General features: G+C 68.5%; 106 protein-coding genes, 1 tRNA gene and 1 riboswitch (2 of these 108 only partly in view). Of the genes, 46 read left to right on the top strand and 61 right to left on the bottom strand.

What is annotated here, in order from left to right:
• Positions 1-208 carry the 5' end (the start) of a 3,4-dehydroadipyl-CoA semialdehyde dehydrogenase gene (locus tag L1081_RS19730; protein WP_489413695.1) on the bottom strand. It extends 1,343 nt beyond the left edge of the window, so only the first 208 of its 1,551 coding nucleotides appear in the window; it begins with the start codon at positions 206-208; its stop codon lies off the left edge, out of view.
• On the bottom strand, positions 205-678 hold the full coding sequence (locus L1081_RS19725; RefSeq protein ID WP_489413694.1) for a 4-hydroxylaminobenzoate lyase: 474 nt from the start codon (positions 676-678) through the stop codon (positions 205-207). The genes L1081_RS19730 and L1081_RS19725 overlap by 4 nt, the downstream gene beginning before the upstream one ends.
• Positions 679-878: 200 nt before the next feature.
• Here L1081_RS19725 and L1081_RS19720 point away from each other — a divergent pair, with 200 nt between their 5' ends.
• The 5 genes from L1081_RS19720 to L1081_RS19700 all read left to right on the top strand — a co-directional run bounded on the left by L1081_RS19720 (position 879) and on the right by L1081_RS19700 (position 7,048).
• Positions 879-1,829: a shikimate kinase gene (locus L1081_RS19720; protein WP_489413693.1), complete on the top strand. Its 951-nt coding sequence runs from the start codon at positions 879-881 to the stop codon at positions 1,827-1,829.
• A gap of 205 nt (positions 1,830-2,034) precedes the next feature.
• Entirely contained in the window at positions 2,035-3,711 is a 1,677-nt protein-coding gene (gene boxC, locus L1081_RS19715) for a 2,3-epoxybenzoyl-CoA dihydrolase (RefSeq protein WP_489413692.1), read from the top strand.
• A gap of 37 nt (positions 3,712-3,748) precedes the next feature.
• A complete protein-coding gene (boxB, locus tag L1081_RS19710; RefSeq protein WP_489413691.1) occupies positions 3,749-5,176 on the top strand; it encodes a benzoyl-CoA 2,3-epoxidase subunit BoxB in 1,428 nt (475 codons plus the stop codon).
• A 128-nt stretch (positions 5,177-5,304) separates the two neighbouring features.
• Positions 5,305-6,597 (top strand): benzoyl-CoA 2,3-epoxidase subunit BoxA, encoded by a 1,293-nt coding sequence (gene boxA / locus L1081_RS19705; RefSeq protein ID WP_489413690.1) that lies wholly within the window; start codon positions 5,305-5,307, stop codon positions 6,595-6,597.
• A 10-nt stretch (positions 6,598-6,607) separates the two neighbouring features.
• A complete protein-coding gene (locus L1081_RS19700; protein WP_489413689.1) occupies positions 6,608-7,048 on the top strand; it encodes a MaoC/PaaZ C-terminal domain-containing protein in 441 nt (146 codons plus the stop codon).
• Positions 7,049-7,099: 51 nt separating this feature from the next.
• Here the strand turns inward: L1081_RS19700 and L1081_RS19695 are convergent, their stop codons facing one another.
• Positions 7,100-7,636 carry an adhesin gene (locus L1081_RS19695; protein ID WP_489413688.1) on the bottom strand — a complete coding sequence of 179 codons (537 nt, stop codon included), beginning with the start codon at positions 7,634-7,636 and terminating at the stop codon, positions 7,100-7,102.
• A gap of 285 nt (positions 7,637-7,921) precedes the next feature.
• Between L1081_RS19695 and L1081_RS19690 the strand changes: the two genes are divergently transcribed.
• The 3 genes from L1081_RS19690 to L1081_RS19680 all read left to right on the top strand — a co-directional run bounded on the left by L1081_RS19690 (position 7,922) and on the right by L1081_RS19680 (position 9,388).
• Positions 7,922-8,383, top strand: coding sequence for an Rrf2 family transcriptional regulator (locus L1081_RS19690; protein ID WP_489413687.1), 462 nt, complete (start codon positions 7,922-7,924; stop codon positions 8,381-8,383).
• Positions 8,373-9,281 carry an FAD-dependent oxidoreductase gene (locus tag L1081_RS19685; protein WP_489413686.1) on the top strand — a complete coding sequence of 303 codons (909 nt, stop codon included), beginning with the start codon at positions 8,373-8,375 and terminating at the stop codon, positions 9,279-9,281. Before L1081_RS19690 ends, L1081_RS19685 begins: the two co-directional genes overlap by 11 nt.
• 31 nt (positions 9,282-9,312) lie before the next feature.
• Positions 9,313-9,388 (top strand) — tRNA-Gly (locus L1081_RS19680).
• A gap of 58 nt (positions 9,389-9,446) precedes the next feature.
• Here L1081_RS19680 and fahA read toward each other — a convergent pair.
• From fahA to L1081_RS19645, 7 genes are read right to left on the bottom strand one after another with little or no spacing between them, the layout of a single operon-like run.
• Positions 9,447-10,769, bottom strand: coding sequence for a fumarylacetoacetase (gene fahA, locus L1081_RS19675; RefSeq protein WP_489413685.1), 1,323 nt, complete (start codon positions 10,767-10,769; stop codon positions 9,447-9,449).
• Positions 10,770-10,788: 19 nt separating this feature from the next.
• Positions 10,789-11,595, bottom strand: coding sequence for a cyclase family protein (locus tag L1081_RS19670; RefSeq protein WP_489413684.1), 807 nt, complete (start codon positions 11,593-11,595; stop codon positions 10,789-10,791).
• A gap of 39 nt (positions 11,596-11,634) precedes the next feature.
• Positions 11,635-12,432 (bottom strand): ABC transporter permease subunit, encoded by a 798-nt coding sequence (locus L1081_RS19665; RefSeq protein ID WP_489413683.1) that lies wholly within the window; start codon positions 12,430-12,432, stop codon positions 11,635-11,637.
• Complete coding sequence (locus L1081_RS19660; RefSeq protein WP_489413682.1) at positions 12,429-13,283, bottom strand: ABC transporter permease subunit; 855 nt, start codon at positions 13,281-13,283, stop codon at positions 12,429-12,431. Before L1081_RS19660 ends, L1081_RS19665 begins: the two co-directional genes overlap by 4 nt.
• The gene (locus L1081_RS19655; protein ID WP_489413681.1) at positions 13,276-14,058 is read right to left on the bottom strand and encodes an ATP-binding cassette domain-containing protein; all 783 of its coding nucleotides are present in this window, start codon (positions 14,056-14,058) and stop codon (positions 13,276-13,278) included. The genes L1081_RS19660 and L1081_RS19655 overlap by 8 nt, the downstream gene beginning before the upstream one ends.
• A complete protein-coding gene (locus tag L1081_RS19650) occupies positions 14,055-14,999 on the bottom strand; it encodes an ABC transporter substrate-binding protein (protein WP_489413680.1) in 945 nt (314 codons plus the stop codon). Before L1081_RS19650 ends, L1081_RS19655 begins: the two co-directional genes overlap by 4 nt.
• Entirely contained in the window at positions 14,996-15,724 is a 729-nt protein-coding gene (locus tag L1081_RS19645) for a TetR family transcriptional regulator (RefSeq protein ID WP_489413679.1), read from the bottom strand. Before L1081_RS19645 ends, L1081_RS19650 begins: the two co-directional genes overlap by 4 nt.
• A gap of 99 nt (positions 15,725-15,823) precedes the next feature.
• On the opposite strand from L1081_RS19645, the gene L1081_RS19640 reads away from it, so the two are divergent.
• Positions 15,824-17,839 carry an acetoacetate--CoA ligase gene (locus L1081_RS19640; RefSeq protein WP_489413678.1) on the top strand — a complete coding sequence of 672 codons (2,016 nt, stop codon included), beginning with the start codon at positions 15,824-15,826 and terminating at the stop codon, positions 17,837-17,839.
• On the opposite strand, the gene L1081_RS19635 is transcribed toward L1081_RS19640, so the two are convergent.
• The 10 genes from L1081_RS19635 to hydA form a co-directional block, all read right to left on the bottom strand.
• Positions 17,818-19,764: an adenylate/guanylate cyclase domain-containing protein gene (locus L1081_RS19635; RefSeq protein ID WP_489413677.1), complete on the bottom strand. Its 1,947-nt coding sequence runs from the start codon at positions 19,762-19,764 to the stop codon at positions 17,818-17,820. The genes L1081_RS19640 and L1081_RS19635 overlap by 22 nt on opposite strands.
• A gap of 194 nt (positions 19,765-19,958) precedes the next feature.
• Complete coding sequence (locus L1081_RS19630) at positions 19,959-20,672, bottom strand: 2OG-Fe(II) oxygenase (protein WP_489413676.1); 714 nt, start codon at positions 20,670-20,672, stop codon at positions 19,959-19,961.
• 86 nt (positions 20,673-20,758) lie between these two features.
• Positions 20,759-21,544 (bottom strand): fumarylacetoacetate hydrolase family protein, encoded by a 786-nt coding sequence (locus tag L1081_RS19625; RefSeq protein WP_489413675.1) that lies wholly within the window; start codon positions 21,542-21,544, stop codon positions 20,759-20,761.
• Positions 21,520-22,899 carry an amidase family protein gene (locus L1081_RS19620; RefSeq protein WP_489413674.1) on the bottom strand — a complete coding sequence of 460 codons (1,380 nt, stop codon included), beginning with the start codon at positions 22,897-22,899 and terminating at the stop codon, positions 21,520-21,522. Before L1081_RS19620 ends, L1081_RS19625 begins: the two co-directional genes overlap by 25 nt.
• Before the next feature lie 6 nt (positions 22,900-22,905).
• Entirely contained in the window at positions 22,906-23,949 is a 1,044-nt protein-coding gene (locus L1081_RS19615) for a TRAP transporter substrate-binding protein DctP (RefSeq protein WP_489413673.1), read from the bottom strand.
• A complete protein-coding gene (locus L1081_RS19610) occupies positions 23,949-25,241 on the bottom strand; it encodes a TRAP transporter large permease subunit (protein WP_489413672.1) in 1,293 nt (430 codons plus the stop codon). Before L1081_RS19610 ends, L1081_RS19615 begins: the two co-directional genes overlap by 1 nt.
• Positions 25,238-25,897 carry a TRAP transporter small permease subunit gene (locus L1081_RS19605; protein WP_489413671.1) on the bottom strand — a complete coding sequence of 220 codons (660 nt, stop codon included), beginning with the start codon at positions 25,895-25,897 and terminating at the stop codon, positions 25,238-25,240. The genes L1081_RS19610 and L1081_RS19605 overlap by 4 nt, the downstream gene beginning before the upstream one ends.
• An 11-nt stretch (positions 25,898-25,908) precedes the next feature.
• A complete protein-coding gene (locus L1081_RS19600) occupies positions 25,909-26,988 on the bottom strand; it encodes a TRAP transporter substrate-binding protein DctP (RefSeq protein ID WP_489413670.1) in 1,080 nt (359 codons plus the stop codon).
• Positions 26,989-27,163: 175 nt separating this feature from the next.
• Positions 27,164-28,000, bottom strand: a complete 837-nt coding sequence (locus L1081_RS19595; protein ID WP_489413669.1) for an IclR family transcriptional regulator domain-containing protein — start codon at positions 27,998-28,000, stop codon at positions 27,164-27,166.
• Positions 28,001-28,060: 60 nt separating this feature from the next.
• Entirely contained in the window at positions 28,061-29,488 is a 1,428-nt protein-coding gene (gene hydA, locus L1081_RS19590; RefSeq protein WP_489413668.1) for a dihydropyrimidinase, read from the bottom strand.
• Between the two features lie 124 nt (positions 29,489-29,612).
• Between hydA and L1081_RS19585 the strand changes: the two genes are divergently transcribed.
• Positions 29,613-30,338, top strand: coding sequence for an aspartate racemase/maleate isomerase family protein (locus L1081_RS19585; RefSeq protein WP_489413667.1), 726 nt, complete (start codon positions 29,613-29,615; stop codon positions 30,336-30,338).
• 30 nt (positions 30,339-30,368) lie between these two features.
• Here the strand turns inward: L1081_RS19585 and L1081_RS19580 are convergent, their stop codons facing one another.
• A complete protein-coding gene (locus L1081_RS19580) occupies positions 30,369-30,773 on the bottom strand; it encodes a phage holin family protein (protein ID WP_489413666.1) in 405 nt (134 codons plus the stop codon).
• 40 nt (positions 30,774-30,813) lie between these two features.
• Positions 30,814-31,755, bottom strand: coding sequence for a LysR substrate-binding domain-containing protein (locus L1081_RS19575; RefSeq protein ID WP_489413665.1), 942 nt, complete (start codon positions 31,753-31,755; stop codon positions 30,814-30,816).
• Between the two features lie 176 nt (positions 31,756-31,931).
• On the opposite strand from L1081_RS19575, the gene L1081_RS19570 reads away from it, so the two are divergent.
• The 4 genes from L1081_RS19570 (at position 31,932) to L1081_RS19555 (ending at position 35,413) form a co-directional block, all read left to right on the top strand.
• Positions 31,932-33,131, top strand: a complete 1,200-nt coding sequence (locus L1081_RS19570) for an acyl-CoA dehydrogenase (protein ID WP_319428416.1) — start codon at positions 31,932-31,934, stop codon at positions 33,129-33,131.
• Between the two features lie 11 nt (positions 33,132-33,142).
• Positions 33,143-34,381, top strand: coding sequence for a CoA transferase (locus L1081_RS19565; RefSeq protein ID WP_489413664.1), 1,239 nt, complete (start codon positions 33,143-33,145; stop codon positions 34,379-34,381).
• A gap of 25 nt (positions 34,382-34,406) precedes the next feature.
• Complete coding sequence (locus tag L1081_RS19560; protein WP_489413663.1) at positions 34,407-34,838, top strand: VOC family protein; 432 nt, start codon at positions 34,407-34,409, stop codon at positions 34,836-34,838.
• 194 nt (positions 34,839-35,032) lie between these two features.
• Complete coding sequence (locus L1081_RS19555) at positions 35,033-35,413, top strand: helicase SNF2 (protein WP_489413662.1); 381 nt, start codon at positions 35,033-35,035, stop codon at positions 35,411-35,413.
• Between the two features lie 9 nt (positions 35,414-35,422).
• On the opposite strand, the gene L1081_RS19550 is transcribed toward L1081_RS19555, so the two are convergent.
• A complete protein-coding gene (locus tag L1081_RS19550) occupies positions 35,423-35,881 on the bottom strand; it encodes a CopD family protein (RefSeq protein WP_489413661.1) in 459 nt (152 codons plus the stop codon).
• A 99-nt stretch (positions 35,882-35,980) separates the two neighbouring features.
• On the opposite strand from L1081_RS19550, the gene L1081_RS19545 reads away from it, so the two are divergent.
• Both L1081_RS19545 and L1081_RS19540 read left to right on the top strand, forming a co-directional pair.
• Positions 35,981-36,811 carry an isocitrate lyase/phosphoenolpyruvate mutase family protein gene (locus tag L1081_RS19545; RefSeq protein WP_489413660.1) on the top strand — a complete coding sequence of 277 codons (831 nt, stop codon included), beginning with the start codon at positions 35,981-35,983 and terminating at the stop codon, positions 36,809-36,811.
• A gap of 16 nt (positions 36,812-36,827) precedes the next feature.
• On the top strand, positions 36,828-37,409 hold the full coding sequence (locus tag L1081_RS19540) for a uracil-DNA glycosylase family protein (protein WP_489413659.1): 582 nt from the start codon (positions 36,828-36,830) through the stop codon (positions 37,407-37,409).
• Here the strand turns inward: L1081_RS19540 and L1081_RS19535 are convergent.
• The 7 genes from L1081_RS19535 to L1081_RS19505 all read right to left on the bottom strand — a co-directional run bounded on the left by L1081_RS19535 (position 37,406) and on the right by L1081_RS19505 (position 44,401).
• A complete protein-coding gene (locus L1081_RS19535) occupies positions 37,406-39,082 on the bottom strand; it encodes an amidohydrolase family protein (RefSeq protein WP_489413658.1) in 1,677 nt (558 codons plus the stop codon). The two genes, L1081_RS19540 and L1081_RS19535, sit on opposite strands and share 4 nt — an antisense overlap.
• 2 nt (positions 39,083-39,084) lie before the next feature.
• Complete coding sequence (locus tag L1081_RS19530; RefSeq protein ID WP_489413657.1) at positions 39,085-40,080, bottom strand: tripartite tricarboxylate transporter substrate-binding protein; 996 nt, start codon at positions 40,078-40,080, stop codon at positions 39,085-39,087.
• A 58-nt stretch (positions 40,081-40,138) separates the two neighbouring features.
• Positions 40,139-40,498: a cupin domain-containing protein gene (locus L1081_RS19525; protein ID WP_489413656.1), complete on the bottom strand. Its 360-nt coding sequence runs from the start codon at positions 40,496-40,498 to the stop codon at positions 40,139-40,141.
• A gap of 25 nt (positions 40,499-40,523) precedes the next feature.
• Positions 40,524-41,531, bottom strand: a complete 1,008-nt coding sequence (locus L1081_RS19520) for a zinc-binding dehydrogenase (RefSeq protein ID WP_489413655.1) — start codon at positions 41,529-41,531, stop codon at positions 40,524-40,526.
• 335 nt (positions 41,532-41,866) lie between these two features.
• Complete coding sequence (locus tag L1081_RS19515) at positions 41,867-42,757, bottom strand: 3-keto-5-aminohexanoate cleavage protein (protein WP_489413654.1); 891 nt, start codon at positions 42,755-42,757, stop codon at positions 41,867-41,869.
• Positions 42,754-43,518 carry an SDR family oxidoreductase gene (locus tag L1081_RS19510; protein ID WP_489413653.1) on the bottom strand — a complete coding sequence of 255 codons (765 nt, stop codon included), beginning with the start codon at positions 43,516-43,518 and terminating at the stop codon, positions 42,754-42,756. Before L1081_RS19510 ends, L1081_RS19515 begins: the two co-directional genes overlap by 4 nt.
• A gap of 16 nt (positions 43,519-43,534) precedes the next feature.
• Entirely contained in the window at positions 43,535-44,401 is an 867-nt protein-coding gene (locus tag L1081_RS19505; RefSeq protein ID WP_489413652.1) for a dioxygenase family protein, read from the bottom strand.
• Between the two features lie 148 nt (positions 44,402-44,549).
• On the opposite strand from L1081_RS19505, the gene L1081_RS19500 reads away from it, so the two are divergent.
• Positions 44,550-45,581: a substrate-binding domain-containing protein gene (locus L1081_RS19500; protein WP_489413651.1), complete on the top strand. Its 1,032-nt coding sequence runs from the start codon at positions 44,550-44,552 to the stop codon at positions 45,579-45,581.
• On the opposite strand, the gene L1081_RS19495 is transcribed toward L1081_RS19500, so the two are convergent.
• Together L1081_RS19495 and L1081_RS19490 are read right to left on the bottom strand one after the other, a co-directional pair.
• Positions 45,582-47,255 carry a hypothetical protein gene (locus tag L1081_RS19495; protein WP_489413650.1) on the bottom strand — a complete coding sequence of 558 codons (1,674 nt, stop codon included), beginning with the start codon at positions 47,253-47,255 and terminating at the stop codon, positions 45,582-45,584.
• Positions 47,256-47,283: 28 nt separating this feature from the next.
• On the bottom strand, positions 47,284-47,475 hold the full coding sequence (locus tag L1081_RS19490) for a YjiS-like domain-containing protein (RefSeq protein ID WP_489413649.1): 192 nt from the start codon (positions 47,473-47,475) through the stop codon (positions 47,284-47,286).
• Between the two features lie 90 nt (positions 47,476-47,565).
• Between L1081_RS19490 and L1081_RS19485 the strand changes: the two genes are divergently transcribed.
• Entirely contained in the window at positions 47,566-48,462 is an 897-nt protein-coding gene (locus L1081_RS19485) for a LysR substrate-binding domain-containing protein (protein ID WP_489413648.1), read from the top strand.
• Between the two features lie 68 nt (positions 48,463-48,530).
• On the opposite strand, the gene L1081_RS19480 is transcribed toward L1081_RS19485, so the two are convergent.
• The 18 genes from L1081_RS19480 to L1081_RS19395 all read right to left on the bottom strand — a co-directional run bounded on the left by L1081_RS19480 (position 48,531) and on the right by L1081_RS19395 (position 65,793).
• Positions 48,531-49,178, bottom strand: a complete 648-nt coding sequence (locus L1081_RS19480) for an ANTAR domain-containing protein (RefSeq protein ID WP_489413647.1) — start codon at positions 49,176-49,178, stop codon at positions 48,531-48,533.
• A 1-nt stretch (position 49,179) separates the two neighbouring features.
• The gene (locus L1081_RS19475; protein WP_489413646.1) at positions 49,180-50,334 is read right to left on the bottom strand and encodes a transporter substrate-binding protein; all 1,155 of its coding nucleotides are present in this window, start codon (positions 50,332-50,334) and stop codon (positions 49,180-49,182) included.
• A 36-nt stretch (positions 50,335-50,370) separates the two neighbouring features.
• Entirely contained in the window at positions 50,371-52,038 is a 1,668-nt protein-coding gene (locus tag L1081_RS19470; protein WP_489413645.1) for a VWA domain-containing protein, read from the bottom strand.
• Positions 52,035-52,862, bottom strand: coding sequence for an AAA family ATPase (locus L1081_RS19465; protein ID WP_489413644.1), 828 nt, complete (start codon positions 52,860-52,862; stop codon positions 52,035-52,037). Before L1081_RS19465 ends, L1081_RS19470 begins: the two co-directional genes overlap by 4 nt.
• Complete coding sequence (locus L1081_RS19460; protein WP_489413643.1) at positions 52,859-53,869, bottom strand: alpha/beta fold hydrolase; 1,011 nt, start codon at positions 53,867-53,869, stop codon at positions 52,859-52,861. Before L1081_RS19460 ends, L1081_RS19465 begins: the two co-directional genes overlap by 4 nt.
• Before the next feature lie 27 nt (positions 53,870-53,896).
• Positions 53,897-55,210, bottom strand: coding sequence for a cytosine permease (locus tag L1081_RS19455; protein WP_489413642.1), 1,314 nt, complete (start codon positions 55,208-55,210; stop codon positions 53,897-53,899).
• 26 nt (positions 55,211-55,236) lie between these two features.
• Positions 55,237-56,274: an aliphatic amidase gene (locus L1081_RS19450; protein ID WP_489413641.1), complete on the bottom strand. Its 1,038-nt coding sequence runs from the start codon at positions 56,272-56,274 to the stop codon at positions 55,237-55,239.
• 42 nt (positions 56,275-56,316) lie between these two features.
• Positions 56,317-57,006 carry an urea ABC transporter ATP-binding subunit UrtE gene (urtE, locus tag L1081_RS19445; RefSeq protein ID WP_489413640.1) on the bottom strand — a complete coding sequence of 230 codons (690 nt, stop codon included), beginning with the start codon at positions 57,004-57,006 and terminating at the stop codon, positions 56,317-56,319.
• 15 nt (positions 57,007-57,021) lie between these two features.
• Positions 57,022-57,789: an urea ABC transporter ATP-binding protein UrtD gene (gene urtD, locus L1081_RS19440; protein ID WP_489416817.1), complete on the bottom strand. Its 768-nt coding sequence runs from the start codon at positions 57,787-57,789 to the stop codon at positions 57,022-57,024.
• A 29-nt stretch (positions 57,790-57,818) separates the two neighbouring features.
• On the bottom strand, positions 57,819-58,871 hold the full coding sequence (gene urtC / locus L1081_RS19435) for an urea ABC transporter permease subunit UrtC (RefSeq protein ID WP_489413639.1): 1,053 nt from the start codon (positions 58,869-58,871) through the stop codon (positions 57,819-57,821).
• Between the two features lie 4 nt (positions 58,872-58,875).
• The gene (gene urtB / locus L1081_RS19430) at positions 58,876-59,778 is read right to left on the bottom strand and encodes an urea ABC transporter permease subunit UrtB (protein WP_489413638.1); all 903 of its coding nucleotides are present in this window, start codon (positions 59,776-59,778) and stop codon (positions 58,876-58,878) included.
• Between the two features lie 5 nt (positions 59,779-59,783).
• Positions 59,784-60,980 (bottom strand): urea ABC transporter substrate-binding protein, encoded by a 1,197-nt coding sequence (gene urtA, locus L1081_RS19425; protein WP_489413637.1) that lies wholly within the window; start codon positions 60,978-60,980, stop codon positions 59,784-59,786.
• A 414-nt stretch (positions 60,981-61,394) separates the two neighbouring features.
• Positions 61,395-61,895, bottom strand: a complete 501-nt coding sequence (locus L1081_RS19420) for a hypothetical protein (RefSeq protein WP_489413636.1) — start codon at positions 61,893-61,895, stop codon at positions 61,395-61,397.
• A 66-nt stretch (positions 61,896-61,961) separates the two neighbouring features.
• Positions 61,962-62,900, bottom strand: coding sequence for a glutaminase (locus L1081_RS19415; protein WP_489413635.1), 939 nt, complete (start codon positions 62,898-62,900; stop codon positions 61,962-61,964).
• The gene (locus L1081_RS19410) at positions 62,897-63,796 is read right to left on the bottom strand and encodes an EamA family transporter (RefSeq protein WP_489413634.1); all 900 of its coding nucleotides are present in this window, start codon (positions 63,794-63,796) and stop codon (positions 62,897-62,899) included. Before L1081_RS19410 ends, L1081_RS19415 begins: the two co-directional genes overlap by 4 nt.
• A gap of 34 nt (positions 63,797-63,830) precedes the next feature.
• Positions 63,831-64,334 (bottom strand): BON domain-containing protein, encoded by a 504-nt coding sequence (locus L1081_RS19405; RefSeq protein ID WP_489413633.1) that lies wholly within the window; start codon positions 64,332-64,334, stop codon positions 63,831-63,833.
• Positions 64,331-64,840 (bottom strand): flavin reductase, encoded by a 510-nt coding sequence (locus L1081_RS19400; protein ID WP_489413632.1) that lies wholly within the window; start codon positions 64,838-64,840, stop codon positions 64,331-64,333. The genes L1081_RS19405 and L1081_RS19400 overlap by 4 nt, the downstream gene beginning before the upstream one ends.
• Positions 64,841-64,881: 41 nt before the next feature.
• Positions 64,882-65,793 (bottom strand): LysR substrate-binding domain-containing protein, encoded by a 912-nt coding sequence (locus L1081_RS19395; RefSeq protein WP_489413631.1) that lies wholly within the window; start codon positions 65,791-65,793, stop codon positions 64,882-64,884.
• A gap of 108 nt (positions 65,794-65,901) precedes the next feature.
• Between L1081_RS19395 and L1081_RS19390 the strand changes: the two genes are divergently transcribed.
• Positions 65,902-67,923 (top strand): alkyl sulfatase dimerization domain-containing protein, encoded by a 2,022-nt coding sequence (locus tag L1081_RS19390; protein ID WP_489413630.1) that lies wholly within the window; start codon positions 65,902-65,904, stop codon positions 67,921-67,923.
• Here L1081_RS19390 and L1081_RS19385 read toward each other — a convergent pair.
• Positions 67,905-69,134, bottom strand: a complete 1,230-nt coding sequence (locus tag L1081_RS19385) for a nucleoside recognition domain-containing protein (RefSeq protein WP_489413629.1) — start codon at positions 69,132-69,134, stop codon at positions 67,905-67,907. The genes L1081_RS19390 and L1081_RS19385 overlap by 19 nt on opposite strands.
• 73 nt (positions 69,135-69,207) lie before the next feature.
• On the opposite strand from L1081_RS19385, the gene L1081_RS19380 reads away from it, so the two are divergent.
• Positions 69,208-70,794, top strand: coding sequence for a phospholipase D-like domain-containing protein (locus tag L1081_RS19380; RefSeq protein ID WP_489413628.1), 1,587 nt, complete (start codon positions 69,208-69,210; stop codon positions 70,792-70,794).
• A 6-nt stretch (positions 70,795-70,800) separates the two neighbouring features.
• Here the strand turns inward: L1081_RS19380 and L1081_RS19375 are convergent, their stop codons facing one another.
• Positions 70,801-71,607, bottom strand: coding sequence for a metallophosphoesterase (locus L1081_RS19375; protein WP_489413627.1), 807 nt, complete (start codon positions 71,605-71,607; stop codon positions 70,801-70,803).
• A 125-nt stretch (positions 71,608-71,732) separates the two neighbouring features.
• On the opposite strand from L1081_RS19375, the gene L1081_RS19370 reads away from it, so the two are divergent.
• Positions 71,733-71,906 carry a hypothetical protein gene (locus L1081_RS19370; RefSeq protein ID WP_164547927.1) on the top strand — a complete coding sequence of 58 codons (174 nt, stop codon included), beginning with the start codon at positions 71,733-71,735 and terminating at the stop codon, positions 71,904-71,906.
• Positions 71,907-71,916: 10 nt separating this feature from the next.
• On the opposite strand, the gene L1081_RS19365 is transcribed toward L1081_RS19370, so the two are convergent.
• The gene (locus L1081_RS19365) at positions 71,917-72,897 is read right to left on the bottom strand and encodes a LysR substrate-binding domain-containing protein (RefSeq protein ID WP_489413626.1); all 981 of its coding nucleotides are present in this window, start codon (positions 72,895-72,897) and stop codon (positions 71,917-71,919) included.
• Positions 72,898-73,004: 107 nt separating this feature from the next.
• On the opposite strand from L1081_RS19365, the gene L1081_RS19360 reads away from it, so the two are divergent.
• Positions 73,005-73,553, top strand: a complete 549-nt coding sequence (locus L1081_RS19360; RefSeq protein WP_489413625.1) for a hypothetical protein — start codon at positions 73,005-73,007, stop codon at positions 73,551-73,553.
• An 86-nt stretch (positions 73,554-73,639) separates the two neighbouring features.
• On the opposite strand, the gene L1081_RS19355 is transcribed toward L1081_RS19360, so the two are convergent.
• The 3 genes from L1081_RS19355 to L1081_RS19345 form a co-directional block, all read right to left on the bottom strand.
• Positions 73,640-75,508 carry a phosphoenolpyruvate carboxykinase (GTP) gene (locus tag L1081_RS19355; protein ID WP_489413624.1) on the bottom strand — a complete coding sequence of 623 codons (1,869 nt, stop codon included), beginning with the start codon at positions 75,506-75,508 and terminating at the stop codon, positions 73,640-73,642.
• Between the two features lie 148 nt (positions 75,509-75,656).
• The gene (locus L1081_RS19350) at positions 75,657-75,809 is read right to left on the bottom strand and encodes a hypothetical protein (RefSeq protein ID WP_164547926.1); all 153 of its coding nucleotides are present in this window, start codon (positions 75,807-75,809) and stop codon (positions 75,657-75,659) included.
• 88 nt (positions 75,810-75,897) lie between these two features.
• The gene (locus L1081_RS19345) at positions 75,898-77,103 is read right to left on the bottom strand and encodes a threonine ammonia-lyase (RefSeq protein ID WP_489413623.1); all 1,206 of its coding nucleotides are present in this window, start codon (positions 77,101-77,103) and stop codon (positions 75,898-75,900) included.
• Between the two features lie 116 nt (positions 77,104-77,219).
• Here L1081_RS19345 and L1081_RS19340 point away from each other — a divergent pair, with 116 nt between their 5' ends.
• The 3 genes from L1081_RS19340 (at position 77,220) to L1081_RS19330 (ending at position 82,580) form a co-directional block, all read left to right on the top strand.
• The gene (locus L1081_RS19340; RefSeq protein ID WP_489413622.1) at positions 77,220-79,547 is read left to right on the top strand and encodes an AAA family ATPase; all 2,328 of its coding nucleotides are present in this window, start codon (positions 77,220-77,222) and stop codon (positions 79,545-79,547) included.
• A gap of 79 nt (positions 79,548-79,626) precedes the next feature.
• Positions 79,627-81,252: a S41 family peptidase gene (locus L1081_RS19335; RefSeq protein ID WP_489413621.1), complete on the top strand. Its 1,626-nt coding sequence runs from the start codon at positions 79,627-79,629 to the stop codon at positions 81,250-81,252.
• A gap of 143 nt (positions 81,253-81,395) precedes the next feature.
• Positions 81,396-82,580 carry a nucleoside hydrolase gene (locus tag L1081_RS19330; protein ID WP_489413620.1) on the top strand — a complete coding sequence of 395 codons (1,185 nt, stop codon included), beginning with the start codon at positions 81,396-81,398 and terminating at the stop codon, positions 82,578-82,580.
• Between the two features lie 18 nt (positions 82,581-82,598).
• Here L1081_RS19330 and recQ read toward each other — a convergent pair whose 3' ends face one another.
• Positions 82,599-84,500: a DNA helicase RecQ gene (recQ, locus tag L1081_RS19325; RefSeq protein WP_489413619.1), complete on the bottom strand. Its 1,902-nt coding sequence runs from the start codon at positions 84,498-84,500 to the stop codon at positions 82,599-82,601.
• A gap of 292 nt (positions 84,501-84,792) precedes the next feature.
• Between recQ and L1081_RS19320 the strand changes: the two genes are divergently transcribed.
• The 15 genes from L1081_RS19320 to L1081_RS19250 all read left to right on the top strand — a co-directional run bounded on the left by L1081_RS19320 (position 84,793) and on the right by L1081_RS19250 (position 100,260).
• On the top strand, positions 84,793-85,761 hold the full coding sequence (locus L1081_RS19320) for an ABC transporter substrate-binding protein (RefSeq protein ID WP_489413618.1): 969 nt from the start codon (positions 84,793-84,795) through the stop codon (positions 85,759-85,761).
• Positions 85,742-86,620 carry an ABC transporter permease subunit gene (locus L1081_RS19315; protein WP_489413617.1) on the top strand — a complete coding sequence of 293 codons (879 nt, stop codon included), beginning with the start codon at positions 85,742-85,744 and terminating at the stop codon, positions 86,618-86,620. The genes L1081_RS19320 and L1081_RS19315 overlap by 20 nt, the downstream gene beginning before the upstream one ends.
• Positions 86,620-87,408: an ATP-binding cassette domain-containing protein gene (locus L1081_RS19310; RefSeq protein WP_489413616.1), complete on the top strand. Its 789-nt coding sequence runs from the start codon at positions 86,620-86,622 to the stop codon at positions 87,406-87,408. The genes L1081_RS19315 and L1081_RS19310 overlap by 1 nt, the downstream gene beginning before the upstream one ends.
• Position 87,409: 1 nt before the next feature.
• Positions 87,410-88,147, top strand: a complete 738-nt coding sequence (gene hutC, locus L1081_RS19305; protein WP_489413615.1) for a histidine utilization transcriptional repressor HutC — start codon at positions 87,410-87,412, stop codon at positions 88,145-88,147.
• Between the two features lie 181 nt (positions 88,148-88,328).
• Entirely contained in the window at positions 88,329-89,882 is a 1,554-nt protein-coding gene (gene hutH, locus L1081_RS19300; protein ID WP_489413614.1) for a histidine ammonia-lyase, read from the top strand.
• Positions 89,883-89,906: 24 nt separating this feature from the next.
• Entirely contained in the window at positions 89,907-91,625 is a 1,719-nt protein-coding gene (gene hutU, locus L1081_RS19295) for a urocanate hydratase (RefSeq protein WP_489413613.1), read from the top strand.
• 145 nt (positions 91,626-91,770) lie between these two features.
• On the top strand, positions 91,771-92,505 hold the full coding sequence (locus L1081_RS19290; RefSeq protein WP_489413612.1) for an IclR family transcriptional regulator domain-containing protein: 735 nt from the start codon (positions 91,771-91,773) through the stop codon (positions 92,503-92,505).
• Between the two features lie 50 nt (positions 92,506-92,555).
• Positions 92,556-93,296 (top strand): transporter substrate-binding domain-containing protein, encoded by a 741-nt coding sequence (locus L1081_RS19285; protein ID WP_489413611.1) that lies wholly within the window; start codon positions 92,556-92,558, stop codon positions 93,294-93,296.
• A 110-nt stretch (positions 93,297-93,406) separates the two neighbouring features.
• Positions 93,407-94,075 carry an amino acid ABC transporter permease gene (locus L1081_RS19280; RefSeq protein WP_489413610.1) on the top strand — a complete coding sequence of 223 codons (669 nt, stop codon included), beginning with the start codon at positions 93,407-93,409 and terminating at the stop codon, positions 94,073-94,075.
• Positions 94,076-94,223: 148 nt separating this feature from the next.
• Entirely contained in the window at positions 94,224-94,799 is a 576-nt protein-coding gene (locus L1081_RS19275; protein ID WP_489413609.1) for a HutD family protein, read from the top strand.
• A gap of 23 nt (positions 94,800-94,822) precedes the next feature.
• Positions 94,823-96,073 carry an imidazolonepropionase gene (hutI, locus tag L1081_RS19270; RefSeq protein WP_489413608.1) on the top strand — a complete coding sequence of 417 codons (1,251 nt, stop codon included), beginning with the start codon at positions 94,823-94,825 and terminating at the stop codon, positions 96,071-96,073.
• The gene (locus L1081_RS19265) at positions 96,070-97,479 is read left to right on the top strand and encodes a formimidoylglutamate deiminase (RefSeq protein ID WP_489413607.1); all 1,410 of its coding nucleotides are present in this window, start codon (positions 96,070-96,072) and stop codon (positions 97,477-97,479) included. Before hutI ends, L1081_RS19265 begins: the two co-directional genes overlap by 4 nt.
• 4 nt (positions 97,480-97,483) lie before the next feature.
• Entirely contained in the window at positions 97,484-98,299 is an 816-nt protein-coding gene (gene hutG, locus L1081_RS19260) for an N-formylglutamate deformylase (protein WP_489413606.1), read from the top strand.
• A 48-nt stretch (positions 98,300-98,347) separates the two neighbouring features.
• Complete coding sequence (locus L1081_RS19255) at positions 98,348-99,394, top strand: homocysteine S-methyltransferase family protein (protein WP_489413605.1); 1,047 nt, start codon at positions 98,348-98,350, stop codon at positions 99,392-99,394.
• Between the two features lie 83 nt (positions 99,395-99,477).
• Complete coding sequence (locus tag L1081_RS19250; protein ID WP_489413604.1) at positions 99,478-100,260, top strand: SH3 domain-containing protein; 783 nt, start codon at positions 99,478-99,480, stop codon at positions 100,258-100,260.
• Here L1081_RS19250 and L1081_RS19245 read toward each other — a convergent pair whose 3' ends face one another.
• Positions 100,261-101,187, bottom strand: a complete 927-nt coding sequence (locus L1081_RS19245) for a LysR substrate-binding domain-containing protein (RefSeq protein ID WP_489413603.1) — start codon at positions 101,185-101,187, stop codon at positions 100,261-100,263.
• Positions 101,188-101,290: 103 nt separating this feature from the next.
• Between L1081_RS19245 and L1081_RS19240 the strand changes: the two genes are divergently transcribed.
• The 5 genes from L1081_RS19240 (at position 101,291) to L1081_RS19220 (ending at position 107,931) form a co-directional block, all read left to right on the top strand.
• Positions 101,291-101,752, top strand: coding sequence for a PACE efflux transporter (locus L1081_RS19240; protein ID WP_489413602.1), 462 nt, complete (start codon positions 101,291-101,293; stop codon positions 101,750-101,752).
• A gap of 48 nt (positions 101,753-101,800) precedes the next feature.
• Positions 101,801-101,909: riboswitch (S-adenosyl-L-homocysteine riboswitch) on the top strand.
• 59 nt (positions 101,910-101,968) lie between these two features.
• Positions 101,969-104,710, top strand: a complete 2,742-nt coding sequence (gene metH, locus L1081_RS19235; protein WP_489416816.1) for a methionine synthase — start codon at positions 101,969-101,971, stop codon at positions 104,708-104,710.
• A gap of 52 nt (positions 104,711-104,762) precedes the next feature.
• A complete protein-coding gene (locus L1081_RS19230) occupies positions 104,763-106,562 on the top strand; it encodes a phospholipid carrier-dependent glycosyltransferase (RefSeq protein ID WP_489413601.1) in 1,800 nt (599 codons plus the stop codon).
• Positions 106,559-107,536 carry a glycosyltransferase family 2 protein gene (locus L1081_RS19225; RefSeq protein ID WP_012745338.1) on the top strand — a complete coding sequence of 326 codons (978 nt, stop codon included), beginning with the start codon at positions 106,559-106,561 and terminating at the stop codon, positions 107,534-107,536. The genes L1081_RS19230 and L1081_RS19225 overlap by 4 nt, the downstream gene beginning before the upstream one ends.
• Positions 107,533-107,931 carry a GtrA family protein gene (locus L1081_RS19220; protein ID WP_489413600.1) on the top strand — a complete coding sequence of 133 codons (399 nt, stop codon included), beginning with the start codon at positions 107,533-107,535 and terminating at the stop codon, positions 107,929-107,931. The genes L1081_RS19225 and L1081_RS19220 overlap by 4 nt, the downstream gene beginning before the upstream one ends.
• Positions 107,932-108,057: 126 nt before the next feature.
• Here the strand turns inward: L1081_RS19220 and L1081_RS19215 are convergent, their stop codons facing one another.
• From L1081_RS19215 to L1081_RS19205, 3 genes are read right to left on the bottom strand one after another with little or no spacing between them, the layout of a single operon-like run.
• Positions 108,058-109,257 (bottom strand): amidohydrolase family protein, encoded by a 1,200-nt coding sequence (locus L1081_RS19215; protein ID WP_489413599.1) that lies wholly within the window; start codon positions 109,255-109,257, stop codon positions 108,058-108,060.
• Positions 109,203-109,967: a TetR family transcriptional regulator gene (locus L1081_RS19210; RefSeq protein WP_489413598.1), complete on the bottom strand. Its 765-nt coding sequence runs from the start codon at positions 109,965-109,967 to the stop codon at positions 109,203-109,205. The genes L1081_RS19215 and L1081_RS19210 overlap by 55 nt, the downstream gene beginning before the upstream one ends.
• 17 nt (positions 109,968-109,984) lie before the next feature.
• Positions 109,985-110,758, bottom strand: coding sequence for a ferredoxin--NADP reductase (locus L1081_RS19205; RefSeq protein ID WP_028256313.1), 774 nt, complete (start codon positions 110,756-110,758; stop codon positions 109,985-109,987).
• Positions 110,759-111,083: 325 nt separating this feature from the next.
• Here L1081_RS19205 and L1081_RS19200 point away from each other — a divergent pair, with 325 nt between their 5' ends.
• Positions 111,084-112,255, top strand: the 5' portion of a protein-coding gene (locus L1081_RS19200; protein ID WP_489413597.1) for a 6-hydroxynicotinate reductase. Its footprint extends 436 nt past the window's final position; the window shows 1,172 of its 1,608 coding nt (coding positions 1-1,172); its start codon is at positions 111,084-111,086; its stop codon lies beyond the right edge, outside the window.

Below are 112,255 nucleotides of genomic sequence, written 5' to 3'. Positions count from 1 at the left end.
CGAGCAGCCCGGCGCGCTGGCGATAGGCGAGGGTGCGCAGCGCGGCGCCGCCCTGTTCGCGCGCAAAGGCAAAGGCGGCGGGCAGGTCCAGGCCGGTGGCGTCGACGCGCACGAGCTCGGTGCCTAGCACCGGATCGAAAAGCGGCGTGCCGGCGCCCGATCCGCCTTGCCAGCGGCCGGCGACGTAATTGGGGAGGAGTTCGGTCATGCGGTGAACTTGATCTGCCCTTCGGGCAGGAGATAGAGAACGAGCGCGCGGCCGTTCGCCACGGTCGGGCGGTGTGCGGTGCCGGGGCCGTAGACGCACCAGCCCGCGGGCCGGCCGTCGAAGGTGGCGCCGGGGCTGCCTTCGAGCGGCATGATCAGGTCGATCTCGCCGTTCGGATGGGTGTGGTGCGGACCCGCGATGTCCTGCATGTCGACCACGTCGACCGAGAAGCGCTGCAGCGCGTCTTCCGCCTTGAACGCGCGGCCGTAGCGGATGCCGCCGCCCTCGCGCTCGCACAGCCAGCCTTCGGCCACGCCGCCGATGCAGGCCTGGCGCAGCGCCTCGAAGTGCGCGCTGCCTGCGCCGTGGGTGGCGTTGAGCCACTGGTCGAGCTGTTCGTCGAGCGGCCGGCCGGCGATTTCGGCGGCCAGGGCGGCGATCAGCTGGTGAAATGCTTCCTTGCTGGACATTGGCGGGCTTCCTTTTTGGAGGCTGGCTGGCAGGGTGAATGGCGCAGCGAACTTTCGAACTACCTTGCAGGATTGGTGCGCGTGCAGTATCTTGCTTGTGGCCGAACAATAAGCATCGACTCCGTGGGTGTCAAGCAATATAGTGCATATATGGTGTTTACCCTGAGCGCGCACAATCCCGGCCAAGAACGAGGACATGCATGAACGAGCACGTAGACGCGGTGCTGGCCCCCGCGCCCGAAGAAGGCCACCGCGCCGGCAACGCAGCGGCGGCGGCCGCGGAGACCAAGAATCCATTGCTGGCGGCGCTGGGCGAGCGCGTGCGCAACCTGCGCGCGCAGCGCGGCCTCACCCGCAAGGCGGTGGCCATTGCGGCCGATGTGTCGGAGCGGCACCTGGCCAATCTCGAATACGGCATCGGCAATGCGTCGATCCTGGTGCTGCAGCAGGTGGCCGGCGCGCTGCACTGCTCGCTGGCCGAGCTGGTCGGCGACGTGACCACCAGCTCGCCCGAATGGCTGCTGATCCGCGAGCTGCTCGAAAACCGCAGCGAGGCCGACCTGCGCCGCGTGCGCGTGGCGGTGGGTGAGCTGCTGGGCACGGCCTCGGTCGATCCGGCGCGCCACCGGCGCATCGCGCTCGTGGGCCTGCGCGGCGCGGGCAAGTCGACGCTCGGGCAGATGCTGGCTGATGACCTCGACGTGCCTTTCGTGGAGCTGAGCCGCGACATCGAGAAGCTCGCGGGCTGCAGCGTGCGCGAGATCCACGACCTCTACGGCACCAACGCCTACCGCCGCTACGAGCGCCGCGCGCTCGAGGAAGCCATCCAGATCTACGGCGAGGTGGTCATCGCCACGCCGGGCGGCATCGTCTCGGACCCCGCCACCTTCAACGAACTGCTCGCGCACTGCACCACCGTGTGGCTGCAGGCCGCGCCCGAGGAGCACATGGGCCGTGTGGCCGCGCAGGGCGACACCCGTCCGATGGCGGCCAGCAAGGAAGCCATGGAAGACCTGCGCCGCATCCTGAACGGCCGCGCCGCCTTCTATTCGAAGGCCGATCTTTCGGTGGACACCAGCGGCAAGACGCTGGCGCAGAGCTTCCAGGCGTTGCGCGCCGTGGCCCGCCAATCGATGGGGCTGGGCGCTTGAGCTGAGTGTTCAGGGCGCGATCCCGCCGACGGGGTACGCGGAGGGGAGTACCCGGTGCCCTGTGCACGCCCCCGAATCTGAAAAAAAGCACAACAGGCATTGACTTGCCTGTTTGCATGCAGCATGATGCATGTCATCGGAGCAAGAAAGTGCATTATCTTTCCTGTTCACGGTTTCCGAACACAGCCCCACAGGAGACTTCCGCATGACCGACACCACCACGCTCCAGGCGCCGCCCCGCGTCGACTACCGCACCGAGCCCGCCCAGTACCGCCACTGGTCGCTGAGCTTCGACGGCGCCATCGCGCGCCTCGTGCTCGACATCGCGGAAGACGGCGGCATCCGCCCCGGCTACAAGCTCAAGCTCAACAGCTACGACCTGGGCGTGGACATCGAGCTGAGCGACGCGCTCAACCGCGTGCGCTTCGAGCACCCCGAAGTGCGCAGCGTGATCGTCACCAGCGGCAAGGACCGCATCTTCTGCTCGGGCGCCAACATCTTCATGCTCGGTGTATCGAGCCATGCCTGGAAGGTGAACTTCTGCAAGTTCACCAACGAGACGCGCAACGGCATCGAGGATTCGTCGAAGCACTCGGGCCTGAAGTTCCTCGCGGCCGTGAACGGCGCCTGCGCCGGCGGCGGCTACGAGCTGGCGCTGGCCTGCGACGAGATCCTCCTGGTGGACGACCGCTCTTCCTCCGTCTCGCTGCCCGAGGTGCCGCTGCTCGGCGTGCTGCCCGGCACCGGCGGCCTGACCCGCGTGACCGACAAGCGCCATGTGCGCCATGACCTCGCCGACATCTTCTGTACCAGCGTCGAAGGCGTGCGCGGCCAGCGCGCGGTCGAATGGCGCCTGGTCGATGCGGTGGCCAAGCCCGCGCAGTTCGCTGCCGCCGTGCAGGAGCGTGCTGCGCAGCTCGCCGCCGCGAGCGACCGCCCGGCCAGCGGCAAGGGCGTGGCGCTGACCCGCCTGGAGCGCACCGACAGCGCCGACGGCATCGCCTATTCGCACGTCGACGTGAAGATCGACCGCAGCAAGCGCACCGCCACGATCACCGTCAAGGCACCCACGGGAACGCAGCCCGCGGACGTCGCCGCCATCGAGGCCGCGGGCGCCGCCTGGTGGCCGCTCGCCGTGTGCCGCCAGCTCGACGACGCGATCCTCAACCTGCGCACCAACGAGCTCGACATCGGCACCTGGCTGCTCAAGACCGAAGGCGACGCGCAGGCCGTGCTCGCCTCGGACGCCGTGATGCTCGCCCACAAGGACCACTGGCTGGTGCGCGAAACGATCGGCGCGCTGCGCCGCACGTTGGCGCGGCTGGACGTGTCGTCGCGCAGCCTGTTCGCGCTGGTCGAGGCGGGCTCCTGCTTTGCCGGCACCTTGGCCGAGCTGGCCTTTGCGGCCGACCGCAGCTACATGCTGGCGCTGCCCGACGACGCAGCGCGCGCACCGAAGCTCGTGCTCAACGAATTCAACTTCGGCTTCTTCCCGATGGTGAACGACCAGAGCCGCCTGCAGCGCCGCTTCTACGAAGAAGCCGCGCCGCTGGACGCCGCCCGCGCCGCGGCCGGCAAGCCGCTGGACGCCGACGAGGCGCTGAAGCTCGGCCTCGTCACCGCCGCGCCCGACGACATCGACTGGGAAGACGAGATCCGCATCGCCATCGAAGAGCGCGCCGCCATGTCGCCCGACGCGCTCACCGGCCTCGAAGCCAACCTGCGCTTTGCGAGCAAGGAGAACATGGCCACCCGCATCTTCGGCCGGCTCACCGCCTGGCAGAACTGGATCTTCAACCGCCCCAACGCCGTCGGCGAAAAGGGCGCGCTCAAGGTCTACGGCACCGGCGAAAAGGCCGGCTTCGACTTGAACCGCGTCTGAAGAAGAACCCCCAGTCCGCACAACCCAAGGAACAGCGATGAGCACGATCAACTACAGCGAGAAGATCCCCAACAACGTCAACCTCGGCGAAGACCGCACGCTGCAGCGCGCGCTCGAAGGCTGGCAGCCCAACTTCATCAACTGGTGGGACGACGTGGGCCCCGAAGGCTCGACCAACCACGAGGTCTACCTGCGCACGGCCGTGAGCGTCGACCCGCAGGGCTGGGCCCAGTTCGGCCACGTGAAGATGCGCGACTACCGCTGGGGCATCTTCCTGAACCCGGGCGATGCCAACCGCGAGATCCACTTCGGCGACCACAAGGGTGAGAAAGCCTGGCAGGACGTGCCCGGCGAACACCGCGCCAACCTGCGCCGCATCATCGTGACGCAGGGCGACACCGAGCCCGCCTCGGTCGAGCAGCAGCGCCACCTGGGCCTCACGGCGCCTTCGATGTACGACCTGCGCAACCTGTTCCAGATCAACGTGGAAGAGGGCCGCCACCTGTGGGCCATGGTCTACCTGCTGCACAAGCACTTCGGCCGCGACGGCCGCGAGGAAGCCGAGGCGCTCTTGCAGCGCACCTCGGGCGACCAGGACAACCCGCGCATCCTGGGTGCCTTCAACGAGAAGACGCCCGACTGGCTCGCGTTCTTCATGTTCACCTACTTCACCGACCGCGACGGCAAGTTCCAGCTGGCCGCGCTGGCCGAGAGCGCCTTCGATCCGCTGGCGCGCACCACCAAGTTCATGCTGACCGAGGAAGCGCACCACATGTTCGTGGGCGAGAGCGGCGTCTCGCGCGTGCTCGCGCGCACCGCGCAGGTCATGAACGAACTCAAGACCGACGACGCGCAGAAGGTGCGCGCGGCCGGCGCCATCGACCTGGGCACGATCCAGCGCTACCTGAACTTCCACTACAGCGTGACCATCGACCTGTTCGGCGCCGACCAGTCGAGCAACGCGGCCATCTTCTACAGCTCGGGCCTGAAGGGCCGCTACGAGGAAGGCAAGCGGGGCGACGACCACGTGCTCAAGGGCCAGACCTACAAGGTGCTCGAGGTGAAGGACGGCCAGCTCGTCGAAAAGGACGTGCCGATGCTCAACGCGCTCAACGAAGTGCTGCGCGACGACTTCATCAAGGACTCGGTGGCCGGCGTCGGCCGCTGGAACAAAGTGCTCGAGAAGGCCGGCATCCCCACGCGCCTGACCGTGCCGCACAAGGCCTTCAACCGCCAGATCGGCGCGCTCGCCGGCATCAAGATGTCGCCTGAGGGCCGCGTGGTGAACGAGGTCGAATGGGCCGCCAAGCGCGATGAATGGCTGCCGAGCGCCGAAGACTTCGCTTTCGTGGCATCGTTGATGGGCCGCGTGGTCGAGCCGGGCAAGTTCGCAGGCTGGATCTCGCCGCCGGTGATGGGCATCAACCGCCAGCCGGTGGACTTCGAGTACGTGCGTTTCGGTTGAACGGTATTGGTATTGCTCCTTCCCCCGCTGGGGGAAGGCTGGGATGGGGGCAAGCGGCGCGACCACGACAAGCGCCGCTTGCCCTCACCCAACCCTCCCCGGAAGGGGGAGGGCTCTAGGAGAACAACATGGACATGGCCGTTGAAGCCGGGGTCATCAAGCAGCACCTGATCGACCCCGAGATCTGCATCCGCTGCAACACCTGCGAGGCCACCTGCCCCGTCAACGCGATCACGCACGACGACAACAACTACGTCGTGCGCGCCGATGTCTGCAATGGCTGCATGGCCTGCATCTCGCCGTGCCCCACGGGTTCGATCGACAACTGGCGCACCATGCCGCTGGTGCGCGCCTACACGATCGAGGAACAGCTCGGCTGGGAGTCGCTGCCCGCCGAGCTCACGCCCGAGGAGCTCGAGGCCGCAGGCATTTCCGCCGATGCCGGCGATGAAGCCGCGGTGGCTGTCGCGCCGGCGCAAAACCCGGCGCAGCAGGCCGCGGTCGACCCCATCGAGCCGGTCTTCAACTCGGCCCAGTACGGCGCCACCGTGCCGCCCTGGTCGGCCGCGCACGCCTACACCAACCTCTTTGCGCCGAAGTCGCCGACCACCGCCACCGTGGTGGGCAATTTCAACTGCACCGAGGCGGGCTTCGACAGCGAGACCCACCACATCGTGCTCGACTTCGGCGTGGTGCCGTTCCCGGTGCTCGAAGGCCAGTCGATCGGCATCATCCCGCCGGGCGTCGACGCCATCGGCAAGCGCCACCATGCGCGCCAGTACTCGGTGGCCAGCCCGCGCAACGGCGAGCGGCCCGGCTACAACAACGTGTCGCTCACCGTGAAGCGCGTGACCGAAGACCACCAGGGCGATCCGGTGCGCGGCGTGTGCTCGAACTACGTCTGCGACCTGAAGGTGGGCGACACGGTGCAGGTGGTGGGGCCCTTCGGTTCCTCGTTCCTGATGCCGAACCATCCCAGGTCGCACATCGTGATGATCTGCACCGGCACCGGCAGCGCGCCGATGCGTGCCATGACCGAATGGCGCCGGCGCCTGCGCAAGAGCGGCAAGTTCGAAGGCGGCAAGCTCATGCTGTTCTTCGGCGCGCGTACGCAGCAGGAGTTGCCGTACTTCGGTCCGCTGCAGTCGCTGCCCAAGGACTTCATCGACATCAACCTCGCGTTCTCGCGCACGCCGGGCCAACCCAAGCGCTACGTGCAGGACCTGATGCGCGAACGCGCCGCCGACCTGGCCGCGCTGCTGAAGGATGGCGCGAGCCACTTCTACGTGTGCGGGCTCAAGAGCATGGAAGAGGGCGTGGTGCTGGCCTTGCGCGACGTGGCGAAGGAAGCGGGGCTCGACTGGGACACCGTGGGTGCCGCACTGAAGCGCGAAGGCCGCCTGCACCTCGAAACCTATTAAGCTGCGGCGAATGAAGTTCGCCGACTTCCACCCCGGCCAGGTCATCGAGGCCGGGCCTTATGTCGTCTCCGAAGCGGAGCTCGTCGGCTTCGCACAGGCCTACGACCCGCAGTGGTTCCACACCGACGCCGTCGCCGCGGCGGACAGCGCCTTCGGCGGGCTGATCGCGAGCGGCTGGCACACCTGCTCGATCGCGATGCGGCTCGTGGTCGATGCCGCGCTCGAGGGCTCGGAGTCCTTTGCCTCGCCGGGGCTCGAGCATGTGCGCTGGCCCCATCCGGTGCGGCCCGGCGATGCCTTGCGGCTGGTGGCCGACGTCATCGAGGTGCGGCGCTCCGGGAAGCGGCCCACGCTCGGCATCCTGCACTGGCGCTGGCGGCTCTTCAACCAGCGCGAGCTGATGGTGCTCGATGTCGAAGTGACGAGCCTGTTCAGGCTGGAAGCAAGTTAAAAAAGCCCGCGGCGCAACGCACCGCGGGCTTCTTTCCCTGAGCGAAGTGCTTTATTTCTTGACGTCGACCGCGCCGGAACCCTGCGCCTTGCCGCGCGCCTTGGCATCCACGGCCGGCGCCTTCAGCGCGCCGCCGGCCGAGCCTGCGGCACCGGTCGCACCGCCCAACGTGTCACCCACGACATTGGTCGCGCCGGTCACGTTGCCGGCCGCGCCGGTCGCGGCATTGGTGGCACCGCCCACCGCGCTGGTCGCGCCGCCGACTGCACCCGTGGCACCGCCGACCGCACCCGTCGCGCCGCCGACCACGCCGCCCAGGGTGTTGCCCAGCCCGCCTGCGGCCTTGGGGACTTCGACCGGCTGCACGCCGGCATTCGTGGCGGCACTGCCGCCGGCACTTCCCTCGGTGCGTGCACCGGCACCCGCGGCGCCCTGGCGTTGAGTCGCGTTCGCGCTGCCCGACGTGTTGACGTCGGCATTCACGCCCACGCCGACCCCCACGCCTTGTGCCTGTGCGAAGCCGCTCATGGCAAGAAGGCCTGCGAGCAAGGCGCCGACGAAAAGGGATTTGTGTTGTTGCTGCTTCATAGGTGACTTTTCCTTTCGTTGAATGGTCATTGACCAGAACCGGCTTTGGGCCAATTCGGTCGCTACCGTGACCACCTCTGCACATGTCGCCGTGTGCGAGGCGGCCGCCGGCGCGTGTGGGACGCCTCCGTCGTCCGGAATGGGGGGTGATGCGTTGGGCGGCGCCTCCTTCTTGCCTGAGAGCGGATCGGAATCGGATCGGCGGGAGGCCAGCAACCTTTTCAGCAGCAGGGTCAACGGCGATCTTCCCAGGTGCCTGGCTTTTCACGCAACTAATAATGTTGCATGAAACGAGACAGCAAGCTTTCAGGCGTTCTCCACGCACTGCTGCACATGGCCGAGATGAAGGGGCCCGTCACCTCCGAATCGCTGGCCATGGCCATGCAGACCAATCCCGTCGTCGTGCGCCGGGTCATGTCGGGCCTGCGTCAGGCCGGCTTCGTGAGTTCGGCCAAGGGCCATGGCGGCGGGTGGGTGCTGTCGTGCCCGCTCGATGCCGTGACGCTCGGCGACATCCACCAGGCGGTGGGGTCTCCGGCGCTGCTGGCCATGGGCAACCGCACCGAGAGCCCGGGCTGCATCGTCGAGCAGGCCGTGAATGCGGCGCTCGACGGCGCCTGCCGGGAGGCCGAGGCCCTGCTGCTCGAGCGTTTCAACAGCATCACGCTGGCCGATCTTTCCAGGGACTTTCATCGCCGCATGACGGGCGGCGGCTTCACTCACAAGGACATCGAACATGCACTATGACGCTCTGGTCGTGGGCGGCAGCTTTGCCGGCCTTTCCGCTGCCCTGCAGCTTGCGCGCGCGCGAAAAAAGGTCTGCATCGTCGATGCGGGCGCGCCGCGCAACCGCTTCGCCGCCGCTTCGCACGGCTTCTTCGGCCAGGACGGCACGCCGCCGCTGAAGATGATTGCCGATGCGCGCGCCAAGGTGCTCGCGTATCCGAACGCCAGCTTCGTCGAGGGCCGGGTCGTGCAGGCGCAGGCCGATGGCGCGGGCGGGTTCGCTGTTTCGCTCGAAGGCAGCGGCGCGCCGCTGTCGGCCAGCCGGATCGTGCTCGCCTTCGGCGTCGAGGACGGCTTTCCGGAGATCGAAGGCGTGCGCGAACGCTGGGGCCAAAGCGTGCTGCACTGCCCGTACTGCCACGGCTATGAAGTCAGCGGCCGGCGCCTGGGCATCCTGATCGAGCGGCCGCATGCGCCCGAGCATGCGATCCTGTTCGCCGAATGGGGATCGGCCACGCTGTTCCTCAACGGCAACAACACGGTGGACGAGGAGACGCGCGCCAGGCTGCAGGCGCGCGGCGTGGCGATCGAGCCGGGCCGCATCGCGGCGCTCGAGGGGCCGTCGCCTGCCGAGCTCTCGGACGTGCGCCTCGCGGACGGGCGGCGGGTGCCGCTCGATGCGATGTTCCTCGTGCCGCGCACGCGCCTGGCAAGCCCGCTGGCCGAGCAGCTCGGATGCGCGATCGACGAGGGCGGCTTCGGCCCGCTGATCCGCACCGACGCGATGAAGATGACCACGGTGCCCGGCGTGTTCGCAGCCGGCGATGCGGCCATGATGTTCCATAACGCCACGATGGCTTCGGCCGATGGCGTGATGGCCGGCATTTCGCTGCACCGCGCGTCGGTGTTCGGCCACTGAAAAAACCAGGCTATAATCTGCGGCTCGAAATGCGGGAATAGCTCAGTTGGTAGAGCGCAACCTTGCCAAGGTTGAGGTCGAGAGTTCGAGACTCTTTTCCCGCTCCACATTTCATGCAAAAGGCCACCTCACCGGTGGCCTTTTGCTTTGGGGCGGCGGCTGTCCTCAGCCCTTCGCGGGCAGCACCATCCCGCGGCTTTCGCCGAAGCCGATGCGCGCATGGCCCGGCTTCTCGCACCATCCGCGCAGCAGCACCGCATCGCCGTCCTCGAGAAAGCCGCGCTGCTCGCCGCTGGCCAGCGTGACCGGGTCCTGCGCGGCGCGCGTCAACTCGATGATCGCGCCGGCCTCGCCCGGCCCCGGTCCTGAAATGGTGCCGCTGCCGAACAGGTCGCCCGGGTTCAGGCTGCAGCCGCCCACCGTGTGGTGCGCCACCATCTGCGCCACGCTCCAGTACTGGTGCCTGAAGCTCGTGCGCGACAGGCGCGAAGGACCGCTCCCCTCGTTGCGCGCCTTCTCGCTTTCGAGCCAGACCTCCAGGCGGATGTCGATCGCGCCGCGTTCGCGGTTGGCCGGGCCTTCGAGATAGCCGAGCGGCTGGGGCTCGTTTGCCGGCCGCGTCCAGGCCAGGCGGTAGGGCGCGAGCGCTTCCGTCGTCACGATCCACGGCGAAATGGTGGTCGCAAAGTTCTTCGCAAGGAAGGGACCGAGCGGCGCCATCTCCCAGAACTGGATGTCGCGCGCCGACCAGTCGTTGAGCAGGCAGATGCCGAAGATGTGCTCTTCCGCGCGTTCGAGCGGAATCGGTTCGCCGGCCGCATTGCCTTCGCCGATCCAGATGCCGAGCTCGAGCTCGTAGTCGAGCCGCGCGCAGGCGTGATACGCGGGCGCCTTCGCACCCGGCGCCATCGTCTGCCCCATCGGTCGATGGAAGCGCTGGCCGCTGATGCCGATGGTCGACACGCGCCCGTGGTAGGCCGTCGGAATCCAGCGGAAGTTGGGCGTCACGTCGCCTTCGGGATTCATCAGGCGGCTGATGTTCAGCGCGTGGTCGATGGAGGTGTAGAAGTCCGTGTAGTCGCCGATGCGTGCGGGCACCGTGTATTCGACCTCGGCCTGCGGCACCAGGCATTCGCGCACGGCCTGCACCGTGGCGGCCGGCGCGTCGTCGCGCAGCAATGCGAAGACCGCATGGCGCAGCGCGCGCCAGGCGGCGGCGCCGAGCGCGAAGAAATCGTTCAGCGCCGGCAGCGCGGCGGCACGGGCCGCGTCGAGCGCGAGTCCGTCGAGCAGCTGGCGCGCGCAGAGCGCGGCCATGTCGAGCACCTGGTCGCCAATGGCCACGCCGCCGCGGAACGGCTCCGGGCTGCCGGTGCGGCGGAACACCGCATACGGGAGGTTCTGGATCGGAAAGTCGGTGCCCGCCGTGTTGGCGGTGGCGACCCAGCTCCTGGCGTTGGCGTCGTGCGTGTGGTTGAGCGTAATCATCGGCTTGGCCTCTCGCGCTTCAGACCGACGCCATCAACGCATCGTCGAAGATCGCCACCGCGCGTGTCCAGCCGGCCGATGCGCCGCGGATCTTGTGCGGGAAGCAGCTGATGAAGAAGCCCGTGGGCGGCAGCGCCTCCAGGTTGTGCAGCTTCTCCAGGTGGCAGTAGCCGATGTCGCGGCCGGCCTTGTGGCCTTCCCAGATGAGGGACGCATCATGCGTCTCGCCATACTTCTTCGCGGTGTGCACGAAGGGCGCATCCCAGCTCCAGGCGTCGGTGCCCGTGAGGCGCACGCCGCGCTCCAGCAGGTACATCGTCGCCTCGTAGCCCATGCCCGCGCCGGCCGAGACGTAGTCGGGGTTGCCGTAGCGCGAGCCCGCGCGCGTGTTGACCACCACGATCTCCAGCGGTCTCAGCGTGTGGCCGATGCGCTTGAGTTCGGCCTCGACGTCGGCTGCCGTCACCACGTAGCCGTCCGCGAAGTGGCGGAAGTCGAGTTTCACGCCGGGCTGGAAGCACCATTCGAGCGGCACCTCGTGGATCGCGATGGCGGGCTTCTTCTCGCCCAGCGCCTTGTCCATGGTGGAGTGGAAGTGGTAGGGCGCGTCGAGGTGCGTGCCGTTGTGCGTCGACAGCTGCACCAGCTCCACGGCCCAGCCTTCGCCGTCGGGCAGGTCTTCCTTCTTGAGGCCCGGAAAGAAGGGCTCGATCTGCTCATAGGTCTGCTCGTGCGTGAAGTACTGGATCTTCGGCGCGAAGGCCGGCGGATCGGACAGCACATCGTTTTCAAGAAAGATCGAGAGATCGACGAACTTGCGTGGCATGGCGGGGCTCCTTGTGGAATGGGGATCTGAGGGAAGACATCAGGGCTGCTGCCAGCGCAGCAGCCGCTTCTCTGCAAAGGCCAGCAGCGCGTTGCTCGCGAAGCCGATCAGCCCGAGCAGCACGATGCCGGCGAAAAGATCGCTGGCGCGAAATGCGCGCGCCGCGAGAAGAATGGCCTGGCCCAGGCCGCTCTGCGAGGCGATCATTTCGCCCACCACCGCGACGATCAGCGCAATGGTCAGCGCGAGCCGCATGCCGGCCAGGATGTCGGGCATGGCGTTGGGCAGGCCCATCTTCCAGACGAAGGCCGCGCGCGACATCTGCAGGCAGCGCGCCACTTCCGAAAGCCGCGGCTCCACGGCCGCGAAGCCATGCACCGTCGCCAGCAGTACCGGCCACATCGCGCCGAAGGCCACCACGAACAGCACCATGCCGGGGTTCAGCCCGAAGATCGAAATCGCGAGCGGCAGCAGCGCGGAGGCGGGCAGGGGGCGAATGAATTCCAGCGTCGGCTGCACCCACGCGCGCACCGCGGGCGACACGCCGATGGCCGCGCCCAGCAGCACGCCGAACAGCGAGGCCAGCAGCCAGCCCTGCACCATGCGGCCGACCGTGGCCTGCGTGAAGGCGAGCAGCTCGCCGTTGCTGTTCGGTCCGCTGAGGTTGAGGCCTTCGAGCAGGCTTGCGAAGGTGGCCTGCGGTGTCGGCAGGAACACGCGGCTCACCCAGCCCGCGTTGCTCGCCGTCCACCACATCGCAATCAATGCGCAGAGCATGGCGAGCGAGCCGAGCCGGTTCATGACGATGCCAACGCGGCCGCGGTCATTGCCGCTCATGGCAGCACCCCCATGCGCCGGGCCACCACGCGCTGCAGCCGCACCATGCCCGCGTTGACCGCAAAACCCACCACGCCGATCCAGCCCAGCCAGGCGAGCATCAGCGCGGGGTCGAAGCTCTGCTGCGCGATCATCATTGCGTAGCCCATGCCGTTGGGATTGGCCGCAATCTCCACCGTGACGGCCACCACCAGCGCCACCGCCACGCCGAGGCGCAGCGCCACGAACAGGCGCGGCACGATGGCCGGCAGCACGATCTTGAAGGCGCGCTCGCGTGCCGAGAGGCCCAGCACGCGGCTCACCTCGAGCAGCCGTGGTTCGATCTGCTGCACCGCCGACTGCACCAGCACCAGCAGCGGCCAGAAGGTGGCAAAGGCGACGATGGCCAGCTCCATGCGCACGCCGAATCCGAAGGTCAGCATCGCGAGCGGAATCAGCGCCACCGAGGGCACGGGCCGCAGCACCTCGATGGAGAGCGAACCGAGCTGCGACGCGCGGCGCGAGAGCCCGAGCACCAGGCCCAGCGCAATGCCGAGGACCGCCCCCAGCAGCAGGCCGAGCGCGGCCGTGCCCAGCGTGAAGCCCGTGGCCTGCCACAGCGAGCCGTCGAGCGCGGCGCCCACGAAGGCCCGGGCCGCCGCGCTCGGCGGGGCGAGCGCATCGCTGCCCAGCGCCGCCGCGCGCCGCGCGTACCACTCGAACAGAGCCAGCAGCAGCAGCGGCAGTACAAAGGGGCGGACCGTACCAGGAACACCGCGGAACCGGCTTTTCCGGGCCGCTGGTGTTGCCCCCGGCGAGGGGGTGGGCGAAGCGACACGAAGTGCGCGAAGACTGGGGGTGTGCCTATCCATGGCCCTGCTCGATGAAGGCGAACAGCTCGCGCCGCAGCCGTAAATACTCCGGATGCTCCTTGGTCGTGAGCTGGTCGCGCGGCCGCGGAATCTTCACGTCGATCATCCGTGCCAGGCTGGGCCGTCCCGGCCCGGGATTGGCCTGCAGCGCGATCACGCGGTCGCCGAGGTAGATGGCCTCTTCGAGATCGTGCGTGACGAACAGCACCGTGAGCCCGTCGTCGCGCACCAGCCGCGCGAGCTCGTCCTGCAGGCTCTGGCGCGTGAGCGCGTCGAGCGCGCCGAAGGGCTCGTCCATCATCATCAGCTCGGGCTTCTGCGCGAGGCAGCGGGCAATCTGCGCGCGCTGCTGCATGCCGCCCGAAAGCTGCACCGGAAACTTCTGCGCATGCTTCGCGAGGCCGACCTTGCCGAGCACCTCGGCAATGCGCGGCGCGCGTTCGGCTGCAGGCACGCCGGCCGCTTCCAGCGCGAGGCTCACGTTGCCCTCGACCGTGCGCCAGGGCAGCAGCGCGCGCCCGTAGTCCTGGAACACGAAGGCCACTTCGCGCGAGGGCTCGCTCATCTTCGCGCCCTTGCGCCGCACCTCGCCGGCGCTCGCGGCCACCAGCCCGCTGGCAGCGCGCAGCAGCGTGGTCTTGCCGCAGCCGCTCGGACCCACGATGCAGACGAACTCGCCGCGCGCCACGTCGAACGAGGTGGGCGACAGGATCTCGCGCCCGCCGAGCCGGATCGCGACGCCGTCGAAGCGAAGGAAGTCGGCGGCCGTGCTCACTTGGCGATCAGCTTTGCGACGTCGATGGAGGTCTTGAGCATGTCCTGGTCCTTCATCAGGCCGACCCAGTAGCCCAGCTGCTTCTCGTTCACCAGGGCGCCGGGCGGCGAGATCTGGATCTTCGCGAGCACCTCGGGCGGCAGCTTGATGTACTTGCCGATGGCCGCACGTACCTTGGCGTCGTTCTTCGGCTGCTGCATGAAGGAAGCGGCTTCGACCAGCGACTCGCGGAACGCGCGCGCGGCGCCCGGGTTCTTCGCCACCCATTCGCGCTTGGCCGCGTGCACGATGGTCTGGTTGTTCTCCGGCAGGAAGGTGGAGTAGTACGAGGCCACGTAGCCCGCACCGCTCTCGGTGATGCGGCTCATGAACGGGTCGGCCGACACCACCGCGTCGACCGAGCCGCCGCGCAGCAGGTCGGCATGCTGCGGGAACGAGGCCTCGACGAAGTTGACCTTGCGGTAGTCCACGCCGCTGTCCTTGAGCCAGGCGCGAAACGTGACGTGCAGGAACGCGCCGAGGCCCGGCACGCCGATCTTCTTGCCCACGCAGTCCTGCGGCCCCTTGATGCCCGAGCCGGCGCGCGCCACCAGCCCGAAGCCGGTGATCGTCTTCGACGTGAGCCCGCCGCCCGCCACCAGCACCAGATCCAGCCCGCCGTCCACCGCCTGCAGGAACACCGAAGGCGTGGGCCCGCCGATCTGCAGCGAGTCGGACTGCAGCGCCGCGGGAATGGTGGAGTTGAGCGGAATGAACTTGAGCTCCACGTCGAGGGTGCGCTTCTTGAAGTAGCCCTCTTCCGCGGCCACGAAGACCGAGGCGAAGTCGGACACGGCCGTGTAGCCGAACACGATCTTCGGGTTCGATTGCGCGCGCGAGGGCAGCGCCGCGGCGGCCGATGCGGCGGCCAGCGCCGACAGCAGGGTGCGTCGTTTCATCATGTCTTCTGTCTCCTGGGAGTGGTTTTCTTCTGCGGGGCCTTGGGTCGCGGCAGCGCGGCGCGCAGCCCGCCGACGATGAAGTTCACGAGCATCGGCGCCGCGGCCGGATCGCTGCGTCGGTTCTCGCCGCGCGAGAGCCGCTCGATGCGGCTGTCGTTCAGGTGGTGCAAGAGCGCCCCGAGCGAGAACTGGTAGCCCCAGGCGGCCTGCCCGCGCGTGGCATGCGGCAGCGCGACGTGCAGCGCGTCGATGTAGGCCTCGGCCAGCGGGTCGAAGTAGCCGCGCAGCACGCGGTCGGCTTCCTCGGTGGCGTGGTAGAGCTCGCGCGCCACCAGCAGCGCGTAATACTCGCCCTCGGCGCTCGCGCGCAGCGCCAGTACGGGCCCGGTGAAGGCCTCGATGATGCGCGGCAGCGTGCGCGCGTCGTCGGGGTCGTTGTTCACGGCCCGAAGGCCTGCGAGCCGCTCCTCGATGCTGTGGCTCCAGTGCTCGAAGATCGCATGGAAGAGCTCGTGCTTCGGCCCGAAGTAATAGCCCACCAGCGCCAGCGGCACGCCCGCTTCCTCGGCGATCTGGCGGATGGTGACCGCGTGGTAGCCGTGCTGCGCAAAAAGCTTTTCCGCCGCCAGCAGGATGGCGTGGCGCCGATCGGGCCGGGCCGCTTCGGAGGCTGTGGCTGCGGCCCGGTGGGCGCTTCGCTTGGCAGGCTGGGTGCGGGCATTCATCGGGCGTATTGAACGTCTGTACAAAACTATTGAACACACGTACAAACCCTGAGGTCAAACCCGGTTGAACGGCGCGGGATGCGGCATTAGGCTCGACCCATGCCCGCTCTCAATATCCCCCAGATCCGCCTCTACCAGGACTGGCTGCGCGACCAGCGCGGCCTGTCCTTCGACACCTACGACGCACTGTGGCACTGGTCCGTGACCGACCTCGATGCCTTCTGGCAGAGCATCTGGGACTACATGGGCATCGTGTCGCCCACGCCGCACACGGCGGTGCTGGCCGAGGACCGCATGCCCGGCGCGACGTGGTTTCCGGGCGCGCAGGTCAACTACGCGCGCGAGGTGCTGCGCCATGCCGACGCGGCGCATGCGGCCGGCATGCCCGCCATCGTGAGCGACAACGAACGGGGCGAAGTGCGCGAGATGTCCTGGCCCGAGCTGCGCCGGCAGGTGGCCTCGGTGGCGCTCACGCTCAAGTCGCTGGGCGTCAAGCGCGGCGACCGCGTGGCTGCCTACATGCCCAACGTGCCCGAGACCATGGTCGCGTTTCTCGCGTGTTCGAGCATCGGCGCAGTGTGGAGCGTGTGCGCGCCCGACATGGGCACGGCCGCCGTGGTCGACCGCTTCCGCCAGATCGAGCCCAGGCTGCTGATCGCCGCCGACGGCGTGCACTACGGCGCCAAGCCCATCGACCGCAGCGCGGTGGTGCAGGAACTGCGCGATGCGCTGCCCAGCGTGCAGAAGCTGCTGTTGCTGCGCACGCCCCATGCCGCCGAGCAGCTCGCCGCCGACGCCGACTGGCAGGGCGCCATCGCGCGCAGCGATGCCGAGGTGGCGGCCTTCGAGCCCGAGTGGCTGCCCTTCGACCATCCGATCTGGATCGTCTATTCGAGCGGCACCACCGGCCTGCCCAAGCCCATCGTGCACGGGCAGGGCGGCATCATCATGACGATGTACGCCTGCGGCCTGCACAACGACATCGGCGCAAGCTACGGCGCCAACAACTTCGATGAGCGCTTCCACTGGTACAGCTCGACCGGTTGGGTCATGTGGAACTGCCAGCTCGCGGGCCTGGCCTTCGGCGCGACCATCGTCATCTACGACGGCCATCCGGCAGGCAGCAAGGAGAAGCCCGACTGGAGCGTGCTGTGGCGCTTTGCCGCGAAGCACCGCATCAGCTTCTTCGGCGCCGGCGCGGCCTATTTCACCAACTGCATGAAGGCCGGGGTGGTCGCGGCCGAGTGCGGCGACCTGTCGCGCGTGCGCGCGCTCGGCAGCACCGGCTCGCCGCTGTCGGAAGAGGTGCAGCGCTGGGGCACGCAGCAGATCCTCGCCGCGGGTTCGAAGGAGGTCTGGTGGTGCAACATCTCCGGCGGCACCGACTTCTGCGGCGCCTTCGTCGGCGGCAACCGCGAGCTGCCCGAGGTGCCCGGCCAGATGCAGTGCCGCCAGATCGGCCATGCGGTGGAGGCCTGGAACGAGAACGGCCAACCCGTCATCGGCGAAGTGGGCGAGCTGGTCTGCACGCGGCCCATTCCGTCGATGCCGCTGTACTTCTGGGGCGACGAAGGCAACGCGCGCTACCTGTCGAGCTACTTCGACACCTATCCCGGTGTCTGGCGCCACGGCGACTGGATCAAGATCGGCGAGGACGGCGGCTGCATCATCTACGGCCGCAGCGACGCCACCATCAACCGCCAGGGCCTGCGCATGGGCACCAGCGAGATCTACAGCGCCGTGGAGGCGCTGCCCGAAGTGCTCGACTCGATGGTGGTCGACCTCGAATACCTGGGCCGCGAAAGCTACATGCCGCTGTTCGTGGTGCTGCGCCCCGGCGTGGTGCTCGATGACGCGATGCGCGGCAAGATCAACAACGCGATCAAGACCTCGCTCTCGCCGCGCTTCCTGCCCAACGACATCTTCCAGGTGGCCGAGATCCCGCGCACGCTCTCGGGCAAGAAGCAGGAGCTGCCGATCAAGAAGCTGCTGCTGGGCCAGCCGCTCGAGAAAGTGGTCAACCCCGAGGCCATGGCCAACCCCGGCTCGCTCGGCTGGTATGTGGAGTTTGCGGCGCGGCGTGCCAGAGCCCCTCAGGGCATCAGCAGTTCGTAGAGCACCATGCGCGTCTGGCGGCCGCGCAGCGCCACCCGCTCGTCGATGCGGCGCGTCTGCAGCCGGCCCTTCAGGCCCGCGAAGGTGACCTCCGAGATCAGCGTGTGCGTGCCCAGCTGCTTGTTGATGCCCTCGATGCGGCTCGCCACGTTGACCACGTCGCCCAGGGCCGTGTAGGACAGCCGGTCGTTCGAGCCCAGCACCCCCGCGATCACCACGCCGGTGTGGATGCCGATGCGGGTGCGGAACTCGGGCAGCCCGTCGGCGCGCCACTTGCGGTTGAGCGCGGCCATCTCGATGTGCAGCTGCAGCGCGGCCAGGCAGGCGCGGTACTCCGCATCCTTCAGGTCCGCGGGTGCTCCCCACAGCACCATGATGCCGTCGCCCATGAACTTGTCGACCACGCCGCCATAGCGTGCCAGCACGCCCGTCGCCAGGTTGAAGTATTCGGTCAGCATGCGCACCAGCACATTGGCTTCCATCGATTCGGAGATCCGGGTGAAGCCCTCGATGTCGGTGAACATCACGGTCATGCGCCGCGGCGAGCCGCTGGGTGCCAGCGCCTGGCCTTCGGCCACGAGCTGGCTGATCACGTCCACCGGCACGAACTTGCTGAACGCCCGGAGGCTGCGCGCCGACTCGTCCAGCGCCTGGTCCAGGTGCTGGATCTCGAGCACGCGGCTCGGCTCGCGTGGCAGGTTGTCGAGCTCCAGCAGGCCAATGCGGCGCGCGGTCTGCGCGAGCTTCTCGACCGGCGAGGTGACCAGCCTGGACAGCTGCAGCGACACGAACAGCGCCGCCGCGAGCAGCGCCAGGCCCAGCAGCAGCCACCACAGCACGGCGCGCCGCAGCTCGCCCAGCACGAAGTCCTCGGCCACCCAGCTCACCAGCTGCCAGCCAGTGGAGGGGATCGGCGAGGCCTGCGCGAGGTAGGGCCGCCCGTCGTGGTCGAACGAAAAAGCCGCGCCGCTTGCGCTGCCGGCCGTGCCGTCGCCCAGCATCTGCTCGTGCAGCGCGCCCAGCACGCCGGTGGGTGGCTCCGGCTGGCGCAACACGCCGGGCTGGTCGCTGCGCGCCAGCACCTGGAAGTCGGCGCCCAGCACGGCGCTGTCGCCGCGGCCGTCGCTCGCGAACAGCCGCACGAATTGCGAGAGCCGGCCCAGCGAGATGTCTCCGCCCACCACCAGCATCTTCGAGCCGCCTTCGGCATGGCGGCGCTTGCTGGTCAGGGCGTAGCTCACGCCCAGCTCCTGCGTCGCGGCGAAGGTGTAGGGCGCTGTCCATACGGGCCTTTGCATCTGGCGGGCCTGCTGGTACCAGCGCTGCAGCCGCGGGTCGTAGCTGCTGCGGAAGGACTCGATGCGCTGCGTGGCAAAGCGCTGCTGTGCGTCGATCTCGGGCGCGGGCGGCAGCTTGTACTGCCAGGTCTCGATGGCGAGTTCGCCGGCGCCCGCGCCGCGCGCGATGCGCCGGATGGCCGGCACCGGGTAGCGCAGCGCGATCAGCATCTGGCCCGTGTCGTCGGCCACGTAGAGGCTGTCGAGTTCGGGCGACTGCTGCAGCAGGGTCCAGAGGAGTTCGGCCGTGCGCTGCGCATGCTCGCCCGCGGGACCAAGGCTGGGCGCAGCGGCCAGCGCACCGACCGCCGATTCGGTCTTGGCGAGCACGGCGCGCATGTTCTCCTCGGTGCGGTGGTGGTTGGCCGCATGCGCGGAGGCGCCGATCCTCGCCACCAGCCGCTGCGAGCCCCAGTAGCCGAGCGTGGCCAGCAGCAGCGACTGCGTCAGCGCCACGGCGCTCACGATGGTGCTCACATCGACCCTGAAGCGGCGCGAGAGACGCGCCACCGCCGCGGAAAATTCAAAGAATGCGAGAGGCGGCTTTCCCGCCCCCTCCGCAGACCCGGACGAGTTCTTCTTGTTCACATACAGCTCCCTGTCGACCACTCGAACGCACCCGCGGCCGTCACGTCGGGCCGCGGATCGCACCCGGCCGCTCGCTGCTCCGATCGTTTTTGTTGTCGGAAATCATGGCGAGCACCCGGGGTGCAGGGCGGATTTTGCGCGACTTCGGACCGCGCGCGCCATGGCACGGTCGTGCGCAAACCTCGGGGGGTTCGCTAGCGCGCGTCGTGGAAGATGATTCCCAGCGTGTGCCGCCGCCCCGCGCGCACGCGGCTCACGCCGTGCCGCATCGTCACGCGATAGGTGCCGCGCGTGCCCGCCACCGGCCGCTGGTTGACCGCGAAGATCACCGCCTCGCCCTGCGCGAGCGGCACCACCTCGGCGCGCGACTGCATGCGCGGGCGCTGCTCGGTGAGCACGAATTCGCCGCCCATGAAGTCTTCGCCCGGCCGGCTCAGCAGCACCGTGAGCTGCATCGGAAACTGCAGGTCGCCGTACAGGTCCTGGTGCAGGCAGTTGTAGTCGCCTTCGACATAGCGCAGCAGCAGCGGCGTAGGGCGCAGCTGGCCCGCCGCATGGCAGCGCGCGAGGTAGGACGCATGGTCCGCCGGGTAGTCGGCCGGCTGGCCCATGGCGGCGGCCCACGCGTTCGCGAGCGGCGCGAGGCGCTCGTACAGCGCGCTGCGCCAGGCCGCGATCGAAGCGGGCAGCGGGTTGTCGAAGTACTGGTATTCGCCTTGCCCGAAGCCGTGGCGCTGCATCACCACGCGGCTGCGGAAATGGGTGGGCTCGTCATAGAGCGCGGCCAGCGCGGCGCATTCCTTCGGGCTGAACATCACGCCCGTGGTTGCGCAGCCGCGCGTGGCAAGCTCGGTTTCGATGCGGGGCCAGTCGAGGGCGCGGACGATGTTGGCAGGGGAAGTCGGCATGCCGAAAGTTTGCGGCCGGCGCGGCCGCGGCGCTCGCTGTTTCCGGACATGGGTTCCTGCCGCCCAGCGATGCCCGCGAACGAATGTCAGAACGAAAGGGCCACTGGCGCCAGCTCGCCGATTTCCACGCGCACGGCCGTGCCCGCCGACGCGAACAGCATGCCGGTGCACGAGCCGCTCGTGACGATCTGCCCGGCCTTGAGCCCGCTGCCGCGCGCGGCGCAATGGTTGGCCAGCCACACCAGCAGCGCGCCCGCGTCGGGGCTCGGATGCTCGCCCACGGTGTGCGCGACGGTCTGCCCGTCGAAGTGCAGCGCGGCCTCCGCGCGCTGCAGGTCGAACCAGGCCGGCGCGAAAGGCTGGCGCTGTCCCAGCACCAGCGCGCCATGGCTCAGCAGGTCGGACAGCAGGGCGTTGGCATCGGCCCCGAACCAGTCGGCCAGCCGGGTCTCGACGATCTCGATCACCGGCAGCACCGATTTGACGGCGCCTGCCACATCGGCCAGCGTGTAGGGCGCGGCGCGCGGCGGCAGGTCGGCGCCGAGCTGGAAGCCGACCTCGGCCTCGATGCCGCGCAGCCGCCATGCCGGGCCCTGCAGGCGCACGCCGCCGGGCAGCAGCCCCTCGGCCGGCAGCGGCGCGCAGGTGGGCTCCTGGCCGGGCGCGCGCGCGCCGACCTTCCAGCCGCCGACCGGGCCGATCGCCGCCAGCGTGGCGTCCTGGATGGCATAGGCCTCGGCGCGGCTGGCCGTCTGCAGCAGCGCCGAGGGCACGCGCCGGCCCTCGCGCCGCGCGAGGTGCAGCGCGTGCGCGGCGCTGGCTGGCGCAAGGCCGCCGGCCGCCGCACTCACAGGGCGGGAAAGCGCTGCCACGGATGGGCGCGTTCGAATTCGCGGGCCAGCGCCAGCAGCGCGTCATCGCCGCCTTCGCGCGCGACCAGCTGCAGCCCCACCGGCAGGCCCTCGGCAAAGCCGCATGGCAGCGCGATCGCGGGCAGGCCCACGGCATTGACGAAGCCCGCGAACACCGCATGGCCGCGCGGGCCGACCTCGCGGCCGTCGATGCGCGGCGGATGCGTGTCGGCCGCGGGCCAGGGCAGCGCCGCGGTCGCGGGGGTCAGCAAGAAGTCGTGCTGCTCGAACAGGCCCGCGAGTTCACCGCGCAGGCGTTCGGCCTCGAACAGCAGTTCGAACAGCTCGCGCGCGGAGGCGGCGCGGCCGGTCTCGGTGTTGGCCTGCATCGCGGGGCCGAACAGCGCGGGGTCGAAGGGGCGGGGAGAGAGCTCTCGCGGATGGTCCACCAGCCAGGCCAGCCCCACCTGCGCGAGCAGGGGCCAGCGCTGGTTCACCGCCTCGGCCAGCTCGAAGCGCGGCAGCGTCGTGACCTGGTGGCCGAGCGCGGCCAGGTTCTCGGCGGCGGCATCTACCAGCCGCGCGATGCGCGGGTCTACCGGGTGGTCCGCGAAGCGCGGCAGGTAGAGGATGCGCGCGGGCTTGGCTTCATGCGGTGCATCGGCCGCCGCGCGCGGCGCGATCGCCCGCATGACCGCGGCCACGTCGTCCACGCAGCGCGCCATCGGCCCCACCACCTCGAAGTCCAGAAAGATCGGCGGCAGCCCGTTGCCGCGCCGTACGCGGCCGCGCGAGGGCTTGAGTCCGACGAGGTTGGTGTGCGAGGCGGGCCGGCGGATGGAGCCGCCGCCATCGGTGCCCAGCGCGATCGGGCAGCCGCCCGCGGCCACCAGCGCCACCGCGCCGCCCGAGGAGCCGCCGGGCGTGAGCGCCGGGTTCCACGGATTGCCGGTGGGACCGAACACCGGGTTGGCGGTATAGCCCTGCATCGTGAACTCGGGCACGTTGGTCTTGCCGAAGATCACCGCGCCGGCTTCGCGCAGCCGCGCCACCGGCAGCTCGTCGCGCTCGGCGACCAAGTCGGCCAGCGCGCGGCTGCCCCAGTGCGTGGGCAGGCCGCGCACCTGCAGGTTGTCCTTGATGGTGGCCGGCACGCCGTCGAGCGCGCCGAGCGCCCGGCCCGAGCGCCAGCGCGCGGTGCTTTGCGCGGCGGCCTCGGCCGCGCCTTCGGCATCGAGCACCACCAGCGCATTGAGCCGCGGGTTCACGTCGGCCGTGCGCGCCAGGCAGGCCGCGAGCGCCTGCTCCGGCGTGAAGGTGCCGGCGCGAAAACCATCGGCGAGCTGGGCCGCCGTGAGTTGCCAGAGTGCTTTCATCGTGGCTTACCGCAGGCCCACCACCGGCGCGACGACCTGTTTCCAGGTGGCCGAGCACTTGTCGTAGGACTTGTCGCAAACCTCGGCCCACAGCGGCAGAGAGACCGCGCCGACCGCGTCGCGCACCAGCTTCTGGTCGGCCGGCTTCACCGGCACTTCCTTCATGGCGTAGCGCTTGCCGAGCCTGCACGGCTCGCGCCCCACGTTGCAGCGCGAGGCGTCGTCCCACAGTTCGCGCGAATAGGCCCAAGTGTCGGTCTCCAGCTGCTGGAAGGCGGCAGTCATCCTGGCTTGCTGCTCGGGCGGCAGCGCGTTCCACTTCTTCAGGTTGATGGCGTAGGCGACGAAGTGGATCTGGAACCCGATCGGCATGACGTGCGTGGTCACGTCGGGCCAGCCGGCCGAGTTGGCGGAGCTCGGCCCGGTGATCGCGCAGTCGACCACGCCGCGCTCCAGCGCCTGCTGCGTCTCGGTGAATGCAAGGGCCACCGGAATGCCGTCGAGCCGCTCGATGAAACGCGCGAGCGACTGGTCGCTGACGCGTACCTTCTTGCCCTTGAGATCGGCAAGGCCTGCAATCGGGGTCTTGCAGAACATGATCTGCGGGCCGAACGGATAGGTGCCCAGCAGCTTGGCGCCGTGGCGTTCCTGCAGCCGTGTGTCGAGCGGCGCGCGGTAGGCATCGACCACCTTGCGCGCGGTGTCGTAGTCGGTCGAGAGGCCGACGATGTCGGGGCCGAGCAGGAACGGGTCGTCGCGCGAGACCTGCGCGAGGCGCAGCGCCACGATGTCGAACAGCCCCGACTTGACCACGCGCAGGCCGTCGGCGTCCTTCATGCCGAGCACGTCGAGCGGCTTGTACTCGGCATCGATCGGCAGCCCGGTGTTCTTCGCGAAGTTCTCGAAGAAGGGCTGTTCCCTGTTCTGCTGGATGAGGCCGCCGGACACCAGGCTGCCCGCCACGCGCAGCCGCGTGTTCTGGGCCAGCGCGGGCAGCGCCAGGGCGAGGGCGGCCGCGGCAACGAGGGCGAGCTTGAGTTTCTTCTTCATCACATGCGCCCCGGCAGCCAGGTCACCAGCTGCGGCACGGCCAGCAGCAGCAGGGTGAACAGGATCATGATCAGCGCATAGGGCAGCGCCCCGTAGATCGCGTCCTCGATGCCGCCCTTGTCAGGCCGGATGCCGTGCACCACGAACAGGTTCATGCCCACTGGCGGCGTGATGAGCCCAAGCTCGCACATCAGCACGATGAAGATGCCGAACCAGATCGGGTCGACGCCCAGTGCGGTCGCGATCGGATAGGTGATGGGAATGGTGGCCACCTGCATCGACAGCACGTCCATGAACATGCCCAGCACCAGGTAGAACACCATCAGCGCGAGGATCAGCCCCGTGGCCGACAGGCCCAGGCCCGAGACCCACTTGGTCATGGCCTCGGCCACGCCGGTGAGGCTCACCGTCAGGTTCAGCACGAAGGCCGCCACCACGATCAGCAGGATCATGCCGCTCACCCGCGCGGTCGAGACGAAGCAGTTGCGCATCAGCTCCCAGCTCAGCTTGCCCGAGTGCAGCACGAAGCCCAGCGCCGCAATCACGCCCAGCGCGGCGCTTTCGGCCGCGGTGGCAATGCCGAAGTAGAGGCTGCCCATGACGATGCCGAACACCACCGCCGGCGGCACCAGGTGCACCAGCGCGCGGATGCGCTGGTCCAGCGGCACCTTGGGCTCGCGCATCGCGTTGCCGCTCGCCAGGCTGGAGCCCGCGATCCAGAGCATGAAGAAGCCGGTCAAAAGCAGGCCCGGGATGATGCCCGCGATGAACAGCTTGCCGATCGAGTTGTTGGTGAGGGAGCCGTACACGATCATGTTCACGCTGGGCGGAATCAGGATCCCCAGCGTGCCGCCGGCGGCCAGGCTGCCGAGCGATGCGCGCATGGAGTAGCCGCGCCGGTGCAGCGAAGGCAGCGCCACGGTGCCCACCGTGGCGGCGGTGGCCACCGACGAACCCGAGGTGGCCGCGAACAGCGCGCAGCTGCCGATGTTGGTGTGCAGCAGCCCGCCCGGAAGCCGGCCGAGCCAGGCCGACAGCGCGATGTACATGCGGTCGGCAATGCCCGAGCGCAGCAGCAGTTCGCCGAGCAGCACGAACAGCGGCACCGAGGTCAGCAGGTTCTCGTTCTGCACGCCCCAGACCACGGGTGCGATCGAGTCCATGAAGGGCGTGCCGTAGGCCGCGATGCCGCCGACGATGCCCACCAGCGCCATCGACACGGCAATCGGCATGCCGACCAGCATCATGCCGAGCATCGCGAAGAACGCGAGTCCTATGACGAACAGGTTCATGGCTTGTCTCCTTCGCCGGGCAGCGCGGCCTGGCGCACCGCGAGGTCGTCGAGCTCTTCCTTCAATTCTTCCTTGGCGCTCTTGGGATGGAAGTCGGCATTCAGCGCCGCGATGTTGCCGCCGAGAAGCAGCCTGGTGGCGCGCAGCGCGAGCCCGCAGGCCACCAGCGCGAAGATCACCAGCCCCGCATACCAGACGCCCTGCGGAATGATCAGCGGCGTGGCCCAAGGCGTCTGCGCGGTGCTGCGGTAGGCCATGGTGTCGCCGATCACCTTGAACGCCACCCAGCCGATGAACACCGCGAGCGCCGCCAGCGACACCGTCGAGATCCAGTTCAGCAGCGCCTGCACGCGGGCCGGAAACTTGTCGTGGAACACGTCGACGCGGATGTGGTTGCGGCCCATGAGCGCCAGGCTGAAGGCAATGGTCGAGCCCACCGCGAGCGCATAGCCGCCAAGCTCGTCCGCGCCCTGCAGCGAGATGTTGAACAGCTTGCGCGCGGCGGTCTCGACGGTCACGATGACCGACAGGCCGAGAAAGATCACGCCGAAGATGGTGGCCAGCACCGTCTCCACGCGCGTCTTGAAGTCGACGCGCCGCGGCGCGCGCTGCGCTTCCTCAGGCGACGCGGCGGTGGGCTGCGGCCGCTCGCTCATGGCCGCGCTGCTCACTTGCTGAGCCCCAGCACCGGCGCCACGGTCGCCTGCCAGCCCTTGGAACAGCCTGGGTTCGACTTGTCGCAGACCTCGGCCCACACCGGCAGCGACACCTTGCCGACCGCGCTGCGCACCAGCTCGAGGTCGGCCGGCGTGACCGGCACGTCGACCAGCTTGAACTTCTTGCCGGTGGTGCATGGGTCCCTGCCGGCGTTGCAATTGAGCGCGTCGCGGAACAGCTCTTCGGAGTACTTCCACACCTCTTCGGTCAGGCCGTCGAAGGCCGCCTTGAGCTTGGCCTGCTGGTCGGGCTTGAGCGCGTTCCACGATTTCATCGTCATGCCGTAGCCGTTGAGCGCCATCTGGAAGCCGATGGCCAGCTGGTGCGTGGTGACTTCGGGCCAGCCGGCCGAGTTGGCCGAGCTCGGCCCGGTGATGGCGCAGTCGACCACGCCGAGCGACAGCGACTGGTGTGTGTCGGCGAACGACACCGGCACCGGCGTGCCGCCCACCATCTCGATGAACTTGGCCAGGTTCTGGTCGTACACGCGCACCTTCATGCCCTTGATGTCGGCCAGCGAGGCGATCGGCTTCTTGCAGAAGAGGATCTGCGGGCCGAAGGGCCACACGCCGAGCAGCTTCACGTTGAACTGCTGTTGCAGCCGCGCATCGACCGTGTCGAAATAGGCCTTGGCCACCTTGCGGCCGGTGGCGTAGTCAGGCGCGGCGCCCACCAGGTCGAGGCCCAGGATCGTCGGCTCGTCGCGCGAGTTCTGCGACACCCGCAGGGAGACGATGTCGAACAGGCCCGCCTTCATCACGCGCAGCTGCTCGGTGTCCTTGATGCCGAGCGTGTCGATGGGCTTGTAGTCCACATCGATCGGCAGGCCGGTGCGGGCGGCAAAGTTCTCGAAGAAGGGCTGTTCCTTGTTCTTCTGGATCAGCCCGGTGGCCAATGGCTGGCCGATGGCCTTCAGCTTGATCCGGTCCTGCGCCTGGGCGGCGGGAAGGGCGAGCACGGTGGCCAGCGCGAGCACGAAGGTTGCGGCGAACAGTTTTGAAAAGGGCTTGGCAAGAGGGCGCATCGGCATGATTTCTCCTGGGAGGGCAGAGGTGGGCGGATCGGCAGGGCGGTACTGGAGGAGGCCATTGAACCGCGCCGCAAGGCACGCGCGCGGAGTTTTCCGCGCACCGGGAACGGTGAAAAAAATCGTTGCGGATCAAGCACTTGGCGCTGCGCGCCGGTGGAAGAAGCGGGGCGGGCGGCTACTTCGGGCGCCCGCCGTAGGCCGCGGTGATCTCGTCGGCGGCGGCGCGCACCGTGGCGCCGAGTTGCGCGAAGTCGGCCGCCTTGATGCGCTGCGTCGGCCCCACCAGCGAGATCGCGCCGAAGGGCTGGCCGTGCTCGTCGCGGATGGCGGCGGCAATGCAGCGCAGGCCCACGGCGTTCTGCTCGTCGTCCACCGCATAGCCCGCACGGCGCACCTCGCCCAGCGTTTCGTGCAGCCGCGACGCGCGCGCGATGGTGTTGGGCGTGAGCTTGGGCAGCCCGTAGGTGCGCAGGTACTGCAGCACGTCGTCCTCGGCCATGGCGGCCAGGATGGCCTGCCCCATGGCGGTGCCGTGCAGCGGTGCACGGAAACCCGGCTTGCCGATGGCGCGCATCAGCTCGCGGCTTTCCACTTGCGTGACGAACACGATGTCGCCCAGGTCGGCAATGCCCAGGTTGATGCTTTCGCCCGAGCTGTCGCGCAGCCGCCGCATCACCGGCAGCGCCAGGTGCGCGATGCGGCGCCGGCGCCCGAAGGCCGCGCCCACCGAGAAGCAGCGCACGCCCACATACCAGAGGCTGGTTTCGCGGTCGAACTGGACGAACTGGCGCTGCTCCAGCGTGGTGAGCAGGCGGTGCGCGGTGGACGACGACAGGCCGCTGCGCGCCGCGATGTCGACCAGGCGGTAGCCCTCGTCGTCGTCGGCCAGCAGTTCGAGCAGCTGCATGGCCCGCGTGAGCGATTGCACGGTGCCGTCGCCGTCGCGGTCGATGCGCATGACCTTGCCGGCGGCCTTGGAGGAGGAGGAGCGGGGGGAGCTGCTGTCCGTCATGACGAAATCCTTGCAAGTTGCACGCCACCCAGCGGCCTCCGGCACGCCCATCGCACCCGCTCAGCCGCGCCGCCGGGGCTGCAGCGTGGGCGCGCCGCATGGCAGGAAGCGCCCGTGCCCGGTGCGCCCGGTGAAGGCCGCGCCGTCCCACACCACCTCGCCGCGCGCCAGCGTCATGGCCGGCCAGGCCGACAGGCGCATGCCTTCGTAGGGCGTGTAGTCCACATCGTGGTGCAGCCGTGCATTGCCGAGCACGAACTCGCGCTCCTCCCAGATCACCAGGTCGGCGTCGCCGCCGACCGCGATGCTCCCCTTGCGCGGATGCAGTCCGTAGGCCTTGGCCGGGTTGGTGGCGGTGAGCTCGACGAACTTCTGCGGCGTGATGCGCCCGGCCATCACCCCTTCGGACCACAGCAGCGCCATGCGAGTTTCCAGGCCCGGAATGCCGTTGGGAATATGGCGAAACCCGACCTCCTGGCCGCCCGGCTTCTTGCCCTCGGGATCGTCGAAGCAAAACGGCGCGTGATCGGACGAGAACACCGTGAAGAGGCCGTCGTTGAGCCCGTCCCAGATCACCTGCTGGTTGGCCTTGTCGCGCGGCGGCGGGCTGCACACGCACTTGGCGCCCTGGTAGCTGTCGTCCAGCCCCAAGTCCTCGGCCGTGAGGAAGAGGTATTGCGGGCAGGTCTCGGCAAACACGTGGAGCCCGTGCGCGCGCGCCCAGCGGATCTGCTCGACCGCCTCGCGGCCCGACACGTGCACGATCAGGATCGGCACGTCGACCAGCTCGGCCAGCGCAATCGCGCGGTGCGTGGCCTCGCGCTCCACCAGCATCGGCCGCGCATGCGCGTGGTAGCGCGGCGCGGTGCGCCCGGCGGCCTCGAGGCGGCGCGTGAGCCACTCGATGCAGTCGGCGTTCTCTGCATGGATCATGGCCATGGCGCCGTGCTCGCGCGCGACGTCGAGCACGTCCAGCACCTGGCCGTCGTCGAGCTTGAGGTCGTCGTAGGTCATGTAGATCTTGAACGAGCTGTAGCCCTCGCGGATCAGCGCCGGCAGCTCCTCGCGCAGCACCGTGGGCGTCGGGTCGCTCACGATCAGGTGGAAGGCATAGTCGACGTGCGCCTGGCCTTCGGCGCGGCGGTGGTAGTCGTCCACCGCCGCGCGCAGCGACTGCCCCTTGGCCTGCGCGGCGAACGGAATCACGGTGGTGGTGCCGCCGCAGGCCGCGCTGCGCGTGCCGCTGGCAAAGCCGTCGGCCATGCGCATGGGCGCGGGCATCGGCTGGTCGAGATGGCAGTGGGCGTCGACGCCGCCGGGCGTCACCGGGCGGCCGGCCGCGTCGATCTCGCGCGCGCCGCCGGCCAGCGCGAGGCCGAGCTGCACGATGCGCCCCTCGCGCACCCCGATATCGCACTGGAAGGTGTCGCTGGCCGTGACGGCCTGCGCATTGCGGATCACCAGGTCGAAGGCCGAGTGGGAGCTCATGGAAAGGCGCGCCTCATTTTTGTCAACAAAAGATATTCAATATTGTCGACATAATCATCAACAATCAAGCGGCCGGAAGCAGTGATTACGCTGATGCCGGCCATCCGCACTCCAAAGGAAACCCATGACGCGCCCCATTCGCCTTGGCGTGCTCACGCCCTCGTCCAACACCGCGCTGGAGCCGCTGAGCAGTACCCTGGCCGCTTGCGTGCCGGGCTGCAGCGCCCATTTCTCGCGCTTCAGGGTGACGGAGATCTCGCTCTCGGCCGCGGGCCTGGGCCAGTTCGACGACAGCAAGATCCTTGCCGCCGCCGAGCTGCTGGCCGATGCGCAGGTCGACGTGATCGGCTGGAGCGGCACCTCGTCGGGCTGGCTGGGCTTCGATGCCGACCGGCGCCTGGTCGAGCGCATCCGCGAGCGCACCGGCATCGCCGCCACCACCGCCGTGCTGGCGCTCAACGAACTGCTGGCGCTGCGCGGCGTGAAGCGGCTCGGGCTGGTGACGCCCTACACCGCCGACGTGCAGCAGCGCATCGTGGACAACTACCGCGCGCTCGGCATCGAGGTGGTGGCCGAGCGCCACCTGGGCATCCGCGTGAACCACGACTTCGCGCTGGTCGAGCCGGCGCAGCTGATGGCCTCGATGCGCGAGGTGGCGGCCGCGCGGCCCGAGGCCATCACCACCTTCTGCACCAACCTGCACGCCGCGCCCCTGGCCGGGGCGTTCGAGGCCGAAACCGGCATTGCGCTGCTCGACACCGTGAGCACCACGGTCTGGGGCCAGCTGCGCGCCGTGGGGGCCGACCCGGCGCAGGTGCGCGGCTGGGGCGCGCTGTTCGGCTGGCGGTGACGGGCCCGGCTCAGGCCCGGGCTGCGCGGCCTACAGCCACTTGCCGCTGCCCGTCGGCATCTGGATGGTGGTGGCGGGGTCGCCGCTGCCCACCAGCGAATCGATCGCAATGCTCAGCAGCGAGATGAAGATGCTCGCGAAGAACGCGGTCCAGAAGCCCGAGAGCTTGAATCCGCGCACCAGCGCGGCCACCAGCATGATCATCAGCGCGTTGATCACCAGCAGGAAGAGGCCGAGCGTCAACAGCGTCAACGGCAGCGTGAGCACGATCAGGAGCGGCTTGACGACGGCGTTGGCCAGGCCCAGCAGCAGGGCCGAGATCACGAGCGCGGAAGTGTTCTCGAACTTGATGCCGCGAAAGATCAGGCTGGCCACCCACAGCGACAGCGCAGTGATGGCCCAGTGCACGAGAAAGGGAGCGAGGTTGTTCAGCATGGTGTGAGGAGCGCAAGACGGTGCGCGATGGTGCGGACCATCATATCGGCACTGTCTCAGGCGGCGCTGCGCTGCGCTGCGCCTCGGCCAGCAGCCAGTCGCTGAAGAACTTCAAGAGCGGCCGCTGGTCGGCGCGCTCGGGCGTCACGAGGTAGTAGTTGCGCTCGCCCGACAGCGGCCGTGCGCAGGCCACCACCAGTTCGCCGCGCGCGAGCTCGTCGGCCACCAGCATGGTCGGCATCAGCGCCACGCCCAGGCCGTGCGAGGCGGCCGCGGCCAGTATGGAAAACAGCTCGTAGCGCGGCCCGCCGCGCGCATTGGGTGCATCGACCTGCTGCGCGTCGAACCACTGGCGCCAGCCGTCGGGCCGCGTGCTCTGCTGCAGGAGCGGCATCTGCGCGATGGCCGCGGGTGCCACGGGCTTGCCCCTGCGTCCGGGTGACTGCAACAGCGAGGGGCTGCACACCGGCACCACGTCCTCGTGCATCAGCATGAGCGCGCGCGTGCCGGCCCAGTTCTCGACCTGCGCGGGCGTGCCGGCATACAGCGCGGCGTCGAACTCCGCATCGGCAAAGAGAAAGGGCCGGGTGCGCGTCTCGATGTGCACCACCACGTCGGGCTGCAATGCCGCGAAGCCCTTCAGCCGCGGCATCAGCCAGCGCGTGGCAAAGGTGGGCACGGCCGCCAGCGCGAGCGAGCCGCCTTCGCCCTGGTGCGCCATGGCGTCGAGTGTGTCGCGCTCCATCGCCTCGAGCCGCTTGGTGATCTGGCGCGCATAGGCCGCACCGCTGGCCGTGAGCGCCACGCCGTGGCGGGTGCGGCGGAACAGCGCCACGCCCAGGAAGGCCTCGAGCGTGCCGATCTGGCGCGACACCGCGCTCTGCGTGAGCGCGAGTTCCTGCGCGGCGCGCGTGTAGCTCTCGTGGCGCGCGGCGGCGTCGAAGCACACGAGGGTCTGCAGGGGCGGGATCTTGCGGCGCATGTATGCCGGTAGTGTATGACTGGGCGGATGCCGTCACCAATGGAAACGTCTTGTCGAATGGGTTCCAGATGTGCGCATGATGCATATCTGGGTGAGGATTCATCGTTTGCGCCCAACCCCCTGCATGGCTAGGATCGGCCCATTCCCCCTCTTTTTCCTCTTCCGGAGACAAGCACATGGCCGCCAAAGCGCAATTCCACTGGGACGACCCCCTTCTTCTCGACCAACAGCTGACCGACGAAGAACGCATGATCCGCGACGCGGCCAATGCCTACTGCCAGGAGCGCCTCGCGCCCCGCGTCATCGAGGGCTTCCGCAGCGGCGAGACCGACCCCGCCATCTTCCGCGAAATGGGCGCGCTCGGCCTGCTCGGCCCGACGATCCCCGAGCAGTACGGCGGCCCCGGCCTCAACTATGTGGCCTATGGCCTGATCGCGCGCGAAGTCGAGCGCGTCGACTCGGGCTACCGCTCGATGGCCAGCGTGCAGAGCTCGCTCGTGATGGTGCCGATCAACGAATTCGGAACCGAGGCGCAGAAGCAGAAATTCCTGCCCAAGCTCGCCACCGGCGAATGGATCGGCTGCTTCGGCCTGACCGAACCCGACCACGGCTCCGACCCCGGCAGCATGGTCACGCGCGCCAAGAAGGTGCCGGGCGGCTATTCGCTTTCCGGCGCCAAGATGTGGATCAGCAACTCGCCGATCGCCGACGTGTTCGTGGTCTGGGCCAAGGAAGTCAGCGAAAGCGGCGCCGTGGGCCCGATCCGCGGCTTCGTGCTCGAGAAGGGCATGAAGGGCCTCTCGGCCCCCGCGATCCACGGCAAGGTCGGCCTGCGCGCCAGCATCACCGGCGAGATCGTGATGGACGGCGTGTTCTGCCCCGAGGAAAACGCGTTCCCCGAAGTGCAGGGCCTGAAGGGCCCCTTCACCTGCCTCAACAGCGCGCGCTACGGCATCTCGTGGGGCGCGCTCGGTGCCGCCGAAGACTGCTGGCACCGTGCCCGCCAGTACACGCTGGACCGCAAACAATTCGGCCGCCCGCTCGCCGCCAACCAGCTGATCCAGAAGAAGCTGGCCGACATGCAGACCGAGATCACGCTGGGCCTGCAAGGCAGCCTGCGCCTGGGCCGCATGAAGGACGAAGGCACGGCCTCGGTCGAGATCACCTCGATCATGAAGCGCAACAACTGCGGCAAGGCCCTCGACATTGCCCGCCTGGCGCGCGACATGATGGGCGGCAACGGCATCAGCGACGAATTCGGCGTGGCGCGCCACCTGGTGAACCTCGAGGTGGTCAACACCTACGAAGGCACGCACGACATCCATGCGCTGATCCTCGGCCGTGCCATCACCGGCATCGCCGCCTTCGCCAACTGAACGAAGAGCGCATGACGGCCAAGCCCGCAGCCCTGGACGGCATCAAGGTCCTCGATCTGTCCCGTGTGCTCGCGGGCCCGTGGTGCACGCAGATCCTCGCGGACCTGGGTGCCGACGTCATCAAGATCGAACGCCCCGGCGTCGGCGACGACACGCGCACCTGGGGTCCGCCCTTCATCAAGGACGCGGACGGCAACGACACCGACCAGGCCAGCTACTTCACGGCCTGCAACCGCAACAAGCGGTCGGTCACGGTCGACATGGCCACGCCCGACGGGCAGGCGCTCCTGAAGCAGATGGCGGCGCAGGCCGACATCGTGGTGGAGAACTTCAAGACGGGGGGCCTCAGGCAATACGGTCTCGACCACGAGAGCCTGCGCGCGGCCAACCCGCGCCTTATCTATTGCAGCGTAACGGGCTTCGGCCACGACGGCCCGTACGCCGAGCGCGCGGGCTACGACCTGATGATCCAGGCCATGACCGGCATGATGAGCATCACCGGCCGCCCCGACGGCGAACCCGGCGGCGGCCCGCTGCGCGTGGGCGTGGCACTCACCGACCTGTTCACCGGCGTCTATGCGAGCACCGCCATTCTTGCGGCGCTGCAGGTGCGCGACCGCACGGGCGAAGGCCAGCACATCGACATGGCGCTGCTCGACGTGGGCATGGCCATCCTCGCCAACCAGGCCAGCGCCTTCCTCAACACCGGCAAGCCGCCGCAGCGCCAGGGCAACACGCACCCGAGTCTGGCGCCCTACCAGGATTTTCCGACGCTCGACGGCTCGATGCTCTTGGCCATCGGCAACAACGGCCAGTTCGCGCGCTTCTGCGAAGCGGCCGGCCATGCCGAATGGGCCGCCGATGCGCGCTTTGCGAGCAACACGCTGCGCGTGAAGCACCGCGGCGTGCTGATTCCGATGATGGAAGAGCTCACGCGCACCCGCAGCACCGCCGACTGGGTCGCGCTGCTCGAAGACAAGGCCGTGCCCTGCGGCCCGATCAACGACATCGCGCAGGCTTTCGACGACGCGCAAGTCAAGTCGCGCGGCCTGGCGGTCACGCTGCCGCGCGATGCGGGCGACGGCATCGCAAGCATCACCGGCGTCGCGAGCCCGCTGCGCCTCACGGCCACCCCGCCCGTGCTGCGCCATGCGCCGCCGGCGCTCGGGCAGCACACGCGCGAGGTGTTGGCCGAGTTCGGCATCGACGCCGCGCGCTTCGACGCGCTGCGCGCGGCCGGCGTGGTCTGAACCCCATGTAGAAAGGACGCACGCCATGGCCAACCCGACGCACAGCCCGCCGTTCTCGGTCCTGCGCATCGACCATGTCGTGCTGCGCGTGAAGGACATCGAGCGGTCGATTGCCTTCTACCGCGACGTGCTGGGCTGCCAGGTCGAGAGGCGCCGCGACAACCTGGGGCTCGTGCACCTGCGCGCCGGCTCGAGCCTGATCGACCTCGTCACGCCCGAAGGCCCGCTCGGCCGGCAGGGCGGCGCGCTCGCCGGCAAGGAAGGCCGCAACGTTGACCACCTCTGCCTGCGCATCGAGCCCTTCGACGAGGCGGCCATCCGCGCGCTGATGGCCCGGCACGGCGTGCCGGTGCATGGCGAGGTGCAGAACAACTTCGGCGCCGAGGGCAACGGGCCTTCGATCTACATCGCCGACCCTGACGGCAACGGCGTCGAACTCAAGGGCCCGGCCGGCTGACCGCAGCGCGGCCGCGACGGCCGGCTTTTTTTGTACGCCACTGTGTCCAGCCGGCGAAGCGCACACACGCGCATGCAAAACGGCCCGGATGTGGACACATCGCAGATACGGCCGGCCGATGTAATTCATCCATCGCCACGCGATATCCCGACGCAGCGATGAATGTTCATCCCATCCTTTTGAAAGACACTGCCATGAAGACCACCAAGCTCCTCCTTGCCGCCGCCGTTTTCTCTGCGCTTGCCGCCAGCGCCAGCGCCGAGGAATACCAGGGCGTGCTGCAATTCCAGCCGACCGCCAGCCGCGTCGCCGTGCGCGCCGATGCCGTCGCCGCCGCCCACGGCGCCGACCAGTACGCCGAAGGCGCCACGGCCGGCGTGCCCGTCGCCATCGCCAGCGCAACCGATCGTGCCGCGGTGCGCACGCAAGCCGTGGCCGCCGCCCGCGCCGGCGACCTGTACGCCGAAGCTGCCTCGGCCGGCCCCGCGCCGCGCCTGTCCAGCACGCTCGACCGCGCCACCGTCCGCGCCCAGGCCGTGGCGGTTGCGCACGGCATCGGCTCCCTCGGGCTGTAAGCTTGCCACCTAGCCGGCGCGTCCGATGATCGCCACGCCGAACACCGCCACGCCGAGCGCGAGATTCAGGCTCACCAGCTTGCGGACCATGTCGAGCCGCCCGGCCGCCACCGGCCACGCGCTTTCCTCCACCGCACGCCGTAGCGTCCTGAACACCGAGGCGCGGATGTACACGTAGATGCCGGCCATCACGATGGCGATGCCCATCATCGCCTCCACGCGCCAGTGCACCGAGCGGAAGCCGCCCGCGAGCAGGATCATCGCCACGCCGGTCGCGAACAGCAGCGTGACGGCCGCGTCCACGCCCACGAAGAAGCGCCGCAGCGCCGCGGCCATGGTGCGCAGCCGCAGCGGCGGCTCCAGCGTGGCGACCGCGGCGGGGCGCACCGCGAAGTGCAGGGTGGCCATGCCGCCGACCCAGAAGGCGGCGGCAAGAAGATGGATGAAGAGCAGGATGACGTAGGACATGGGGGTCGATCAGAACACCGAAAGGTGCGCTCGCGCAATCTCCACGCCGTTGCGTTAAAACCCCATCCTTCGCACGCAAGAAAGAAAGATGAGGCTTCCATGACCCGCACCGTCGCCCAGAAACGCGCCGACTTCCGCGCGCTGCACGAACAGGGCTGCTTCGCCATTCCCAACCCCTGGGACACCGGCAGCGCCCGCTGGCTGCAGGGCCTGGGCTTCAAGGCGCTGGCCACCACGAGCTCGGGCCACGCCTGGTCGCAGGGCCTGGCCGACGGAGGGCAATCGCGCGACACCGTGCTGGCCCACCTGCGCGACATCGTCAATGCCACCGACCTGCCGGTGAATGCGGACTTCGAGAACGGCTTCGCGGCCGATGCCCAGGGCGTGGCCGAAAGCGTACGCCTCGCGGTCGAGACCGGCGTGGCGGGCCTGTCGATCGAGGACTCGACCGGCGATGCGGCGAATCCGCTGTTCGAGATCGGCGTGGCGGTCGAGCGGCTGCGCGCGGCTCGCCGTGCCATCGACGCGGCCGGCGGCGACACGCTGCTGGTGGGCCGTGCGGAGAACTTCTTCGTTGGCCGCCCTGACCTCGACGACGCCATCGCCCGCCTCAAGGCCTACGCCGAGGCCGGCGCCGATTGCCTCTACGCGCCGGGCATCCGCACGCGCGAGCAGATCGCGGCGGTGGTGGCCGCGGTGGCGCCCAAGCCGGTCAACCTGCTGATCGGCTGGCCCAGCGAACTCAGCATGCAGGACATCGCCGCGCTCGGCGTGCGGCGCGTCAGCGTGGGCGGCGCGCTCGCGCGCGCGGCCTGGGGCGGCTTCGACCGCGCCGCGCGGGTGCTTGCCGAGAAGGGTTGCTTCGATGGCTTCGAAGGCGCGGCCTCGGGGGCCGATCTCAATGGGTTCTTCGGCCGGTTCTCCGAATAGCGCGCCGGCTGGCGCCATGGACGCGCTGCTGGCGGAAATCCGCGGCTGCACCGCATGTGCCGCGCAGCTGCCGCTGGGCCCGCGGCCCGTGGTGCAGGCCAGCGCCAGCGCGCGCCTGCTGATCGTCGGCCAGGCGCCGAGCCTGACGGTGCATGCCACCGGCCTGCCATGGGACGACAAGAGCGGTGAGCAGCTGCGCCGCTGGCTCGGCATCGACCGCGAACTGTTCTACGACGCCGCGCGCATCGCGATCATGCCGATGGGTTACTGCTACCCGGGCCGAGGCAGCAGCGGCGACCTGCCGCCGCGCCGCGAGTGCGCCGAGCTCTGGCATGCGCGCCTGCTCGCGCAGATGAGCCGGGTCGAGCTCACGCTGCTGATCGGCCAGTACGCGCAGCGCCACTTTTTGGGCGCGGCGCGCAAGGCCGGCGTCACCGAAACCGTCGCGGCCTTTGCGGACTACGCACCGCGCTTCATTCCGCTGCCGCATCCGTCGCCGCGCAACACCGGCTGGTTCAAGCACCACCCGTGGTTCGAGAGCGAGGTGCTGCCGGTGCTGCGCGAACGCGTGCGGCAGGCGCTCGCGCAGACCTCCTAGGGTGCCGCGGCCACCGAGGTGCCTGCCGCATCGAAGGGCCGCGCGGCATACACCACGCGCCCGCCCACCACCGTCATCAGCGACACCGTCTTGCCCATGCGCTCCAGCGGCACCGAGAAGAAGTCCTGGTCGAGGATCGCGAAGTCCGCGAGCTTGCCCACTTCGAGCGTGCCGCGCTTGCCCTCGTCGAAGCTGAACCACGCGCTGCCCGCCGTGTAGAGCCGCAGCGCCTGTTCGCGCGTGGGCGTCTCGTCGGCGCCGCGCATGGGCTTGCCGCTCACCGTCCTGCCGTCGAGCATCCATTGCAGCGCGACGAAGGGGTTGTACGAAGCCACGCGGTGCGCATCGGTGCCGGCGCCCACGTTCACGCCGGTGCGCAGCGCGCTGCCGATGGGCGGCATGCGGCGCGCCGCGTCGCCGCGCGTGGCGAGCGCGCGGTCGCCCTGGAAGTACATCGCGTCCTGCATCGTCCAGCCGATGCCCAGCGCCTTCATGCGCGCGAGCGTTTCGGGCGAGGCATCGTCCAGGTGCGCGATCGACCAGCGCAGGTCCTTGATCGGCACTTCGGCGTTGAGCTTCTCGTAGAGCCCGAGCAGGTGGTCGACCGAGCCGTTCTCCTGCCAGTGGATGGTGACCGCGAGCTTGCGCATCGCCGCCCACTTGATGAGTTCGTAGAACTTCTCCTTCGCGGCAGCGTCGGGAAAATTGTTGTTGTACATCGCGAGCGTCACGCGTTCGCCGAGGCCATTGAACTTGAGCATCTCGTCGCCGAAGCCCATCGGCAGCATCTGCGTGAGATCGCGGAACTCCTGCAGCTCGGCGCCGGGCTTCTGCGCGAACACGCTGTAGGCCACGCGCAGCGTCAGCGCCTTCTCGCGCCACAGCTCGAACAGCGCCGCGTACTGCGACGGCGCAATGCTGAAGCCGCCCGGGTCCACCAGGCCCGTGACGCCCAGGCGGTTCAGCTCGCGGAAGAAGGCGCGCGTGCCGGCCAGGTTGTCCTCGTAGGTCGGCTTGGGCAGCTTGTCGAACAGCGCCGAGATGCCGACGATGTCGCCCGTCATCCAGCCCGGCGCGCCGTCCGCTGCGGGCTTCATGCCGGCCGGCAGCGCGCCCGCCGGAACGCCGAGCGCTTCGAGCGCCTTGGGCGTCATCACCACCGCTTCGTAGAACAGCTGCACGTACACCGGATGGCTCGGCGCAGCCTCCTGCAGCTCGGCCGCGGTGGGGCGTCGGCGCTCGGCGAACTGCTGCTCGGTCCAGCCGCCCGCCACGATCAGCCAGCCGCCGGGCCGCGCACGCGCGGCCGCGGCGCGGATGCGGTCCATGGCTTCGCCGATGCTGCCGGCGCCGATCCAGTTGACCTCGATCGAGTAGCTCAGCGCTGCGCGCACCGCATGCATGTGCGAGTCGATGAGGCCGGGGATCACGGTGCGGCCGCCCGCATCCACCGTGCGCGTGATCGGGCCCGAGAGCGCGCGCACCTGCGCGGCATTGCCGACCGCCACGATGCGGCCGTCGCGCACGGCCAGGGCCTGCGCGGTGGTGGCGGCCGCGTCGAGCGTGGCGATCTTCGCGTTGGTGACGATCAGGTCGGCCGGCTGGGCCTGCGTTGCAGGCGGCAGCAGCAGCAATGCAGCCGTCGCGGCCGCCGTGAGCAGTGTGCGCAGCATGGTCAGTCGACCTTGATGCTGGCTGCCTTGACCACCTGCTGCGCCTTGGCCGTTTCATCGCCAATGAACTTGTTGAACTGCGCCGACGGCATCGTGAAGGGCTCGGCGCCGAGCTTGTCGAGCCGTTCCTTGAGTTCGGGCGAGGCCATGATCTTCGCGACCTCCGCCTGCAGCCGGTCCACCACTGGCTGCGGCGTCTTCGCGGGTGCGAAGAGCCCGACCCAGAACAGGTACTCGGAACCCGGCACGCCGGCTTCCACCGTGGTGGGCGCCTCGGGCAGCGCGGGCGAACGCTTCGCGGTGCCCACGGCCAGCGCCTGCAGCTTGCCGCTCCTGATGAGCGGCAGGGCCGACACCATCGGCGCGAAGAACCAGTCCACGCGTCCGGCCATCACCTCGGTCATGGCCTCGGGCGTGCCGCGGAAGGGCACGTGCTGCGCATCGAGCCCGGCCGCGAGGCGGAACACCTCGGCGTTCATGTGCGTGGCCGAGCCGTTGCCCGCGGAGCCGTAGTTGAGTCCGCCCGGCTTGGCCTTGGCCTTTGCGACCAGGTCCTGCACGTTCGCGAAGTGCGAAGGCGCGGTGACCAGCACGTTGGGCAGGCTCGCCATCGGCGTGATGCCGCTGAAGTCCTTGATCGTGTCGTACGACAGGCCCTTGTAGATCCACGGGTTCACGAGATGCCCGGCCGAATGCACCAGCAGTGTGTAGCCGTCGGCCGGCGCCTTGGCCGTGATGGCCGCGCCCAGCGTGCCGCCCGCGCCGGGCTTGTTGTCCACCACCACGCTGGTGCCCAGCGCGGGCCCGAGCTTCTCGGCCACGAGCCGCGCGACGATGTCGGTGCCGCTGCCCGCCGTGAAAGGCACCACGAGCTTGATCGGCTGCGTGCCGGGCCATGCGTTCTGCGCGTGCGCGACGCCGAGCGTGCTGATGGCCGCGAGCGCCGCGGCCAGCGTGAGCGCCTGCCGGCGGCTGCAGGTGTTGAATGTCTTCTTCATGCGTCTTGTCTCCGTTGATTTAATTGGGTGAGCGATGAATGACTGGAAGCAAGGAGCGCTAGCCCGGCGGCGCGCTGTTCGGCATCACCAGCGCCACCAGCACCGGCCGGTTGCTGCGGTTCTCGAGCTGCCGCTTTTCGCCGGGCGCGAAGCGGCAGCTGTCGTAGGGGCCGAGCACTTCTTCCTCGTGCGCGCCGTCGAGCTCGCCGACCACATGAAGCTGGCCTTCGAGCACGAGGTAGAGCTTCTCCATTGGCGAGCCGTCGAGCCCGGTGCGGCCGCCGGGCAGGATCTGGCTCATGCCCATCCACATCTGCGTCGAAGGCCCGGCCTCCTTGCCCTGCAGGCGCAGGCAGCGCATGTCGAAATGGTTGGGCGCCTCGTAGTGCGGCGCTTCGCTGAAACGGGTCACGTGCATGGCGGTGTTCCTTGGGTTGTTCGATTCAGGGGCGCAGCACGACGCGGTCGGTGCTGCCCGAGAGCACCAGCCGGTAGGCGTCCATCGCTTCGTCGAGCGTGAAGTGCCGCGCCACGGGAAAGGGCTTGAGCATGCCGCGCTCGAAGCCTTCGCGCATCGCATCGAGCTGGGCTGTGGAGGCCACGCAGTCCATCGCGAGCGAGTCGATGCCCACGAAGGTGTGCATGCCGCGGTAGAACGCGAAGATGTCGAAGGGCACGGCGCGTTCGTGCGTCGCAATGAAGATCTGCGTCGCGCCCTTGGCCATGGCCTTGTTGGCGGCCTCGAAGTAGGCGCTGCCGACGGTGTTGTAGACGATGTTTGCGCCGCGCCCGCCGGTGAGCTCGCGCACCTGCGCGCCCACGTCGGCATGGTGGCGTGCATCGATCACGTCGACCGGCCCGCACGCGAAGCCTTCGAACGGCCCGGCGCGGCGCTGCACCGCGATCACGCGCGCGCCGGCCTGCGAGGCCAGCTGCACCGCCGCCTGCCCGACCTTGCCGTTGGCGCCGAGCACCAGCACGGTCTGCCCGGCCTGCGGCATGCCGCTGCGCCTGAAGCCCTCGTAGGCGGTGACGAAGGGCACGCCCACCGCGCCGGCCTCGTCCATCGAGATGCCCTGGGGCTTGGCGCGCAGTGCGGCTTCGGGCAGCACGAGATAGCGCGCATGCGAGCCGTCGCGCGTGATGCCGATGTCGCCGCCCGAGCCATAGACTTCGCGGCCGATCCATTCGGCTGGACCGCTCACCACGGTGCCCGCGAAGTCGCGGCCCGGCGTGCGGGGCCAGACGGCCTGGGGCATGAGGCCGAGCGTCGCCTTGACGTCGCTCGGGTTGACCGCGGCGGCGGCGACTTGCACCACGGCGTGGCCGGGGGGAGCTGCGGGTTCGGGCTGTGGCGCGGCTTCGAGCTGCAGTACGTCGAGGTTGACGGCCTTCTCGTTCACGCGCAGTGCGCGGGAGGTGTGGGTCGTGTGCATGGCGGCGATGCTCATGTTGCGGAGTGCTTGTGTTGTTTGGATGTGCTGTTGTTCAGGGCGCGTGCACAGGCCACCGGGTACTCCCCTCCGCGAATGTCCCCCGGCCTTCGGCCTCCTCCTTGATTTCGCTGCGGGGAGCACCCGATGCCCTGTGCACGAGAGGCGCGGCGCTTGTGCTGGCGGATCAACGACCGCCCTGCCCAACGATCACGTCGATGGGGTGCCTTGCGCAGCGAAATAAAGGGGGAGGCCGCAGGCCGGAGGACATTCGCTTCGCCGCGTACCCCGTCGGCGGGATCGAGCCCTGAACAACGCACCTCAAACACAGCAGAGAAGCAGGTTCCCATCTCCTAGCTCCCCGCACCAGACAGACCCAGCATGGCGCGCGCCTCCCGCGGATTGGCAACCTCGCCGCCCAGGCTCAGCAGGATGTCGCGCGCCTTCGCCACCAGCTGCGCATTGCTCTCGGCCAGCACGCCTTTCTCCAGGTAGATGTTGTCTTCCATGCCCACGCGCACATGGCCACCGAGCAGCCAGGCCTGCGCGACGATCGGGAACTCCATGCGGCCGATGCCGAAGGCACTCCAGAAGGCGCCGCGCGGCAGCATGCTGCGGGCATACAGCAGCGTCTCGGGCGTGCGCGCGAAACCGTACTTCACGCCGAGGACGAAGGTCCACATCGCCGGGCCGTCGAGCGTGCCGTCGGCAATCAGGTCGAGGGCGAGATTGATGTCGCCCGAATCGAAGATCTCCAGCTCCGGCTTCACGCCCGCCTCGCGGATCACCTTGGCCATGCGGCGCACGTTCCTCGGCGTGTTCATCACCACGTCGGGGCCGGAATTCATGGTGTTGAGATCGAGCGAGCACACGTCGGGCCTGATCAGCGCGATGTGCTCCACGCGCTTCTCGGGCGGCAGCAGCGTGGTGCCGGGGGCGGCGATCTTCGGATCGTCCTCGCTCGGAATGAAGCGCCCGCCCGGGCCGGTCGTGAGGTTGATGACCAGTTCGCGATTGCCGCGCCGGATGCGGTCGACCACTTCGCGGTAGAGCTCGACCTCCATCGAAGGCTTGCCGGTCTCGGGATGGCGCACGTGGATGTGCACCTGCCCCGCACCGGCCTCCGCGGCGGCCAGGCATTCGTCGGCGATCTGCACCGGCGTGATCGGCAGGTGCGGCGTCTGCTCGGGCTTCACGAGGTTGCCCGTGACGGCGCAGGTGATGAGGGTCTTGGCGTTGCTCACAGGTGACGCCCTCCATCGACCACGATGCGCGTGCCGGTGACGAAGCGCATCGTCGTCGCGAGCGCCTCGACCGCGGCGGCCACGTCGTCGGGCTTGCCGATGCGTCCGAGCGGCGTGGTGCTCGCCATCTTGCCGGCGAACTCCGCGCCGCGGCCCGGCACGAAGCCCGATTCGACCGCGCCCGGCGACACCGACACCACGCGCACCGCCGGCGCCAGCGCCTTGGCGAGCGCATCGCCCACCACGTCGAGCCCGGCCTTGGCCGCGACGTATGCGAGGTTGCTGCCCACGCCCGTGAAGCCCGCGATCGACGAGATATTGGCGACGAGCCCGTCGCCGCTGTCCTTCAGCATCGGCGCGAAGGCGCGGATGGTCGCGAACACGCCGCGGAAGTTGGCGCGCAGCAGCTCGTCGATGAGTTCGTCGGTCAGCGCATCGAGGTCGCCCGCGGGAACGGGCTGAGTGTGCCCGGCGCTGTTGACCAGGATGTCGCAGCGCCCGTGCGTGGCTTTCACCTCGGCGGCCGCGGCCTGCAGGCTCGGCGTATCGACGATGTCGGCGCGGATCGCCGTGTGGCGTTGTCCGCTGGTGGAGGGCAGGGCGGCCGCGCGGGCAGCCGCATCGTCGCCCTTGCGGTGCAGCAGCACGCAGGTGGCGCCTAGCGTTGCAAGTCGCACCGCCGTGGCGTAGCCGATGGCGCCAAGGCCGCCGGTGATGACGGCAACCTTGCCGTCGAGTCGGGAAACAGGATCGAAGCTCATGGATGCAAGCGTGGGTTCAGGGGATGGGGGGACGCGGAAACTTCATCTCGCCCGGTTCGAGCTGGAAGTCATATTGCAGGGTGGCGCTCTGCCCGTCGGGTGCCAGCGCGAAGCAGCCGATCAGCCGCTGCGTCACGCCGAAGGTCGGGTCGCTCTCGAGGTTCTGGTCGTCATCGGCGAACACCTGCGTGACCAGCACCTTGTGGCCCGGCTTGCTCACCATGAAGTGCAGGTGCGCGGGCCGGTTGGGGTGGCGCTGCTGCGCGCGCAGCAGCACGCCGCAGGGCCCGTCGGTCGGCACCGGATAGCCGGCCGGCCGCACGCTGCGGAAATGGAAGCGCCCTTGCGCGTCGGTGGTGAAGCGGCCGCGCAGGTTCATGTCTTCCTGCGCCGGGTCCTGGTTCTCGTAAAGGCCGATGGGCGAGGCTTGCCACACGTCGACCGTGGCGCCTGCGATCGGCTCGCCCCGCGCATTGCGCACCGTGCCCGCCACCGCGAGCGGAAGGCCCGGCGTGCCCGAGCGCGCGATGCTGTCGCCCAGCGCGCAGGCCGGCGAATTCGCGCGCCAGAACGGGCCGAGCAGCGCGGCCGGCGATTCGCCGTGCGGGTCCTGGTTGTTCTGCAGCGCCACCACGGTGGAGATACCGAGGATGTCGGCCGCCAGCACCACCTCGTTCTTCTTCTCGCCCGTGGCCTGGCCGATGGCGACGATGAATTCGAGCGCCTGCTCGAACTCTTCCTCGGTCAGCTTCACCTCCTGGACGAAGGCATGGAGGTGGCGCGTGAGTGCGTTCATCACGGTGCGCAGCCGCGGGTCGGGCGTGCGCTCCATGGCTTCGAGTGCGAAGCCCAGCACCGAGTCAGGGGAAGTGGCGATGTTCATGGGAGTCTCGTCGGGGTTTCATGCAATCGTTTGCATGATCTTAGTCCAAACCGGCAGAAAGTAAAATGCCCCTGTTACCCGACCTGGGAATACCGGAAAGCCATTCTTGGCAGCCAGCCTAGTGACAATCGTTTGCATCAACCAGCCCATGAGTACCAGCTCGCCTTCTTCCCCCGTGACCATCCGCGACGTTGCCCACGCGGCCGGCGTGCATGTGTCGACCGTCTCGCGCGCACTCAGCCCCGAGAAGCGCTCGCTGATCAGCGACGAGGTGCTGCGCGTGGTGGAGGAGGCCGCGCAGCGCCTGGGCTACCGGCCCAACCGCGCGGCCTCGGCCCTGCGCACGGGCCGCACCCACACCATCGGCGTGCTGGTGCCCGACATCACCAACGCGGTGTTCCCGCCCATCCTGCAGGGCATCGAGGCCAGCGCGGCGGCGCGCGGGTACTTCGTGTTCGTCACCAACGTGGTCGACCCTGCGCTCGCGCGGCCGGTGCTCGAACGCATGCTGGCGCAGCGCGTCGACGGCGTGATCCTGGCCACCGCCACGCGCGACGATCCGCTGGTCGACTTCGTCGCCAAGGCCGGCATGACGGCGGTGCTGGTCAACCGCGCCGACGAGACCGGGCGCCTGCCGGCCGTGGTGAGCGACGACCGGCTTGCGATGAAGCTCGCGGTCGACCACCTCGTGGGCCTGGGCCACAAGCGCATCGCGCATCTCGCCGGGCCGCAGAACATTCCCACCGGCGTGGGCCGGCGCCTGGGCCTGGAGCAGGCGCTGCGCGACCACCGCATGAAGCCGCTGCGCGTGGTCGAGTGCGAGAGCTACAGCCGCGAGGCCGGCGCGGCCGCCATGCGGCAGATGCTGGAGGCCGGCCCGGCCCCGCAGGCCGTGGTGTGCTGCAACGACCTCGTGGCGCTGGGTGCCTACGACGCACTGCGCCAGGCCGGCCTGCGCGTGCCGAAGGACATCTCGGTCACCGGCCACAACGACATGCCGCTGGTCGACATGGTCGACCCGCCGCTCACCACCATCCGCCTGCCGCATCGCGAGCTCGGCTGGCGCGCGGCCGAGATGCTGTTCGAGGAGATCGACGGCCGCGCGATGTCGGCATCGACCGTGGTGCTGCGTCCCGAGCTCGTGGTGCGCAAGTCGACCGGCGCGCCGGCTGCGCGCTGATCAGCGGGGCAGGGTTTTCTTGCGCGCTGCCGGCCGCCGCGGCGGCTTGGCTTCGAGCACCAGCTCGGCCGGCAGCGTGTCGTTCCACGACTCGGTGAAGTAGGCGCGGTCGCTCGGCACCAGCTGCGGCAGGGCTTCGCGCAATGACGCCAGCGACTGTTCGGCCGCCTTCAGGTCGCCCGCGTGCGCCGCGTACCAGGCGTGCTCGAACAGCAGGCTGCAATGCTGCAGGCCGGGGTAGCGGCGCCGGCCGGCCTGGTGGTCGGCCAGCCGCGCCTGCGCCACCTCGACCCAGCGCGCGGGCCAGTGCGCGGCATCGAAGGCGTCCGCGAGCGGCCCGGCGAGCCGGGAGACCGCGGCCGGGTCCAGCGGCTTCTGCGCGCGGAACTGCGCGAGCGTGGGCTGCTCCTCAGGCCGGCAGTGGCCGCGCGCGATGCGCATCAGGTAGATCGCGTTCCAGGCCGAGCGGCCCTGGCCGTCGGTGTGGCCGCAGAGCCATTCGCTGAAGGCGATCCATTGCACGGCGCGGCGCGTGGTGTCGGCATGGCCGTCGTGCGCGAGCGCCGGCAGGTCGGACAGGCCCACGCGGTCGAACAGCCACGCGGCCATGCCCATGTTGGCGGCCACGTGCTGCGCGGCATCGAAGGAATGCGATTCGAAGGCGGCCGCCAGTGCCTCGCCGAAGCGCTGCAGCGATTCTTCGGCGAGCGCCGCGGCGGCTGGCTTGTCGTCGCCGGAAAGCCCCAGCGCGCGCGATCGGCACACCAGCGCCCAGAGGTTGCACCACTCGAAGCGCACGTCGGGGTGGTGCCGCAGCACCAGGCTGCGCGCCGCATCGTTCGCCATGCCGCCCAGCAGCGATTGCGCGAGCGGCAGGTCGCGCGCGGTGTAGGCGCACCAGGCCGAGACGATGCATTCCATCGCACCCAGGTAGTCGTTGCCCGCCACGTGGTGGGCCAGGCGCTGCTTCTTGAGCGCCTGCAGGCGGCGGCGCGCCTGCTCGTTGTCGCCGAGGCGGCGCCACAGCATCGCCTCGTTGAGCGTGACCAGCGCGCGCTGGAAATCGGTGGCCGCCAGCGTGCCGGCCAGGCGGATCGACTCCAGCGCACTGGCCGGCGACCCGGCCGCGCTGCCGCCCGCCACCGGCGCCATGAGCCGGCCTTGCCGCGCCGCCTGCTGCGAGGCCACCAGCTGCTTCCAGAACGCGGCGTCCTGCAGGTGCACGGCATCGGGCGGCAGCGAGCCGGGTTCTGCCGCACGGGCCCTGCGCGAGCGCAGCCCCAGGAAAGAAGCCACCTCGGCGGGCGTCGCGGCGCGGCCGCCCACCAGCATGCGCACGCGCTTCGCCTCGGCGGGCGGCAGCCAGAAAGGTCCCTGGCTGCGGCGCTCGGCATTCAGGAAGCGCGGCTCGCGCTGCGTGTCCTCGCCCCAGCCGACCTCGATGTGCCAGGCCCTGAAGTCTCGGAACGCGCGGCTCACGACCATGCGCAGCGTGCTCGCATCGGAGACTTCGCCGCGCAGGTCGGCCAGCCGCACGAGGCCGCCTTCGGCATCGTGCGCATGCTTCATGCGTGCGAGCAGCCAGAGCGACTGGAACGCCGCGCGCTGGCCGTTGACCGATTGCGGCGAGGTGAGTTCGATGGAAAGCGGGGTGGGGGCGGCGGTTTGGGGCACGCCCCGGATTGAACCTCAAATCCGGTGGTCAGCGATGCCGGTCGAGCAATCCGGCCACCTCGCTGCGGCCGATGCCCAGGTCGCACAGTTCATGATCGTTCATGCCGGCCAGGTGCCGCGCGTCCATGTGGGCGCGGCGGCGCTCCGCGGCGCGGCGGCGCCAGCTGCGCAGGGCATGCATCAGGCGTTGATGAAAGGTCGAGTGCGTCGGCGCTGTCACGATGGGTCTCCTTGTGGGGAGCGCTCATCTTGCGGCGGTGCGTGCTATTGTGAAAGTTGAGATTTCTGACACCTTCAATCAGTATTCCTGATGCGACAGCTCAACCTCGATCAACTTCGCACGCTCATCGCCATTGCCGATCTGGGCACGTTCTCGGCGGCGGCCAAGGCGCTGCATCTCGCGCAACCCACTGTGAGCCTGCACATCAGCGAACTCGAATCGCGGCTCGGCGCGTCGCTGGTGCTGCGCGGCGCGCGGCGGGTCACGCCGACCGCGGCAGGGGCCGTGCTGGTGGAGCGCGGCAGGCGCCTGCTGCGCGATGCCGACGACGCCATCGATGCGGTGCGGCGCCAGCACAAGGGACTGGCCGGCCAGGTGCGCATCGGCTGCAGCACCACCAGCGTGGTGGTCGACCTGCTGCCGCCGGTGTTCCATGCCCTGCTGGAGCGCTATCCCGACATCGTGCTGACGCCCAGTTTCATGGGCTCGGAGTATTCGGTCGCCGGCGTGCTGGCCGGCACCCTGGACCTGGCCATCATCGCGCTGCCCCAGCCCGCGATGCCGGGCCTGGCGCTGACACCCTGGCGCCAGCATTCGATGATGGCCTTCATCCCCGCGCGCTGGCAGGCGCCGCGGCGCATCACGCCGGCCTGGCTGGCGCAGCAGCCGCTGATCATGAACGAGCCGGGTTCGCGCATGTTCGCGCTGACCATGGAGTGGTTCGCGCACGCCGGCTTCGCACCCCGCGCGCGCATCGAGCACGACTACGACGTCGCGATGCGCGGCCTGGTGGCCGCCGGCTACGGCGTGGCGCTGCTGCCCGCACCCGACGGCGGGAAAGTCACCGACGCCGGCGAGCACGTGCAGACACGGCCGCTGAGCCCGAAACTCACGCGCCACCTGGCCATTGCGTACCGCGCGCAGGGCACGCTGGACGGTGCCACGCAGCGCGTGATCGAGACGCTGCTGGAGTTCGCCAGGGGCTGAGCACCGGGTCGCGCTCGGCGCCACGCAACACGTGCTGCTGGTGCTGGCGGCGGTTCGCCAACTCTGATTCAACCCTGGCCGGGCCTGCGCGTGCCGAGTGAAAGGATTTCGTTGGCGTTGACGATGGCTGCGGCGATCTCTTCCATGGTCGTGCGCTTGCTCATCGCCTGGTCGCGGATCAGGTCGTGCGCTTGCCCTTCGGAGACGCTGTGCGTCTTCATGAGGATGCTCTTGGCTTCGGCAAGCTGCCGCACGCCGAGCAGCTTGGCCTCGACCTTGCGAAGGCGCCGCGCGAGCGATCGGCTTTCCTTGTGCGCTTCGCGCGCCACGACCAAGGCGGAGAGCAACCCGAAGGAGCGCACCGGCGAGGGCAGCACCGCCTTGGCGCCGATCTCCAGCACGGCCTCGACGATGGTCGGATTCTCGTAGGTCACCACGGCGATGATGGCGGGCGCATCCTCGCTCTGGGTCCACTCGAAGCGCAGGTTGATGAAATCGGGCTGCACCGCCATGAAGGCCACGTCGATGCCCTCGGGCAACACCTGCACCGGCGGCCAGAAGGCCTGCACCTGGCAGCCGATGCGCTGCAGCTGCTGTGTGAGCTGGCGGCCGTCTGCATCGTCAGGGTGGATCACCGCGATCTTCAGCAGGCGCAGTTCTTTCAGCTGCGGCGGCGTCATCCGCAGGGTGTGTCGCTTGGGGGCGGCGCCGTCCATCCTAGAGCTCCAGCGTATCGAGCCTGGCCGTCCAGTCGCCCAGCGAGTGGGTGACCAGATAGGGATCGGGGTACACCGCGCGCGTCGCCTGCCGAACGATGGTGAACTGCCCGTGCGCATCGACCCGGCCGATGCGGGGGTATAGGCAGGTGTGATGGTTCGCCGGATCGATCTTCACGCGGCCCTGCGGCGCATCGAACTCGCTGCCCAGGATGTGCGGCAGGATCTCCGCAATGCCGTCGCTGCCCGATTGGCGGAACGCATTGGCGAAGATGTGCATCTGGAAATACGAGGCCTCCCAGCACAGGTTGGGCACGCAGCCGTCGCCGAAGCGTTCGCGCAGCCGCGCGAGGCAGCGCCGGTTGGCGGCCGAGTCGATCGACTGGAAATACGGCGCTGCGGTGAAGTGCCCCGTGGCCACGCCGGGCCCCATCTGCGAAATCTCGGCTTCCGACGTGGTGAGGCTCGAGATCGGCATCGTCTTCGGATCGAAGCCCGCTTCCGCATACGCGCGGTAGAGGCTCGCCGTGGAGTCGCCCACCACGGTCGAGAAGATGAAGTCGGGCTGCCTGTCGCGGATGTCGTCCATGATCGCGCGGTAGTCCTTTTCAGTGGCGTCCAGCGCTACGTAGCGCTCGCCCAGCTTCTCGCTGCCCGGTCGCTGCATCACCAGCTCGCCCATGATGCGGTTCGACTCGTAGGGATAGATGTAGTCGGAGCCGATCAGATACACGCGCGCGCCGAAGTTCGTGGTCATGAATTCGGCCAGCTGCACGCTGTTCTGGTTGGGCGCGGCTCCGGTGTAGATCACGTTGCCCGAGTACTCGAAGCCCTCGTAGAGCGTGGGGTAGAAGAGCAGCTTGTTCCATTTCTCGATCACCGGGATCACTGCCTTGCGGCTGCTGGACATGTAGCAGCCGAAGATCACGTTGACGCGGTCCTGCACGATCAGCTTCTCGGCCAGCTGGGCGTAGCGCGCGGGGTTGGATTGCGGGTCGTAGCGCACCGCCACGATCTCGCGGCCGTCGATGCCGCCGGCTTCGTTGATTTCCCCGATGGCGAGCAGCGCGCCCTGCAGCTGCGACAGCCCGATCGTCGAGGTGACGCCGGTTTCCGAGTAAAGGATGCCAACGCGAATGGGGTCCTTGTCAGCCACGGGGGTGTCTCCTGGGTGTGTGAACCATCATTCTCCTCAGTTTGCGGCGGCCAGCCGTGCGCTCATGCGCGCGAGCCGCGCGGGCAGGCTGCGTGCGTCGTCGGCGATGCAATAGTTGCGCCAGCCGAAGATCCGGCGCACGTAGGCGTCGGCTGCGCCATCGACCGCGATGCAGGCAGTGCGCACGCCGGCTTCGCGCGCTTCGGCGACGGCCATGCGGGCGTCTTCGATCAGGTAGCGGGGGTCGTGCACGTCGATGTCGGAAGGCGCGCCGTCGGTCACGAGCAATATCGCGCGCAGGCCTGAAGGCTCGGCGCGCAGGTGCGATGCGGCATGGCGCAGCGCGGCGCCGATGCGCGTGGAGTAGCGGCCGCGCACCGCGCCGATCATGGCGCGCGATGGTGCTTCGAGCGGCCTGCCGAAGTCCAGCAGGCGGTAGTAGTAGACCTCTGCGCGTGTATTGGACGAGAAGCCGTGGATGGCGAACCGGTCAGCGCCGCGTGCGTTCGAGCCGGCCAGCAGCAGCGCGGCTTGCTTTTCGATGTCGAGCAGCGAACGCGCACCGCCATGGCCGGGGTCGTTCGCCGATTCCGACAGGTCGAGCAGCACCAGCACGCTGCTCGGGCGCGGCGCCTTGCCGGGGCGCATGAAGAGGCGCGGATCGGGGCGCAGCCGCAGGCGACGGTCGACCAGCACCTCGATGGCGGCGTTCAGGTCGACGTCGTCGCCTTCCCATTGGCGGCGCAGGCGGTGGGTGCGGTCGAGCTGGCGGGCGCGGGGCAGCGCGAGCGGTGTCGGGCGCTCGGTGGTGTTGCTGGCGGCCGCTGGTTGTTCACGCGCTGGCAAGAGGCCCTGCCATGTTGGCACCTTCTCGATCACCGTGCACCAGTCGGGCCGCAGGCGTTCGAGCCTGTGGTCCCATTCGGGGTAGCTGTAGCGGCCCAGTTCCACTTCGGCGGCGCCTTCGGGCGACGGACCATCGCTTGGATTGGCAGCATCGGCATCCGTCGGCGGTGGCGGCCGGGCACCCGACTGCTGCAGCGCGATGGCTTCGTCGGGCGGCGTTTCGGTCTCGCCGAAATCCCACAAATAACTGTTGTCGTCGCGGTACGGTGCCGGCACTGCGTAGTGCTGCGGGTCGAAGCGCACGCGCATCTGGCCGAGATCGTTGGCCAGGATCGACGCGATCGTGCGGAAGGCGCCGTGGTCTTCCAGCCCCGCGGAGGCGGCGGTCTCGTCGAACAGGCGGCGCGCCTTGTTGACCCAGTGGTTGTCGTCCTGCCACGCGGGCAACATCAGCATGCGGTCCATGCGCGAGACGAGCGCCGCGAAGCCCAGGTCGAGCGGATCGGGTACCGGCGCGAGCGATCCGGCGAACCAGCCGTGCACCCCGGGGAAGTCGCGGCACAGCAGCCGCTCGACGCGTGCGTCCTCGATGGCGGAGACGATGGCGAGGCCCATCGGCTTGAGCGCGCGCGCGGGCCGGGAGGGCGGGGAGTGGCGCAGGTGCGCGACCGCATGGGCCACCATGGCGCAGCGCAGCCGCTCACCGTCGCTGCTGTCGTCGTCCTGCACAGGGAGCAGCAGCCGCTTGCCCACCAGCACCGCTCGCGTGCCTGCGCTGCCTTCGAGCGGCTGCACCTCGATGTCGACGCCCACCAGCCCGCGGGTGAGCAGGGCCAGTGCGGCGTAGCTGGCTTTCATCCGAACTGGGCTGCGACGAAGCCCTGCAGCGCGCTGGCCATGTCGGGGTCGTCGGTGAGGGCGCGCGTCATCGTCATCTCGCAGCTGTCGCGCGGCGACACGCCGTCGCGGATCAGCACGCCCGCGTAGATCAGCATGCGCGTCGACACGCCCTCGTCGAGCCCGCGGTGCTTGAGCTCGCGCGAGCAGCGCGCAATGGCCACCAGCTTCGCGGCCAGGTCGAGCCCGACCACGGCCTCGTGCGCGACGATTTCCGCTTCGAGGCCGCTGTCGGGATAGTCGAACTCCAGCGCCGCGAAACGCTGCCGTGTCGAGGGCTTCATGTCCTTCGCGCTGCTCTGGTAGCCGGGGTTGTACGACACCACCAGCTGGAAGTCGGGGTGCGCGCGCACCAGCTCGCCCTTCTTGTCGAGCGGAAGGATGCGGCGCGCGTCGGTCAGCGGATGGATCACCACGGTGGTGTCCTGCCGCGCCTCCACCACCTCGTCGAGATAGCAGATGCCGCCGTGGCGCACCGCCAGCGTCAGCGGGCCGTCGTGCCAGGCCGTGCCGCTTGCGTCGAGCAGGTAGCGGCCCACGAGGTCGGAGGCCGTCATGTCCTCGTTGCACGCCAGCGTGACCAGCGGCCGTCCGAGCGACCACGCCATGTGCTCCACGAAGCGGGTCTTGCCGCAGCCGGTCGGCCCCTTCAGGATCAGCGGCATGCGGTGGCGGTAGGCCTGTTCATAGAGTGCCACTTCGTTGCCCGCGGGCCGATAGAAGGGCTCGGTCTCGATGCGGTAGCTGGCGAGCGGATCGGTGGAACGGGGCAGGGCGGCGTTCATGGCGTGGCGAGCAGTTCCTTGAGGGCGGTGTCGATGAAGCGGGTGTCGGCCGGGCTGCTGCCGCCGCCGGCAAAGTGGCCCCACACGCCAGGGATCGGGCGGCACTCGGCGTTCGGCATGTGCGACACCTCCCATTCGTTGTCGGCCACGGGAAAGTACAGGTCGCGCTCGGCCGGCATCACGATGGCGCGCGCCTTGATGGCGCCCAGCGCCTTCTTGAAGTCGCCCTTGAACACCGGGTTGTCGCTGATGTCGCCGTTCTGCCACGACCACAGCATCGCGAGAAGGTTGTTGGCGTCCTTCTGCAGGAAGAAGCCTTCCCAGTAGCCGACCAGGAAATCTTCGAGCGAACTGAAGCCCAGCTCGCGCCACAACTCCTGCATGTAGAAGGGTTGCGACAGGCCCCAGCCCGCGTACACGCGGCCCACCGCGCGCAGTCCGCGCGTGGGCGGCGTGCTGTACCAGCCGCCGTTCCACGCCGCGTCGGCCGTGAGCGCGGCCTTCACGCCTTCGAGAAACACGATGTTGTGCGGTGCCGTCTTCGCCGAGCCGCAGAAGGGCGCAATGCGCTTCACCATCTCAGGGTACAGGCAGCCCCACTGGTTGGTCTGCTGCGCGCCCATCGACCATCCCACCACCAGCGCGATGCGCTGGATGCCGAATTTCTCGGTCACCAGCCGGTGCTGCAGCGTGACGTTGTCGTAGAGCGTGATGTCCGGAAAGCGCGACAGGTTGTACGGCTCGGGCGTGTTGCTGGGCGACGAAGAGAGGCCGTTGCCCAGCATGTTCGGCACGATGATGAAGTACTTCCCGGGGTCCAGCGCCATGCCCGGGCCGATCAGCCATTCGTTGTCATGGTGCTGGCCCGAGTACCAGGTCGGGTAGACGATCACGTTGCTCTTGTCGGCATTGAGCTTGCCGTAGGTCTTGTAGGCGAGCCTGGCGTTGCGCAGCGTCGCGCCGCGTTGCAGGGGTACATCGCCGAGGTCGAAGATTTCGTAGTCCATGGTCGTTGTCGCTTTCGAAAGAGGTGTTCAGTTCTTGATGGACGGCGCGGCCGCCGCCACCGGCGCGGCACTGCCGATGTGGAGCACGAAGTAGCAGACGCCTGCCGCGATGAAGGCCGCCACCGCCGTCGACAGCTGCGGCGCCATCGTCTCGGTGGCGTAGGCCACCAGCGAGCCCACGCCCCAGGCGATGAAGGCGCGCGGACGCCAGTCGGCACCGATGGCGGCGCCGGGCCGCACGAAGTAGAGGTCGGCGATCAGGATGGCGCCGATGGGCGGCACCAGGATGCCCAGCAGCGACAGCCACGGAATGAACAGCGCCCACACGTTGGCTGCGGCAACCGCGATGCCCAACGCGGCGAGCACCACGGCGAACACGCGCATGCGCCCGTTGCCGATGCGCGACCAGCCCACGGCCGAGTTGTAGAGGCAGTGCGCGCACACCGAACCCAGGTTGCACAGCAGGAACACGAAGGCCACCACGGCCAGCCAAGGCGCGTTCTGCGCGAGCAGGTAGCCGAACATGTTGTCCAGGCCGAAGGGCTGCGGTTGCGGCAGCGCCAGCGCGGCCGTCATGACACCGCCGACCAGCATCGCGACCAGGTTGGCCACGGGAAAGGCGCAGGCCGTGGCAATCAGCGAGCTCTTGCGGTCGGCGGCCCAGCGGTTGAAGTCGGCCGTGACCGTGCCCGCATCGATGAACAGCGCCACCACGATGGTCAGCCCGATGCCGAAGGACATGGGCAGCGCCGGCTGCGTGCCGGCGTACGACAGCACCTTGTCCCAGCCGGCGGCGCCGGCCGAGTGCAGCGCCACCCAGCCGCCCAGCACCACGAACAGCGGCACCGACACCATGCCGATCCAGTGCAGGCCGCGAATGCCGACGAAGGTGATGCCCAGGTACAGCGCGCCTGCCGCGATGGTCATCGTCAGGTAGTCGAACTGGAAGGCCGTGTGCATCAGGTTGCCCGTGATGCCGGTCTGCACCGCGTACCAGCCCAGCAGCAAGGTCGACAGCAGGCCCGAGGCGAACACGTAGCCCTTCCTGCCGAAGCTGGCGCTGGCCAGCAGCGCGAAGTTGTGGCCGCGCGCCGTGCCCAGTGCGCCGAGCGACCCCACGTACGCGAACATCAGCAGGTTGCCCACGATCATCGCGAGCAGCGCGGACTGGAAGCCCATGCCCGCCACCAGGATGGAGCCGGTCATGGCCCCCGTGATGATCATCGGGAACCCGAGCCACACCATCGAGACCGAGAAGGTGCTGCGCCGCTTCGAGAGCGGAACCGGGTCGTGTTCGTACTCGTCGCCGAGTACCTTGTCGTCGACATGCGTCTGGTTCATGGCGTACCTCTTTTTCTTGCGATCGTTCAGCGGTGCCGGGCCGGCTCGTTCGGAATGCCCTCGATCGGGCATTCGGGCGTGCCGACGGTGCTGCGCGTGAACGACTCCACCATCTCGCGGGTGCCCTCGGGGTCGTTGATCCACTGCGTGTAGAAGTTGTAGGGGCAGGCCGCAACGCCCTTGTCGCCGTCGCCCGAATTGATGGTGCCGGTGTAGCCGCGGTGCACGAGCTTGAAGAGGTGGTTCTGCGACTGGCCGTTCTTGCGCGCGTCGCGGATCAGGCCCATCGACAGCTCGGCGTAGTTGATGCCCATTTCCTCCTCGCCGCATTCGCCGAGCGTGCGGCCGTCGAAACCGATGAGTGCCGAGTGGCCGAAGTACGAGTACACGCCGTCGAAGCCGGCCGCGTTGGCCACCGCCACGTAGGTGTTGTTCATGAAGGCCATGGCCTTGGACACCAGGATCTGCTGCTCCTTGGCCGGGTACATGTAGCCCTGGCAGCGGATGATGAGTTCGGCGCCGCGCATCGCGCAGTCGCGCCAGATCTCGGGGTAGTTGCCGTCGTCGCAGATGATCAGGCTCATCTTCATGCCCTTGGGGCCTTCGCTCACGTAGGTGCAGTCGCCCGGATACCAGCCCTCGATCGGCACCCACGGCATGATCTTGCGGTACTTCTGGACGATCTCGCCCTGGTTGTTCATGAGGATCAGCGTGTTGTAGGGCGCCTTGTTCGGATGCTCTTCATGGCGCTCGCCGGTCAGCGAAAACACGCCCCACACGTTGGCGCGGCGGCAGGCGTCTGCGAAGATCGCGGTTTCCTCGCCCGGCACGGTGGCCGCTGTGTCGTACATCTCCTTCGCGTCGTACATGATCCCGTGGGTGGAATATTCGGGAAAGATCACCAGGTCCATGCCCGGCAGGCCCTTCTTCATGCCGACCAGCATCTCGCCGATCTTGCGGGCGTTGTCCAGCACCTCGGCCTTGGTGTGCAGGCGGGGCATCTTGTAGTTGACGACCGCGACGCCAACGCAATCGTTGCTGCTCGAAATATCACCATGTCTCATGACGCTGCTCCTGGAGGGGGTTGAGAAAAAAACGGGAAGGGCTCACACGGTCAGGAAAGACCTGACCTTGTCCTGGTCGAGGCTGGCGCGTGCTTCGTCGTGCACGAGGCGCCCGCGATCGATGACGAGAAAGCGGTCGGCCAGGTCGAGCGCGAAGCTCAGCACCTGCTCCGACACCACGATGGCGAAGCCACGCTCGGCGCGCAGCACGTTCAGCGTCTGCGCGATCTCCTTGATGACCGAAGGCTGGATGCCCTCGGTGGGTTCGTCCAGGATCAGCACCCTGGGCTCGGAGATGAGCGCGCGCGCAATCGCCAGCATCTGCTGCTGGCCGCCCGAGAGGTTGCCGGCGCGGCGCTGCTTCATGTCCTTCAATACGGGGAAGAACTTGTACAGGTAGCCGGGCACCGTGCGGTGGCCCGACTTCGCCGCGCCCGAGAGGATGTTCTGCTCCACCGTGAGCAACGGGAACATCATGCGACCTTGCGGCACGAAGGCCAGGCCCTGCGCCACGCGCTGGTAGCTCGGCAGCCTTGTGATGTCGGCGCCGCCGAGGCGGATGCTGCCGGCGCGCGCGGGCAGAAGGCCGATGAGCGACTTCAGCAGCGTGGTCTTGCCCATGCCGTTGCGGCCCATGATCGCGACCGCTTCATCGGCCGCGACGCGCAGCGACACATCGCGGATGACGTGCGACTCGCCGTAGGCCACGTTGAGTTCGGAGACTTCGAGCATTTTTTTGAATCTCCTTCAATGGCCGAGGTACACGTCGATCACGCGCGGGTCGGCCTGCACCTGGGCGGCCGTGCCTTCGCTCAGCAGCTTGCCCTGGTGCAGCACCGTGACGCGGTGCGCGATGCGCTTGACAAAGTCCATGTCGTGCTCGATCACGACCACCGACCTGCCCGTCGAGATGCGACGCAGCAGGTCGCCCGTCTGCTCGCGCTCGCGCGGGCTCATGCCGGCCACGGGCTCGTCGAGCAGCAGCAGCTCGGGCTCCTGCATCAGCAGCATCCCGATCTCCAGCCACTGCTTCTGCCCGTGGCTGAGCTGCCCGGCGCGATGCCCGAGCCGCTCGCTCAGGAAGACCTGCCCGGCCATCGCATCGATGCGCTCGCGCAGCGCGGGCGTGCGGCGGAATGTCAGCGACTGCAGCAGGCCGTGCATGCGCGGCAGCGAGATCTCGAAGTTCTCCAGCACCGTGAGGTCTTCGTAGACCGAAGGCGTCTGGAACTTGCGGCCTACGCCGGCGCGCACGATCTCGTATTCGTTCAGGCGGCGGAGGTCCTGGCCGTTGAACAGCACGCGGCCCGCGCTCGGCCGGGTCTTGCCGCAGATCATGTCGAGCAGCGTGGTCTTGCCCGCGCCGTTCGGGCCGATGATCACGCGCAGCTCGTTGCGCTCGACGACAAGGCTCAGGCCGTCCACCGCCTTGAAGCCATCGAAGGACACCGTGAGGTCTTCGACGCGCAGGATCTGCTCGTTCGAGTGCGAGAACGCAGCGGCCGCTTGCGGCATGCCGCCGTTGGGCATCGTCATCGTGGCATTCATGGCGTCGCCTCCGCGCCGCGGCGGCGCAGCAGCTTCCCGCCCAGGCCCGCGAGCCCGTTCGGCATTACCCAGACCACGAGGATGAACACCGCACCCAGGAAGTACAGCCAGCCCTCGGGGAAGGTCTCCGACAGGTACGACCTGAGAAAGCCGATCAGCAGCGCACCGATCACCGCGCCCGGGATCGACAGCCGCCCGCCGACTGCCGCATAGATCACCATCTCCACCGAGGCGACCACGCCGATCACGCCTGGCGCGATCAGCCCCACCTGCAGGCTGTAGAACGCGCCGCCGATGGACGACAGCACCGCTGCCACCGCGAACACGAAGGCCTTCATGTGCGCCGTGTTGTAGCCGCTGAAGCGCACGCGGTCCTCGCGGTCGCGGATGGCGATGAGGATCTTGCCGAAGCGGCTGCGCACGATCACGAGCGACACCGCCATCGCGAGCGTGATGGCCAGCACCTCGACGAAGTACATGACGCGCTTGGCCTCGTCGCCCGCAATGTCCCAGCCCAGCAGCGTGCGGAAATCGGTGATGCCGTTGGCACCGCCAGTGTCCCCCTGCTGGCCGACCACCACCACGGTGAGCGTGAGCGCCAGCGAGAGCGTGACGATCGCGAAGTACACGCCGCTCACGCGCCGCTTGAAGATCGCGTAGGAGAACAGGTACGCGAGTACTGCCGGGATGACGAGGATGCCGGTGACGGTCCAGCCCAGCGAGTGGAACGGCTGCCACCACGCCGGCAGCTGCTCGACGCTGCTCCACACCATGAAGTCCGGCAGCTCGGGCGCCGAGGCTTCGAGCTTCAGGAACATCGCCATCATGTAGCCGCCCAGGCCGAAGAACATGCCCTGGCCCAGGCTCAGCACACCGCCGTAGCCCCAGGTGAGCACCACGCCGACCGCGACGAACGCGAAGGCGAGGTACTTGCTCACCAGGTTCAGGCGGAACGGATCGAGCGTGAGCGGCAGCATCACGGCCAGGAGCAGCAGCACGGCCGCCATGCCGGCGAGGTCGCTCTTGCGTTGGAAAGAAAGCTTGAACATGCCTTCAGCTCCTCGACCGCGTGGCGAACAGCCCGTTGGGCCGGAAGTACAGCACCGCGATCACCAGCAGCAGGATCGTGGCCTTGGCCATCGAGCCACTCATCAGGTACTCGAGCCAGGTCTGCGACTGCGCGATGGCGAAACCCGATAGCGCCGTGCCCACCAGGCTCTGCACGCCGCCGAACACCACCACGATGAACGAGTCGACGATGTAGAGCTGGCCGGTGCCGGGGTTGGTCGAGCCGATCATGGTGAACACCGCGCCGGCGATGCCCGCGAGCCCCGAGCCCAGCGCGAAAGTCATCGCGTCGACGCGGTGCGTGTCGATGCCCGCCGCGCCGGCAATGGCGCGGTTCTGCGTCACTGCGCGCACCTTCAGCCCCCACGAGGTGCGGTAGAGCAGCAGGTACACGCCGACGGCGACGATGGCCGTCAGCCCCACGATGAAGATGCGCGTGAGCGGCAGCTGGATGCCCGCCGTCGGCTCCCACGCCCCCGCGAGCCAGGAGGCCAGCGGAACGCTCACTTCCTGCGCGCCGAAGATGGAGCGGTAGGCCTGCTGCAGGATGAGGCTCAGGCCCCAGGTCGCCAGCAGCGTGTCCAGCGGCCGGTCGTAGAAGAAGCGGATGAAGCCCCGCTCCAGCAGGTAGCCGAACGCGAAGGTCACGGCGAACGCGAACGGGATCGCTGCGAACAGGTACAGGTCCGTCCAGCCGGGCGCGAAGTGCGCGAAGAAGCGCGCCGCCAGGTAGGTCATGTAGGCGCCCAGCGCCATCAGCTCGCCGTGCGCCATGTTGATGACGCCCATCAGGCCGAACACGATGGCCAGCCCGATGGCCATCAGGAGCAGGATGGTGAACAGGCTCACGCCGTTGAACACCTGCATCACCGCGATGTCGAAGTTCATCGGGGTCAGACCTTCGGGAAGGGGTTGGGCTCGACCGGCTGCGGCGATTCCCACACGATGTCGAACTGGCCGTCGGGCCGTGCGCGGCCCACGCGCACCTTCTTCCATACATGGTGGTTGGCGGCGTGCACGCGCACCGTGCCTTCGGGTGCCTCGATCTCCACGCCCGCCGCGGCGGCCGTGACCTTGTCGACGTCGAAGGACTTGGCCTTCTCGACCGCCAGCTTCCAGAGGTACACGCAGTTGTAGGCCACTTCCATCGGGTCGCCGATCACGCGGTCCTGCCCATACTTTGCCTTGAAGGCCTTCACGAATTTCTCGTTGGCCGGCGACTTGATGCTCTGGAAGTAGCCCATGCAGGCGTAGTAGCCCGCGGCGTTGTCCTTGCCGATGCCGTCGATCTCGTTCTCGGATACCACGGTCGACAGCAGCACCTGCTTGCTGCCGTCGAGGCCGGCCGCGCGCAGCTGCTTGTAGAAAGCCACGTTGGAGCCGCCCACCACCGTGCTGTAGATGCAGTCGGGCTTGGCGGCCTTGATCTTGTTGATGATCGACGAGAACTCGGTGTGGCCCAGCGGCGCATATTCTTCGCCGAGCACCTTGCCGCCGGCCTTGGCAATGGCGGGCTTGGCGATCTTGTTGCAGGTGCGCGGGTAGATGTAGTCGGAGCCCACGAGGAAGAAGCTCTTGCCCTTCTCGCGCGTCATCCATTCGACCGCCGCGATGACCGACTGCGTGGCCTCCTGCGAGGGGTAGAACACGCGCTTGTCCTGCTCCTGGCCCTCGTAGTAGGTCGGGTAGAAGAGGAGGCCCTTGGCCTGGTTGAGCACCGGCAGCAGCGCCTTGCGCGAGGCCGAGGTGTAGCAGCCGATGATGGCGGCGACCTTGTCGCGCTCCAGCAGCTTGCGCGCCTTCTCGGCGAAGACCGGGTTCTCGCTCGCGCCGTCTTCCACCACGGCCTCGATCTTCCTGCCCAGCACGCCGCCGGCGGCATTGATCTCCTCGATGGCGAGCTTCTCGGCATCGACCAGCGAGGCCTCGGCGATGGCGATGGTGCCCGACAGCGAGTGCAGGAGGCCGAGCTTCACCGTGGTGCCTTCCTGTGCGGCGGCAAGGCCGGCCAGGCCGCCTGCGGCGCCCAGCGCGATCATCGAGCCGCCGGTCTTCACGAGCTGGCGGCGGTTGAGGGAAACGTTCGTCATGTCAAATTCCTTTGCTTTGGTCTTGTGCGAGTCATCAGGAACATCCGACCTTCGGCCGCCGTGCGTTGGGTGTCTCCTCCCGCGGCGCGGCGCCTGCAAACGGGCGCCTGTTTCCAGCGCCTTGTTTTCTCCGGGCAAAGCTGCGCCACCGGATGGCGCGCATCCGTTTTGAAAAGGCTTCTTTGCGACCGAAAAACAAAAAAGCCCGAACCGGTGTTGAAACCGATTCGGGCTCTATTGCCCGACCCCTCGCTGGCAGCACTGGCAGCGGGCGTCGTATGAATGAAGGACTGGCAACGATTGCTCGTTGGGGCGGATTCTTCTCAACTCACCCCTGGGTGAACATACGTTCTTTCGCTGATTGGCGAATGCGCGCGACGTGTGGTATTCGCGCGTGCACCGCCGCGTCGGCGCTCAGCGCGGGCGCGCGAAGTCCGCTTCGATCCAGGTGATGGCGCTGGCGGATGTGAGCTTGAACGCAGGCGAGACATTGACGCTCGCGAGCTCGCTGTCGTCTTCGTCGTCGTGCGCGCTCAGCGTCGCCGAAGGGCTGTCCTCGTCGGGCACGATCGCGAGCGACACGCGAATGCGCCGGCCGTCGCGCGCCGTGACGGTCACGCTCTTGTTGAGCGTTGCGTGCAGCTGCTGCTCGTGGCGGCGGATCACCTCGGCGGCGGTCTTCACCAGCGTGGAGAAGGCGGGTCCGTCGAGCGGCTTCGGGTTCTTCTTGTCGCGGCCCATGGTCCAGGGGCCGACCAACGCCGGCTCGGGGTCGCCGTGGCGCGTCATCTCGACGGCCCAGCCGTCGTCTTCCTCGTTCTTGATGACGCGGGCGGTCCATTGGCCGTCGCGCCAGAGGCGGGGTTCGTGCAGGGGGAGGGTGTCGGAGTCGGTGGAGTCTGAGGCTTCGGTCATTCGGATGCTCGGGTTCGTGCGTGGCCCATTTTCGCCCGGACCTGCACCCCGAGCCGCACGCGCCGCTCAGAAGACCGACAGCCCGGTCCGCGCCACGAACAGTTCGAGCGCCTTCATCCCGAGCAGCGAGTTGCCCGTGGCATCCAGCGCGGGCGACCACACGCACAGCGTGAGCCGGTCGGGCACCACGGCCACGATGCCGCCGCCCACGCCGCTCTTGCAGGGCAGGCCGATCGAGAACGCCACGTCGCCCGCGGCGTCGTAGGTTCCGCAGGTGAGCATCAGCGCGTTGATGCGGCGCGTCTGCCGCTCGCCGGTCACCTCGGCCTGGCCGTCGATCGGATGCGCGCCGTCGCGGCACAGGAAGGCCGCCGCGCGCGCCAGCTGGCGGCAGCTCATGCGCAGCGCGCACTGGTGAAAGTAGGTGTCGAGCACCACCGCCACGTCGTTGTCGATCTTGCCGAAGCTCTTCATGAAGTTGGCGAGCGCGATGTTGCGAAAGCCGGTCGCGGCTTCGGAGCGTGCCACTTCGTCGTCGAACGCGATCGGTTCGCCGCACAGGCTCCCCATCAGCGCCAGGATGTCGGCCTTGGCGCTGCCGCCGGCCTGCAGCGCCTGGCTCACGAGGCGGTCGGCCACGGCAATGGCTCCGGCATTGATGAACGGATTGCGCGGCTTGCCCTGCTCGTTCTCCAGCTGCACCAGCGAGTTGAACGGGTTGCCCGAAGGCTCGCGGCCGATGCGCTCCCACAGCGCGTCGCCCATGCGCTGCATGGCCAGCGTCAGCGTGAAGAGCTTGGACACGCTCTGGATCGAGAACGGCGTTTCGGCGTCGCCCGCGAAGGCCTCGGTGCCGTCGCAGGTGCGCAGCGCAATGCCGAGCTGGCGCGCATCGATGCAGGCCAACGCCGGGATGTAGCTGGCCACCGTGCCGGCGGTGCCCAGCAGCGGCCGCAGGGTGGCGACGATGTCGTCGAGCACCGGCTGGAAGTCCGTGTCTTTCATGCCCGCGCCTTTCGCCGGTTGACCATCACGATGCCCAGGCCCACGCCCGCCAGCGCCAGCATCAGCTGCAGCGTGAGCGGTTCGCCGAGCAGCACCACGCCGAACACCAGCGCGAACAGCGGCGTCAGAAAGCTGAACGACGACATCTGCGTGGCGGGGTAGTGCCGCAGCAGCCACATCCAGGTGAGATAGCTCGCGAAGGCGCCGATCACGGTCTGCAGTCCGATCGAGGTCCACGCCCAGGCCGAATACGAGAAGCCCCAGCTTTCGCCGAGCGCCAGCGACAGCAGCGGGCACACGGCCGCGGTCACCGCGACCTGGTAGAACAGGGCCTTCTCGGCGCTCGCGGTGGCGAGCCGCGTGGTGCGCAGCGCCAGTGTGGTCAGGCCCCAGAGCATGCCGCCGACGATCGCCATCGCGTCGCCGAGCAGCTGGCCCGAGCCCGAATGTCCGAAGCCTTCGCTGAACGCGAACAGCACAGCCGCGAAGGCGATGCCCAGGCCCAGCCACTGCAGGCCGCGCAGGCGCTCGGCAGGCACCCAGCGCGGCAGCAGCAGCGAGACCCAGAACGGCGCGGTGTAGAGAAACACCGTGAGCCTGGAGGCCGAGGTGTGCTGCAGCCCCAGGTAGATGCAGGCGAATTCGCCCGCGAACAGCAAGCCCACGAGCAGCCCGCCCGGCAGCGTGCCGTCGCGCTCGAAAAGCGGCACGCGGCGCCACAGGCACCAGAGCCACAGCAGCACCACGGCGCCCACCATGCGCACCGAGGCCTGCCAGAGCGGCGGCACTTCGGCGACGGTGGTCTTGATGAGGATCTGCTGCAGCCCCCAGAACGCGCAGCATGCGATCAGAAGGCCGATGGCGAGGGAGTCGAGGTGGGTCTTGCGCTGGATCATTCGTCGCGTTGTTGTTGCTGCTGCTGCTTGTTGTTCACCGGCCGGCCACGGGATACGGCGGCTTGCCCCGCGTGCCCACCATCAGGTCGGGCACCACGGTTTCCACATCGGGCACCGCACGCGCGGCGCGTTCGAGCTTCCTGGCCAGTGCGGCCGAGGGCACGCAGCCCTGCAGGTAGACCCAGCGCCGCTGGATCATCACCCACACGCTCGCCTTCTGCACGCCCGTCACGGCCAAGAGCGCGGCGCGCACCTTGGGCGCGAGCGGCTTGTCGTAGCGGTAGGCGTTGCTGTCGGTGCATTTGCCCGCGAGCCAGCAGCTGGTGCCGCGCTCCAGCCGCGAATGGGTCTGGGCGCGGCGCTCCTCGGCGGTATAGAACGGGCCTTCGGGCATGGCGCAGGCGGGCAGGCCGGCGGAAACCTGGAAGAAGGGATCGTCGAACCAGTTCTGCTTGAGCGGTGTGGCCGGCTCCTGCGCCACCACGTTCTGCGCAGCCAGCAGCAGCGACATGCACATGAACGCGGCGCCGCGGCTCACAAGGGATGTTCCGTGTAGAAGCGCCCGCCGTGGAACAGCAGCGGCGAGGCGCCGGCGCTGTGCGTGCAGCGCTCCACTTCGCCCACGAAGATCACGTGGTCGCCTTCGTCGTAGCGGCTGCGGTTGAAGCATTCGAAGCTCGCCGCCGCGCCCGCGAGCACCGGCGCACCGCCAAGCCCTTCGGTAAAGGCCACGTCGGCCCAGCGGTCGATGTTCTTGGTGGCGAAGCGCTCGGCCAGCCCTTTCTGGTTGGCGGCCAGGATGTTGATGGCGTAGTGCGAGCCGGTGCTGAGCGCCGGCATCGAGCCGGCCGCGCGCGCCAGGCTCCACAGCACCAGCGGCGGCGCGAGCGACACCGAATTGAACGAGTTGGCCGTGAGGCCGACCAGCGTGCCCTCGGCCGAGCGCGCGGTGACGATGGTCACGCCGGTGGCGAACATGCCGAGCGCTTCGCGGAACTCGTCGGGCGAAAAGGTGGGGGGCTTGGCCCGGCGGGGAGTGGTCACGGAAAAGGCTGGGCGGTGATCGGCAGGAGGACCATTTTGGCTCAGCGCACGGCGGACTGCTTGGCCGGGCCCATCAACTCTGTCACGAGCCGGATATAGACACTGGCGGCGGCCGAAGGCGTACGGCCCGCAAGCATCACCAGGCTGTAGTGCGTCTGCATGCCTGCAAAGCCGACGACCGGCAAAGGCGCGAGGGCGTTCGCGTCGGTGTCCAGGGCCGGTGCATGCGGCGCGAGGATCACCGCATTGGCGGTCAGGGCCAGGTGGCGAAGGGTGCCGGCGTCGTCGCAGGTCACGTTGAACGCGCCGCGGCCGTTGCGCCGAGTCTGGCGATCGAAATGCGCGGCCACTTCGGCGGGCAGGTTCGGGCCGGCCAGGGGATAGTCCATGGCCTTTTCCAGCGTCACCTGCTTCAGGCGGCGCAGCGGATGCCTGGGCTGCACGAAGAACGAGACCGGCAGGTCAGGCAGGCGCGCGAGCTTCAAGCCGGGCTGCTTCTTCAGGTCGCGGGTGTCGGCGATGAACAGGTCCAGCTGCCGCCGGTGCAGGCGCTCGCAGAGCGTGGCGGTGTCGGCCACTTCCATGCGCATGAGCAGTTGCGGATGGCGCTGCGTCATCAGCGACAGGGCCATGCGGCCGAGCGTGCTGGCAGCGAAGGGGCCGAGACCCACGGCAAGGCTGCCGATGGCGAGGCCTTCGAGCTGCAGCACGTCGCGCTGGATCTGCTGCGCATCTGCGAGGAGTTCGCGGGCGCGCGCCAGCACGAGCTCGCCTGCCTGCGTGAAGCGCACGGTGCCGTAGGCGCGGTCGATCAGGCGCGCTTGCAGGCTGTCTTCCAGGGTATCGATGCTGCGCGAGAGCGCTGGCTGCGACAGGTGCACGGCCTGCGCGGCGCGGCCGAAGCTGCCCTGCTCGGCAAGCGCAACGAGATGCTGGAGCTGGCGCAACTGCATTTTGCGTTCTGGTTAAAAAGGGAGTTCACATTTTGCATTTGCCAATGCTTCCGGTGGTTCGGAAAATCGCTCGCTGTTCCTGCTTTCGCCAAAGACAAAGAGACACCGATGCCCGCTTTTCCCTTTTCCGCCGTCCTCGCCGCACTGGCTTGCACGCTTGGCAGCGCGCCGGCCTTCGCGCAGGTCGCGCCCAAGGCGCCCGAACCCGCCACGCTGAAGGCCAATGCCGCCATGGCAAAGGCGCTGCCCTTCGCCAACCGTCAGGACTTCGAGGACGCGGTGCGTGGCTTCGTCGGCACGGTGCCCGATGCGCTGGTGCCGGGCGCCGGCTCGCGCCCGGCCTGGAGCATGAAGCCCTATGACTTCCTCAAGGCGAACGAAGCGGCCGACACGGTCAACCCGAGCCTGTGGCGGCAGGCGCAGCTCAATGCGATTCACGGCCTGTTCAAGGTGACTGATCGCATCTACCAAGTGCGCGGCTTCGACATCGCGAACATGACCATCGTCGAAGGCGACAACTCGCTGATCGTCATCGATCCGCTGCTCACGGCGGAGACCGCGCGCGCCGCGCTCGCGCTGTACCACCAGCACCGACCGAAGAAGCCTGTCGGCACGGTGATTTACACGCACGGGCACGCCGACCACTTCGGTGGCGTGAAGGGCGTGGTCAGTGAAGACGACGTGGCTGCCGGCAAGGTGCAGGTCATTGCACCCTCGGGTTTCATGGAAACCGCGGTGGCCGAGAACATCCTCGCGGGCAACGCGATGAGCCGGCGCTCGCAGTACCAGTTCGGCACGCTGCTGCCGCCCGGTGTGCGCGGGCAGGTCGATACCGGCTTGGGCAAGGCGCTCGCGCGCGGCACCATCACGCTGATCGCGCCCACGTCGACCATCGAGAAGACCACGGAGCAGCGCACCATCGATGGCGTGGAGATCGTGTTCCAGCTGGTGCCGGGCTCGGAGGCGCCGTCGGAAATGCTCATGTACCTGCCGCAGTTCCGCGTGCTCAACATGGCGGAGGACGTGACGCACAACATGCACAACCTCTACACGATCCGCGGCGCCGAGGTGCGCGACGGCAACCTGTGGGCCAGGTACATCGACCAGGCGCGCGTGGCCTTCGGCGAGAAGACAGACGTGCTGATTGCCCAGCATCACTGGCCCACCACCGGCCGCGATCGTATCGTCGACCTGCTGAAGAAGCAGCGCGACATGTACAAGTTCATCAACGACCAGTCGCTGCGCCTGCTCAACCACGGCTACACCGCGGCCGACATTGCCGAGACGCTGCGCATGCCCGCGAGCCTGGAGCAGGAATGGTCCGCGCGCGGCTACTACGGCACGCTGCGGCACAACGCCAAGGCCGTGTACCAGAAGTACCTGGGCTGGTACGACGCCAACCCGGCCAACCTGAACCCGCTGCCGCCGGTGGACCATGCGAAGAAGACGGTCGAATACATGGGCGGTGCCGACGCCGTGATCGCGCGCGCCCGCGAAGACTTCAGGCAGGGCGAGTTCCGCTGGGTAGCGAGCGCGATGAGCCAGGTCGTTTATGCCGATCCCGCCAACCGCGCGGCACGCGAACTCGGCGCCGATGCGCTCGAGCAGCTCGGCTACCAATCGGAGGCCGGCACCTGGCGCAGCGCCTACCTGGTGGGCGCGATGGAGCTGCGCAACGGCGTGCCGAAGATCCCCGGCGGCAGCAGCTCGAACGCCGACACGCTCAAGGCGGTGAGCAACGACCTGTTCTTCGACTTCCTCGGCGTGCGGCTCGATGCCGTCAAGGCCGAGGGCAAGGCGATGGTCATCAACTGGAACTTCACCGATTCGAACCAGAAGTTCGTGCTGACGCTGGAGAACTCCGCGCTCACGCATGTGGCGGGCCTGCAGGCAAGCGGGGCGGATGCCACCGTGACGCTGGGCCGCGCGACGCTCGATGCGATCACGCTGAAACAGACGACTTTTCCCGAGGCGGTTCAGTCCGGGCTGGTGAAGATCGAGGGCAACCGCGCGAAGCTCGGCGAGCTGCTGTCGATGCTCGATACCTTCGAGCCGATGTTTCCCGTGGTCGAGCCGCGCAAGCAAGCCGCCCTATCCCAGGCAGCTCAGGCTCAGCCAAAGAACCAGTAGCACACCGCAATCGCCGCCACCACCCCCGCCAGCTCGGCCAGCAGCGCGCAGGCCACCGCATGCCGCGCGCGCTGGATGCCGACCGCGCCGAAGTACACCGCCAGCACGTAGAAGGTGGTTTCGGTGCTGCCCTGGATGGTGGCCGCCACGAGGGCGGGGAAGCTGTCCACGCCCTGGCTCTTCATGGTCTCGATCAGCATCGCGCGCGCCGCGCTGCCCGAGAAGGGCTTGACCAGCGCCGTGGGCATGGCGTCGACGAAGCGCGCATCCCAGCCGCCCGCGCTTACCAGCCAGCGCAGGCCGCCGAGCACGAAGTCCAGCGCGCCCGAGGCGCGCAGCACGCCGACCGCGCACAGCATTGCCACCAGGTAGGGCAGCAGGTTCTTCGCGATGTCGAAGCCTTCCTTCGCGCCCTTGATGAAACATTCGTAGACCTTGATGCGCCGGATCGCACCGGCCAGCAGGAATACGATGATCACGCCGAACAGCGCGAGATTGCCCATGAGCGACGAGAGCGACGCAATGGCCGCCGCCGAGAGCGTGCCCAAAAGCGCCATGAAGCCGCCCAACAGCAGCGCGCCCGGCACCAGGTAGGCCAGCACCACCGGGTCCCACAGCCGCAGGCGCTGCGCCACAGCCACCGAGAGCAGACCCACCAGCGTCGATGCGCTGGTGGCCAGCAGGATCGGCAGGAACACCATCGTCGGATCGCTCGCGCCCTGCTGCGCGCGGTACATGAAGATCGTCACGGGCAGCAGCGTGAGCGAAGAGGCGTTGAGCACCAGGAACAGGATCTGCGCGTTGGTGGCCGTGACCGGGTCGGGGTTGAGCCGCTGCAGTTCGCGCATGGCCTTGAGGCCGATGGGCGTGGCCGCGTTGTCGAGCCCCAGCGCATTGGCCGCGAAGTTCATCGTGATGAGGCCGAGCGCCGGATGCCCCGCGGGCACGCCCGGCATGAGCCGCCTGAACAGCGGGCCCAGCAGGCGCGCGAGCCAGCCCACCAGCCCCGCCGCCTCCGCAATGCGCAGGAAGCCGAGCCACAGCGTGAGCGTGCCGAACAGCAGCACCATCACCTCGACCGCAAGCCGCGCCATGGCGAACAGGCTTTCGACGATCGCCGCGAAGACCGCCGGATCGCCGCCCACGAGCCAGCGCCCGAGCGCCGCCAGCATCGCCATTCCGAAGAAACCCAGCCACAAGCCGTTGAGCACGCGTGTTCTTTCCCTTTTTGTGAGCGCGATCATAGGGCTCCGCCCGCACTGCCGCGGGCTTACAGTGCGGGCCATGGCAGCCTCGCCTCTCGTTCGCAGACTCGCGGCCCTGATGCGGGCCGCCGTGGCCTGCGCGTGGCTGGCGGGCTGCGCAAGCCTCCCGCCGCCGCAACCGCACCCGCCGTCGTCTGCGGCCATCACCGACGTGACCGATACCGGACTCGGACGGCTCGCGGTGCAGGATGCGCCCGGCGGCTCCACGGGGCTGTCGGGTTTTCGGCTGCTGCCGGAAGCGGCCTTTGCGTTCGATGCCCGCATCTCGCTCGCACGGCATGCGGAGAAATCGCTCGACGTGCAGTACTACCTGATCCAGAACGACGACGTCGGCCTGCTGCTGCTGCGCGAACTGCGCGACGCGGCGGCGCGCGGCGTTCGGGTGCGCCTGCTGGTGGACGACCTCTACACCACCGGGGAGGACGAGGTGTTCAGCACGTTCTCTGCCTTTCCGAACGTCGAGGTGCGGCTGTTCAATCCGCTGCCTTCGCGGGCCGACTCGCTCGCGCTGCGGATCCTGTTCTCACTGGCCGATTTCGGCCGCATCAACCACCGCATGCACAACAAGCTGCTGGTGGCCGACAACAGCTTTGCCGTCTCGGGCGGTCGCAACATCGCCAACGAATATTTCATGCGCAGCACGGCGGCGAACTTCATCGACATGGACGTGCTTTCCGGCGGGCCGGTGGTGCGCCAGATGTCCGAAGGCTTCGACCGCTACTGGAACAGCGAGCATGCGTGGCCCATCGAGCGCATCGCGCCGCTGCGCATGACGGTGGACGAAGCGCACAAGCGCTTCGATGCCATCGCCAGCACCGCGCAGCCCGACGTGCGGATTCGCCAGCGCGACGTGATGGACAAGTCGCCGGTGGGCGAGCAGCTCGCCACCGGCAAGGTCGAGCTGCGCTGGGCGCCGTTCACGCTGTTCGTGGACGATCCCGCAAAGATCACGCGCACGCCCGAGGCAGCCTATGCGGGCAGCGTGAACGAGGGTGCGCTGGGCGTCATCAATTCGGGCAAGCGCGAGGTCAAGATCGCCTCGCCGTACTTCATTCCCGGCGCGCGCGGCATGGCCATGATGAAGGCCGCGATCGAGCGCGGCGGGCGCATCACGGTGGTGACCAATTCGCTCGGCGCCACCGACGAGCCGCTGGCCTATGCGGGCTACGAACGCTACCGCGCCGACATGCTGAAGATCGGCGTCACCATCTACGAGATCGCGCCGATGCTCACCACGCGTTCGGGGCATTTCGGCGACTTCGGCCGGTCGATCAGCCGCCTGCACGCCAAGCTTGCGGTGATCGACGACGACCGTTTCTTCATCGGCTCGATGAATCTCGATCGCCGCTCCGCCGCGGTCAACACCGAGATGGGCCTCGTGATCGACAGCCCGGAACTGGTGGCCGACTACGAAAAGCTCTTGAGCGGAGCGCGCGTGAGCCTGGGCTACCGGCTGCGGCTGGCACCCGACGGCCGCCGCGTGCAATGGCTGGAATACGACGACGCCGGCGGCGACATCGTCCACGAGGACGAGCCCGGCGAATTTCTCTGGCTGCGCTTCAAGAACTGGCTGCTGCTGCCGATCGTGGGCGAAGAGCTGCTGTAAGCGCGCTCAGGGCACCTCGATCAGCAGGTCCGGCCGAAAGCCCTCCTGTTCGCCCTTGCCCTTGTAGCCGAGCGGGTTGGCGACCACGCGACAACCGTCCTTCACGTAGTCGAAGGGGCAGTGCAGGTGGCCGTGCAGCCACAGCCGGGCGCGCGGCAGCAGCGCATCGAGCGAATTGCAGAAGCCGGCCGTGCCGGGTGTGAGGCCGTAGCGCGGATCGGCGCTCGCAAGGCTGGGCGCGAAATGCGTGATGGCGACCGTGGTGCCGTCGAAAGGCTCGGCCAGGGCCTGTTCGAGCCAGGCCTGGCAGGCCAGCGCCTGCTCCCGCATGGCGCCGGCCATGAAGGGCTGGCCGCGGCGCACCGTGGCGGCTTTCTCCAGGTAGAAGTCGGCCGCGCGCATCGCCTTGCCGCGCTTCTTGAGCGCGTCGGCCAGGCCGTCTGTGGGCTCCACCAGCGCGTCGAAGTCGGCCCAGAGCGTGGTGCCGATAAAGCGGATGCCGCCGATCACCAGGGTCTCGCGCTCCAGCCAGAGGATGTCGAGCTCCCGGCACAGCGCGCGCAGGCGCTCGTGGGTCTGGTCGAAGTCGGCGTTGTCGTATTCGTGATTGCCCGGCACGTACATCACGGGCACCGGCCAGCCGTTGCGGGGCGAGAAGCGTCCCAGGCCGAAGTCGGGGTCGGCCAGGCGCGAGCCTTCCTGGTAGGAGCCGATGTCGCCCGCCAGCACCAGCATGTCGGCGCCCGCCGCGGGCTCGGCGTGGAAGCGGGGGTGAGATTCCAGGTGCAGGTCGGAAAGCAGTTGCAGCTTCATCGTCTGCTCAGTCTAGGGGAATCAGCCCATGCACAAAGCGCATGAAGTGGGGCTTTCAATATTAGGGATAACCCCTATTCTTAGGACATCAACCACTCCAGCGCAGCCAAAAGCAGCGCACTGTCATGTTCAGCCTCATTGCCCAAGTGGCCCGTTTCTTCCGTTCTTCCGCCGCCAACGCCCCGGCCAGCCATGCCGCCGCGCTGATGGAAAGCGCCGATGTCCGCGCCGGCCGCGGCGCGCATCACGCGCAGGAACTGCGCGCGGCCGCCAGCGCCTGGCTCTCGGTCATCCGCTAAAAAAAACCGGTCATCCGGGCACCTTCTGCCCGAGGACCGAATCCGCAAAAGCCGCCGCGGCGGAGCGCAGCAGCGCGGTGCGCAGCCACTCGTGCGCATGCCCGTGCTGCGCGCGCCGATGCCAGATGGCGTCGACGTGCACCATCGGCTGGTCGAACGGCAGGTCGCGCAGCACCAGTTGCTCGTCGATGCCGGTCACGGTCACGAAATGGCGCGGCAGCACCGTCAGCAGGTCTGAATTGGCGACCACCCGGCCGGCCGTGAAGAACTGGTTCACGGTCACCACGATGCGCCGCTCGCGTCCCAGGGCGCCCAGCGTCTGGTCGATGAAGCCGTAGGGACGCCCCGAAAAGCTCACGAGCAGGTGCCGCGCGGCGCAATAGTCGTCCAGCGTGAGCGGCGCATTCGCCAGCGGATGGCCGCGCCGCATCACGCAGACGTACTGCCCCAGGTAGAGCCGCTGGGTCTCGAACGCCACCCCCACGCCCGACTGCCCGCGCGCCGCCAGGCTGGCGATCACGGCCGGAAAGTAGCCGATCGCCATGTCGACTTCTTCCTGCTCCAGCATCCGCCGCGGATCGCGGGTTGTAAGCGGTAGAACGCGCAGCGAGATAGCGGGCGCTTCCTTCTCCACAATCCGGACCAGCCCCGGAATGAGTTCGGCAGCAGTGGCGTCGGCCATGGCCAAGAGGAAGGTGGTGTCCGCGGTCGCCGCGTCGAACTCGCCCGGCGCCAGCGTGTGCTGCAACTGGCGCAGCGCGTCGCGCACCGTGGGCCAGAGCGCCAGCGCGCGCGGCGTGGGCTCGACACCCGCGCCGGAGCGGCGCACCAGCTCGTCGCCGAGCACCTCGCGCAGGCGGCGCAGCGAATTGCTCACCGCGGGCTGGGTGATCGACAGGTTGCGCGCGGCGCGCGTGAGGTTGCGCTCCGCCATCACTTCGTCGAAGACGCGAAGCAGGTTGAGGTCGAGTGTGCGGAAGTTGACGTCCATCAGTGATGTGAATGATAAACATCAGAAAGATAAAGTGGCAAAACACTAGGGCAAACCCTAATATCTCTCCATCGGCACCAGCCATTCGTCCCACGGAGGGATTCATCATGACCAGCTTTGTCCACGTAGACCAACCCACTGTCCATCCCGGCGTCCAGCGCGCCGAGATCCTGTTCGGCCAGATCAAGGCCGCACGCGCCGGCGCGAACGGTTCGCGTCCGCTGATCGCCCTGCTGATCGTCGCCGTCGTCGCGGCGGTGATGGTGGTGGCCGACAAGCTCGTTTCCAACTGGGACGAAGGCGCGCTGCTCGCCGCCTGGACCGTGCTCTGCGGCGCCGCCTTCGGTATTGCCGCGCTGTTTGCCGGCTCGCTGCGCGCTCCCCTGGCCCGCGTGGCCAGTGCCTGGAACGCAGCCGCCGCGCGCCGTGCCTCGGCCCGCGCCGACGCCCGCTTCCTGGAAACCGCCCAGAACGACCCGCGCGTGATGCAGGAACTGCAGGCCGCCACGTGGCGCCAGCAGTCCGAAGGCAAGGTTTCGGTCGCTGCTGCGGCCAAGGTGGACGCGGTGGCCCGCGTGGCCGCACGCTCCAGCGAAGCGCGCATGCCGACGCTCTACGAAGCCATGCGCCGCATGAACAGCTCGCGCTACTACTGATCGATCGCCAGCCGTTCAATGAAAAAGCCGCCCTCGGGCGGCTTTTGCGTGTGCGGACAAGCCGCACAAGGCCCAAGGGCCGGGCGTCAGGCCGCCAGGCGCTGCTCGATGGCCGCCTTGGTTTCCGGCAGCTCCTTCGGCAGGTGGTGCGCCAGCTGCTGGAACAGCTCGGCATGCAGCTTCAGCTCGGCTTCCCAGGCGGCCTTGTCGATGCTGGTGACGGTGGCGAACTGCTCGGCGCTGAAATCCAGGCCGGTCCAGTTGAGGTCTTCGTAGCGCGGGCTCACGCCGAAGACATGGTCCACGCCCTGGGCCTTGCCTTCGATGCGATCGATGATCCACTTCAGCACGCGCATGTTCTCGCCGTAGCCGGGCCAGACGAACTTGCCATCCGGCCCCTTGCGGAACCAGTTGGTCGTGTAGATGCGCGGCTGCCTGGCACCCGAAGCCTCGACTTTCTTGCCCAGGTCGAGCCAGTGCTGGAAGTAGTCGCTCATGTTGTAGCCCATGAAAGCGAGCATGGCGAACGGGTCGCGGCGCACCACGCCCACCTGGCCGACGATGGCGGCGGTGGTTTCCGAACCCATGGTGGCGGCCATGTAGACGCCTTCTGTCCAGTTGCGGCCTTCGGTGACCAGCGGCACCGTGGTCGAGCGACGGCCGCCGAAGATGAAGGCGTCGATCGGCACGCCGGCGGGGTCGTCCCAGGCCGGATCCAGCGCCGGGTTGTTGGTGGCGGCCACGGTGAAGCGCGAGTTGGGGTGCGCGGCCTTGGCGCCGGTTTCCTTGGCGATCTGAGGCGTCCAGTCCTTGCCCTGCCAGTCGATCAGGTGCTCGGGCAGCTTCTTGCCGGGCACGTCGTCCTCGAGGCCTTCCCACCAGACGTCGCCATCGTCGGTGAGCGCCACGTTGGTGAAGATCACGTCATGGTCCAGGCTCTTGAGGCAGTTGGGGTTGGTCTTGAGGTTGGTGCCGGGGGCCACGCCGAAGTAGCCGGCCTCGGGGTTGATGGCGTACATGCGGCCATCCTTGCCGGGCTTGATCCAGGCGATGTCGTCGCCGATGGTCGTGACTTCCCAGCCGTCGAAGCCGGCCGGGGGCACCAGCATCGAGAAGTTGGTCTTGCCGCAGGCCGAGGGGAACGCGGCGGCCACGTGGTACTTCTTGCCCTCGGGCGAGGTCACACCCAGGATCAGCATGTGCTCGGCCAGCCAGCCCTCGTCGCGGCCCATGGTGGAGGCGATGCGCAGCGCGAAGCACTTCTTGCCCAGGAGTGCGTTGCCGCCATAGCCCGAACCGTAGCTCCAGATCTCGCGGGTTTCGGGATAGTGAACGATGTACTTGGTCTTGTTGCAGGGCCAGGTCACGTCCTTCTGGCCGGCCTCGAGCGGGGCGCCCACGGTGTGCACGCAGGGCACGAACTCGCCGTCGGCGCCGAGCACCTCGTACACGGCTTTGCCCATGCGGGTCATGATGCGCATGTTGACCGCCACGTAGGGGCTGTCGGAAAGCTCGATGCCGATGTGGGCAATGGGCGAGCCCAGCGGGCCCATGCTGAACGGCACCACGTACATCGTGCGGCCCTTCATGCAGCCGTCGAACAGCGGCTGCAGCGTAGCGCGCATTTCGGCCGGGGCCATCCAGTTGTTGGTAGGGCCGGCGTTTTCCTTCTTCTCGGAGCAGATGAAGGTGCGGTCCTCGACGCGCGCCACGTCGCTCGGGTCGGACGCCGCGAGGAAGGAGTTGGGGCGCTTGGCCGGATTGAGCTTCTTGAAGGTGCCCGCGTCGACCAGTTGCTGGCAGAGGCGGTCGTACTCTTCCTTGCTGCCGTCGCACCAGTGAATGGCCTCGGGTTTGCAAAGCGCGGCCATGTCGGCCACCCAGGCAATCAGTTTTGCGTTCTTGACGTATGAGGGTGCCTGGATGGCGAGGCCCTGCATCGTGGGTGCGTTCATCGGAAATCTCCTAAGTTGAAAAAATCGTCTTTCCGAACGGGACGCCGCGCCTGCGATGGCGCGGAGGTCCGTTTGAGAAAACGTTTTCGCTTCGGGAGACTGCGTCAACGCGGGCCGCACAACCCGCGGACGAAGACGCAAACGACTGTCAGGCCAAGTAGACAGCGATGGATGCCAGCAGCAGCATCAGCACGCCGCCGGCCAGCGGGAGCACGATCGGCATCAGGTGCACGATCGATTCGACGGCGTCTTCTTCAACGGCGGCGGCGTGGCCGGGCTCGACGGGAGTGGGGTTGGACATTGAATTACCTCGAATACGCAAATACAAAAACTGCGGCCATTTTACCGGCGGCCCCCGGCGCCAGGGTCTAGGGGGTTGCGAGCCCCCTTCAGTGCTGCTCCTCGGCCTCGAAACCGGCGTCGTGCAGCGCGCCCAGCACGCTGGCTAGGTGGGCCCGTCCGCGGGTCTGCAGCACCAGCTCGATGTCGACGTTCTGGGCTGCCAGCATGGTAAACGCTCTTTGGTGATGAACTTCGTCGACGTTAGCGCCCGCTTCTGCCACGGTGGCCGTGATCTGGGCCAGCGAGCCCGGCACATCGCGCGCACTCACGCGCACGCGCGCCAGCCGGCCGGCCCGCACCATGCCGCGCTCGATGATGGCCGCCAGCAGCAGCGGGTCGATGTTGCCGCCCGACAGCACCAAGCCCACGCGCTTGCCCTTGAAGCGCGCCGGATGCCGGATCAGCGCCGCCAGGCCGGCCGCACCCGCGCCCTCGACCAGGGTTTTTTCGATTTCGAGCAGCATCAGCACGCCCTGCTCGATGTCGCCTTCGTCGACCAGCAGCAGGTCGTCGACATGCTGGGCGATGATTTCCCGCGTGAGCACGCCGGGCGTTCCGACCGCGATGCCTTCGGCGATGGTGCTCTTGCCCTGCAGGTGCTGGGTGCCCTTGACGGCATTCACCATGCCCGGAAAGCGCGTGGTCTGCACGCCGACGATCTCGATGTCGGGTTTGCGCTCGCGCGCCGCGATCGCCATGCCCGCGATCAGCCCGCCGCCGCCGACCGACACCACCAGGGTGTCGAGGTCCGGCACCGCATCGAGCATTTCGAGCGCCACGGTGCCCTGGCCCGCGATGATGGCTTCGTCGTCGTAGGGGTGGACGAAGGTCAGCCCCTCGCGTTCGGCCAACTCCAGCGCATGCGCGCGCGCCGCGTCGAGCGTGTCGCCGTGCAGCACCACCTCGGCGCCGAAGCCGCGCGTGCGCTCGATCTTCACGCCGGGCGTGAAGCGCGGCATCACGATGAGTGCGCGCAGGCCGAGCCGCTGCGCGTGGTAGGCCACGCCCTGGGCGTGGTTGCCGGCCGACATGGCGACCACGCCGCGCGTTGTTTCCTGGCCTTCCAGAAGATCGACCAGCTTGTTGCACGCCCCCCGCTCCTTGAACGAGGATGTGAACTGCAGATTCTCGAACTTCAGGTAGACCTGCGCGCCCACGATCTCGGAGAGCGTGCGCGATTCGACGCAGGGCGTGTTGAGCACCTGACCCTCGAGACGCGCCGCGGCGCGCCGGATTTCTTCGATTCCGACCATGGCGGGCATTGTGGCTGGAATCGCGTCATCAGGGTTTTTACCGCTTCCGCGTCTTCCCGAAGCCAAAAGTCTGCGTTATGGTCGCCCCAAGAAGTTCCTCGTCTGGAGGTTGTCCGATGGTCAAGCGTGCGGGTGTCGATGTAGTGGCTGCTGCGGTACGCGGGCAGGCATTGCCGTCGCCCGGGCTCAAGGGTGCGCCGGTGCTCGAGCTCATGTGCTCGCACTTCGTGCTCACGCTGGCCGCCAAGCAGGGGCCGCGCTTCAACGTGCGCCGCGACATCAACGGCCTGCTCTCGCTCACCGGCCGCCACCTGGTGTGGCCGGCCGCGGTGCTGCAGCGGCTGCGCGAATTCCTCGGCCGGCGCTGCGCCGGCAACGAGGCCTGGAAGGGCGTCGAGAACTTCGACGGCCGCACGCTGCTCGAGCGGCATGGCGTGTGGCGCGGGCCCTACGAGGAAGGCACGCTGTTCTTCTACCTCGACGAATACGCCAAGGACTACCCCAAGGACCTGCTCTCGGTGCTGGCCGTCACGCGCGACTGGCTCACGCATGCGCTGCGCAAGCAGTCGACGCTGGTCGAGAAGAACATCGACGCGCTCGCGGGCCTCCTGCAGCTCAACAAGGCCGAGCGCGCGCTGCTGCTCTACGGCACGCTCGCGCGCTACCAGCGCGACCTGCGATCGCTTCTGGTCGAGTTCAAGGTCAACAACGCGCCCGAGGCCTATGCCGCCATTGCCGACATCGCGGGCGTCAACGCCACCGAAGTGGGCGAGGCCCTGCGCGCAGGCTCGCGGCTGGAGCGCATCGGCCTGGTCGAGAACCTGATCTCCGAGCACAACATCACCGACCTGGCCGACCTCATGAAGGTCAGCGAGAAGCTGCCACCGGTGCTGATGCGCGAGTACCGCGACCACAACGAACTGATGGCCGTGTTCACGCGGCCCTCGGCCAAGAGCGCGCTCACCACGCACGACTTCTCCTTCGTCGAGGAAGACGCGCAGATGCTCGTCACGCTGCTGCGCGCGGCGGTGGCGCGCAAGGAGCCCGGCGTCAACGTGCTGCTCTACGGGCCGCCCGGCACCGGCAAGACCGAGCTTGCCAAGGTGGTGGCGCAGGCGGCGGGGCTGGAGCTGTTCGAGGTCGAATATGCCGACCGCGACGGCAACTCGCTCTCCGGCCGCGACCGCTACCGCTCGCTGCAGATCGCGCAGGTGTTCCTCAAGGGCAGCGCGCAGGCCGCGCTGCTGTTCGACGAGGTCGAGGACGTGTTCCCGCCCATCAGCACCGAGGCCGCGCAGTTCATGGCGCGCGCCGAGCAGATTCCCGCGCCCACCAGCGGCAGCGTGAGCGGCAAGGCCTGGGTCAACCAGATCCTCGAGGCCAACCCGGTACCCACGCTGTGGGTCACCAACCGCATCGAGCAGATCGACCCCGCATTCCGGCGCCGCTTCGCCTACCACCTGGAGCTCAAGTCGCCGCCGCCCGGTGCGCGCGAGCAGCTCGTGAAGAAGACGCTCGAAGGCATCGTCGTGTCCGAGGCCTTCACCGCCAAGCTGGCCGAGCGCAAGGGCCTCACGCCCGCGCAGATCCGCACCGCGGTGCGCTTTGCAGGGCTGGCGCAGACGGAGGACGGCGCCTCGATGGAGGCGCTGATCGAGCGCCAGCTCAAGAACGCCGACCTGGCGCTCGGCACGCTCGACACCGGCCCGGGCGAGCGGCGCAGCGTCACCACCTACGACCTCGACATGCTCAACGTCGAGACCCGGTTCGAGATCCCGCGCATCGTGGCGGCGATCAAGGCGCGCGGCCATGGCACGCTGTGTTTCTACGGCGCGCCCGGCACCGGCAAGACCGCGCTGGCCGAGCACATCGCCAAGGCCATCGGCCGGCCGCTGATCATCAAGCAGGCCAGCGACCTCATGAGCAAGTACGTCGGCGAGACCGAGCAGAACATGGCGGCCATGTTCAAGGAAGCCGAAGCCGAGAAGGCCGTGCTGCTGCTCGACGAGGCCGACAGCTTCCTGCAGGACCGGCGCGGCGCCCAGCGCACCTACGAAGTGACCGAGGTCAACGAGATGCTGCAGGGCATGGAGCGCTTCAACGGCGTCTTCATCTGCACCACCAACCTGCTCGACCGGCTCGACCAGGCGGCGCTGCGGCGCTTCACCTTCAAGATCAAGTTCATGCCGCTGACCGCGCCGCAGCGCGAGCGCATGTTCGTGACCGAAGCGCTGGCGGGCGACGCCGCGCTGCTCACCGGAGACATCAAGGCGCGGCTGGCGCCATTGCACCAGCTGTGCCCGGGGGATTTCGCGGCTGTGAAGCGGCAGACGGATATTCTCGCGGTCGAGTTCTCGGCCGCCGAATTCCTCGACCAGCTCGAGGCCGAGCACCGCATCAAGCCCGAGGTGCGCGAGTCGCGCGGCATCGGCTTCATGCAATAGCAAGCAAGCAAGAGGACCGCGGGAGCGCGGCAGACAGAAAGAAAAAACCGTCCGCCGCGGCGGACACCAGGAGGGCTCGATGAGCTTGGGCAATGGGCACGCGCGGGCGACGCCGCGCTTCAACGCATCGGCTGCGGCCGCATTCGCATTGGCCGGCATCGTCTGCGTGCTGGCGGGTTGTGGCGGCGGCGGAGGAGGGGGTGGCGGCGGCGGGTTTCCGATCGTCGCGCCGCCCGGCAGCACGCCGCCTCCCACCAGCGGCGGCGATGGCGCTGGCGGCGGGGACGACGATGCCATCCTTGCCTCTGCCACCGTGGCCGGCCTGTGCGCCGCGCCGCGCGCCGGCGTCAACCCCGCAACGGGGAAGGCCTATCCCGACAAGCCCGGCACGCTGACCGACGAGAAGCGCTGGGTGCGCGGCTGGATCGACGAAACCTACCTCTGGTACGGCGAGGTGCCGACCACCCTCAAGGCCGCCGACTACGCCACGCCGGTGGCCTACTTCAGCGTGCTCAAGAGCCCGGCCCTCACGGCCTCGGGCCGCGCGAAGGACCGCTTCCACTACGTGTACGACACCGAGCGCTACCGGCAGCTCTCGGAGAACGGCGTGGCGCCGGGCTACGGCATGGAGATTGCCATCGTGCGCAGTTCTCCGCCGCGCAACATGCGCATCGCCTTCCTCGAGCCGAACTCGCCCGCCGCGAACGCAGGCCTCCAGCGGGGCGCGAAGATCGTCGAAGTCGATGGCGTCAATGCCGTCAGCAGCACCGGCACCGAGAACGTCGACGCGATCAACCGCGCGATCTCGCCGCAGACGGTGGGCGAATCGCACACCTTCGTGTTCGAGGTGGGCGGCGTCCGGCAGGCGCCCGTCACGCTGGCGGCCGCGAAGATCACGCGCACGCCGGTGCAGAACGTGAAGACCATCGACACCGGCAGCGGCCGCGTCGGCTACCTGCTCTTCAACGACCACATCACGACCTCCGAATCGCAGCTCGTCAACGCCTTCAACCAGTTCAAGCAGGACGGCGTGCAGGACCTCGTGCTCGACATGCGCTACAACGGCGGCGGCCAGCTCAACATCGCCAATCGCCTCGCCTCCATGGTGTCTTCGCCGGGCGCCACCTCGGGCAAGGTTTTCGAGCGCCTGGCCTTCAACGACAAGAACCCGTTCCACCTGACGCCGGCCCAGACCATCTACCCGTTCCTCGGCACCAGCCGCACCGGCGCCACGCTGCCGAGCCTCGGCCTCTCGCAGGTCACGGTGCTGGTCAGCCGCGACACCTGCTCGGCCAGCGAGGCGGTCGTCAACGGCCTGCGCGGCATCGACGTCAAGGTCAATCTCGTGGGCGGCACCACTTGCGGCAAGCCCTATGGCTTTTCTCCGCAGGACAACTGCGGCACCAGCTATTTCGCGATCCAGTTCCAGGGCGTCAACCACAAGAACTTCGGCGACTACGGCGACGGATTCGCGCCCGACTGCGCCGTTGCCGATGATTTCAGCCACCAGCTCGGCGATCCGGCCGAGGCGCGGCTGGCGGCTGCGCTCGCGATGCGCAACGGCGGCGCCTGCCCCGTTCCGGCCTCGGCCAAGTCCCAGGCGGAGTCCGAGAAATCCGGGACGGCCGACGAGCAGCCCTACCTGCTCCATCGCTCGCCGCTGCGTGAAATGCGCCTGCTTGAAGCCGCTCCATCGCCGGGCTGAACGGCTGCGACACCGGCCTCGTTACCCCTTGAAACCTTGCGCTTTGCCACACCCGTGGCATGCGCTTTAGAGTTCAAGCAAACGTTTGCGCAAACGTTTGGCATTTAGTTCTACATGGCAAGACCACTCGAAAAGGAGCCGGGATGACGATTCGGATTCAGCGACGCAGGTGGATGGCGGCGGCCTTGCTCGCCACGGCGCTCTCGGCCTGCGGGGGCGGCGGCAACGGCAACAGCGGCATTGGGCTCGCACCGGGCTTCGGCGCCCCGCCGCCTCCGGCGCAGAAGATCATCATCGACAGCGACTACAACACCATGAGCGACGACGGCCAGCTCGGCGTGATGGCCGCGCAGCTGCAGGCCCAGGGCAAGGTGCAGGTCATGGGCATCAGCGTGGTCTCGGGCAACCAGTGGCTCAGGCAGGGCGTGGCCGACGCGCTGAAGTCGGTCGAGCGGCTGGGCGTGGGCAACCGCATCGGCATCTATGCGGGCGCGAACTACGCCTTCAACCACGACTACGCGACCATCGAGGCCGAGATGGCGGCCGGCTCCGGCGGCGACGGCTACCTGGGCGCCTGGAGCTCGCCCGAGCCCAAGAGCGATGCCGACCTGAAGCCCTCGCCCGACGGCTTTGCCACCCACACGGTGCTCCAGCGCACCAGCGCGGTCGACTTCATCGTCGACACCGTGAAGGCCAATCCCAACGAGATCACCATCCTGGCCATCGGCCCGCTCACCAACATTGCGCTCGCGGTCAAGCAGAACCCCGAGATCGTGCCGCTGATCAAGAAGATCATCTACATGGGCGGCGCGGTCGACGTGCCGGGCAACACCACCAGGTACGCCGAGTTCAACTGGTGGTTCGACCCCGAGGCCGCGCAGTTCGTGGTGCGGCTGCCGATTCCGCAGGTGGTGGTGCCGCTGGACGTGACCGACACCGTGTTCCTGACCAAGCCGATCTACGACCGCATCGCGCACACAGCCAAGCCCACCGCCGTGACCGAGGTGTTCCGCCAGCTCAACGGCTACGGCTTCAGCGGCACCAACGGCTTCGAGAACAACCCGGCCTACACGCAGAACATCTGGGACACGCTCACGCTCGCCTATCTGATCGATCCGGCCTATGCCACCGAAACCGTCGAGCGCTATGTCGACGTGGTCGCCAAGCCCGGCGCCGCCGACAACGGCCGCTCCATCGGCTATGCCTCGCAGCCCGCGGGCCCGGCGCTGCAGAAGATGACGGTGGTGAAGAAGTTCGACAATGCGCGCTTCTTCGAGCTCTATGTCGACCTGCTCACGCGGCCGGTGCCGATCGTGCTGCGGCCCTGAAAGCTGGGGGCGGCCTGGCTAGAACGCGCTGCAGACGCGCAGCACCTCGGTGCCGTAGGCCTCGAGCTTCTTGGTGCCGATGCCGCTGATGCCCTGTAGGTCTTCGAGCGTCGCGGGCGCGCGTTCGGAAATTGCCGCCAGCGTGGCGTCGTGGAAGATCACGTAGGCCGGCAGGTTGTGCTCGCGCGCTACTTCCGCGCGCCAGGCCTTCAGCGCCTCGAAGCGCTTCTGGCCATCGGCATCGAGCGCCGCGGCCGCCGGAGACGGGGCGCCGCGCGCCGCCTTCTCGCGCCGGGGCTTGCCGCCGCGCGCGGCCGGCGACGAAACCGATTCGCGCAGCGTCACGTTCGCTTCGCCCTTGAGCACCGCGCGCGAGCCTTCCGTGAGCTTCAGGGTGTTGAAGGCTTCCGCATCGACGGCCAGTGCGCCCGTGGCGATGAGCTGGCGCAGCACGCCGCGCAGCTGCACTTCGCTGAACTCCGCGCCAATGCCGAAGGTGCTGATGCGCTCGTGCCCGAACTGCTTGACCTTCTCGGTTTCCTTGCCGCGCAGGATGTCCATGATATGGCCCGCGCCAAAGCTGATGCCGCTCAATTGCTGCACGCGGTAGATGGTGGAGAGCAGCTTGCGCGCGGCATCGGTGCCGTCCCACACCTGCGGCGGGTTCAGGCAGTTGTCGCAGTTGCCGCAGGGTGTGCTCTTCTCGCCGAAGTAGCCCAGCAGGCGCACGCGCCGGCAGTCGCTCGCCTCGGCCAGCGAGAGCAGCGCGTCGAGCTTGCCGCGCATCACCTGCTTGAACTCTTCGCCTGCGGGACTCTCGTCGATCATGCGGCGCTGGTTCACCACGTCCTGCAGGCCGTAGGTCATCCAGGCATCGGCTGGCGCGCCGTCGCGGCCCGCGCGGCCGGTTTCCTGGTAGTAGCCCTCGATGTTCTTGGGCATGTCGAGGTGGCCGACAAAGCGCACGTCGGGCTTGTCGATGCCCATGCCGAAGGCGATGGTCGCAACCATCACCACGCCCTCTTCGCGCAGGAACCGGTCCTGGTGCTTCTGGCGCACCGCCGCGTCCAGGCCCGCGTGGTAGGGCAGCGCGTTGATGCCGGCGCCCTGCAGCATCACGGCCACGTCTTCCACGCGCTTGCGCGACTGGCAATAGACCACGCCCGCATCGCCTTCGTGCTCGCGCTCGATGAAGCGCAGCAGCTGCGTGGTCGCGTCCTTCTTCTCGACGATGGTGTAGCGGATGTTCGGGCGGTCGAAGCTGGAGACGAACTGGCGCGCTTCCTCCAGCTGCAACCGCTCGACGATGTCGGCGCGCGTGAGCGCATCGGCAGTGGCGGTGAGCGCGATGCGCGGCACGCCCGGGTAGCGCTCGTGCAGCACCGTGAGCGCACGGTATTCGGGGCGGAAGTCGTGGCCCCACTGGCTCACGCAATGCGCCTCGTCGATCGCGAACAGCGAGAGCTTGCCGCGCTCCTTCAGCGAATCCAGCTGCGAGAGAAAGCGCGGCGTGTTCACGCGCTCGGGCGCGGCGTACAGCAGCGTGATCTCGCCGCGCAGCATGCGGCGCTCGACGTCCTGCGTCTGTTCCCAGTCGAGCGTCGAATTCAGGAAGGCCGCGTTCACCCCGGCCTCGTGCAGCGCGCCGACCTGGTCGTGCATCAGCGCGATCAGCGGCGACACCACCACCGAGACGCCGCGCCCCGCGCGCTGCCGCGCAATGGCCGGGATCTGGTAGCACAGCGACTTGCCGCCGCCCGTGGGCATCAGCACCAGCGCGTCGCCGCCGCCCACCACGTGCTCGACGATGTCCTGCTGCGGTCCGCGGAACTGCGAATAGCCGAAGACTTCGTGAAGGATGTCGGCGGGTGCGCTGCTGCTGCCGGGGGCGTCAAGGGGGAGGGGAGCGAGCGAGGACACGGGCAGCGGATGCGAAGGGTAGGGATGGCAAGAAGGGGGAGGCGCCGATTGTCCCCCAGCGGCATCGATATGACTGTGGCACGAGGTTTGCAATCGTGAAGCCCGTCCCGCCGCCCCTCCTGTATAGACAGCAATCTGGTGCATTTTTGCTGAAGGGATGCACCGAAAAGGCACTCCCGGGTTATCCTGTATATACAAGTTGGGGCGCTTGGCAACAATGCGAGGCACGCGCAGCCCATGGTCGGGAGCGCGTCGCCGAGCCTTTTTCTAGAAAACAGACCCAGGAGTACCCATGGTCAAGACGGTAGTTGTGAAAGTCGCTTCGCTGCTGGCAGCAGGGGCATGTGCAGCGGGCATGGCCGGAACGGCCGCCGCGCAGGAAACCAGGATCGCGCTCGGCATGTCGGGCTGGACCGGCTTCGCGCCGCTCTCGCTGGCCGACAAGGCCGGCATCTTCAAGAAGAACGGCCTGGACGTCGAGCTCAAGATGATTCCGCAGAAGGACCGGCACCTCGCGCTGGCCTCCGGCGCCATCCAGTGCGCGGCTACCACGGTGGAAACGCATGTGGCCTGGAATGCCAACGGCGTGCCCATCGTGCAGATCTTCCAGATGGACAAGTCCTACGGCGCCGACGGCCTTGCCGTGCGCAACGACGTGAAGGGCTTTGCCGACCTCAAGGGCAAGACCATCGGCGTGAGTGCGCCGGGCACCGCGCCCTACTTCGGCCTGGCCTGGATGCTCAGCAAGAACGGCATGACGCTGAAGGACGTGAAGGTGGTCTCGCTCGAGCCGCAGCCCGCGGCCCAAGCCTTCGTGGCCGGCCAGAACGACGCCGCCATGACCTACGAGCCCTATCTTTCGACCGTGCGCGCCAACCCCACCGCGGGCAAGATCCTGGCCACCACGCTGGACTACCCGATGGTGATGGACACCGTGGGCTGCGCGCCCACCTGGCTCAAGGCCAACGCCAAGGCTGCGCAGGCGCTCACGAAGTCGTACTTCGAGGCGCTCGACATGATCAAGGCCGACCCCGCCAAGGCCAACGAGCTCATGGGCTCGGCCGTCAAGCAGACCGGCGAGCAGTTCGCCAAGTCGTCGGCCTACCTGCGCTGGCAGGACAAGGCGGCCAACCAGAAATTCTTCGCGGGCGAGCTCACCAGCTTCATGAAGGAAGCCACGGCCATCCTGCTGGAGGCCGGCGTGATCCGCAAGGCGCCTGAAGACTACACGGCCATGTTCGATGCAAGCTTCGTCAAGTAAGGCCCTGCCGCAGGTGGCGCCGCGCGCGGCGCTGCCTGCATCGGCCGCAACCCCCCAGGCCGCCGCGCCCGCGCGGCGCCGTTCGCTCGCGCCGCTCGAGCCCATCAGCGGGCGCGCGCGTGTGCTGCTCGGCCTCGGCTTCTTCGTGGCCTTCGTGCTCGTGTGGTCCGTTGCCACGCTCGGCGGCTTCGTGCCGCCGACCTTCCTGGCCAGCCCCGTGACCATGCTGAAGGAAGGCTGGATGCTGTTCGCCGAGTTCGGCTTCCTCGGCGACGTGGGCATGACCGTGTGGCGCGTGTTCGGCGGCTTCCTGCTGGCGGCCGTGCTGGCGGTGCCGCTGGGCATTGCCATGGGCACCTGGAAGGCCGTGGAGGCCTTCTTCGAGCCCTTCGTCTCGTTCTGCCGCTACCTGCCGGCGTCGGCCTTCATTCCGCTGCTCATCCTGTGGGCGGGCCTGGGCGAGATGCAGAAGCTGCTGGTGATCTTCATCGGCTCGTTCTTCCAGATCGTGCTGATGGTGGCCGTGACGGTGGGCGGTGCGCGGCGCGACCTCGTCGAGGCCGCCTACACGCTCGGCGCCAAGAGCCGCGGCATCGTGGCGCGCGTGCTCATCCCGGGTGCCGCACCGGGCATCGCCGAAACGCTGCGCCTGGTGCTGGGCTGGGCCTGGACCTACGTGATCGTGGCGGAACTCATCGGCTCCTCGTCGGGCATCGGCCACATGATCACCGACAGCCAGGCGCTCCTGAACACCGGGCAGATCATCTTCGGGATCATCGTGATCGGCGTCATCGGGCTGGTGTCCGACTTCGCTTTCAAGGCGCTCAACCGCCGTCTCTTTGCATGGGCGGCACTGTGATGACAACGAACAACCAGCTTTCCATCCAGGGCGTCTCGCGCGTCTTCACCGGCACCAGGGGCCAGAGCACGCAGGCGCTGCTGCCGATCGACTTCGAGGTGCGCGAGAACGACTTCGTCACCATCCTCGGCCCCTCGGGCTGCGGCAAGTCGACGCTGCTGCGCATCGTCGCGGGGCTCGACTTCCCGACCACCGGCCAGGTGCTGCTCGACGGCGAGCGCATCGAAGGCCCGGGCGCGGACCGCGGCGTGGTGTTCCAGAGCTACACGCTCTTTCCGTGGCTCACGGTGGCGCAGAACATCCGCTTCGGGCTGCGCGAGCGCGGCATGAGCGAGGCCGACCAGAAGGAGCGCAGCGAGTTCTTCATCGCCAAGGTGGGCCTGCGCGGCTTCGAGCACCATTTTCCGAAGCAGCTCTCGGGCGGCATGCAGCAGCGCACCGCGATTGCGCGCGCGCTCGCCAACGACCCCAAGATGCTGCTGCTGGACGAGCCCTTCGGCGCCCTCGACAACCAGACCCGCGTGCTGATGCAGGAACTGCTGCTCGGCATCTGGGAGTCGGCGCGCAAGACGGTGCTGTTCGTCACGCACGACATCGACGAGGCGATCTTCATGGCCAACCGCGTGGCGGTGTTCAGCGCGCGCCCGGGCCGCATCAAGACCGAGATCGCAGTCGACTTTCCGCATCCGCGCAGCTACACCATCAAGACCTCGCCGGAGTTCATGGAAATCAAGGCGCGGCTGACCGAAGAGATCCGCGCCGAGTCGATGGCCGCGGCCGAACACTGACATGAAACGCGACCTGCCGTCCCTCGCGCTCTATGCGCAAGTCAAGGATCACATCTCCCGCAAGATCCAGGACGGCACCTGGCCGGCCGGCCATCGCCTGCCGTCCGAGAGTGAATTGGTCGCGCAGTTCGGCATCTCGCGCATGACGGTGAACCGTGCGCTGCGCGAGCTGATGGAGCAGGGCCGCATCGTGCGCGTGGCCGGCGTCGGCAGCTTCGTGGCCGAGAACAAGCCGCAGTCCACGCTGCTGCAGATCGCCAACATCGCGAGCGAGATCCGCCAGCGCGGGCACGACTACCGCTGCGAGATGCTCGCGGTGGAACGCCTGGCCGCCTCTCCCGACGTGGCCGCCTGGCTCGACATGCGCGCGGGCACCTCGGTGTTCCACAGCGTCTGCCTGCACCTGGAGAACGACACGCCGGTGCAGCTCGAGGAGCGCTATGTCAACCCGCTGGTCGTGCCCGATTTCCTCGAGCAGGACTTCGCCTCCGTGCCGCCCAGCGAGTACCTGGTGCGCAACGTGCCCTTCGACCAGATCGAACACGTCGTCGATGCCGTGCTGCCCACCGCCGAGCAGGCGGGCCGGCTCGCGATGGAGCCCACCGATCCCTGCCTGCTGCTCACGCGCCGCACCTGGACGCGCAACACGCCGGTCACCTGGGTGCGCTGCCTGCATCCGGCGTCGCGCTACAGCCTGGGCAGCCGCTTCCGAGCCGACGGCAATCCGTCCTTCGGCTAGACCTATGGCTCTCCCCCAGTCTTCGCGCACTTCGTGTCGCTCCGCCAACCCCCTCGCCGGGGGCAACACCAGCGGCCCGGCAAAGCCGGTTCCGCGGTGTTCCACGAAGGGACCGTGAGTCTTTTTTAAATGTCCGAAGGACAAGGTTTTCTCTCGCAACCACTTGTATAGACAGGTTCACATGCCAAGAAGCAATCACACCGCCACCACCCTGACCCTCACGCCCGGCAAGGTGGATCTCGCCATGCTGCGCCGCATCCAGGCCGGCGGCGTGCGGCTGGCGCTCGACCCTTCGGTGCAGGAGGGCATGGCGCGCGCCGAAGCGGCGGTGCGCCACATCGTCGAGAACGACCAGGTGGTCTACGGCATCAACACCGGCTTCGGCAAGCTCGCGAGCACGCGCATCGGCAACGACCACCTGGCCGAGCTGCAGCGCAACCTGGTGCTTTCGCACAGCGTGGGCACGGGCGAGCCGCTGGCCGCGCCGGTGGTGCGCATGGTGCTCGCGACCAAGGCCGTGAGCCTGGCGCGCGGCCATTCGGGCGTGCGGCCCGCCCTGGCCGATGCGCTGCTGGCCTTGTTCAATGCGGGCGTCATGCCGCGCATTCCGTGCAAGGGCTCGGTCGGCGCCTCGGGCGACCTCGCGCCGCTCGCGCACATGGCCTGCGTGCTGATCGGCGAAGGCGAGGCGACCCTTGCCGACGGCAAGGTCGTCGGCGGCGCCGAGGCCATGCGCAGCATCGGCCTCGAACCCTTCGTGCTCGGCCCCAAGGAAGGCCTGGCGCTGCTCAACGGCACGCAGGTGTCGACCGCGCTCGCGCTCGCCGGCCTGTTCGGCGCGGAGGACGTGTTCGCTTCGGCCCTGATGTCGGGCGCGCTCTCGCTCGAAGCCATCCAGGGTTCGATCAAGCCTTTCGACGCGCGCATCCATGCCGCGCGCGGCCAGCCCGGGCAGATCTCGGTGGCCGGCGCGGTGCGCACGCTGCTCGAAGGCAGCGAGATCGTGCCGTCGCACGCCGACTGCGGCCGCGTGCAGGACCCGTATTCGGTGCGCTGCATTCCTCAGGTGATGGGCGCCTGCCTCGACAACCTCGCGCATGCCGCGCGCGTGCTGGTGATCGAGGCCAATGCCGCATCGGACAACCCGCTGGTGTTCTGCGACACCGGCGAAGTGATCTCCGGCGGCAACTTCCACGCCGAGCCGGTCGCCTTTGCGGCCGACATCATCGCGCTGGCCGTGAGCGAAGTGGGTGCGATTGCCGAGCGCCGCATCGCGCTGCTGCTCGACACCGGCCTCTCGGGCCTGCCGCCGTTCCTGGTGCGCGACGGCGGCCTGAATTCCGGCTTCATGATCGCGCAGGTCACGGCCGCGGCGCTGGCGTCGGAGAACAAGTCGCTCGCGCATCCCGCGAGCGTCGACAGCCTGCCCACCTCGGCCAACCAGGAGGACCATGTCTCGATGGCCACCTTCGCGGCGCGCCGGCTCGGCGACATGGTCAACAACACCGCGGTGGTGGTGGGCATCGAAGCCATGGCCGCCGCGCAAGGCATTGAACTCAAACGTGGACTCAAGAGCTCCCCGCTGGTCGAAGCCGAGTTCGCCGCCATCCGCAAGAAGGTCGCCTTCCTCGAACGCGACCGCTACCTCGCGCCCGACATCGAAGCCATGCGTCAGTGGGCGCTGAAGGCCGAACTGCCGGCCGCGCTCTTGAACATCCTGCCCAGCCACGCCTGAACACCGATCAAGGAGAACCTCGCCATGAACGCACCCGAAAAGCTCCCGCTGCAAAACACCGACCCGCGCCATGATCCCGCGCGCGTGATCCGCGCCCCGCGCGGCAGCACGCTCAACTGCAAGAGCTGGCTCACCGAGGCGCCTTACCGCATGTTGCAGAACAACCTCGACGCCGAGGTGGCCGAGCGCCCGCAGGACCTCGTGGTGTACGGCGGCATCGGCCGCGCCGCGCGCAACTGGGCCTGCTACGACCAGATCCTCGCGTCGCTGAAAGAGCTGAACGACGACGAGACCTTGCTCATCCAGTCGGGCAAGCCGGTCGGCGTTTTCAAGACGCACGAGAACGCACCGCGCGTGCTGCTCGCCAACTCGAACCTCGTGCCCAAGTGGGCCAACTGGGAGCACTTCAACGAGCTCGACCGCCAGGGCCTCTTCATGTACGGCCAGATGACGGCGGGCAGCTGGATCTACATCGGCAGCCAGGGCATCGTGCAGGGCACCTTCGAGACCTTTGTCGAAGCCGGCCGCCAGCACTACGGCAACAGCCTCGCAGGCAAGTGGATCCTCACGGCCGGCCTCGGCGGCATGGGCGGCGCGCAGCCGCTCGCGGCCACGCTCGCGGGCGCGGTGTCGCTCAACATCGAGTGCCAGCAGACCAGCATCGACTTCCGCCTGCGCACGCGCTACGTCGACAAGCAGGCGCGCGACATCGACCACGCGCTTGAACTCATCCAGCAGCACTGCGACGCGAAGGAAGCCGTGTCGATCGCGCTGCTCGGCAATGCGGCCGACATCCTGCCCGAGCTCGTGAAGCGCGCGAAGGCCGGCGGACTCAAGCCCGACCTCGTGACCGACCAGACCTCCGCGCACGACCTGATCAACGGCTACCTGCCCTCGGGCTGGAGCGTGGCGCAATGGCAGGCCGCGATGAAGGACGCCTCGCAGCACGACGCGCTCAAGAAAGCGGCAGCCAAGTCGTGCGCCGTGCACGTGCAGGCCATGCTCGACTTCCAGGCCATGGGCATCCCCACGGTCGACTACGGCAACAACATCCGCCAGGTCGCCTTCGACGAAGGGGTAAAGAACGCCTTCGACTTCCCGGGCTTCGTTCCGGCCTACATCCGCCCGCTGTTCTGCGAAGGCAAGGGCCCGTTCCGCTGGGTGGCGCTGTCGGGCGACCCGGAAGACATCTACAAGACCGACGCCAAGATCAAGGAACTGTTCCCCGAGAACACCCACACGCACCGCTGGCTCGACATGGCGCGCGAGCGCATCGCGTTCCAGGGCCTGCCGGCGCGCATCTGCTGGCTCGGTCTGGGCGAGCGCCACATCGCGGGCCTGGCCTTCAACGAGATGGTGAAGAACGGCGAGCTCAAGGCGCCCATCGTGATCGGCCGCGACCACCTCGACACCGGCTCGGTCGCGAGCCCCAATCGCGAGACCGAAGCCATGAAGGACGGCACCGATGCGGTGAGCGACTGGCCATTGCTCAACGCGCTGCTCAACACCGCGGGCGGCGCCACCTGGGTCAGCCTGCACCACGGCGGCGGCGTGGGCATGGGCTATTCGCAGCACTCGGGCGTGGTGATCGTGTGCGACGGCACCGACGCCGCGGCCAAGCGCATCGAACGCGTGCTCTGGAACGATCCGGCTACCGGCGTGATGCGCCATGCCGACGCGGGCTACGACATTGCCGTGGCCACGGCGAAGAAGCAGGGGCTCAAGCTGCCGATGGTGCGCTGACCGGCGAGTGAAGCAGCGGTAAGACGAAGGTAGAAAGAAAAAGCGTGCTCATTCCCACCCAGTGGGAATGAAGGCTTGGATGTGGGAACGGCGGGCAAGATACTGCACACCGCATCCACTTTCGACGCCCCCGCGATTGGCCCAGATGACGTCCATGCCCGAAGCTTCCGCCCACAACGACCGCGCGCTGCGCGTGCTGTCGGTGCTGGCGCAGAGCAAGTCGGCGATGAGCGCGGCCGATCTCGTGCAGGCCACGGGTCTCGTCAAGAGCACGCTGTACCGGCAGATCGCGGTGCTGCGGCGCTGGGGCTTCGTGATGGAGACCGATGGGCGCTATTCGCCCGGCCCGGTGAGCGTGCAGCTTGCGAGCGGCTTCGACGGCAACTCCGACCTCGTGATGGCGGCGCGCGCCGACATGCGCGCGCTTGCGCAGCAAAGCCATGAAAGCGTGGCGCTGGTCACGCTGGTCAACGACCGCGTCGTGTGCCTGGAGATGATCGATAGCGAGCAGTCGCTGCGCTGCTCGTTCGACCGGGGCCGCAGCGTGCCGGCGCGCGACGGCGCCAGCGCCAAGTGCCTGCTGGCGCACCTGCCGATCGATCAGCGCGACGCCTTGCTCGACGCGTTCGGCGAGAGCCCCGGACGCCGCGCCGAGCGTGCCGCCGAGCTCGACGCGATCCGTGAAGCCGGCCATGCCGTGACCCACGGCGAGGTCGACGCGGGCGTCTGGGGCGCGAGCGCTCCGGTGCTCGGCCCGGGCCGGCGCCTGCGCGGCGCGATCACGCTCATGGCGCCGCTCACGCGCGCCGGGGGCATGGAAGCTGCATGGGTTCCCCTGACCGCCGTCACGGCGGCGCGCATCTCGCGCGCGCTGCAGTAGACGATCGCTGCCTTTCCCTCTTTCTTTTTCAAACCCACGGAAGCCTTCACATGAACACCCGCCGCACCCTCGTTGCCGCCGCACTCTCCAGCCTCGTCTTCTTCGGTTTCGCCGCCACCGCGCAGGCGCAGGGCGAGCCGCTGCGCGTGGCCACCGACGCCACCTTTCCGCCGATGGAATTCGTGGAGAACGGCAAGCGCACGGGCTTCGACGTGGAGCTGGTCGAGGCCATCGGCAAGACGCTGGGCCGCAAGATCGAATGGATCGACATCGACTTCAAGGGCCTGGTGCCGGGACTTGTCTCCAAGCGCTTCGACATGGCCGTGTCGGCCATCTACATCACCGACGAGCGCAGGAAGGTGGTCGATTTCACCGTGCCCTACTACGCGGGCGGCCTCGTGGTGATGGTGAAGGACGGCAACACGGCCATCAAGGCGCCGGCCGACATCAACGGCAAGAAGGTCAGCGTGCAGGTGGGCACCAAGTCGGTCGCCTACACCAAGGAGAAATTCCCGCAGGTGCAGCTGATGGAGGTCGAGAAGAACCAGGAAATGTTCAACCTCGTCGACATCGGCCGCGCCGATGCCGCCGTGACCGGCAAGCCCGCCGCCTACCAGTACGTGCGCACGCGCGGCGGCCTCAAGGTGCTGCCCGAGCAGATCACCACCGAGGAATACGGCATGGCCATCCGCAAGGACACGCCCGAGCTCACCAAGGCCGTGAACGGTGCCATCGAAAAGCTCAAGGCCGACGGCACCTACGCGCAGATCGTCGCCAAGTGGTTCAAGTAATGTCGGCCCCCCGGCTTTTCACGCGCTGCGCGCGTGTAACTCCACCCCCCATGGGGGAGGCGCGGCCGGCTTGGGGCGGCCCGGCGCTCGGCCGCCGAAAAGGTTGACCCATGGATCTCGACTTCTCGCCGGTCTGGCAGGGCTGGCCCGACCTGCTGCGCGGCGCGCTGGTCACGGTGGAGATCACCGCCTGCGCGCTCGCGCTCGGCTGCGTGCTGGGCCTGCTGGTGGGCATCGGCCGGCTCAATCCGAAGCGACGCTGGCTCTACGGCATCTGCACGGCCTACGTGGCGGCGATTCGCGGCACGCCGCTTCTGGTGCAGCTGTTCATTTTGTTCTTCGGACTGCCGCACTTCGGCATCCTGCTGCCGGCCTTCCTGTGCGGCGTGCTGGGGCTGGGCGTGTATTCGGGGGCCTACGTGTCGGAGATCGTGCGCGGCGCGATTCAGTCGATCGACAAGGGCCAGACCATGGCGGCGCAGTCGCTGGGCATGACGCCAGGCACGGCGATGCGCGAGATCGTGCTGCCGCAGGCGGTGGTGCGCATGATTCCGCCGCTGGGCAACGAGTTCATCGCGCTCATCAAGAACTCGGCGCTGGTGTCTCTGCTGACGATCCACGACGTGATGCACGAAGGGCAGAAGATCATCAGCGTGTCGTACCGCTCGCTCGAGGTCTACCTGGCGATTGCGCTCGTGTACTTCGTGCTCACGGGCACGATGACGCTGGTCCTCAGGCACTTCGAGCAGAAGCTGCGGCAGGGCGGGCTGATGCGATGAATGGCGCTGCTGCATTTGCATTTCTCCCTCCCCTCCCGGGGGAGGGCCGGGGTGGGGGCACGACGGCCTTGCCCTTCGCGCGGCGCTCGTTGCGCGCTGCCCCCATCCCAGCCTTCCCCCGGAAGGGGAAGGAGCAAGAGGACCCATCATGAGCAACGTGCAGCGTTTCTCGCGCACGGCGCTGCCGGCCATGCCCTGGAAGAACGGCGGCGGCACCACGCAGGAGATCGTGAGCTGGCCGCAGGGCGCGGGCCTCGACAGCTTCGGCTGGCGCGCGAGCATCGCGACCATCGCGGCGGCCGGGCCGTTCTCGGTGTTCCCGGGCGTGGACCGCAACATCATGCTGCTCGAAGGCGACGGCGTGCGGCTGTTCACGCACGACGGCCGCATCGAGCACCGGCTCGACGTGCCGCACCGGCCGTTCGCGTTCAGCGGCGACGACGCGATCGACTGCGCACTGCTCGGCGGCGCATCGAACGACTTCAACATCATGACGCGGCACGGACAGTGGCGCGCCGACGTGCGGGTGCTGGACCAAGCATCGGCCATCGAGGCCGCACCGCACGGCGTGCTGCTCGCGATCCGCGGTGCATGGCGCCTGAACGGCGAGCCCTGCCTTGAAGGCGAAGGCCTGTACTGGACCGACAGCGCACAGCCATGGCAGGCCGAGCCCGCGCAACAGGAAGGCGCTCGGCTGGCTGCGGTTCGCATCGTGCCGGCGTAAGCTGTGCAAACACCAGACAAGACATGACATCCGCAACCACATTCCCATCGGCCGACGGCCTCTGGACGGGCCTGCGCCTGGCGCCCGGCGCGGCGCCCGGCACCACCCTGGAGGCCAGCACCGAAGCCGCGATCGCGGTGGCCGAAGGCACGATCCGCTGGGCTGGCGCGCGCAGCGCGCTGCCGGCCCGATTCGAGGCCCTGCCGCTGCACGATGGTGGCGGCGCGCTCGTCACGCCCGGCCTGGTCGATTGCCACACCCACCTGGTTTACGGCGGCCAGCGCGCCAACGAGTTCGCGATGCGGCTTGCGGGCGCCACCTACGAAGAAGTGGCGAAGGCCGGCGGCGGCATCGTCTCGTCGGTGCGCGCCACGCGCGAGGCCGATGAAGACGCGCTCTTCGCGCAGGCCGCGCCCCGGCTCGAACAGCTGCTGGCCGACGGCGTCTGCGCGATCGAGATCAAGTCTGGCTACGGCCTCGCGCTCGAACATGAGCGCAAGCAGTTGCGCGTGGCGCGGCGCCTGGGCGAGACTTATGGCGTCACCGTGCGCACCACCTTCCTCGGCGCGCATGCGCTGCCGCCGGAGTACGCGGGCCGCAGCGGCGACTACATCGATCTCGTCTGCAGCCAGATGCTGCCCGCGCTCGCGGCCGAGGGACTGGTCGATGCAGTCGACGTGTTTTGCGAACGCATCGCCTTCACGCTCGCGGAAACCGAGCAGGTCTTCCAGGCCGCGAAGGCGCTGGGCCTGCCCGTCAAGCTGCATGCCGAGCAGCTCTCCGACATGGGCGGCGCCGCGCTCGCCGCGCGCTACGGCGCGCTCTCGTGCGACCACATCGAGCACCTGTCGGCCGAAGGCATCGAGGCCATGCGCCAGTCGGGCACCGTGGCCGTGCTGCTGCCTGGCGCCTACTACACGCTGCGCGACACGCACATGCCACCGATCGAGGCGCTGCGCACTGCCGGCGTGCCGATGGCCGTGTCGACCGATCACAACCCCGGCACCTCGCCCGCGCTGAGCCTGCTGTTGATGATGAACATGGCCTGCACGCTGTTCCGCCTGACCGTGCCCGAGGCGCTGGCCGGCGTCACGGTGCATGCGGCGCGCGCGCTGGGCCTGCAAGACACGCACGGCGCGATTGCCGAAGGCATGCCCGCCAACTTCGTGCTGTGGAACGTGCGCGATGCGGCCGAGCTGGCCTACTGGTTCGGCCAGCGCCCGGTGCGCAGCGTCGTGCGGCAAGGCCGCATCGCCGTGGGAGCGACCCGATGAACACGCTGTTCGCGGCCGATGCGCTGCTGCCCGGCGGATGGGCGAAGAACGTGCTGCTGTCGTGGAACGAGGCCGGCCAGCTCACGAAGGTGCAGCCCGCGGCCCAGCCGGCAGCGGGCACGCAGGTGGCGAAGGGCCCCGTGATCCCCGGCATGCCCAACCTGCATTCGCACGCCTTCCAGCGCGCCTTCGCGGGGCTCACCGAATACCGCGCCCAGCAGCAGGACAGCTTCTGGAGCTGGCGCACGCTGATGTACCGCTTTGCCGCGCGCCTCGGCCCGCAGCAGATGGAGGCCATCGCGACCTGGCTCTATGCCGAGATGCTCGAGGCGGGCTACACCAGCGTGTGCGAGTTCCAGTACGTGCATCACGATGCCGACGGCCGCCCCTATGCCGACGATGCGACGCTGAGCCTCGCATTGCTGCGCGCCGCGAAGAAGGCCGGCATCGGCTTCACGCTGCTGCCTGTGCTCTACCAGGCCAGCGGCTTCGGCGGCCTGCCGCCCAACGAAGGGCAGCGCCGCTTCATCCGCTCGACCGATTCGATGCTGCGCCTGCTCGACAGGCTCAAGCCCGCGTGCGACGCGCAGGGCGCACCCGGACCGCAAGGCGGTCCTTCGGCCCGCCTGGGCCTCGCGCCGCACTCGCTGCGCGCCGTGCCGCCCGACGCGCTGCGCGAAGCCATCGCGGGGCTCGAGGCCATCGACCCGGGTGCGCCGATTCACATCCACATTGCCGAGCAGACCAAGGAAGTCGACGACTGCGTGGCCTGGAGCGGCCAGCGCCCCGTGGCCTGGCTGCTCGACCATGCGCCGGTCGATGCGCGCTGGTGCCTGGTGCATGCCACGCACATGGATGCGGCCGAATACGAGCGCGGCGCCAAGAGCGGCGCGGTGGCCGGCCTGTGCCCGACCACCGAGGCCAACCTCGGCGACGGCATCTTCGATTTCTCCGCCTGGCGCCACCATGGCGGCGCCTGGGGCCTGGGCTCCGACAGCCATGCCACGGTCAACGCCGCGGAAGAGCTGCTGATGCTCGAATACAGCCAGCGCCTGGCCTGGCGGCAGCGCAACGTCGGCGCCAGCGCGGCGCAGCCGCACGTGGCCACCGCGCTCACGCTCGAAGCGGTGCGCGGCGGTGCGCAGGCTTCGGGCCGGGCCATCGCCGGCCTGGCCGCGGGGCAGCAGGCCGATTTCGTCGTGCTCGATGCCGCACAGCTTGCGCTGCAAGGTCTGCCAGCGCCCGACATGCTGTCGGCCCACGTCTTCGCGAGCCACCGCACCTCGGCCATCGACACCGTCTGGGTGTCGGGCCAGCCGCGCGTCGCGGCCGGCCGCCATGCCTTGCACAACGAGGCCGCCGCCGCCTTCGTCGCGGCGCGCAGCCAGCTTCTCCAGGAAAATTGAGCCCATGAGTTTCACCACCACCGAACCCGCCTTCCGCTTCCGCCAGGGCACGCGTCCCCTGCTGATCTCGATGCCGCATGTCGGCACCTACGTGCCACCCGCGCTCGCCGCCCGCCTGAGCGACGAGGCGCGCCAGGTGCCCGACACCGACTGGCACCTCGAACGGCTCTACGACTTCGCCGATGCGCTCGGCGCCTCGGTGCTCGTTGCCACGCATTCGCGCTACGTGGTCGACCTGAACCGACCGCCGGATGGCGCCAGCCTCTATCCGGGCCAGAGCGTCACCGGCCTGTGCCCGGTCGACACCTTCGACGACACGCCGGTCTACGCGTCGGCCGACGACCTGCCGGGCGACGCGGAAATCGCCGCGCGCCGCGACGCCATCTGGCAGCCCTACCACCGGCAGCTGCAGGCCGAGCTCGACCGCCTGAAGGCCGCGCACGGCACCATCGCGCTGTGGGACGCGCACTCGATCCGCTCGGTGCTGCCGCGCTTCTTCGAGGGCAAGCTGCCCGACCTGAACCTGGGCACCGGCAAGGGCAGCAGCTGCGACCCCGCGCTGGCCGCCACGCTGCTGGGCATCGCCGAATCGGCCACCGGCTACACGGGCGTGCTCAACGGCCGCTTCACGGGTGGCTACATCACGCGCCAGTACGGCAACCCCGCCGCCGGCGTGCACGCGGTGCAGCTGGAGATGACGCAGTCGAGCTACATGCAGGAGAAGCTGCCCTTCGACTACCTGCCCGAAATCGCAGCCGGCGTGCAGCCGCATGTGCGGCGCATGATCGAGGCGGTGCTGGAATTCGTCGAACGGCGCTAAAGCACTGACGCCGCCCAGGGGCAGCCTTGCTTCCTACAATTGGAAGTTATGAAGCCCCTTGTCTACACCCGCGGCCAGGCCCTGGCCGGCATCCTCGAAAAGCGCATTGCCATCCTCGACGGCGCAATGGGCACGATGATCCAGCGCTTCAAGCTCACCGAGGAACAGTACCGGGGCGAGCGCTTCAAGGACTTCGAGCGCGACGTGAAAGGCAACAACGAACTGCTCTCGCTGACACGGCCCGACGTGATCCGCGACATCCACGAGGGCTACCTCGCGGCCGGCGCCGACCTGATCGAGACCAACACCTTCGGCGCCACCACCATCGCGCAGGAGGACTACAAGATGGCGCATCTCGCACGCGAGATGAACCTCGAATCGGCCAAGCTTGCGCGCGCGGCCTGCGACAAGTTCAGCACGCCCGACAAGCCGCGCTTCGTGGCCGGCGCCCTCGGCCCGACGCCCAAGACCGCGAGCATCAGCCCCGACGTGAACGACCCCGGCGCGCGCAACGTCGACTTCGAGCAATTGCGCGCGGCCTACTACGAGCAGGTCGAGGCGCTGGTCGAGGGTGGTTCGGACGTGATCCTGGTCGAGACCATCTTCGACACGCTCAACGCCAAGGCCGCGCTGTTCGCGGTGGACGAGTATTTCGACAACAGCGGCCAGCGCCTGCCGCTCATCATCAGCGGCACCGTGACCGACGCCTCGGGCCGCATCCTGAGCGGCCAGACCGTCACCGCGTTCTGGCACAGCGTGCGCCATGCGCAGCCGCTGGCCGTCGGGCTCAACTGCGCGCTGGGCGCGGCGCTGATGCGGCCCTACATCCAGGAACTGGCAAAGGTGGCGGGCGACACCTTCATCAGCTGCTACCCGAACGCGGGCCTGCCCAATCCGATGAGCGAGACCGGCTTCGACGAGACGCCCGACGTCACCTCGCGGCTGCTGCACGAGTTCGCGGCCGAAGGGCTGGTCAATATCGTGGGCGGCTGCTGCGGCACCACGCCGGACCACATCGCGGCCATCGGTCGGGCCGTGGCGCCGATGAGCGGCCGGCTGTTGAACAGCAACGGCTTCTACCGCGAAGCAGCGTGACTGGCGCCCGGGGCTGTCGCGCCCCTGGCTGATTGACGGCATCCGGGCCGCCGCCTAGGCTGGCGGCGCAAAGGAAGCTGATCATGAACAACAAACTCTCCATGCGCTGGATCGGCATCGGCGCTGTTGCGCTGGCCTTGCCGCTGGCCGCCGCGGCGCAGCAGGCCTTCACGCGCGGCACGGTCAACCTGCGGGCCGGGCCCTCCAGCGACTATCCGCTGGTGGCGCGCCTCGGCCCGGGCCAGCCGCTCGACGTGATCGGCTGCACCGGCGGCTATAGCTGGTGCGACGTGGTGCTGCCCGACGGCGGGCGCGGCTGGGTCTGGGCCCGAAGCCTGGACTACGCCTACCAGGAGCAGCGTGTGCCGCTGGCCAGCTATGCCGCGGTGATCGGCGTGCCCATCGTCACGTTCGTGATCGGCAGCTACTGGGCCGACTACTACCGCGACCGGCCCTGGTACGGCGAGCGCCGCTGGTGGGGCAGCCGGCCGCCGCCTCCGCCGGTGCCCGGCTGGCGTCCCCCGCCACCGGTGCGGCCGGCCTGGCAGCCCAAGCCATGGCCGGGCCCAGGGTTCAAGCCCGCGCCGCCGCCCGGCGTGCGTCCACAGCCCGGGCCGGGCTACCGCCCACAGCCGGGGCCGGGCTACCGCCCACCGCAGCCGGGCCCGGGTTTCCGCCCGCCTGCGGACCCCGGCTTCAAGCCGCCGCGGCCCCAGCCGGCCTTCCGGCCCGGGCCGCCACCCGGCCAGCCGCAGATGCATCCGGGCGGCGGACGGCCCGGCGCAGGTGGTGGCGGGGGCGGCGGCCGCCCGCACGGCGGCGGTGAAGGCGGCGGCAAGGGCGGCGGCCAAGGCCACCGCGACTGATCAGCCGCGCGCCTGCGCGGTGGGAATGCCCGCCGCGGCCTGCCGGTCGCGCGCAATCAGCGCCACGAAGCGCTGAGCCCCCAACCCCAGCGGCCGCTCGCGCGACCACACCACGTCGACCCACAGGTCGAGCCCGTTGCTGAGGTTCTCGAATGGAATCTCGACCAGCGCGCCCGCGGCCACGTGCGGCCTGGCGAAATTGCGCGGCAACCAGCCCCAGCCGAGTCCGGCCGTGATCAGGCTCAGCGCGGCCAGCGCGTTGTCGGTGCGCCAGACGTGGCGCGCGAACACGAAGCGCGGGTCGCTGGTGGCGAGGTCGCGCCCCGCCACCACGATCTGCCGGGTGTTCGTCAGGTGCTCCTCGCGCAGCCGCTCGCCGGCGGCCGCCATCAGCACCGGATGGCCGGGCGCCATCACGGCGACCATGGTGTCGCTGCCGACTTCCTGGAACCCCTCGCGGCCGTCGAGGCTCGGGCGTTCGAACACCAGCGCCAGCTGCGCGCGGCCGCTGTGCAGCAGCGCCAGCGCATCGGCCTGCGGCGCCGCCAGCACCTCGACCTGCAGCAGCGGATATTCCTCGGCCAGCGCGGCCAGCGGCCCGCTCCAGGGCGCGGCCAGCAGTTCGGGCGCAATGGCCAGCGTGAGCCGGTTTTCCAGGCCCTGCGTGAGCGCCAGGGCCTGCACCTGCAGCTGCTTCAACTGGGCGGCGAGGAGCCGCGCCTGCGGCTCCAGCGAACGGGCGGCGGCGGTCGGCTGCGGCTCGCGGCCGCTGCGGTCGAACAGCGGCAGGGCCAGTTCGGCCTCCAGGTTGGCAATGGCCATGCTGACGGCCGAAGGCACCTTGTGCAGCGCGCGCGCCGCGGCCGAGAAGGAGCCGTGGTCGATCACGGCCAGGAAGACTTCGACGTTGTCGCTGGAGAAAGCCATCTGCTGTGCCGATCTATCAATAAAACTGAAATAAGTTGACTTTTTATATCAGCGAACAGCAAATAAAGTCCAGCCATCTCTTCATTTGCCAGAGGAAACAGTCATGCAAGGGTTCCAGCGCCGCGTCGTCTACATCAGCCTTTACGAAGGCATCGCCATCGTGGCCGCCAGTGCCGGGCTGGCGCTGATGACGGACGCGGGGCTCGGCCATTCGGGCGTGCTGGCGGTGGCCGCCTCGGTCATTGCCGTGATCTGGAACCTGGTCTTCAACGCCCTGTTCGAGCGCTGGGAGTCGCGCCAGGCGGTGCGCGGGCGCAGCGTGCGCCGGCGCATGGCGCATGCGGTCGGCTTCGAGGGCGGATTGATCGCGGTGCTGGTGCCGCTGTTCGCCTGGGGCCTGGGCGTGACGCTCTGGCAGGCGCTGGTGATGGACCTGGGCCTGGTGGTGTTCTTCCTGGTCTACACCTTCGTCTTCAACTGGGGCTTCGACCGGGTGTTCGGGTTGCCGGCCTCGGCCGCGCCCGCCAACGCCGGCTCGGCAGCGGCGGCCGGGCAGGGGGCCTGAACGCCCCTGGCGGCCGCGGCCCTTGCCGCAGCCGGTAAAATTGCGCTCCCTTCCAAGGAGCGTTGCAGCGGCGGCCCGCATCAAGAGGCCCGCCGTCAGGCTTGGAAGGCGCCCCGCCGGCCGGGGCGCAAGCCGCAACAAACGACGCTCACCTGACGTTTTTTCCTGCCCAGGTGAGCCCCCATGAGCGAAGTTTCCACGCCCCGCGTCCCCCCGATGAAGCTGTCCGGCCTCGAACCGGTGGCCATCGACGCCGGGTCGCTGTTCGTCAACATCGGCGAGCGCACCAACGTCACCGGCTCCAAGGCCTTCGCGCGGATGATCCTGAACGGCCAGTTCGAAGAGGCCCTGGCCGTGGCGCGCCAGCAGGTGGAGAACGGCGCGCAGGTGATCGACATCAACATGGACGAGGCCATGCTCGACAGCAAGGCCGCCATGGTGCGCTTTTTGAACCTGATCGCCAGCGAGCCCGACATCGCGCGCGTGCCGGTGATGGTCGACAGCTCCAAGTGGGAAGTCATCGAGGCCGGCCTGCGCTGCATCCAGGGCAAGGGCATCGTCAACTCCATCTCCATGAAGGAGGGGGTCGACAAGTTCAAGCACGAGGCCAAGCTCGTGAGGCGCTACGGCGCCGCCGCGGTGGTGATGGCCTTCGACGAGAAGGGCCAGGCCGACACCTACGAGCGCAAGATCGAGATCTGCGAGCGCGCCTACCGCATCCTGGTGGACGAGGTGGGCTTCCCGCCCGAGGACATCATCTTCGACCCCAACATCTTCGCGATTGCCACCGGCATCGAGGAGCACGACAACTACGCGGTCGACTTCATCAACGCGGTGCGCTGGATCAAGCAGAACCTGCCCGGCGCCAAGGTGTCGGGCGGCGTGAGCAACGTGAGCTTCAGCTTCCGCGGCAACGACCCGGTGCGCGAAGCCATCCACACCGTGTTCCTGTACCACGCGATCCAGGCGGGCATGGACATGGGCATCGTCAATGCCGGCATGGTGGGCGTGTATGACGACCTCGAGCCCACGCTGCGCGAGCGCGTGGAAGACGTGGTGCTGAACCGCCGGCCACGGATCGCCGAAGGCGAGCCCGTCATGACCGCCGGCGAGCGCCTCGTCGAAGTGGCCGAGACCGCCAAGAGCGGCGCCAAGGACGACAGCAAGAAGCTCGAATGGCGCGGCACGCCGGAGCATCCGGTGCACGTCAACCAGCGCCTGTCGCATGCCATGGTGCACGGCATCACCGACTTCATCGTCGAGGACACCGAGGAGGCCTACCAGCAGGTCCTCGCCAAGGGCGGCCGGCCGCTGCACGTGATCGAAGGGCCGCTGATGGACGGCATGAACATCGTGGGCGACCTGTTCGGCCAGGGCAAGATGTTCCTGCCGCAGGTGGTGAAGTCGGCGCGTGTGATGAAGTCGGCCGTGGCTCACCTCATCCCCTACATCGAGGAAGAAAAGCGCCAGGACGAGGCCGCGGGCCGCGACGTGCGCACCAAGGGCAAGATCATCATCGCCACCGTGAAGGGCGACGTGCACGACATCGGCAAGAACATCGTCACCGTCGTGCTCCAGTGCAACAACTTCGAAGTGGTGAACATGGGCGTGATGGTCCCGTGCCACGAAATTCTCGCCAAGGCGAAGGTCGAGGGCGCGGACATCGTGGGCCTCTCCGGCCTCATCACGCCGAGCCTGGAAGAAATGCAGTACGTGGCCGGCGAGATGCAGAAGGACGACCACTTCCGCATCAGGAAGATTCCGCTTCTGATCGGCGGCGCCACCACCAGCCGCGTGCACACCGCCGTGAAGATCGCGCCGCACTACGAAGGCCCGGTGGTCTACGTGCCCGATGCCTCGCGCAGCGTGAGCGTGGCGCAGTCGCTGCTCTCCGACCAGGCCACCGCGTACATCGACGAGATCAATGCCGACTACGAGAAGGTGCGCACGCAGCACGCCAACAAGAAGCAGGTGCCGATGTGGCCGCTGGCCAAGGCGCGCGCCAACAAGACGCCGGTCGTCTGGTCCGGCTACACGCCGCCGGTGCCCAAGTTCATCGGCCGGCGCCTGTTCAAGAACTTCGACCTGACCGAGCTCGCCAGGTACATCGACTGGGGCCCGTTCTTCCAGACCTGGGACCTCGCGGGCCCGTTCCCCGCCATCCTGAAGGACGAGATCGTCGGCACCGAGGCCGTGCGCGTGTATGCCGATGGCCAGCGCATGCTCAAGCGCCTGATCGAGGGCCGCTGGCTCAGCGCGAGCGGCGTGGTCGGCTTCTGGCCCGCCAACACGGTGAACGACGACGACATCGAGCTCTACACCGACGAGACGCGCAGCGAAGTCGCGCTCACCTGGTACGGCATGCGACAGCAGACCGAGAAGCAGGTGATCGAGGGCGTGATGCGACCGAGCCGCTGCCTGGCCGACTTCGTCGCGCCGAAGGACAGCGGGCTGAAAGACTACGTGGGCGTGTTCGCGGTCACGGCGGGCCTGGGCGTCGAGAAGAAGGAGAAGTACTTCATCGACGACCTCGACGACTACTCGGCCATCATGCTCAAGGCGCTGGCCGACCGGCTGGCCGAGGCCTTTGCCGAATCGCTGCACCATCGCGCGCGCACCGACCTCTGGGGCTATGCGCCCGACGAGGGCTTGAGCAACGAGGACATGATCGCCGAGAAATACCGCGGCATCCGTCCCGCGCCGGGCTACCCGGCCTGCCCCGACCACAGCGTGAAGCGCCCGATGTTCGACCTTCTGGGTTGCGCGGACATTGGCATGACGCTGACCGAAAGCCTCGCTATGATGCCCGCCGCCAGCGTGAGCGGCTTCTACCTGAGCCATCCCGAGTCGACGTACTTCAACGTCGGCAAGATCGGGCACGACCAGTTGCAGGACCAGGCGGCGCGCCGCCGGACCAGCGAATCCGAACTCGAGCGCCTGCTGGCGCCGAACCTTTGAACCTGCCGGCCGGCGTGGCCGCCCGGCGCCGGGAGTTGTTATTCAGAAGCTGATGTTTGCTGCCGCGCACTACGCGGCATTGGCGGTCTTTGTCCTTGGCTGCTGGGGTTTCGGGCGCGCGCTGCTGGTGCGCCTTGCACCGCCGCCGCGCCGGGACGCCTGGCTCGAGGCAGCCATGGCGGCGGCCCTGGGTGTCGGCCTTTTCATCTGCGCCTTCCAGCTGCTCGCGATCTTCGGCGCATTCAAGCCGGGCGCCACCGCGGCGCTGATTGCCGCCGGCGTGCTGGCGGCCGCGCTGCAGCTGCGGCCCTGGTGGCGCGAAGTGCGGACGCTGCGCGCCCCCGCTGCGCCGTGGACCCGCGCCGAAAGGATCGCCGCCATCGCGCTGGCCCTGGTGGCGCTGCCCGCGCTGGTCGCGCCGCTCGCGCCGCCCGCCGCCTTCGACGAGCTGATGTACCACCTGCCCTATGCGCGGCAGGTGGCGCAGCAGGGCTCGCTGGGCATCCACGAGTGGCTGCGCTACCCCTGGTTCCCCTACAACTACAACCTGCTGTATGCGGCCGCGCTCCAGGTGGGCGACGACGTGCTGCCGCACTTTCTCAATGCGCTGGCTGGCGCGCTTTCGGCGGTGATGGTCTACCGCCTCGGCATCCAGCATGCGAACCGGCTCACGGCCTGCATCGGCGCGGCGATCTGGATCGGCATCGGCGACTATTCCAACGCGCTGATCGACATGGGCGTGGCGCTCTTCGTGCTCAGCGCCTGCGTGGCGCTGTGGTGGTGGCGCGAATCGCAGCCGCTGCAGGGCGGCACGCGCTGGCTCGGGCTGGCGGCGTTCTGCCTCGGGGTGGCCGCGGGCTCCAAGTACCAGGCGCTCACCTTCCTGCCGCTGGTGGCGCTGTTCGTCGTCTGGCACGAGCGCCGGCCCAGGGCCTGGGCGCTGGCGCTGCTCTGCTTCCTGATCCCGTGCATCTACTGGTACGCGCGCAACGCGGTCATGACCGGCGATCCGTTCAACCCCATCGGCGCGCGCGTGTTCGGCTTCACCGACTGGATCCCGGCCGACTACGTGCAGCAGGTGGCCGACGTGCGCGACCATGCAGCGCGGCCCAACGCGCTGATCTGGGCCGTGTTCCTGGCGCCGTTCAGCCTGCTGTGGAAGCGCTCGGCCGCGCTGCGCGCCGCGGGCTGGTTCTGCTTCTATTCCGTGGCCGTGTGGCTCTTGACCTCGCGCTATCCGCGCTACCTCACGGCCTCGTTCCCGCTGCTCGCGCTGATGGCGGCCATCGGCTGGCAGGTGCTGTTCGGCGGGATCGCCGCGGGCGTGCGCCGCGCGTTCGGGGCCAGGGGCGGGCCGGTGGAGGCCACGCCCGCAGCTGCCGCACCTGCGGGACGCCTGGGCCTTGCCGGCGACTGGATCGTCGTCCTGCTGCTGGCCGCGCTGGCCGCGGTGTCGCTGGGCCAGACCGCCGGCAAGGTGGCGATGATCTCGCCCACGCCCGAAACCCGCGAAGCCTTCCTGCGCCAGCATGTGCCGGGCTATGCCGCCATGGACTACCTGCGCCAGCATGCCAACGGGCGCGTCTACCAGATCGCGCTGAACGAGGCGATCTACTACGGCCCCAATCCGATCTGGGGCGATACGCTCGGCCCGTGGCGCTACCGCGATTTCCTGCTGCTGCTTCCGGGCGACATGGCGCGCAAGCTGGCCGCCATGGGATTCACGGCCATCGTCATGCCGACCTCGATGGTGCCCACGCTGGCCACCCGGCCCGGCTTCGACGAACATTTCGCCCTGCTGTACGAAAAAGACGGTGGCCGGGTCTACCGCATTCTCTCGACCGCACCATGACCGACGACAACCCCTCCGCTGCCGCCCGCGCCCCGATCCGCATCGCGGCGGTGATCCCCTGCTACAACGAGGCGCTGTCGATCGCGCAGGTGGTCGCGCAATTCCGCGCGGCACTGCCGGAGGCCGAGATCCACGTCTTCGACAACAACTCGACCGACGACACGGCCGCCATCGCACGTGCGAGCGGCGCCACGGTGACGCACGTGGCGGCGCCCGGCAAGGGCAACGTCGTGCGGCGCATGTTCGCCGACGTCGAGGCCGACGTGTACGTGACGGTCGACGGAGACGCCACCTACGACGTGGCCAGCGCACCGCGGCTGGTGGATGCGCTGGTGGAGCGCAACCTCGACATGGTGGTGGGCTGCCGCGTCGACGATGGGCAGAACGCGCTCACCTACCGCGCCGGCCACCGCTTCGGCAACCGGCTGCTCACCGGTGCCGTGGCGCAGCTCTTCGGCGGCGGGCTGACCGACATGCTCTCGGGCTACCGCGTGTTCTCGCGCCGCTATGCGAAATCGTTCCCGGCGCTCTCGCAGGGCTTCGAGATCGAGACCGAGCTCACGGTGCACGCGCTCGAGCTGCGCATGCCCCATGCCGAGTTCGACACCGCCTACAGCACGCGGCCCGAAGGCTCGCACAGCAAGCTCTCGACCTACCGCGACGGCTGGCGCATCCTGAAGACCATCTGCAAGCTGTTCATCAGCGAGCGGCCGCTGCAGTTTTTCTCGATCCTTGCCGCAGTGCTCGCGGCGGGCGCGATCGCGCTGGCCATTCCGCTGCTGCTCACCTACCTGCACACCGGCCTGGTGCCCCGGCTCCCCACGGCGGTGCTGGCGACCGGCGCCATGCTGGCCGCGATGCTATCGATGGTTTGCGGCGTCGTGATGCACGCCATCCGGCTCGCCCGGCGCGAGGCCAAGCGGCTGCGCTACCTCGCGATTCCCGGCGTCGGGCAGTTCCGCCGCAAGCCATGAAGGCGGGCCGCGAGTTCCTGGCGTTCGCCATCGTCGGAGCGGCGGGATTCGTGGTCGACGTGGCCGTGCTGTACCTTGCGGCGCCGCTTTTGGGCTGGTACGGCGCGCGGGTGCTGTCATTCCTGGCGGCCGCGACGGCCACCTGGGCACTGAACCGGCGCTACACCTTCGCGGCGCGGCGCTCCTCGGGCGCGGCGACGCCGATCGTGCGCGAGTACCTCGGCTATCTGGCCACCATGCTGGGCGGCGCGGTCGTCAACTACGGCGCGTATGTGCTGGTGCTGCACTGGGCTTCGGGCGCCTGGGCGCCCGCGGCCGGCGTGGCGCTGGGTAGCTGCGCAGGGCTGGCCGTGAACTTCCTGTCCGCGCGCTACCTGGTGTTTCGCGCGAAGTAGCAGTGTTGCTCTCTCCCCCTCTGGGGGAGGGCTGGGGTGGGGGCAGGCGGCTTAGCCATCGGCCTCTGCCTGCCCCCATCCCGACCTTCCCCCAGAGGAGGAAGGAGAAAGTCAAGCGCTGGCGCCTCAGTGCGCCGTCGACACCACCACGGGGATTTCGGTCGCGGGCGGCGTGTTGCGGCTGCGGCCGCAGCGCACGATGCCGTCGATCATCACCATGCCCACGCCCGGGATGTCGCCGAGCTGCACGCTCTCGAGCAGGCCCGGCGCGGGCGAGTGCTGCGCGCGGTCCATGAAGACGAAGTCGGCGTCGCGGCCCACTTCGACCAGCCCGCAGTTGAGCTTGCGGATCTTCGCCGTGTTGCCCGTGGCAAAGCAGAACACCAGCTCGGCCGGGATGTTTGCAATGGACGACAGCATGGCCACCATGCGCAGGATGCCCAGCGGCTGCACGCCCGAGCCCGCCGGCCCGTCGGTGCCGAGGATCACGCGGTGCGGGCACTTGAGTTCGAGCGCGGCCTTGGCCGCCGCGATGGCCACGCGCTCGTTGCCGTTGTGCACGATCTCGATCGCGCGCGAGCTCTTCTCGCACAGCTCGCACACATGCGCCTCGGGCAGCGAGGTGTGGCCGCCGTTGATGTGGCCGATGATGTCGGCGTCGGCCTCGAGCACCACGTCCTTGTCGATCAGGCCCGAGCCCGGGATCGACGGGCCGCCCGTGTGGATCGTGCTCTGGATGCCGTACTTGCGCGCCCAGGCCACCATTTCCTTGGCCTCGTAGCCTGCTTTCACCGAGCCCAGGCCCACTTCGCCGAGCAGGCCCACGCCGGCGTCGGCGAGTTCCTTGAAGTCGCTCTCGACCATGCCCTTCTCGATCACCGGCGCGCCGGCCAGCACCTTCACGCCGCCGGGGCGGAAGTTGTCGAAGGCGCGCTGCGCGGTAATGGCCAGCGCCTTCAGGCCCACGATGTCCTTGGGCCGTCCGGGCAGGTGTACCTCCCCGGCCGAGATCATGGTGGTGACGCCGCCGTGCATGGTGGAGTCGATCCAGCCGATCTGGCCCTGGCGCGGCGTCCAGTCGCCGAACACCGGGTGCACGTGGCTGTCGATCAGGCCGGGCGCCACGCAGGTCTTCTTCGCGTCGATGACGGTCTGCGCGCCTTCGAGGTCGCAGTCCTTTTCCTTGCCGACCGCCACGATCAGGCCGTCGTTCACCACGATGGTGTCGGCGTCCAGGATGGGCTTGTCGATGTCGCCCGAGAGCAAGAGCCCTATGTTCTTGATGACGACCTTGCCCGACTTTGCGCTGCTCGCGATTTCTGCCATTTCGTGGTGTCCTCGTCGTGGGGTGGGATGTTGTTGTCCTGCGCCTCGTCCGCGCGCACGGTGCGCAGCACGGTCTCGATCACGAAGTCTTCCCAGTGCGTGATCGCCTCGGGCGACTCCAGCGGCTCGCCCAGGAAGGCCGTGAGCGTATGCCGGTTCGAGGTGTAGAAGTAGCCGGTGGACGCGATCAGAAGGTAGATGTCGCGCGCAATCAGGCTCTTGCGGAACAGGCCCTGCGCCGCGCCGCTGGCCAGGATCTCGGCAATGATCGCCACCGCCCGCGACGAGTATTCGCGCGCCCGCAGCGACTTCGAGATGTGCCGGCCCTTGTGCAGGTTCTCGGTGTTCAAGAGCGTCACGAACTCGGGGTTCCTGCGGTAGTAGCCCAGCACGAAGCGGATGACCTCGGTGAGCGCCTCCACGGGCCGCGAGGCGTCCAGCGCAATGGCGGCCTCGGCGTCGTCCATGCGCTTGTAGATGCCTTCGAGCACCGCGATGAACAGGCCTTCCTTGCTGCCGAAGTAGTAGTAGATCATGCGGTCGTACGACTTGGCGGCCTTGGAGATCTTCTCCACGCTGCCGCCGTCGTAGCCGTACTTGGCGAACACCTTGGTCGCCGACTTCAGGATGCTGTCGCGCGTGGCCTGCGCCGCGGCCTCGCGCACGCCGGTGCGGCGCTGGGGCTTGGTTGCGGTGCGGCTGTCGGCCATCGTGCGCGGTGCCGGGCTTATTTTTCCGCGAAGGCGCGTTCGACGACGAAGTCGCCCGGCGTCGAGGTGTTGCCTTCCTTGAAGCCGCGCTTCTCCAGGATGTGCTTCAGGTCCACCAGCAGGCCCGGGCTGCCGCACAGCATCACGCGGTCTTCCACCGGGTTGATCGGCGGCAGGCCGAGGTCGTCGGTGAGCTTGTTGGTCTCGATCAGGTCGGTGATGCGGCCCTGGTTGCGGAATTCCTCGCGCGTGACCGTCGGGTAGTAGAGCAGCTGCTTCTCGACCATCTCGCCCAGGAACTCGTGCTTGGGCAGGTGGTCGGTCACGAGGTCGTGGTAGGCCAGCTCGTCGACCTGGCGCACGCCGTGCACCAGGATGACCTGCTCGAACTTCTCGTAGGTGTCCGGGTCGCGGATGATGCTCATGAACGGTGCGAGGCCCGTGCCCGTGCCGAACAGGTACAGGCGCTTGCCGGGCAGCGTGTAGTCGATCAGCAGCGTGCCGGTGGGCTTGCGGCCCACGATGATGGTGTCGCCCACCTGGATGTGCTGGAGCTTCGAGGTGAGCGGGCCTTCTTCCACCTTGATGCTCAGGAACTCGAGATGCTCCTCGTAGTTCGGGCTCACGATGCTGTAGGCGCGCAGCAGCGGCTTGTTGTTGACCTTCAGGCCGATCATCGTGAAATGGCCGTTCGAGAAGCGCAGCGCCGGGTCGCGCGTGGTGGTGAAGGTGAACAGGCGGTCGGTCCAGTGGTGGACGCTCAGGACGCGTTCTTCGCTGAAAGCACTCATACGGAACTCAAGAGTTGGTTGGAACAGTGGAAGGTGGCTGAGCCGGAGTGCACGCCTATGGGGCATGCAGCCGCCGGCCGGCTGCGAACCCTCCATTGTCGTTGGTCGGAAAAACCCCGATGAACACCGCGAGAAAACACCATTGCAAGCATCGGGCCTGTTTGCTACATTGATCTCGAATGTAGTGAACGCAACATGAAAGTGTAGGGAATGCTACACAAACGGAAGGCGGCGCACAAGCGGGCAGGCGGCACGTTTGTTGCAACCCTCCGCTGACCGAGTTTCCCCGCGCCCGACCCGCATCACGCCCCACGAGATCGCCCCGATGACAGAACACACCAAGACAGACGGACTGCCCGGCATGGACATGCCGGTGGCCGGCGCTGGCGCCTTCGGCAAGGCACCGCCGCGCAACGAGAAGATGAGCAGCGCCAAGGTCGAATGCAACGCCTGTCCGGTGCTGTGCCAGATCTCCGATGGCCGCACGGGCGCCTGCGACCGCTATGCGAACAAGGAGGGCGTGCTGGTGCGCGTCGATCCGGTGGTGCTGCTGCGCCGCGAGATCGCAAGCGAGGCCCCCGTGCTGGTGCCGTTCGACCGCCCCGCCGCCGAGAAGGTGGCGGGAAGCGCGGCCGACTGGAACGGCGACCTGCTGCACGCCGACGAAGTCTTCGTGACCGGCGTGGGCTCGTCCACCACCTACCCCGACTACAAGCCCGCCCCTTTCATCGTCGCCTCCAAGGCCCAGGGCGTCGACATGGTCACCGTGGTCACCGAAGGCATCTTCAGCTACTGCAGCTTCAAGGTGAAGATCGACACCGACCGCTTCCTCGGCTCCGAGCAGGCCAACGTGCGCTACAAGGGCGAGGTGGTCGGCCACGTCACCACGGCCGAATACGGCTCGCAGATGCTGTCCCTTGGCGGCGTGCACCACCTCACAGGCGGCAGCAAGAAGGAAGGCCGCATGACGGCCGAGCTGATGCAGCTCCTGGGCAACAAGAAGGCCGTCGAATGCACCATCGACGGCGGCTCCACGCTGGTCATCCAGGCGGGCAGGGCGCCCATCGTCAACGGCGTGGAAGAGCAGCGCATGCGCGTGGGCTGCGGCTCGGCGGCCGTGGGCATCTTCGCGCGCCAGTTCGCGGGCGTGGCCGACGAAGTGGTGGTGGTGGACGACCACATCACCGGCGTGCTCACCGAGCACCAGGCCGGGCGCTGCCTCGACATGGCGCCTTCGGGCATCCAGATGCTGGGGCGCAAGTCCACGCCGGGGCGCTATTTCCAGGTGGCGAACCCGGGCAACGGCTGGGGCGGCACCGACATCGCCGATCCGCTGTCGATCATCGAGGGCTGGGAAGAAGGCGTGGCGCGGCCGGGCCTGCGCCTGTTGATGACCTCGACCACCGGCGAGCATGCCCAGTGGTACGTGCTCGACGAGGCGCTCAAGCCGGTCGAGCAGCCCATGCCGCCCGAGGTGCGCCGCATCGTCGAGCGCAT

This window comes from Variovorax sp. MSC1_012, assembly GCF_023667525.1.
Taxonomy (GTDB): Bacteria; Pseudomonadota; Gammaproteobacteria; order Burkholderiales; family Burkholderiaceae_C; genus Variovorax; species Variovorax beijingensis_B.
Note: the sequence above shows the minus strand (reverse complement) of the source record. Positions and strands in the feature narration are given on the sequence as shown.

Coding starts and splice junctions, on each gene's coding strand:
- L1081_RS19465 (WP_489413644.1), bottom strand. CDS start 52,862: ATGAACGCCGCCCTGCCCCGTTCCACCGATCCGCTCGCCAGCTACCGC.
- L1081_RS19285 (WP_489413611.1), top strand. CDS start 92,556: ATGAACACCCGCCGCACCCTCGTTGCCGCCGCACTCTCCAGCCTCGTC.
- boxA (WP_489413690.1), top strand. CDS start 5,305: ATGGACATGGCCGTTGAAGCCGGGGTCATCAAGCAGCACCTGATCGAC.
- L1081_RS19290 (WP_489413612.1), top strand. CDS start 91,771: ATGACGTCCATGCCCGAAGCTTCCGCCCACAACGACCGCGCGCTGCGC.
- L1081_RS19560 (WP_489413663.1), top strand. CDS start 34,407: ATGGCCAACCCGACGCACAGCCCGCCGTTCTCGGTCCTGCGCATCGAC.
- urtA (WP_489413637.1), bottom strand. CDS start 60,980: ATGACGAACGTTTCCCTCAACCGCCGCCAGCTCGTGAAGACCGGCGGC.
- L1081_RS19480 (WP_489413647.1), bottom strand. CDS start 49,178: ATGGACGGCGCCGCCCCCAAGCGACACACCCTGCGGATGACGCCGCCG.
- L1081_RS19610 (WP_489413672.1), bottom strand. CDS start 25,241: ATGAACCTGTTCGTCATAGGACTCGCGTTCTTCGCGATGCTCGGCATG.
- L1081_RS19320 (WP_489413618.1), top strand. CDS start 84,793: ATGGTCAAGACGGTAGTTGTGAAAGTCGCTTCGCTGCTGGCAGCAGGG.
- urtB (WP_489413638.1), bottom strand. CDS start 59,778: ATGAACTTCGACATCGCGGTGATGCAGGTGTTCAACGGCGTGAGCCTG.
- L1081_RS19395 (WP_489413631.1), bottom strand. CDS start 65,793: ATGCAGTTGCGCCAGCTCCAGCATCTCGTTGCGCTTGCCGAGCAGGGC.
- metH (WP_489416816.1), top strand. CDS start 101,969: ATGAAGCTGTCCGGCCTCGAACCGGTGGCCATCGACGCCGGGTCGCTG.
- hutI (WP_489413608.1), top strand. CDS start 94,823: ATGACATCCGCAACCACATTCCCATCGGCCGACGGCCTCTGGACGGGC.
- L1081_RS19725 (WP_489413694.1), bottom strand. CDS start 678: ATGTCCAGCAAGGAAGCATTTCACCAGCTGATCGCCGCCCTGGCCGCC.
- L1081_RS19510 (WP_489413653.1), bottom strand. CDS start 43,518: ATGAGCTTCGATCCTGTTTCCCGACTCGACGGCAAGGTTGCCGTCATC.
- L1081_RS19645 (WP_489413679.1), bottom strand. CDS start 15,724: ATGAATGCCCGCACCCAGCCTGCCAAGCGAAGCGCCCACCGGGCCGCA.
- L1081_RS19690 (WP_489413687.1), top strand. CDS start 7,922: ATGAAACGAGACAGCAAGCTTTCAGGCGTTCTCCACGCACTGCTGCAC.
- L1081_RS19615 (WP_489413673.1), bottom strand. CDS start 23,949: ATGAAGAAGAAACTCAAGCTCGCCCTCGTTGCCGCGGCCGCCCTCGCC.
- L1081_RS19280 (WP_489413610.1), top strand. CDS start 93,407: ATGGATCTCGACTTCTCGCCGGTCTGGCAGGGCTGGCCCGACCTGCTG.
- L1081_RS19485 (WP_489413648.1), top strand. CDS start 47,566: ATGCGACAGCTCAACCTCGATCAACTTCGCACGCTCATCGCCATTGCC.
- L1081_RS19500 (WP_489413651.1), top strand. CDS start 44,550: ATGAGTACCAGCTCGCCTTCTTCCCCCGTGACCATCCGCGACGTTGCC.
- L1081_RS19555 (WP_489413662.1), top strand. CDS start 35,033: ATGAAGACCACCAAGCTCCTCCTTGCCGCCGCCGTTTTCTCTGCGCTT.
- L1081_RS19410 (WP_489413634.1), bottom strand. CDS start 63,796: ATGATCCAGCGCAAGACCCACCTCGACTCCCTCGCCATCGGCCTTCTG.
- L1081_RS19275 (WP_489413609.1), top strand. CDS start 94,224: ATGAGCAACGTGCAGCGTTTCTCGCGCACGGCGCTGCCGGCCATGCCC.
- L1081_RS19630 (WP_489413676.1), bottom strand. CDS start 20,672: ATGCCGACTTCCCCTGCCAACATCGTCCGCGCCCTCGACTGGCCCCGC.
- L1081_RS19620 (WP_489413674.1), bottom strand. CDS start 22,899: ATGAAAGCACTCTGGCAACTCACGGCGGCCCAGCTCGCCGATGGTTTT.
- L1081_RS19565 (WP_489413664.1), top strand. CDS start 33,143: ATGACGGCCAAGCCCGCAGCCCTGGACGGCATCAAGGTCCTCGATCTG.
- L1081_RS19210 (WP_489413598.1), bottom strand. CDS start 109,967: ATGGCCGACAGCCGCACCGCAACCAAGCCCCAGCGCCGCACCGGCGTG.
- L1081_RS19255 (WP_489413605.1), top strand. CDS start 98,348: ATGAAGCCCCTTGTCTACACCCGCGGCCAGGCCCTGGCCGGCATCCTC.
- L1081_RS19720 (WP_489413693.1), top strand. CDS start 879: ATGAACGAGCACGTAGACGCGGTGCTGGCCCCCGCGCCCGAAGAAGGC.
- boxB (WP_489413691.1), top strand. CDS start 3,749: ATGAGCACGATCAACTACAGCGAGAAGATCCCCAACAACGTCAACCTC.
- L1081_RS19450 (WP_489413641.1), bottom strand. CDS start 56,274: ATGAGACATGGTGATATTTCGAGCAGCAACGATTGCGTTGGCGTCGCG.
- L1081_RS19455 (WP_489413642.1), bottom strand. CDS start 55,210: ATGAACCAGACGCATGTCGACGACAAGGTACTCGGCGACGAGTACGAA.
- L1081_RS19685 (WP_489413686.1), top strand. CDS start 8,373: ATGCACTATGACGCTCTGGTCGTGGGCGGCAGCTTTGCCGGCCTTTCC.
- hutG (WP_489413606.1), top strand. CDS start 97,484: ATGAGTTTCACCACCACCGAACCCGCCTTCCGCTTCCGCCAGGGCACG.
- L1081_RS19215 (WP_489413599.1), bottom strand. CDS start 109,257: ATGGCAGAAATCGCGAGCAGCGCAAAGTCGGGCAAGGTCGTCATCAAG.
- L1081_RS19695 (WP_489413688.1), bottom strand. CDS start 7,636: ATGAAGCAGCAACAACACAAATCCCTTTTCGTCGGCGCCTTGCTCGCA.
- L1081_RS19570 (WP_319428416.1), top strand. CDS start 31,932: ATGGCCGCCAAAGCGCAATTCCACTGGGACGACCCCCTTCTTCTCGAC.
- L1081_RS19370 (WP_164547927.1), top strand. CDS start 71,733: ATGTTCAGCCTCATTGCCCAAGTGGCCCGTTTCTTCCGTTCTTCCGCC.
- L1081_RS19650 (WP_489413680.1), bottom strand. CDS start 14,999: ATGATGAAACGACGCACCCTGCTGTCGGCGCTGGCCGCCGCATCGGCC.
- L1081_RS19460 (WP_489413643.1), bottom strand. CDS start 53,869: ATGGACTACGAAATCTTCGACCTCGGCGATGTACCCCTGCAACGCGGC.
- L1081_RS19575 (WP_489413665.1), bottom strand. CDS start 31,755: ATGCGCCGCAAGATCCCGCCCCTGCAGACCCTCGTGTGCTTCGACGCC.
- L1081_RS19665 (WP_489413683.1), bottom strand. CDS start 12,432: ATGAGCGGCAATGACCGCGGCCGCGTTGGCATCGTCATGAACCGGCTC.
- L1081_RS19640 (WP_489413678.1), top strand. CDS start 15,824: ATGCCCGCTCTCAATATCCCCCAGATCCGCCTCTACCAGGACTGGCTG.
- L1081_RS19545 (WP_489413660.1), top strand. CDS start 35,981: ATGACCCGCACCGTCGCCCAGAAACGCGCCGACTTCCGCGCGCTGCAC.
- L1081_RS19250 (WP_489413604.1), top strand. CDS start 99,478: ATGAACAACAAACTCTCCATGCGCTGGATCGGCATCGGCGCTGTTGCG.
- boxC (WP_489413692.1), top strand. CDS start 2,035: ATGACCGACACCACCACGCTCCAGGCGCCGCCCCGCGTCGACTACCGC.
- L1081_RS19330 (WP_489413620.1), top strand. CDS start 81,396: ATGACGATTCGGATTCAGCGACGCAGGTGGATGGCGGCGGCCTTGCTC.
- L1081_RS19700 (WP_489413689.1), top strand. CDS start 6,608: ATGAAGTTCGCCGACTTCCACCCCGGCCAGGTCATCGAGGCCGGGCCT.
- urtD (WP_489416817.1), bottom strand. CDS start 57,789: ATGCCGCAAGCGGCCGCTGCGTTCTCGCACTCGAACGAGCAGATCCTG.
- L1081_RS19205 (WP_028256313.1), bottom strand. CDS start 110,758: ATGAGTGCTTTCAGCGAAGAACGCGTCCTGAGCGTCCACCACTGGACC.
- L1081_RS19365 (WP_489413626.1), bottom strand. CDS start 72,897: ATGGACGTCAACTTCCGCACACTCGACCTCAACCTGCTTCGCGTCTTC.
- L1081_RS19585 (WP_489413667.1), top strand. CDS start 29,613: ATGACGCGCCCCATTCGCCTTGGCGTGCTCACGCCCTCGTCCAACACC.
- L1081_RS19420 (WP_489413636.1), bottom strand. CDS start 61,895: ATGACCGAAGCCTCAGACTCCACCGACTCCGACACCCTCCCCCTGCAC.
- L1081_RS19335 (WP_489413621.1), top strand. CDS start 79,627: ATGAGCTTGGGCAATGGGCACGCGCGGGCGACGCCGCGCTTCAACGCA.
- L1081_RS19525 (WP_489413656.1), bottom strand. CDS start 40,498: ATGCACGTGACCCGTTTCAGCGAAGCGCCGCACTACGAGGCGCCCAAC.
- L1081_RS19580 (WP_489413666.1), bottom strand. CDS start 30,773: ATGCTGAACAACCTCGCTCCCTTTCTCGTGCACTGGGCCATCACTGCG.
- L1081_RS19520 (WP_489413655.1), bottom strand. CDS start 41,531: ATGAGCATCGCCGCCATGCACACGACCCACACCTCCCGCGCACTGCGC.
- L1081_RS19380 (WP_489413628.1), top strand. CDS start 69,208: ATGGCAGCCTCGCCTCTCGTTCGCAGACTCGCGGCCCTGATGCGGGCC.
- hutH (WP_489413614.1), top strand. CDS start 88,329: ATGCCAAGAAGCAATCACACCGCCACCACCCTGACCCTCACGCCCGGC.
- L1081_RS19225 (WP_012745338.1), top strand. CDS start 106,559: ATGACCGACGACAACCCCTCCGCTGCCGCCCGCGCCCCGATCCGCATC.
- L1081_RS19345 (WP_489413623.1), bottom strand. CDS start 77,103: ATGGTCGGAATCGAAGAAATCCGGCGCGCCGCGGCGCGTCTCGAGGGT.
- L1081_RS19670 (WP_489413684.1), bottom strand. CDS start 11,595: ATGCCACGCAAGTTCGTCGATCTCTCGATCTTTCTTGAAAACGATGTG.
- L1081_RS19355 (WP_489413624.1), bottom strand. CDS start 75,508: ATGAACGCACCCACGATGCAGGGCCTCGCCATCCAGGCACCCTCATAC.
- L1081_RS19315 (WP_489413617.1), top strand. CDS start 85,742: ATGCAAGCTTCGTCAAGTAAGGCCCTGCCGCAGGTGGCGCCGCGCGCG.
- L1081_RS19220 (WP_489413600.1), top strand. CDS start 107,533: ATGAAGGCGGGCCGCGAGTTCCTGGCGTTCGCCATCGTCGGAGCGGCG.
- hutU (WP_489413613.1), top strand. CDS start 89,907: ATGAACGCACCCGAAAAGCTCCCGCTGCAAAACACCGACCCGCGCCAT.
- L1081_RS19595 (WP_489413669.1), bottom strand. CDS start 28,000: ATGACGGACAGCAGCTCCCCCCGCTCCTCCTCCTCCAAGGCCGCCGGC.
- L1081_RS19375 (WP_489413627.1), bottom strand. CDS start 71,607: ATGAAGCTGCAACTGCTTTCCGACCTGCACCTGGAATCTCACCCCCGC.
- L1081_RS19310 (WP_489413616.1), top strand. CDS start 86,620: ATGACAACGAACAACCAGCTTTCCATCCAGGGCGTCTCGCGCGTCTTC.
- L1081_RS19600 (WP_489413670.1), bottom strand. CDS start 26,988: ATGCCGATGCGCCCTCTTGCCAAGCCCTTTTCAAAACTGTTCGCCGCA.
- urtC (WP_489413639.1), bottom strand. CDS start 58,871: ATGTTCAAGCTTTCTTTCCAACGCAAGAGCGACCTCGCCGGCATGGCG.
- L1081_RS19340 (WP_489413622.1), top strand. CDS start 77,220: ATGGTCAAGCGTGCGGGTGTCGATGTAGTGGCTGCTGCGGTACGCGGG.
- hydA (WP_489413668.1), bottom strand. CDS start 29,488: ATGAGCTCCCACTCGGCCTTCGACCTGGTGATCCGCAATGCGCAGGCC.
- L1081_RS19470 (WP_489413645.1), bottom strand. CDS start 52,038: ATGAAAGCCAGCTACGCCGCACTGGCCCTGCTCACCCGCGGGCTGGTG.
- L1081_RS19360 (WP_489413625.1), top strand. CDS start 73,005: ATGACCAGCTTTGTCCACGTAGACCAACCCACTGTCCATCCCGGCGTC.
- L1081_RS19530 (WP_489413657.1), bottom strand. CDS start 40,080: ATGAAGAAGACATTCAACACCTGCAGCCGCCGGCAGGCGCTCACGCTG.
- L1081_RS19350 (WP_164547926.1), bottom strand. CDS start 75,809: ATGTCCAACCCCACTCCCGTCGAGCCCGGCCACGCCGCCGCCGTTGAA.
- L1081_RS19660 (WP_489413682.1), bottom strand. CDS start 13,283: ATGGATAGGCACACCCCCAGTCTTCGCGCACTTCGTGTCGCTTCGCCC.
- L1081_RS19540 (WP_489413659.1), top strand. CDS start 36,828: ATGGACGCGCTGCTGGCGGAAATCCGCGGCTGCACCGCATGTGCCGCG.
- L1081_RS19240 (WP_489413602.1), top strand. CDS start 101,291: ATGCAAGGGTTCCAGCGCCGCGTCGTCTACATCAGCCTTTACGAAGGC.
- L1081_RS19535 (WP_489413658.1), bottom strand. CDS start 39,082: ATGCTGCGCACACTGCTCACGGCGGCCGCGACGGCTGCATTGCTGCTG.
- L1081_RS19230 (WP_489413601.1), top strand. CDS start 104,763: ATGTTTGCTGCCGCGCACTACGCGGCATTGGCGGTCTTTGTCCTTGGC.
- L1081_RS19245 (WP_489413603.1), bottom strand. CDS start 101,187: ATGGCTTTCTCCAGCGACAACGTCGAAGTCTTCCTGGCCGTGATCGAC.
- L1081_RS19265 (WP_489413607.1), top strand. CDS start 96,070: ATGAACACGCTGTTCGCGGCCGATGCGCTGCTGCCCGGCGGATGGGCG.
- L1081_RS19415 (WP_489413635.1), bottom strand. CDS start 62,900: ATGAAAGACACGGACTTCCAGCCGGTGCTCGACGACATCGTCGCCACC.
- L1081_RS19605 (WP_489413671.1), bottom strand. CDS start 25,897: ATGAGCGAGCGGCCGCAGCCCACCGCCGCGTCGCCTGAGGAAGCGCAG.
- L1081_RS19505 (WP_489413652.1), bottom strand. CDS start 44,401: ATGAACATCGCCACTTCCCCTGACTCGGTGCTGGGCTTCGCACTCGAA.
- L1081_RS19390 (WP_489413630.1), top strand. CDS start 65,902: ATGCCCGCTTTTCCCTTTTCCGCCGTCCTCGCCGCACTGGCTTGCACG.
- L1081_RS19550 (WP_489413661.1), bottom strand. CDS start 35,881: ATGTCCTACGTCATCCTGCTCTTCATCCATCTTCTTGCCGCCGCCTTC.
- fahA (WP_489413685.1), bottom strand. CDS start 10,769: ATGATTACGCTCAACCACACGCACGACGCCAACGCCAGGAGCTGGGTC.
- urtE (WP_489413640.1), bottom strand. CDS start 57,006: ATGCTCGAAGTCTCCGAACTCAACGTGGCCTACGGCGAGTCGCACGTC.
- hutC (WP_489413615.1), top strand. CDS start 87,410: ATGAAACGCGACCTGCCGTCCCTCGCGCTCTATGCGCAAGTCAAGGAT.